This window comes from Variovorax sp. 54, from assembly GCF_002754375.1.
Taxonomy (GTDB): domain Bacteria; phylum Pseudomonadota; class Gammaproteobacteria; order Burkholderiales; family Burkholderiaceae_C; genus Variovorax.
Window position 1 is genome coordinate 1,586,616 of the sequence record NZ_PEFF01000001.1, and the last position, 108,998, is coordinate 1,695,613.

A 108,998-nucleotide genomic window follows, 5' to 3' on the forward strand; every position below is an offset into this window, starting at 1 on the left:
CTGACCACCCACGCGCAGACGGGCTGCGGCTTGGGTGGCGTACGCGGTGTTCAGATGCGAAGACAACGACAGGGGCGACGGCATGTCGAAACCATGGCAGAACCCGACGCGCACGAGCGGTCGGCCCGAGGCGGGTCGAATGCTGGTGAGAGTCAGTGCGGTGTTCACGATGGTTCCTGGTCAAAAATTGCCGCTGTCGGCTGTAAGGGGTTGGAAAAAAGGGACGGCTGGTGCCGTGAATTGGAGGCAACTGTAAAGAGTGTTTACGGCGACGTCAACAACCGGGACAATCTTTTCTTGTCTTGTTGTTGTTTTTGAACAGTGCCCCATACCACCGTCGCGCGCCGCCGCAATGCGCTTGTGCTGCATCGCCGCTTTCTCGAGGACGCCGTCGCGGCGGGCCTGCCCGCCAAGGGGCTCGACCAGGCCTTTGCACGCAAGATCGAAATCTCTCCGAGCATGTGGAGCCAGATCAAGAGTGCGCGGCCCATCGGCGACAAGCTCGCACGGCAGATCGAACGGCACTGCGACGTGGCCGCCGGTTGGCTCGACGAAGACAACACACCGCCTTCAGAAGCACCGCCCGATGCGGCAGAAGAACGCTTCGTGGCCGCTGCGCGTGAAGCGTGGCAACAGGCCAATGCGAAGGGCAAGCGGGAACTCAGCGGCTGGCTGAAGAAGCACGCGCAGGAGAAGAAGGCGCTCGAGCCTGCCACCGGCCCTGCGCCGGCGCCCTAGCCTTGCTCAGGCCTTCAGGCCTTGCCAGCGGGCTCGGCAGCAGCCAGCGCCGGTGCATCGCGCACGATGGCCGCACGCATGTCGTCCGGCACGGCGATGGCGCGGTGGGTGTCGAGCGAGGTCGTCACCAGCACCTGCCGCACCTGCATGCGCACCTCGCCCGAGGTGGGCTCGAAGCAACGCAACGCAAGCGTGATCGAGCGCGAGCCCAGCTGCGCGACCGAGAGGCCGAGCATCACGCGGTCGCCCATGCGGCTCACGGCGCGAAAGTCGGCGTCGAGCTTCACGGTCGGCAGGCCGACGCGGCGCTCGCCGATGAGTGCGTGGTAGCCCACGCCGAGCCCGTCGCTCACCCAGTCTTCGACCAGGCCGTTGAGCATCACGAAGTACTGCGGATAGAAGACGATGCCCGCCGGGTCGCAGTCAGAAAAGCGGATCAGGCGCGGGCGCTGGAACTCCACACCACCACCGCCCCCGCCGCTCATGCGCGCGCTTCCTCGCCCGCGCCGTCGCCGCGCATCACGTGCACGCGCAGCAGGCCGAGCTGGCTGTGCATCTGCTTGACGGTCTTCATGTCCAGGCCCGAGAACATCTCGAGAATCCACTGCTCGTGCTCGGTGGCCATCGCTTCGAAGGCGGTGCGGCCGGTGGGCGTGAGGCTCACGATCCAGGCGCGACGGTCGTCGGGACTGGGGGCGCGCGCCACCACGCCTTCGCGTTCGAGCTCGTCGGTCAGGCCGGTGACGTTGCCGCCGGTCACCATCAGGTAGCGCGACAGCACGCGCATCTTCAGGCCGTCTTTGTAGCGGTACAGCTGGGCCATGTAGTCGAAGCGCGCCAGCGAGATGCCGAAGCGCTCGCGCAGCCGGCGCCGTATCTCGGCCTCGATCTGCGTGGTGCTCGCGAGCATGCGCAGCCACAGCTTGAGCATGGCGTGGTCTTCATGGCCGGCGCGACCTTCGTGGCCGAGTTCTTCGGCGTCGCTCAGCACGGCATGCGAGGCATCGTTGCGGTTCATGTGACTTCTCCTCCGGAAACGGAGATCGATTGGCCGGTGACCGACGCGGCACCGTCGCCGCACAGCCAGCGCACGGCATCGGCCACTTCGGCGGGCTGCACGATGCGCTTTTGCGGGTTCACGCTGGAGAACTCGGCCAGCGCATCAGCTTCGCTGCGGCCGGTCTTGCCGACCACGTTGGCGACGCTGTTGCGCAGGATGTCGGTGTCGGTGTAGCCCGGGCACACGGCGTTCACGGTGATGCCCTTGCGCGCCACTTCGAGCGCCAGCGAACGCGTGAGGCCGATCACGCCGTGCTTGGCGGCGGTGTAGGCCGACACGTAGGCGTAGCCCTTCTGCCCTGCCGTGCTGGCGATGTTGACGATGCGGCCCCAGCCGGCGTCGAGCATGTCGGGCAGCGCGGCTTGCGCGCACAAAAAGCTGCCGGTGAGGTTGACCGACAGCATGCGCTGCCACAGCTCGACCGAGGTCTTCAGGAACGGCGCGCTCTCGGCGGCGCCCGCGTTGTTGACCAGCACGGTCACCGCCCCGCGCTCGGCCCGCGCCTGCGCAAAGGCCGACTGCACGGCCTGCGGGTCGGCCACGTCGGCCGCCACCACACCGTGGCCGCTGCCCGCGAGGGTCTCGGCCACGCGCTGCAGGGCCTGCGCATCGCGGCCCAACAGGGTCAGCTTGGCGCCCTGGGCGGCAAGGGTGCGGGCGATCTCTGCGCCGATGCCGCGAGCGGCGCCGGTGACGAGGGCATGACGGCCAGTGAGCGAATTTGTGTGCATACCTGAATGGTTTAGTTCTGAATCATTTTAGCCGTTTGCGCCCCGAGGTGGTGCTACCGCATGAAACGGCCACCGTTGAGGTCGAGCGTCGCCCCGGTCGTGAAGGCCGCGGCCGGCGAGGCCAGGTAGACGACGGCGGCGGCCACCTCGTCGGCCAGCCCGAAGCGGCCGAGCGGGATGCCGGCCTTCAGCGCCTGCTGCCGCTCGGGCGGCAGCGCCGCGAGCGCGGGGCTGTCGATGGCGGCGGGTGCCAGCGCGTTCACGGTCACGCCGTGCGGCGCCAGTTCCTGCGCAAAGGCACGCGTCAGCGCCAGCAGGCCGGCCTTGCTGGCCGCGTAGTGCACACCGGTGGCGCTGCTGACCTGCTGCCCCGCCAGCGAGGCCAGGTTGACGATGCGGCCCGCGCCACGTGCGCGCATGTGGCGTCCCGCGATGCGACAACCGAAGAAGCTGCCGCGCAGGTTGATGGCGAGCACGTCGTCCCACTCGGCGGGCGTGATGTCCCACAGCGACGTGGTCGGCGTGCGCGCCGCGTTGTTGACCAGGATGTCGACCGCGCCGAAGTGCGCCACCGCCTGCGCGAAGCGGTCGTTGAAGGCCTGCTCGTCGCGCACGTCGAGCGGCAGCGCGAGGCCGTTCACCTCGGCGGCAACGGCCTGGGCGTTGGCTTCGTCGATATCGGCCAGCGCCACGCGCGCACCGGCCTGCGCGAGCCCGCGCGCGATGGCCGCGCCCAGCCCCTGCCCCGCGCCGGTCACGAAGGCCACGCGGCCTGCCAGCGGAAGCATTGCGGTGTGCGTCATCAGGCCTTCGCGGGCCGACCGTCCCAGGTCTGCGGCCCCACGCCGCGCTCGCGCAGCTTGAACTTCTGCACCTTGCCGTTCTCGGTGCGCGGCAGGTCGGGCAGCAGGTCGATGTAGCGCGGCACCGCGAAGTACGGCAGGCGGCCTTCGCAGAAGCGCGCCAGCTCGGCCGGGTCGATGACCACGCCGTCGCGCGCGACCAGCGCGGCCATCACCTCGTCTTCGGCCAGCTCGGAGCGCACGGGGTACACCGCGCACGAGGCCACGCCGGGGTGGCTCAGCAGCACCTGCTCGACCTCGAAGGACGAGATGTTCTCGCCGCGCCGGCGGATCGCGTCCTTGATGCGGTCGACAAAGCGGAACGCGCCGTCGGCATCGCGCACCACGCGGTCGCCCGTGTGGAACCACAGGTTGCGCCAGGCCTCGACGGTCTTCTCGGGCATGTGGAAGTAGCCGCTGGCAAAGGCATAGGGCTCGTCCGCACGCAGCAGCAGTTCGCCGGCCTCGCCGGGCGGCAGCGGCACGTCGTCTTCGTCGGCCACGCAGGCCTGGAAGCCGGGGCGCAACCAGCCCATGACACCGCCGCGCGGCGAATCGGGCGCGGTGGCGATCGCGAAGTTGGTTTCGGTCGAGCCGTAGCCTTCGAGCAGCGACACGCCCGTGCGCGCCAGGAAGGCCTGCCCCGCCGCCACAGGCACGCCGGGCCCGAGGCCGGTGCGCACGCGGTGGTGGCGCTCGCCCTCGCCTTCGGGCTGCGCCAGCAGGATGGGCACCATGGCGCCGAGCAGGTAGACCACGGTCGCGCCGTTGGCGCGCATCGCCGGCCAGAAGCCCGAGGCGGAGAAGCGCGATTCGAACACCACCTCGGCCCCGGTGAGCGCGGCCTGCGCGAAGGTGTTGAGTGCGTTGATGTGAAACAGCGGCAGCGTCGTGCACAGCACGTCGTCGCGGCCGACGCCGAGCACCTCGGCGCTGTTCACGCCCCACCAGAAGTACTGCGCCTGCGGGCAGATGACGCCCTTGGCCGGGCCCGTGGTGCCCGAGGTGTAGAGGATGGCGAGCGGGTCGCCCGGCTGCACCGTGGCGGGCGGCAGCGCCTGCGCGCCCGCCGGGTAGGCCGACACGCGCACGCCGGCGGGCGGCGTCCACGGCGCTTCGCCCTTGTCGATGGCGCCGACCACCCACACCTCGCGCAGCGCCGTGCGGGCCAGGTCGGCCGTCGCCAGCCGCTCCAGAAAGCCCGCCTCGATCACCAGCAGCTTCGCCTCGCTGTTCGCGAGGAAGTATTCGATCTGCGGCCCCATCGACGCGGTGTTGACCGGGACGACCGACGCGCCGAGCCAGCCAGCCCCGAGGAAGGTGTCGAGAAACTCGATGCGGTTGCCGCACATCACGGCGATGCGGTCGCCGCGCGCCACGCCGTGCTGTGCGAGCGCACCGGCACGCGTGGCCGCGGCATCGGCCGCATCGGCATGCGTCCATTGCCGGCCCGCGATGCGCAGCAGCGGTCGGCTGCCGAACAGCGCCGCCTGCCGCTGCAGCATGGCGGGCAGCGTGCGCTGCGCCGGCGGCACCGCGCGCGGGTCACTCGTCATCGTGCGTGCCTCCGCCGAGGTAGGTGGCCTGTACGCGCGGGTCGCTGGCCAGTTCGGCCGACGCGCCCGAGAGCGCGATCTCGCCCGTCTCGAGCACATAGCCTTCGTCGGAGCTTTCGAGCGCGGCGCGCGCGTTCTGCTCCACCAGCAGGATCGACACGCCGTCGTCGCGCAGCTTGCGCACGATGGTGAGGATGTCGCGCACGATGAGCGGCGCCAGGCCCAGGCTGGGCTCGTCGAGCATCAGCAGGCGCGGCGCCGACATGAGCGCGCGGCCCACCGCCAGCATCTGCCGCTCGCCGCCCGAGAGCGTGTCGGCGCGTTGCGCGCGGCGCTCCGCCAAGCGCGGAAAGCGGTCGTACACCGACTGCAGCTGCCGCTTCATCGCGTCGCCGCGCAGCCGCCTGGCGTAGGCGCCGAGCTGCAGGTTGTCGAGCACGGTGAGTTCGCCGAACAGTTCGCGCCGCTCGGGCACGAGGCACAGGCCGCGCTCCACGCGCGACTCCACGTCCAGGCCCTGCAGGTCTTCGCCTTCGAAGCGCAGCGTGCCCTTGCACGGCAGCAGGCCCATGGCCGCGGCCAGCAGCGTGGTCTTGCCCGCGCCGTTGGGGCCGATCACCGAGATGATCTGGCCCGGCTGAACGTCGAGCGACACGCCGCGCACCGCCTCGACCTGCCCGTATGACACATGCAGGTCGCCAATCTCCAGCATCGCGGTCATACGACGCTCCCGAGGTAAGCCGCCTGCACACGCTCGTCGGCGCGCACCGCCGACGGCACGCCCTCCACGAGCTTGGAGCCGAAGTTCATCACCACCAAACGGTCCACCAGTTTCATCACGAAGTCCATGTCGTGTTCGACAATCAGGATGGTCACGCCCTCCTCGCGCAGCTTGCGCAGCAGGTCGCCCAAGGCCATCTTTTCCTTGCGGCGCAGGCCGGCCGCGGGCTCGTCGAGCACGAGCAGCACGGGGTCGGCGGCCAGCGCGCGCGCAATCTCCAGGATGCGCTGCGTGCCCAGCGGCAGGCTGCCCGCAAGCTCGTTCGCGCGGTCACCCAGGCCGATACGGTCGAGCTGGCGCTGCGCCTCCTGCAGGATCTGGTTTTCTTCCGTGCGGTCCAGCCGCAGGCCCGCCTTCAGGATGCCCGAGCGCGTGCGCGAATGCGCGCCCAGCGCCACGTTGTCGAGCAGGCTCATGTGCGGGCGCAGCTTCACGTGCTGGAAGGTGCGCGCCAGCCCGAGCCGCGCCACCGCGCGCTGCGGCATGCCGGCGATGTCGTGTTCGAGAAAGCGCACCTGGCCCGCGCTCATCGGCAGCGTGCAGGTCAGCAGGTTGAACATGGTCGACTTGCCCGCGCCGTTGGGCCCGATGAGGCCGACGATCTCGCCCGCCTTGACGTCGAAGCTCACGTCGTTCACCGCCACCAGCCCGCCGAAGCGCTTGACCACGCCATTGACCGACAGCACCGGCGTGCCGCGCAACGGCAACTGCCGGTGCGGCAGCGGCTCGACCGGCGCACCGGCGTACCGCGAGGCGCCCTGCGTCGTGCCGCGCCGACGCGTCCAGCGCCGCAGCAGGCCCATCACGCCGCCGCGCGCAAAGTGCAGCAGCAGGATGAAGAGCGCCGCGAAGGCCACGGCCTCCAGCTGCCCCGCGCGCTGCGTGAGCATCGGCAGCACGTCCTGCAGGCCGTTCTTCAGCACCAGCACCAGGGCCGCGCCCACGAGCGCACCCGAGAGCTGGCCGAGCCCGCCGGCCACCGCCATCAGCAGGTACTCGATGCTCATGCGCACGTCGAAGGGCGACGGGCTCACGAAGCGGTTCATGTGCGCATAGAGCCATCCCGCCAGCCCCGCGAACAGCGCCGCCGTGACGAACAGCGACAGCCGCACGCGGTACGCATCCGCCCCCACGCTTGCCAGCAGCGTGGCGCCGCCGCGCAGCCCGCGAATCGCGCGGCCGGGGCGCGACTGCAGCAGGTTGTGGCTGAACAGGCAGGCCAGCCCGACCACAACCCAGATCAGGTAGTACATCGCGCGCGGATCGGCCAGCGACCAGCCGCCGATCTGCAGCGCCGGAATGTTCGACAGGCCCGTGTGCCGCCCGAGCGCATCGACGTTGCCGAACAGCATGGCGATCGACAGCCCCCAGGCGATGGTGCTCAGCGGCAGAAAGTGCCCGCCCAGGCGCAAGGTGAGCATGCCGATGGCCAGCGCCGACAGGCCTGTGAGCAGCAGCGCGAACAGCAGCCCCAGCCATGGCGACAGGCCCTGCGCGGTGGTGAGCCACGCCGTGGCATAGGCCGCGATGCCCACGAAGGCCGCCTGCCCGAACGAGGTGGCACCGCCCACGCCGGTGAGCAGCACGAGGCCCAGCGCCACCAGCGCGCCGATGCCGATGTCGTTCAGCAGCGAGACCGTGAAGCTGCCCGCCACGGCCGGCACCAAGGCCAGCACGACGATCACGCCCGCGATCCACGCCATGCGTTTCGTGTTGCCGTTCATTGGTCCACCTCGTCTTCTTCCTCTTCCGAATGAGCCGCCATGAAGGAGCGCAGCATGAGCACCGGGATCAGCAGGCTGAACACGATCACGTCTTTGAGTGCGCCGCTCCAGAACGACGCAAAACTCTCGACCACGCCGACCGCCAGCGCGCCGATGGCCGTCATCGGGTAGCTCACGAGCCCGCCGATGATCGCGGCCACGAAGGCCTTCAGGCCGATGATGAAACCCGAGTCGTAGTACATGGTGGTCACCGGCGCAATCAGCACGCCGATGAGCCCCGCCAGCAGCGAGGCGCAGCCGTAGGCCAGCAGCGCGGTGCGCACCGGCCGGATGCCGACCAGCCGCGCACCCACGCGGTTCACGGCCGTGGCGCGCAGCGCCTTGCCCGCCACCGTGCGCTCGAACACCAGGAAGAACAGCCCGCTCAGCACGACGGCCGCGCCCACCATCAGCACCACCTGGCCGCTGACCGTGAAGCCGTCGCCCAGCGTGAACACCGCGCTCGTGAGCGGCGTGGTGCGCGAGCCTTCAGGCCCGAAGAACAGCAGGCCCAGGCCCGACAGCAGGAAGTGCAGCGCGAGCGACACGATCAGCAGCACCAGCACCGAGGCATCGGCGATCGGCTGGAACACCACGCGCGCCAGCAGCGGCGCGAGGGGCACCACCAGCAGCACCGCCACCGCGATGTGCACGGCCACCGGCACGCCGGGCCGCGCCGCCAGCCAGGCGAGCACGCACGGAATGGCGGGCAGCACGCCCCACATGAGCACCGCCTTCGGTATGCGCGCGGTCTCGCCGCGCCGCAGCAGGCTGCCGACTTCGGTGGCCAGCGCCAGCGCGGCCAGCACCGCGACCATGCCGATGGTCGGCGGCACGCGGCCGGTTTCGAAGGCCGCCAGCGACAGCGCGGCAAAGGCCGCGATGTCGCCGAACGGCACGAACACCACCCGCGTGACCGAGAAGATCAGCACCAGCCCGAGGCCGGCGAGCAGATAGACGGCACCGTTGGCCAGGCCGTCGGTGACGAGGATCAGCGCCACGTCCCAGTTCATAGAAAAACCTCTGTCGGAGTCATCGTTGTCGTTGTCGTGAAGGGAAACGGGAGATTCAAGGGGCGAGCTTCCATTGGCCGTTGTCGAGCTTGACGATCACGCGGGCGCGCTCGTCCACGCCGTACAGGCTGCCGGGCTTGAAGGTGTAGACGCCGTGCGTGCCGACCACTTCCTTGGTGCTGAAGATGGCGTCGCGCAGCGCCACGCGGAACTCGGGCGTGCCCGGCTCGGCCTTCTTCATGGCGCGCGAGGCGGCATCGACGAACACCAGCCAGCCGTCGAACGAGTAGGCCGAGAAGGCGTCGCTCGTGGGGGCGTTGTTGACCTTCTGGAACACGGCGCGGAAGTCGGTCGCGATCTTCTTGGTCGGGTAGTCGGCCGGCAGCTGCTCGGCCACGATCACCGGGCCCGTGGGCATCAGCGCGTTCTGGCCGGCTGCGCCGACCACGCGCACGAAGTCGGGGTTGATGAGGCCGTGCTGGCCGTACACGCCGCCCTTGAAGCCGCGCTCCTGCAGCGCCAGGAACGGCAGCGCGCCCGGCGTGCCGGCGCCGCCGGTCATCACCGCGTCGGGGCGCAGCGCCACGATCTTCAGCACCTGGCCCGTCACCGACGAATCGCCGCGCGCATAGCGCTCGTTGCTCACCACCTTGATGCCGGCGGCGGGCGCGGCCTTGTTGAGGGCCTCGTACACCAGGTCGCCCCAGGCGTCGGAGAAACCGATGTAGCCCACGGTCTTGACGTTGTTGCGCTTCATGCGCTCGACCACCGCATCGATCATGAGCTGCGTGGGCTGCGCCACCGTCATGACCCACGGGTTCTCGTTCGGGTCGAGCAGGATGGGCGTGAGGCCGATCATCGGCGTCCTGGCTTCCTTGCCCACCTGCGCCATCGCAATGGCCGACGGCACGCCCGAGGTGCCCATGAGCACGTCGACCTTTTCGTCCTCGATGAGCTTGCGCGCGTTGCGCCCGGCCGTGGTCGGGTCGGAGCCGTCGTCGAGCACCACGAGCTGGATCTTGCGACCGTTGACCTCGCCCTTGTAGGCCAGCGCGGCCTGCATGCCCTTGGCGTACGGCACGCCCAGCGAGGAGTTGGGCCCCGACAGCGACACGCTGAGACCGACCTTGAGGTCGGCCGCCAGTGCGCTCGCCACACCACAGGCGGTCAGCGCTGCGGCGAGGGCACCGCGCGTCAAGGTCTGCATCAGGTTCTTCATGTCGTAGCTCCAGTGAGGAAGGATGGAAGGAACAGAAACTCAGATGAACAACTGGATCGCGGGCAACGCGCGCGTGGCGTTGAGCAGGTCGATGCGCTTCTCGCGGATGGACCAGCCCGTGGGGGTGCGAATGAGGTGGTGGCGGGCGGTGCCACTCAGCAGAATCTGGTCGTCGCCGCGCGCCTCGACGTAGAGGAAGGGCGTGCGCAGGCGAACTTCGTCTGCGGCTTCTTCCTCGATGCGCGAAGGCTGCAGCACATGCTGGCTGTGGCTGGCCGGATGCTGCGAATGGGCGCGCGGGTTCTTCAGCCGCTCCACGCGCAGCTGCAGCAGCAGCCGGTCTTCGTAGGCCAGCGAGTTGTGCGAGAACGGATCGGCCTGCGCCGCGCCGAGCAGCGGCACCCAGTAGTGGCCGCCGTCGGCGAACAGGGCCAGCCAGTCGTCGAAGCGGCGCTCGTCGAGCAAGCCGGCCTCGTGGGCGATGAAGTCGCGCGGATCGTTCATGCCGCAGCCTCCACCGTCATCGCCTTCGCCCACGCGCGGAACTGGTTGCGCATGAGCAGCTCGTTGGTGCCGTTGGTGGTCACCGTGGCCTGCTGCGTCTCGGCCGGGTCGTGGTTGCGGTGCAGGCTGATCCATTCGTTGCCGCCCGCGCGCAGGCCCTGCTGGATGCTCTCGAACAGGTGCACGTCGTCGTGCGCGACCACCGACATGGGCGAGAACACGAGCCGGTTGTAACTCATGGCGCGCTCGAACAAGAGCGCGGGCGCACCGGCCGCGCGGAAGCTCCAGGCCTCGATGAGCGTGCGGTTGGCCGCCAGCGGGCGGATCACGCGGATGGCCTGCGGCGAGCCCTTGACCGACAGGCTCGGGTACAGCACCGAGTTCTGCGGCGAGCGCTGCAGGATGTCGGTGGCGCGTTCCACGCCGTGCGCGGCCTGCATCGCGGCCTCGTACTCGGGCAGCTGCGCGTAGTTGGAGTGGATGCTGAAGTTCACGCCCAGCACGCTGTGGCCGTTGGCAAACACGCGCCCGCCCATCTTGTCGAAGAACTCGTAGCCCGAGCCGAAGGGCAATATCTGCTCCATCGCCATCGGCTTGGGGTCAGTGGGCGCATGCCCTTCCCACAGGGCCTCAGCGGCCTTGGTGGCCGACTCGTGCGTCGACATCGGGTGCACCGTGTCGTTGATGTTCTCCAGGTACATCTTCCAGTTGCAATGAACGATGTTGCGCAGCACGCCGCCGCCCACGGTGAGCTTGCCCTCGGGCGAGCGGTCGACCATGTTGTCGAGCGCGCCGAGCACCTCGCCGAAGTAGTCTTCGAACGACGGGCCCGTGTCCGCGAGGCGCACGAACACGAAGTCTCGGTACACCTTCACGTGCTTCACCACCGGCAGCCCCTGCCCCGACTCGCAGGCCTTGAGCTGCGTGCCCTCGTAGCCGTTCTTCAGCGGCAGGCCCAGCGGCGCGCCGTCGAGCTTGTAGGTCCAGGCGTGGTACGGGCAGCGAAAGAAGCGGCCGGTGTTGCCGCTCTCGTCGGTCACGAGTTGCGTGCCCTTGTGGGCGCAGCGGTTGTACATGACGTGCACCGCGCCGTCGGGCTGGCGCACCATGAGCAGCGGCCGGCCCGCGATCTCCTGCGTGACGAAATCTCCCGCCTCCGGCACCTGGCTCGCGTGGCCCAGGAAGACCCAGGTGTTGGCGAACAGGCGCTCCTGCTCCAGCGCGAACAGCTCGTCGCTGAGGTACAGGTCGCGGTGCACCCGGTCGTCGCGGACCAGCGCCGCGACGAGATCGGGGCGGTTGCGATAGGTGGTCATGGCGGTGGGCTCCGACTACACCGGGATCAGGGAACCAACTTCCACTGGCCCTTGTTCATCTGCACGATCACCACGCCGCGCTGGTCCGAGCCGTAGCGGTCGTCGGGCTTGAAGGTGTAGATGCCGTGCGTGCCGACCAGCTCCTTCGTGCCCACGATGGCATCGCGCAGCGCCGTGCGGTACTGGGGCGTGCCGGGCTCGCCCTTGGTGCGCGAGGCCGCATCGGCCAGCAGCAGGTAGGCGTCGTAGGTGTACGACGAGAACGCATCGGTGGGCACTGCGCCGTTCACCTTCTGGTAGGCGTTGCGAAAGCCCATCGCGACCTTCTTGATGGGGTTGCTGTCGGGCAGCTGGTCGGCCACCAGCACCGGGCCGCTGGGCACCTGCAGGCCGTCGATGGATGCACCGCCCACGCGCACGAAGTCGGCATTGATGAGGCCGTGCGTGCCGTAGATCTTGCCCTTGTAGCCGCGCTCGGCCAGTGCCAGGTAGGGCAGCGCGCCCGGCGTGCCGGAGTTGCCCGCGAACACCGCATCGGGCCGCGCCGCGACGATCTTCAGGATCTGCCCCGCCACCGACGAATCGCTGCGCGCATAGCGCTCGTTCGCCACCACCTTGATGCCGGCGGTGGCTGCGCTCTTCATGAGCGAGTCGTAGGCCAGGTCGCCCAGTGCGTCCGAAAACCCGATGAAGGCGACCGTCTTCACGCCCGACTTCTGCATGCGCTCGACCACGCCCGCCACCATGAGCGGGAACGGCTGCGACACGGTGACGGTCCATGCGCCTTCCGCGCCCGGAATGGTCACGGGCGTGGGCGAGATGAGCGGCGTGTTGAGTTCGCGCGCCACCGAGGCGATGGCCATCGCGCCCGGCACGCCCGAGGTGCCGATGAGCACGTCGACCTTGTCTTCCGTCACCAGCTTGCGCGCGTTGCGCCCGGCCGTGGTCGGGTCGGATGCATCGTCGAGCACGATGAGCTGCACCTTGCGCCCGCCGATCTCGGGCCGCTCGGCGATGGCCGCGCGGATGCCCTTCTCGTACGGCACGCCCAGCGCCGCGACAGGCCCCGAGAGCGAGCTGATGAAGCCGATCTTGAGGTCTGCTGCCGCGGCACCGAAGGTGGTGAAGGCGGCCAGCAGCGCGAGGCCAAGGCGGGAGATTTTCTTCATGGGAACTTCCTCTGCGGGGGTTGGAATGGGGACGAGGGACGGTCAGTAGCGCAAGGTGCGGCGCGATTCGAGGTCGGCATCGACCTGCGCGGGCGTGAGCCGCTCCGGCTTGCATTCGAAGCGCTCGAACAGCGCGAGCTGGTCCGCATAATGGCGATCGCGCACGCCGGCGGGGCTCACGAAGCCGCTCTGCCCCGGCGCCGCGACCGAGCACATGTCGAGCGCACCCGGGCGCAGCACGACGCGGTAGTTGAGCGTGCCGCGGTTCATGTAGGGGCTGACCTCGGGCTCGTCGCCCGCGGCGGCCCACGGCACGCCGATGGCGTTGATGCGCGAGAAGCGGTGGCGCACCACGGGCGTGGTCCACGCGGCCATGTCGGGCCCGAGGCGGGTGCGCAGCTCGCCCACCGCATCGGTCAGCGCCGCGCGCACCATCGTGCGCGGGTCTTGCCCGTTGAAGAAGTCGTGGCGCTGCGGCACGCCCGACGCCGGGCCGCTCAGCGCGTTCCACAGCAGCTTGGCCACGGCCGCGGGCTGCGCGCTGCCCGGCGAACCGCGCGGCGTGAGCGTGGGGTAGCCGAGGTTGGCGTAGGTCGCGAACACGGCCGGCGGCAGGTCGTCGGCCAGCAGGCGCCGCGACATCGCACCCAGCCACGCGCGCAGCACGGTGGTGGCGCGGTTGTCGTAGACCTCGCCGCCCGGGGCGACGCGGTTCTTCAGGTCCCAGTTCGCGAGCAGGTCGGCCGCCCGGCGCACCGGGTCGCCGGCCGGCAGGCCCTTCGCCGCGTCGGCGATGAGGGGCACGAAGTAGCGCGCGTTCAGGTCAGCCAATGCCGCGCCCTGGCTCACGCGCCAGACCTCGTCGGCGCCCAGCTTGGCCGTGCCCTGCAGCTGCGCGTGGATTTCGGCGACGCGGTCGACGTGCGAGAAGTTCGCGCCGTCCGCGCGCAGGCCTTCGGCGATCTGGTTGTTCCAGCTCGCGAGGTAGCCCTGCACGGGGTTGTAGGCGCGCGGGTTGGCGCTGAACGGCAGGCTGCCCTGCCACTCCATGCTGCCGTCGCCGCGCGCGGGAAAGCGGATGTCCTGCGTGGCCGGGCGGCGCGGCATGCGGCCCAGGCCGACGGCGCCGATGTTGCCCGCCACGTCGGCATAGAACCAGGTGATGGACGCGGCGACGCGCTCGCCCTGCGCAAGAAAGCCCGACCAGTCGCGCGCCCGTGCGGCATGCGCCCAGCCGAGCATGGTCTCGACCTCGCGGCCCTGCCAGGTGCTGCGCGCGGTGTAGGCGCGGCCGTTGTCCACGTCCCAGCTCTGCACGAAGCCATGCACCGTGGCGTAGATGTCCACGCTCTGCGGCGCGGCGCCCTTCACGCGGATGACGTCGGTGCGCCGGGTCATCGGGCGGTAGGCGCCGTCGTACCGGTACTCGTAGCGGTTGGCCGGGTTCAGCGTTTCCTGGTAGATGTCGTTGGTGTCGAGCGAGCCCACCGTCGACCCCCAGGCGATGGTGCCGTTGGTGCCGAACAGCACCGGCAGCAGGCCGATGGGCGTGAGGCCCGTGAGGTCGTAGCCCGCGCCGTGCAGGCCGATGCCGTGCACGAACGACGGGTTGTTGAAGCCCTGCTGCGGGCCGTTGTACAGGACGGCCACGCCTTCCTTGGTGCGCGAGGGGCCGAGCACCCAGGCGTTGCTGGCGGTCGGCATGCCTTCGGTGGCGGCCAGGCCCATGCGGGCGACCTGCGTGGCGCGAAAGTCGGCCGCGGCCTGCGCGGAGACCGGCGCGAGCGCGGCGTCGCCGGGCTCGGCGCGTGCCAGCTTGTTGGGGCTGCCGCGCGGCACGATGGTCGGTGCGGTCGGGTCTTCGAGCCAGCGCAGCTGCTCGTAGAGCTGCAGGCCGGCGACGTCGCCGCGCGCGGCCTTGAGTTGGTTGAGCAGCGAGAGGTTCGCGACCTCGGCGGTGCCCGCGAAGAAGCGGTTGAGGATCAGGCCGATCCAGACCATGGCCACGTCGTCGGCGGTCCAGGGCGCCGGCTCGAAGCCGTTGTCGATGAACTCGCGCGGCATCAGCTTTGCGCGGTCGGCCAGCACGTCGCGGATGCGCGCATTGACGCCCGCGGCGTAGCCTTCGAACAGGGCGCGGTCGTCGGCGCTCAACGCATCGATCTGGCGGCGGATCGACACCGGATCGATGTTGGAGCGCGTCGCCTTGTCGGTCGCCACGAACTCGGCCCCCAGCACCTCGGCCACGCTGCCGTTGCCCGAGCGCCGCGCCATCTCCAGCTGGTAGAGCCGGTCTTCCGCGACGGCATAGCCGAAGCCGTGGAACAGACCGCGCGTGTCGCTGGCGTAGACGTGCGGCACGCCGTAGCGGTCGCGCTTGATGGTGACTTCGCCGCTGCTACCAGGTGCAGTCGCGGCGCAGCCGGCCAGCAGCGCGGCGGCGAACAGGACGGTGCCGGTCGCGCGCCGGCGACGTGAAGAGCGAAGAAGCGGGTGCATGGGGTGGGTGCCGTTCATCGGGTCAACGGGCGGGCGCTCAGGGAACCAGCTTCCACTGGCCCTTCTCGAGCTTCACGACGACGCGCGAACGCTCGTCCGAGCCGTAGCGGTCGGTCGGCTTGAAGTTGTAGACCGAGTGCGTGCCCACCAGCTCCTTGGTGCTCACGATGGCGTCGCGCAGCGCCAGGCGGAACTGCGGCGTGCCGGGCTCGGCCTTGGTGGCGAGTGCGCGCTGGGCCGCGTCGAGGTACACCAGCCAGGCATCGAAGGTGTAGGCCGAGAAGGCGTCGGTCGGCGGTGCGCCGTTGGCCTTCTGGTACGCCGCGCGGAAGTCCATCGACACCTTGCGGATCGGGTTGTCGGCGGGCAGCTGCTCGGCCACGATCACCGGACCCGTGGGAGCCAGCAGGCCTTCGACCGACGCACCACCCACGCGCACGAAGTCGGGGTTGATGAGCGCGTGCATGCCGTAGATCTGGCCCTTGTAGCCGCGCTCCGCGAGCGCCAGGTAGGGCAACGCGCCGGGCGTGCCCGAAGTGCCGGTGATCACCGCGTCGGGGCGCAGCGCCACGATCTTCAGCACCTGGCCCGTCACCGACGAATCGCCGCGCGCATAGCGCTCGTTCGACACGATCTTGATGCCGGCCGGCTCGGCGCTCTTTTGCAGCGCGCCGTACACCAGGTCGCCCCAGGCGTCGGAAAAACCGATGTAGCCGACCGTCTTCACGCCCGACTTCTTCATGCGCTCGACCACCGCGCTCACCATGAGCGGTGCGGGCTGGGGCAGCGTGACCATCCACGCGCCCTCGTCACCCGGCAGGTTGGCGTTGGCGATGGAGATCAGCGGCGTTTTTGTTTCGCGCGCCACGCCGGCAATGGCCAGCGCACCGGGCGAGCCGGCCGTGCCGATGATGACGTCGACCTTGTCCTCGTCGATCATCTTGCGTGCATTGCGCGCGGCCGTGGTCGGGTCGGACGCGTCGTCGAGCTGCACCAGCTGGATCTTGCGGCCGCCGAGTTCGGCCTTGTAGGCGAGCGCGGCCTTCATGCCCTTTTCGTACGGAATGCCGAGCGACGACACCGGCCCCGACAGCGACGTGATGAAACCGACCTTGAGATCGGCGGCCCAGGCGCCGGTGGCGCTCAGTGCGCCGAGGCCCGCGACAACGGCCGCGAGGGTGCGAATTCGGTTCATGACTTTCATGGCGGTGCTCCAGAGGTGATGTTTTTGAACGGAACGGAACGAAACGAACGCTGAAATGGAAACTAGAGGGCGAGGCTGCCGACGCTGGTGCCGCCGCAGACGTACAGCACCTGACCGGTGACGAAGCTGTTCTCGGGCGCGGCGAAGAAACGCACGGCGCGTGCCACGTCGGCCGATTCGCCCAGGCGCTTGACCGGCACCGAGGCCGCGAGCGCGCGCTCCTTCTCGCTGCCGGCTTCGACCACGTCGTAGAACATGTCGGTGCGGATCGGGCCCGGCGCCACCACGTTCACCGTGATGCCGTCGGCCGCGAGCTCCAGCGCCCAGGTGCGTGCCATGCCCAGCATGCCGGCCTTGGTGGCCGAGTAGCTGGTGCGCGTGGCCAGGCCCAGCGCAGCGCGGGACGACAGCAGCACCACGCGGCCGAAGCGCTGCGCACGCATCGCGGGCAATACGCCTTGCACGAGCTGGATGGCACAGCCCAGGTGCAGGTCGACCAGCGCATCGAGGTCGTCGAGCTTCACCTCGGGCAGCAACGCAGCGCGGATGACGCCGGCGTTGTGGACGATGGTGGTGGGTGCGAAGCGTTCGACGAGTTCGCGCACGGCCTCGCCAGTGGCGGCGCGGTCGGCCAGGTCGACCTCGAGGCTGTGCATCTTGGGGTGGTCGATCTCGGCCTTGCGGCGCGCGAGCGAAATCACTTCGTAGCCTTGCGCGAGCAGGTCTTCGCAGATCGCCTTGCCGATGCCGGCGCTGCCGCCCGTAACCGCTGCAATCTTGTTCATGCGCGCGCTCCCCGCGTTACTCCCTCTCCCGCTTGCGGGAGAGGGTTGGGGCGAGGGTGACCCCCGAGGCCTTCGCAAGCACCCTCATCCCCCGCCTTCTCCCGCGAGCGGGAGAAGGAGCCGATACCGCAGCGCGGGCTCACAGCGAAGCTCCCACCAGGGCCAGCACGCGCAGCGGGCTGCCGCTGCCCTTCTCGATCTTCAGCGGCGGGCAGATCAGCACCGCGCCCGCGGGCGGCAGCAGGTCGAGGTTGCTCAGGCACTGCAGGCCGTAGCGGCCCGCGCCGTGCATGTAGTAGTGACAGGGGTACGGCGGACGCAGGTGGTAGCCCTGCCCCGCATCCGTGCCGATGGCTTCGGAGCCGAAGCCCAGCACGTCGCGTTGCTCGACCAGGAAGCGCACGGCCTCGGTGCTCGGGCCCGGCGTGTGCTGGCCGGTCTCGTCGAAGTTCTGGTACGCCTCGGGGTCGCTGCGCTTGGACCAGTCGGTGCGCATGAGCACCCACGCGCCCTTGGGAATGCGGCCGTGCGCGGCTTCGTAGCGTTCGATGTCGGCCACGCTCAGCAGGTAGTCGTCGTTGCCCTGCACATCGGCCGAGCAGTCGATCACACAGGCCGGCGCCACGAAGTGCTGCACGGGAATGGTGTCGACCGAGTTGTTCGGCAGATCGCGGCCCGAGATCCAGTGGATCGGCGCGTCGAAGTGCGTGCCGGTGTGTTCGCCGCAGGAAAAGTTGTTCCAGTACCAGCCCGGGCCGCGCTCGTCGTACTTCGACACTTCCTCGATGCGGAAGGGCCAGCACTGGCCCATCTCGGGCGGCAGCGCGATCTGCGGAAACTCGGGCGTGAGCGTCTGCGTGAGGTCGATCACGCGGATGCGGCCACTGGCCATGGCGGTCACGAGGCCGCCGAGGATTTCGGCGGCGGACATCAGTTCGGTTGTCGTGGTCATTCGTGTGGCTCCTGTTCTCAGCCGCCTGCGGCCAGTTCGCGTTCGAGCACCTTGGGGTTGTCGCGCCAGCGCTCCAGCCACTCCTGCGCCACGTCGCCCGGGTACACGTCTTCCACGCCGTCGCGCAGCGCCTTCACGATGGCGTTGGCCAGTGCGGTGGGCGCCAGCTTGGGCGGCGGGGTGTGCTGGTTCCATTCGTCGTCGATGGGGCCGGGGAACACGTTGATCACGCGGATGCCGGCGGGCCGCATCTCGGCGCGCAGGCACTGCGCGAGCGAATGGGCCGCGGCCTTCGAGGCGCTGAAGGTGCCGTGCGGCGGGAAGTTGCTCAGCGCGTAGATCGACAGCAGGTTGACCCACGCGGTCGCGCCTGTCTCGCCGTCGGCCGAGCGGCCCTTGAGCGCAGGGCCGAACTCCTGCGCCAGGCGCAGCAGGCCGAAGTAGTTGATGTCCATCTCGGCCTTGGCCACATCGGTGCCGCGGCGTGCGCCGATGCCGAAGGTGCGGTGCACCTCGGCGTTGTTGATCACGATGTCGACCTTGCCGCCGATGGCGCCGGCCAGCTCGGTCACCTGGCGGCCGTTGGTGAGGTCGAGCGGCACCAGCGTGACCTGCGGCAGCGCCGAGATGTCGTCCAGCCCGTCGCCCATCTTCTTCCAGGGTTCGGCGTGGCCGACCCAGACGATGTCGGCGCCGGCCTTCACCAGCGCACGCACGATGGCCTGGCCCGTCTCGGTCTTGCCGTCGGTCACCAGCACCTTGCGGAACTTCGGGTCGCTGGTCATTTCGCGCAGCATCTTGTCGTCGGCCATGTGGGGACTCCCTTCATTCGGAAAAGCAATGAGAACGGCCTGGCCTGCGCGGTCGAGCCGGGCGCCCACGCGCACACGTGTGGGCGCATCGCCGACCTCGCCGTGCAGGTGGACCATGAGCGTCGGTCCGGCATCCAGGTGCACCAGGCCCAGCCGCCAAGGCAGCCGTTCGCGAAAGAACAGGTCGTTGCTGTGGTGCAGCGTGGTGCTGCCGAGCAGCGCGCCCTCGCCGCTCTGCTGGCGCCAGCGCAGCGCCGACGACAGGCACTTGTGGCAGACCTCGCGCGGCGGGTACTGCACCGTGCCGCAGTCTTCGCAGGTCTGCAGCTCGAAGCGGCCTTCGGCGGCAGCAGCCGTGAGGCCGAGCGCGACGCGGCCGCGCGCGCCGGGCGGCAGGTTCATCTGCCGGGTGCGCAGCACCGGGTTCTTGCGCGGGGGGCGCATCATCGGCATGGTCATAGCGCCTCCGCCGGGCCGCCCCAAGGCAGGCGCGCGGCCCCCTCGGGGGGCAGTGCAGCCGCGAAGCGGCAAACGTGGGGGTACATCATTCCGGTCTCCCCAAGATGACCGCGCCCGTACAGAGGCAGCGGTCGTAGGTCACCATGCCGAAGCCGGCAACGAGGCCCAGCTGGGCGTTGGGCACGGCGCGGGCGCCGGCCTGGTCCGTCAGTTGACGGATCGCCTCGACCATGCCGAGGAACCCACCCGCCGCACCGGCCTGCCCGGCCGAGAGCTGGCCGCCGCTGGTGTTGTTCGGAAAGCTGCCGTCGAAGGTCATGGTGTTGGCCTGCACGAAGGCCGAGCCTTCGCCCTTCTCGCAGAACCCCAGGTCTTCGAACTGCATCATCACGATGACGGGGTAGTCGTCGTAGGTCTGCACGAAGTCGAGCGCGGCGGGCTGCACGCCGGCCTGCGCATAGAGGTCGTCGCGGTCCATGCGCCAGCCGCCCTGCACCATCACCGGGTCTTCGGCGTAGGCGTTATGGCGCTCAATGGCGCCGCGGATCACCACGTGCGCCAGGCCCAGGTCGCGCGCGCGCTCCTCGCTCATCACGAGGAAGGCGTCGGCACCGGCGCAGGGCATCACGCAGTCGAACAGGTGGATCGGGTCGGAGATGGGCCGCGCGGCCATGTACTCGTCGAGCGTGAGGCCCTTCTTGAACATGGCGTTCGGGTTGCCGAGCGCGTTGGTGCGCTGGTCCACGCAGATGCGGCCGAAGTCTTCGCGCGTCGCGCCGTAGGTGCGCATGTAGTTGGCGGTGATGAACGCGAAGATCGAGTTCGGGCCGCCCGAGCCGTAGGGGTAGCTGGCATCGCGCGCGAAGTTGCTGAAGCTGCCCAGCGTCTGGCGGAAGGAGTCGACGTGGTTGGTGTCGGCGCCCACGCAGGCGACGATGTCGGCATCGCCCGCCTGCACGGCGCGTGCTGCGCGGCGCAGGCACATCACGCCCGAGGCGCCACCGGTGGGCATGTGGTCGAGCCAGCGCGGCGACAGGCCCAGGTGCTGCGTGACGCCCACGGCCGTGTCGGGCGAGAGCGAGAAGCTGCTGAGGCACAGGCCGTCGATCTGTTCCTTGGCCACGCCGCTGGCCTGCACCAGCGCATCGATGGCCTGGCCGACGAACCAGTGCGCGGTGCGCGTGGAATAGCGCACGTAGGGCACGGTGACGGGCACCGCGACCGCGACGCCTTCGTAGGAAAGCCGGTTTCGCTTCGTCATGCCTGCCCCACTTGTCGTTTCTTCATGGAGCGCGTGTCGATGCAATGGCCTTGGCCCGGCAGCGACTGCGCCATCTCGCGCAGTTGCCCGCGCTGGATCTTCTGCGAGGGCGTGAGCGGCAGCGCCTCGACGAAGGCGACGTAGCCCGGCGCCTTGTAGTACGCCAGCTGCGCGAGCGCGTGCTGGACGATGCTGGCCGCCACCGCCTCCCGTTGCGCCGCACCGGTGTCTTCGCGCAGCACGATGCAGGCGAGCACTTCGTCGCCGCGCACCGCATCGGGCGTGGCGGCCACGGCGGAAGTCTTCACGGCCGGATGCTGGTTGAGCACGCTCTCGACCTCGACGGCCGAGATGTTCTCGCCGCTGCGGCGGATCACGTTCTTCTTGCGATCGACAAAAAAGAAGTTGCCTTCGGCATCGCGGCGCACAAGGTCGCCGGTGTGAAACCAGCCGTCGGCCCAGGCCTCGCGCGTGGCTTCTTCGTCCTTCAGGTAGCCGGAAAAGAAGTAGCGGCGCGGGTCGGCGCCGGCCGAGCGCACGAGCAGTTCGCCGGGCATGTCGGTGCCCACGTCGCTGCCGTCCTCGCCCATGAGGCGGATCTCGACAAAGTCTTCCTGCCGCCCGAAGCAGCTGGTGCCCACCAGGCGCGGCTCGCGGTTGGCCATGATGCAGGCGGCTGCACCGGTCTCGGTCATGGCCCAGGCCTCGACCAGCGGGAAGCCGAAGCGCGCTTCGAAGGGCGCGTGGTTCTTGCGGTCGACACCGGCGCCGAAGCCCCAGCGGATCGCGTGGTCGCGGTCGGCCGCCGACGCGGGGGCCGACAGCAGCATCGCGGGCATCACGCCCAGGTAGTGGACGATGGTCGCGCCGCTTTCCTTCGCGCTGGCCAGCCAGCTCTTCGGATGGAAGCGATCGAGCTGCACGAGGCAACCGCCTGCAATGAGCACGACCATGGTCGAGAACGCCATCGCGTTCATGTGGTTGAGCGGCAGCGGCGTGATCACGCGTTCGGCATCGGGGCGGATGCTGCACACACCGTCGAGCGCCGCATACCACTCGCCCGCGCGCAGGAAGTACGCGTTGCTCAGGATGCAGCCCTTGGGTCGGCCGGTGGTGCCCGAGGTGTAGAGCAGGCCGCATTCGGTGTCGGTGCCAAGAGGCTCGCCGGCGCGCGGCGCGGCGGTCTTCGCGGGCGGCACGGCATCGTCCGGCCCCATGGTCTCGAAGGCCACGCCGGCCTGCGCGGCGGCGGCCTGCAGATCGGCAGCGCGCTCGGGCAGCGTGACGGCCAGGCCGATCTCGCTGTGGCCGATGAGGTAGACCAGCTCGGCCGAGCGCATCTCGGCGTTGATCGGCACCACGCTCGCGCCCAGTGCGTTCAGCGCGAGCCAGTGGAAGATGAAGGCGGGCCGGTTCTCCAGCAGCAGGCCGATGCGGTGGCCGTGGCCGTAGCCGGCCTGTGCATAGGCGGTGCGCAGCCGTTCGATTTCTGCGGCGGCTTCGCCCCAGCGAATGGCGCCAGCGGCGATGCCGTAGGCGGCGGCGGTCACCGATTCGGTGAAGAGGAATTCGGCCTGCGGCGTGCGCGCGGCAGTCGCGGCGAACACCTGGTGGACGGTGGCGTGGGTCATCGCGTCCCTGTCAGATGAAGAGCTGCACGGCCGGCAGGGCCGCGTCGCAGTTGAGCAGGTCGACGCGCTTGAGCGTCATGCGCAGCGCGCCGTCCTGCACCGTGAGGTGATGGAAGAAGGTGCCGACGTAGAACTGGAGCTCGTCGCCCTGCGATTCGGTGTAGTGGAACTCGGTGCGCACCACGAAGCGGTGGGCCTCGGTGTCGAAGGTCTCGACCACGGGCGCTTGCAGCAGGTGGTGGCAGCGGCTCTGCGGCTGCTGCGAAAACGCGCGCGGGCTCTTGAGGCGCTCGATGCGAAGCTCGCGCAGCAGCTTGTCTTCGTACAGGTGCGAGGTGTGGTTGAGGCCGTCTTCCTGCTCGGGCACGAGCGGAATCCAGTAGAACGCGTCGTCGGTGAAGAGCGCGTTCCATTCCTCGTAGCGACGCGTGTCGAGCAGGCGCGCTTCGTTGACGACGAAGTCGACGAGGTCCTGGCGGGTGATATCGACGGCGGCCATTACATCGTCTCCGTCATGCGTTCGACCCAGCTGCGGTACTGGTTGCGCATGGGCAGCTCGTTGGTGCCGCCCGTGGTGATCTCGCCGCCCTTCAACTCCGATGCGTCGTAGTCGCGGTGCAGGCTCACCCACTCGTTGCCGCTCGCGTGCAGGCCGGCCTGCATGCCGCGGTAGGCCTGCAGGTCGTCGTGGCCTACCACCGAGAACGGCGAGTTGATGAGGCGGTTGTACATGGTGGTGCGCTGCAGCAGCTCGGGCGGCGCGCCCTTGAGGCGGAAGGTCCAGCTCTCGATGAGCGTCTGGTTGGCCGAAATCGGCTTGACCACGCGAATGGCCTGGATCGCGCCCTTGATCGTGAGGTTCGGGTAGTACACGGTGTTGTGCCGTGCCATACCGAGGATCTGCGCCGTTTTCTCTTCGCCGTAGCGCGCCTTCATGGCGTCGTCGTATTCGGGGATCGCCTTGTACTTGCTGTGGATGCTGAAGTGCACGCCCGTGAAGCTGTGGCCGTGGTCGTAGGTGCGGATGCCCATGTCCTCGAAGAACTTGTAGTCGGACATGAAGGGCACGAACTGCTCCACGGCCATGGGCTTGGGTTCGTCTTCGGGCTTGTCGGCCCACATGCGCTTGGCGGTGCCGGCCGACGACTCATGCGCCACCATGGGGTGCATGGTGTCGTTGAGGTTCTCGACGAACATCTTCCAGTTGCACTGGTGCATGAAGCGCAGGCAGCCGCCGGCGATTTCGAGTTCGCCCTCGGGCGAGCGGTCGGCCATGTTGTCGATGGAGCTCAGCGAATCGCCGAAGTAGTCGTCGAAGTCGGGGCCCGCGTCGTTGATCTTCACGAAGATGAAGCCGCGGTGGCTGCGCACGTGCTTCACGGGGGTGAGGCCCTTGCCCGACTCGCACTCGTGCAGCTGGGTGTGCTCGTAGCCGGTCTTCAGCGGAATGGCCAGCGGCGCGCCGTCGGTCTTGAAGGTCCAGGCGTGGTACGGGCAGCGAAAGAACTTGCCGGTGTTGCCGCAGGGACCGTTCACGAGGCGCGAGCCCTTGTGGGCGCAGCGGTTCATCATGACGCGCACGCTGCCGTCGCTGTGGCGCACGACGATCAGCGGACGGCCCGCGATCTCGTTGGTGATCCAGTCGCCCGACTTGGGCAGCTGGCTCTCGTGGCCGACGTAGTTCCAGGTGTTGGCGAAGAAGTGCGCCTGCTCCACCTCGAAGAGGTCCTGGCTGATGTACAGGTCGCGGTGCACGCGGTCGTTCTGCACGAGCGCGCGAACGGCATCGGGGTTGTCTCGGTACGACGGCATGGTTCTCCTGGCTCCTTCCTGGCTTTTCTTTTCAGAGGTCGAGCACCAGGCGCGCACCCTTGGCGCGCGAGATGCAGATCTGCATGACGGTGCCTTCCGCCTTCTCGCGGGCGGTGAGCACGTAGTCGCGGTGGTCAATCTCGCCTTCGATCACGGGCACGGCGCACACGCCGCATTCGCCGCGCTTGCAATCGAACATCGGGTCGCAGCCGTGTTCGATGAGGCAGTCGAGGATGCTCTGGCCGACCGGCACGGTGAAGCGCTGGCCCGACTGGGCGAGCTCCACCTCGAAGGGCTGGTCGCCCTCCTCCACGACGGGTTCGGTGAAGAGCTCGAAGTGCACGCGGTCGTGTTCCCAGCCGCGGGCCTGGGTGCGCGCGAGCACGGCGTCGAGCATGACCTTGGGGCCGCAGACGTAGAGGCGGTCGCCGGCGGGCACGCCGTCGAGCAACGCGTCGATGTCCAGCGGCGCGCCGGCCTCGGCGTCGGCATGCACGCGCAGGTCGTCGCCGAGCAGCGCCTGCAGCTCGGGCAGGAAGGCCATCAGGTCGCGACTGCGGCCGGCGTAGTGCATGCGCACGGCGGCGCCTTCGGCACGGCGGCGCGCGGCCATCGAGGCGAGCGGCGTCACGCCAATGCCACCGGCCACCAGCACCGTGCCACCCGGACCGGTGTGCAGCGGAAAGTCGTTCTTCGGCGGCTCGATGGTGAGCACGCTGCCCTCGGCCAACTTTTCGTGCATGAAGCGCGAACCGCCGCGGCCTTCGGCCTCCTTGCGCACGGCGATCACGTAGTCGGTCGGGGCGTTGGTGGCGTTGCGCTCGGTCGCGAAGTTGATGAGCGAGTAGTGGCGCCAGTCGGTGGTGCCATCAGCCAGCGTCACCTGCACGCGGATGTGCGCGCCGGCGGCGAAGCCGGGCAGCGCGCGGCCGTCTTCGGCGCGCAGGCGCAGCAGGCGGATCAGCGGGTTGAGGGCGCGCGCTTCGACGACGCGAAGCTGGAGCGTGGGGGCGGTCATGGGGCGGGGTCCCTTCGTCTCTTCAGGCCAGGGCGTGCTGCGCCAGCGCGGCTTGCAGCTTGTGGCCGTGTTCGTCGGCGAGCGCGGCGTCGCGCAGTTCGCGCAAGGTGGCGGGCGCCAGTGCGGCACCCGCACGTTCGAACGCGCGCATCACGGTGTCGTAGTTGCGCAGGCCGCGCTCGTGCGTGTCGCTGTAGCCCTTGACCAGGCGCTGGCACTGGGCGAGTTCGACGGCGAGCGCGGGGTTGCGTTGCGCGGTGGCGGCGATGCGTTGCAGCCACTCTTCGATGCGGCGGTTTTCGTCGGCGTAGCGCATCGTCGACCGGCGCCAGCGCTTCATCGCGGCCACGGTGCGCAGCATCAGGTAGCCGCGCAGCGAGCTGGTGCGGATCACGCGGCCGTGCTGCGTGAAGCGCTCGACGATCTTCCTGGGCAGCGTGGAGTGCATGAGCCAGCGGCCGATGCCGCCGGGCAGCGTCTCGCAGATTTCCTGCAGGCGCGGGTGCATGTACTCATGGATGGCGAGCACCTGGCCCGGCTGCACGCCGGCCTCGCCGCGCACGCGCTCGAAGCGGGTCGCGCGGGTCTTCAGGGCGGCGACGCGGGCCGTGTCTTCGTAGGACATCCACAGCGCGAGGTGGCGCGCGGTTTCGCGCAGCAGGCGGTGGGCGTCGTCCGGCAATTTCGCAACAGCGGCCATGCGGTCGAGGTAGAGGCCGGCGTAGGCCAGGTCCTGGTAGTCGATGAGGCGGCGCACGCCTTCGAGCAGGAAGTCTTGCGCGGGCAGCGGAAAGTCGCGCTGCACGCGTTCGACCAGCGCGCGCACGGCCGGGTGGCGCGGCTGCGGTGCGGGCGTGGCGGCCGGTGCGACCTTGGCGGGTTCGCCGTCGTCGCCGTCCTGTGCGCGATCGAATGCCGCACCGAAGGCCTTGAGGCTGGGCTTCACGCCCACGCCGCCGCGCTCGATGGTGGCTTCGAACTGCGCGCGGCCGAAGGGCAGCACGCCCGAGCCCGCGAGCGTGCCGAACAGCACGGCACTGATCACGCTGCCCGAGGCCTCGGCGGCCTGCGCCATGTCGAAGCGGATGAAGCGCTTGGCGGCGCGCGCGGTGTGGGCGAGCAGCTGGTCGCTGTCGACACGGCCGTCGCCCATGGCGCTCTTCTCGGCGATGGAGAAGACGCGGTGCGTCGAAGCGATGAGCGTGGTGCGGTCGCGCGTGACCAGCCCGCGCTGCACCGCGCGGCCGGCTTCCATGAGCTCGGAAGCGAGCACCACGTCGACGTCGCCCGGCAGCGGCATCAGCGCGAGCACGGGGCGTCCGCCGTCGGCGTGGGCCTGTGCATCGGGGTACAGCTCGACGTAGTAGATGGTCGCGCCGGTGCGCTGGGCCACGCCCGGCACGGAGGTGGTCTGGGCGACGTAGCCGTTGGCTTCGCCCATGTCGACGATCCAGTCGGCGAGCACGCCGCCGCCCTCCCCGCCCATGGCGAGGATGGCAATCTTGATCGGTTGAACGGTGTTCGTCATGGCGTCAGAAGGCATAGGCGTCACGGCGGCGCGCGTCACCGCGCTGCAGCCAGCCGATCACGGTGGTGCGCACGCGCTGGCGGAAGCGGTCCCAGGCGGTCGGGTTGCTCACGACCTGCGCCTTGTAGAACGAGGGGCACAGCACGGCGGCGTGCGAGACGTCGCCGCAGTTGCCGCAGCCCACGCAGCTGTCGAGCACGGTGGCGACGGGGTCGATGCGCAGCGGATCGGGGTTGGGCTTGATCGACAGCGAGGGGCAGCCCGACAGGCGGATGCACGAGTGGTCGCCGGTGCAGGTGTCGGCGTCGACGCCGAACTTGTCGCGCACCATGCGCTTGCCGTCGGCGATGGCCTTGCGCACCAGCGGCTTCTCGCGGCGCTGCTTGTTGAGCATGCACTCCGACTGGGCGATGAGGACCTTGGGGCCCTTCTTGGTGGTGGTGAGTGCGTCTTTGAGCGCGTCGCGCATGCCGGCGACGTCGTAGGTGCGGCGGATCGTCTTCACCCATTCGACGCCCACGCCGCGCACGGCGCGCTCGATTTCGTGGCCGGTGCTGCGCGTCTTGTTGACGGCGGTCGACGAGAGGATGTCCTGCCCGCCCGTGGCCGAGGTGTAGTTGTTGTCGACAATGATGGTGAGGTTGTCGCTCTTGTTGAAGACCGCGTTGGCCACGCCGCTCGTCAGGCCGTTGTGCCAGAAGCCGCCGTCGCCCATCATCGAAATCGCGCGCTTGCCCGCGGGTGCGTTGAGTGCCGAGGCGCCCGCACCGCCGAGGCCGTAGCCCATCGTCGTGTTGCCGATGTTGAAAGGCGGCAGGATCGAGAACAGGTGGCAGCCGATGTCGGCGCTCACGTGGTGCGCACCGAGTTCGCGCTCGACCAGCTTCATGGCACTGAAGATCGGGCGCTCGGGGCAGCCGGTGCAAAAACCCGGCGGGCGCGAATGCACCACGTCGCCGAGCGCGCTCGACGGCTGCGCGGGCTCGGGCGCATCGTCGACGCCGATGGCCGCCACTTCCTTCAGCGGAATCACCTTGCGCACCGGTGCGGGCACCGGCAGCGGCGCGAGGCGTTCGTAGCGCTCGCAGAAGGTGCGCGTGCCCTTGAGCAGTTCGAGCGTCGTGTACTCGCCGGCCACGGGCAGCATGTCCTTGCCGTGCAGTGCAGTGGTGGAGCCGGCCTGGCGCAGGATGGTCGCGAGGTTCTGCTCGACGAAGTTGGGCTGGCCTTCTTCCACGATGAGCACGGCGCGCTTGCCTTCGCAGAAGCGGATGACTTCGCTCTCGATGACGGGGTAGGCCACGTTCATCACGTACAGCGGCACGCGGGTCTCGCCGTACACGTCGGCCAGGCCCAGGCGTTCGAGCGCACGCAGCAGCGTGTTGTAGCTGCCGCCCTGCACGATGATGCCGATGTCGTCGGCGTCTTCGGAGAAGAACTCGTTGAGCTGGCGCTCCTCGATGAAGCGCACGGCGGCGGGCCAGCGGTCTTTCACCTTTTCTTGTTCATGCACGAAGCTCGCGGGCGGCAGCACGATGCGGCTGACGTCGCGCTGCGGGTTCTCCAGCGCGTCCTTCAGCGTGAACTTGGCGCGCTTGTTGTCACCCGCGACGAAGTGGCCGTGCACGTGGCAGGCGCGGATGCGCAGCTGCAGCATCACCGGCGTGTTGCTGGCTTCGGAGAGATCGAAGCCCTGCTTCACCGCATCGACGATGCTCGGCAGGTTGGGCCGCGGATCGAGCAGCCAGATCTGCGACTTCATGGCGAACGCATGGCTGCGCTCCTGCATGATCGACGAGCCCTCGCCGTAGTCCTCGCCCACGATGATGAGCGCGCCGCCGGTGACGCCGCCCGAGGCCAGGTTGGCCAGCGCATCGGACGCCACGTTGGTGCCCACAGTCGCCTTGAAGGTGACGGCGCCGCGCAGCGGGTAGTTGACGGAAGCGGCCAGCGTGGCGGCGGCAGTGGCTTCGCTCGCGCTGTTCTCGAAGCGGATGCCGTGGTCGGCCAGGATGTCTTGTGCGTCGGCCAGCACATCCATCAGATGCGAGATGGGAGCGCCTTGGTAGCCCGCCACATACGACACGCCCGACTCCAGCAGGGCCTTGGTGACGGCCAGAATGCCTTCGCCGCGGAACACTTCTCCACCAGTAAGTCTCAGCTTCTTGACTTCTTCGACGAACGAACGCTCAGCCATGGATGTCCTTCTTCTTTCTCGTGGGAGGATGCGGCCCCGGGGTCACATCACGGTTCCTATAATGTTTAGAAATGAATGTATCCACAATCATGAATTACCCTAGCCATGCAATCCGCATGCCTGCGGCAAACAGGAGGCACCGTCATGTCTGAACCGCTCAAGGAAACGCATCGCTTCGTCGACGACTACCTGCCCGCGCTGCTTGCGCAGGCCAGCCAGCTGATCTCTTCAGAGTTCCACGAAGTGGCGCGGCAGCAGGGTTTTTCGGTGTCGGAGTGGCGCGTGATGGCGTCGCTGGCGGGCAGCGATGCGGTCAGCATCGGCCAGCTCGCGCAGGTGACGGTGACCAAGCAGCCGACGGTGACGCGGCTGCTCGACCGCATGGAAGCGCGCGGCCAGGTCGAGCGCCTGCCCCATGAAAGTGATCGCCGCATCACGCTGGTGCGCATCACGCCCGCGGGGCTGAAAGCAGTCGAGCACCTGATGGAGCTGGCGCGCGAACACGAGCGCCGCGTGCTCGAACCCTTCGGCCTGCGACGTGCCGAAGAGCTCAAGCAGACGCTGCGGCAGATGATCGACCTGCATGTGCATGTGCCGGTCGAGGTGCCGGACGAAGACTGAAGCGCGTGGCCTGAGGCCTGACTAGGGCACGAGCACCGCGCGGCCGCGGTGGCCACGTTGCGCGATCCAGTCGAGTGCCAGCGCGGCATCGGCAAGCGCGAAGGGCTGCACGTCGAGGTGCAGGCGGCCATCGGCCAGGCGAGAAAGCAACTCTGGCGCGGCTGCGCGGCCTGCGGCTTCGCGCCTGAACATGTTGAGCGGCAGCAGCGCCACGTCGCGCTGCAGAAAATGCGCGATGTCCAGCTGCAGCGTTGGGCCGGCGGTGTAGCCGATCAGCACGGCGCGACCGCCGGGGCGCACGGCAGGCAAGGCGCTCGCGAGCATGTCGCCGCCGACGGTGTCGATGAGCAGGTCGACGCTGGCGACTTCAGGCGGTCCGGCCTTCGGATCGACGGGCGTTGCATTGCAGCCTGCATCGCGTGCCAGCTGCATCACCAGCGAACCCACAGCGCCGCTTGCGCCCGTCACCAACACTTGCTCTCCAGGCTGCAATCGGGCGACGTCATGCAAGGCGACCCAGGCCGAGGTGGTGGGCGAGAAGAACGCCGCGCCGAGCGCCATCGGCACGGCATCGGGCAGCACACCGAGTGCGTCGTCGGGCGCATCGATCAGCTCGCACCAGGTGCCGTCGAACAATGTGCCCAAGCCGCTGCCGCGCAACCACACGCGTTGTCCCTCTGCATAGCGCTCGCTCTCGACAACAACGCCCGCGGCTTCCACGCCCGGCGTGTAGGGCAACGGCGGATGACGCAGGAAGCGGCCTTGCCACACGGTGCGGTCGATGTGGCCGACAGTGGCGGCCTGCATGCGCACGAGGGTGCGGCCGGGTCGCGCGACGGGGTCGGCCACGTCTGCGAGCGCCGGCGCGGCATCGAAGCCATGGATGCGAACGGCCCTCATGGCCGCGTCGCCAGAAAATCGAGCACCGCGCGCGCGAAGGCCTCCGGCATCTGGTCGGGCAAGGGCACCATGCCGCCGTCGATGTCGACGATGCGCGCCTGCGGCAAGTGATGCTGCAACTCCGCCGCATGCGGCGCCGCGAAAGGATCGAGCGTGGCGCGCACGATGAGCGTCGGCTGCGTGACGCGGCCGATGTGATCTTCCATGCGGTACGAGGCCACGGCGCGGTGCCCTTCTTCGACACGGTGGCCGACCTTCATCGCATCGCGCACGAAGGCCTCGAGCAGGTCAGGACGGCCGGGCGGGTAGAAGGCCTGCCGCTTCTGCCACAGCGCAGCGAGGTGGCTGCCGTCGTCGCTGGGCTCCACTTCGTCGATGGGCGGACGCTGCGCGCGGGCACGGCGAAACACCTCGTCGGTGTACGGCGTGGACGACAGCACGAGGCTGCGCACGCGCTCGGGAAACGCCGCGGCCAATTCGATCGCGACCACGCCGCCGGTGTGATGCCCCACCACGTCGGCCCGCGCGATGCCGAGCGCATCCAGCAGCTCGCAGGCGACGCGCGCCCATTGCGCAATGCTCGCGGGCACGCCGCCGTCGGCCGAATCGCCGAAGCCCGCCGTGTCCATGGCGATGGCGCGGTAGCCCGCGCCGGCGATCAGCGGCAGCACCTCGCGGTACTCGGCCCAGCTGCGTGGCGACTGGTGCAGCAGCAGCACGGCCGGCGCTTGCGAATCGCCGCACACGGCGTGGTGCACCTGCCCCACCGACAGGTCGGCGAAGGCACGGCGGATGGTCATGACAGCGTCTCGTCGGCCGGTGCGCGCCAGAGGCCGGCGTGCTTGAGTTCACCGAGCGTGCGCGAGAGCACGTCGCGCCGATACGCGGCGGTGTCGCGGCCTGCGTAGTCGTAGAAGCCGCTGCCGGTCTTGAGGCCCAGCCGCCCTTCCTCGACCATGCGCCCGACGATGGCCGGCGCGGTGTAGCGCCCCGCGTCGAGCGAAGCCGACATCTCGCGGCTCGCGTGGTGCAGGATGTCGCAGCCGCCGAAGTCGATGAACTCGACCACGCCGAGCGCCGCGAAGCGCAGGCCCAGGCCGTAGCGCGTGGCCTTGTCGATTTCTTCCGCTGTGGCAGCGCCTTCTTCGATCATGCGGGCCGCCTCGTTCATCACGAGCGCCTGCAAGCGCGGCACGATGTAGCCCGGCGACGCGCCGCAGACCACGGGCAGCTTGCCGATGGCCTCCATCAGTGCCTTCGTGCGTGCGAGCACGCCGGCGTCGGTGCCGGGGTGGCAGCTCAGTTCGACCACGGGAATCACGTAGGCCGGGTTGAGCCAGTGCATGTTCAGGAAGCGCTCGGGGCGACGCACCAGTGCGGCCAGCTGCGTCACGAGGATGCTGCTGGTGGTCGAGGTGAGGATCGCGTCGTCGCTGCAATGGCGGTTGAGTTGCTCGAAGGCCTCGCGCTTGGCCTCCATGGTTTCGGGCACGCCTTCGAACACCAGCTCAGCGGCGGCCAGCGCGCGCAGTGCTTCCGCTGCATTCACGAAATCCACGCGCGCGGCGATGCGCTCGACCTGCGAAGCGTCGATCACGCCGAGTTGCGCAAGGCCGGAAAGGCTCGCGGTGATTTCCGCTTGCGCCTCGTCGCTCAGCCGCTGCCAGGCCTCGGGCGTGCGCGGGCGCAGGTCGATCAGCGAGATGCGATGGCCCGCATAGGCGAACGCGATGGCGATGCCGCGGCCCATGCGGCCGGCGCCCACGGCGGCGAAGCGCGGCGGCGCGGGCTCATTCGCCATCGTGCAGCCTCTGCTTGAGCTGGGTCGCGCTCAGGCTGGCCAGGCCCAGGCTTTCGAAGGTGCGCGGGCCCTGGCGCAGGTCGCGCCCGAGGAAGCCGCCGACGATGGCCAGCAGGCCGTGCGCGATGGGCGCATCGACGCCCGCATGGCGCGCGGCCGAGGCCAGGAAGGCCAGGCCGAGTTCGGTGTCTTCGGTGATGTAGCGGTGCGTGTGCAGGTCGATGTTCTCGCGCCAGTCGCCCGACTTGACGAGCTGCTTGTGCGCGTCGCCGTACATCCACTGGTCGTTGTTGTAGTGGTCGGCCAGCGGATAGTGCGGCGCGCCCTGCCCGAAGGCCTCGCGCACGGCCATGCGCTCGCGGTCGAGCCGGTCGGTCACGTCGCGCACGGCGCGCTGCGTGCCTTCGTTGTGGATGTCCCAGCGCTCGAAATGCTGCAGCGGCGCCGCGTTCATCACCATCAGCGGCGGGTGGATGACGGGGCCGGCGTTCATGAGCGCGCCCGAGAGCGCATCGCCGCAACCGTGCGCGGCTGGGTAGGCGCGGCGGATCACCTCGATGGCCTGCGCCTCCTTGCGCGCCGGGTAGACGCCGGTCGGCAGGCGGATCGCGCGGATGGTGACGTTGACTTCGCGCTCGCCGTGCTTGCGCGCAAGGTACGGCAAGGTGCCGGTCTCGGCCCAGGCCACGTCGGCGCGGTTGCCGGCGGCCTTCACCGCCTGCGCCATCACGTAGCTGCCGAAGGTGCCCGGCGGCAGGAACACGACCTGGCCATCGACGAGGTGCGGCGCCATGGCCAGCGCGATGTCGTGCTGGGCGATGGCGGGCGTGGGAATGACGATGAGTTCGGCGCCCTTCAGCGCCGCGCCGATGTCGGAGGTGGCGAGCGCGATGGGCACCTCGCGCACACCGGCAGCGTCTTTCAGCGTGATCGCGCCGGCTTGCACGAGCGGTTCGAGCGCGGCGGCGTCGCGGCGCCACAGGCGCACTTCATGGCCGGTTTCAGACAGGTCCGCAGCAGCCGCATAGGCGCCGTGGCCACCCCCAAGGATCGCAATTTTCATGATCGAAAGTCGAGAACAGGTGTCGATGAACCGGCAGCCGCGAACGGACCGGGGAGAAGCAATGCGCTATTACATTACTTTTCATCGATTCAGGTGTCAACCAACTTCATGCAGATCGGGCTGCTCGGAAACCCGACAACGAAAAAGCCCGCGTTCGTGAGAAGCGCGGGCTTTTTGGGGGAAGCAGCCTTTTTCAAGGCCGCTTGCAGGGGCGATCAGCGGCTGGGCTTGAACGCGCGCTTTTGCGCGTCGCGGGGCACGAACACCTTGCCCGGGCCACCGTGACCGGCGCCATTGCCGCGCGGTGCGAAACCTTCGCGGGGGGCAAAGCCCTCGCGGGGTGCAAAGCCTTCACGGGGCGCGAAGCCACCGCCTTCGCCGCGACCGCCGCCATGGCCGTGGCCACCGCGCGGGGCGCTGTCGCCCCAGCCCGGCTTGCGACCGTAGCCGCCACCACCGCCGCCATTGCCGCCTTCGTCACGACCGCCGCCGAAGCCGGCGTTGTTGCCGCCGCCATGGAAGCCGCGCGGGGCTTGGTGACCGTGGCTCGGAGCCGGGCCGCGTGCGTTGCGGTCGTTGAAGCCGCTGGCGCCGGCATAGCCGCCGCCGTTGTTGCCGCGGTAGCCACCGCCACCGCCGCCGCCTGCACCGCCGTTGCCGAACTTGCGGTCACGCGACTGGTTGTCGCCGCGGCCACCGCGGTACTCGCCCATCGGGGGACGCGATTGCGGCATGCGCTGTTGCGGCTCGAGGCCGGCAACCACTTCCGCCTTGAACTGCTGGCGGCTGTACTGCTCGATGTCCATGATCTTGCGGCGATCGCGGAACTCGGCGAACGTGATGGCCAGGCCATCGCGGCCGGCACGGCCGGTGCGGCCGATGCGGTGGGTGTAGTCCTCTGCCTTCATCGGCAGGCCGAAGTTGAAGACGTGGGTGATGGTCGGCACGTCGATGCCGCGGGCGGCAACGTCGGTGGCCACCAGGATCTGCACCTGGCCCTGGCGCAGTGCCATCAGGCGGCGGTTGCGCAGGCCCTGGCTCAGGGCGCCGTGCAGCGCGACAGCGCTGAAGCCTTCTTGCTGCAGGTCGTTGGCGAGGCCGTCGCACTCGACTTGCGTGCTGGCGAACACGATCGCCTGGTTGATGCTGGTGTCGCGCAGCCAGTGGTCGAGCAGCTTGCGCTTGTGCTGGCTGTTATCAGCCCAGTACAGCGACTGCTTGATGTTGGCGTGCTTCTCTTGCGGGCTGTCGATGGTGATGCGCTGCGGCTCGCGCATGACGCGCTGGGCCAGCTGCTGGATGCGCGGCGCGAAGGTGGCGCTGAACATCATCGTTTGCTGGCGCTCGATGGTGAGCTGGTTGACTTCGGCCAGGTCATCGGCAAAGCCGAGGTCGAGCATGCGGTCGGCTTCGTCGACGACCAGGAACTTGACCTGGTCGAGCTTGAGCTGCTGCGAGCGCTGCAGGTCGAGCAGACGGCCCGGCGTGGCCACCACGAGGTCGGCGTTCTGCAGCTTGGCGATCTGCAGCTGGTAAGGCATGCCGCCCACCACGTTGGCGACGCGCAGGCCGCGGCAATGGCGAACCAGTTCGATGGCGTCGTGTGCAACTTGCTGCGCGAGTTCGCGCGTCGGGCACAGGATCAGGGCGCCAGGGGTGGCGGCCTTGAAATGACGGGTGTTGGTCGGGTCCTTGCGCTTGGGCTTCTTGAGCGGTGCTTCGCCGCGGGCAGCAGCTTCAGCGGCCAGGCGCTGGAACTCGGCCTTGGCTTCAGCTTCGGCTTCGGCCTGGCGCTTGAGCAGCGTGTGCAGCACGGGCAGCAGGAAGGCTGCGGTCTTGCCCGAACCGGTCTGGCTGGAAACCATCAGGTCGACAAAACGGGCCTTGCCGTCCTGGCCGGCTTCGCCGCCCATGGCAAGCGGGATCACCTTGTCTTGCACGGTCGTGGGCTGGGTAAAACCCAGGTCCGCCACGGCGGCGATCAGTTCGGGTGCGAGGCCCAGGCGGATGAAGCCGTTGGGCAGGCTGGGCTCTTCGGCCGCAGCGATCTCGGGAGCGGCTGCGTCGAGCGCATCGAGGATCGGAGCCTCGGACACGGTTTCCGCGACAGCGGTGAATTCGTTATGGGTAGCGGATTGCACAGGCGCGAGTTCGCCCTGCGCTTCAAAAGCGTCGGTCATGTAGATATCAATCTCAAACGCGAGCGCTGCCGTAGGCGGCGCCCCGTTGGTGGTTAAAAACATCAACCATCCAACGACATTCAACTTCCGGCTTTCGTCGGAGGCTGCGGCCCTTTTTGATCAGCGAATGCGATCGGGCGCGGTGTGCAAGATAGGGAGATGCAAGAGACGCTGATCTGTGTCCAAAGACGCGTTCAAATCAGCGAAGCCTGCGATTATGGCACGGCTTCGGGTTTTCACCTAATCGTTGTCAATCTACCAAGCGCAGGAAGGTTTCCCGGTAGTGCGCCAGCTCCTCGATGGACTCGTGCACGTCGGCCAGCGCGGTGTGCGCCTGCTGCTTCTTGAAGGCGGTGTAGGCCGCAGGCTTCCAGCGCTTGGCCAGCTCCTTGAGGGTGCTGACGTCGAGGTTGCGGTAGTGAAAGTACGCCTCGAGCTTGGGCATGAACTTGACGAGGAAGCGCCGGTCCTGCCCGATGGTGTTGCCGCACATGGGCGAGCCGCTGCGGGGGATGTACTTGGCGATGAATTCGAGCAGCTGCTGCTCGGCCGCGGCTTCGTCCAGCGTGGAGGCTTTCACCTTGTCGATCAGGCCGCTGCGGCCGTGGGTGCCCTTGTTCCAGGCGTCCATGGCGTCGAGCACGGCGTCGCTCTGGTGAATGACGAGCACGGGGCCGTCGATGCGGGGCGTGAGGTCGGGGCCGGTAACGACCACGGCGATCTCGAGCAGGCGCTCTTTCTCGGGGTCGAGGCCGCTCATTTCGCAGTCGAGCCAGACCAGGTTCTGGTCGCTTTTCTTCAGGGTGGGGGCGACTGCGGGGGGCGTCGGGTCAAGGGATTCGGGCATCGCAGGATTGTCGTCGAAGGCCTGCGACGCGGTTTAGCGAGGACTAAACTCGCCGCTTCATGATGTCCTACTCACTCATCTTCACCCTCGCTTTTGCGACGGCACTCGTTGCGGGCCTGCTCGTGAAGTTCTGGCTGGCCACCCGCCAGGTGCGCCACGTGGCGCGCCACCGCGGCGCCGTGCCGGCCGCCTTCGCGCAGACCATCACGCTGGCCGCGCACCAGAAGGCGGCCGACTACACCATCGCCAAGGCGCGCTTCGGGCTCATCGAGATGGCGTGGGGCGCCGCCCTGCTGCTGGGCTGGACGCTGCTCGGCGGGCTCGACATGCTGAACAAGCTGCTGCTGGTGTGGCTGGGCGGCGGCATGGTGCAGCAACTGGTGCTGCTGGCGGCCTTTGCACTCATCGGTGGCCTGCTGGAGTTGCCGTTCACGCTGTGGCAGACCTTCCGGCTCGAGGAGCGCTTCGGCTTCAACAAGATGACCTGGAAGCTCTGGCTCACCGACACCCTCAAGTCGACGCTGCTTGGCGCGCTGATCGGGCTGCCGATTGCGGCGCTGATCCTGTGGCTCATGGGCGCGGCCGGCACGCTCTGGTGGCTCTGGGCCTGGGGCGCCTGGATGGGCTTCAACCTGCTTCTGATGCTGATCTACCCGACCTTCATCGCGCCGCTGTTCAACAAGTTCAAGCCGCTGGACGACCCCACGCTCAAGGCGCGCGTCACGGCGCTCATGAAGCGTTGCGGCTTCGCAGCCAAGGGCCTGTTCGTGATGGACGGCAGCACGCGCAGCGCGCACGCGAATGCGTACTTCACGGGCTTCGGCGCCAGCAAGCGCGTGGTGTTCTACGACACGCTGCTGCGCCAGCTCAACGCCGGCGAAGTCGAGGCCGTGCTCGCACACGAACTCGGCCACTTCAAGCACCGCCACATCGTGAAGCGGCTGGTCGCGATGTTCGCACTGAGCCTGGCCGGTTTTGCGTTGCTGGGCTGGGTCTCGACCCAGGTCTGGTTCTACGCGGGCCTGGGCGTGCAGCCCAACCTGTCGCCGGCGGCGCCGAACAACGCGCTGGCGCTGCTGCTGTTCATGCTGGCCGTGCCGGTGTTCAGCTTCTTCGTCGCCCCGCTGCCGGCGCGCCTCTCGCGCAAGCACGAGTTCGAGGCCGACGCTTACGCCGTGGCACAGACCAGCGGCGCCGACCTGTCGGCCGCCCTGCTCAAGCTCTACCAGGACAACGCATCGACGCTCACGCCCGACCCGGTGTTCGTCAAGTTCTACTACTCCCACCCGCCCGCCTCCGAGCGCCTGGCGCGCATGACCGCGGCGTGATCGGCCCCTTCAAATTCTTTCTTCTTCGAAGCGCACCATGAGCAGCATGTTCAAACCCAAGGACTGGAAAAACCTCCCGCCCCGCAAGGCCCTGAGCGCCACCGAGATCGTCTCGGGCCTGGCCCAGCTCGACGGCTGGAAGCTCACCGGCGACGGCGCCGATGTGGCCATCGAGAAGACCTTCACCTTCGCCAACTACTTCGAGACCATCGCCTTCGTGAACGCACTGGCCATGGTGGCCCACACGCAAGACCACCACCCCGACCTGTCGGTGCACTACAACCGCTGCGTGGTGCGCTTCAACACGCACGACGTGAACGGTCTCTCGGTCACCGATTTCGATTGCGCTCGGCAGGCCGACGCGCTGGTTGCGAGCCCCGCCGCATGAGGATGCACGCCTGTGGCTAAGCCGGGCCGCGCCGCCTTCACCCCCGCAGCACACAACACGGGGAAGGCGCACCACGACGGCCTCGTCGTCGCCAGCCACGGGCGTCACTGCCTCGTCGAAACGCCCACGGGCGAGCGGCTGATCTGCCATCCGCGCGGCAAGAAGAGCCAGGCCGTGGTCGGCGACCGCGTGCGTTGGCAGGCCACCGAAGACGAAGGCACCATCGAAGAGGTGCTGCCGCGCCGCAACCTCTTCTACCGCCAGGACGAGATCCGCACCAAGTCGTTCGCGGCCAACCTCGACCATGTGCTGATCCTGATCGCGGCCGAGCCGGAGTTTTCCGAACACCAGTTGGCGCGTGCACTGATCGCGGCCGAGGCCCAACGCATCACGCCCATCATCGCGCTCAACAAGAGCGACCTCGTCGAACCCTTTGCGCGCGCCTGGAACAAGCTGGCGCCCTACCGCCGCATGCACCACGGCGTGCTGCCGCTGTCGCTCAAGGCCTCGGGCGAGACCGATTACGCGTCGTTGATGAAGCTGCTGGCGGGCAAGTCGACCCTGGTGCTCGGCCCGTCCGGCTCGGGCAAGAGCACGCTCACCAACCTGCTGGTGCCCGGTGCGAGCGTGCTGACGCAAGAGATTTCGCAGGCGCTCAACTCGGGCAAGCACACGACCACCAGCACCACCTGGTACTGGATCGACGAGGCCCGCACCACGGGCCTCATCGACTCGCCGGGCTTCCAGGAATTCGGCCTGAACCACATCGAGCCGATGCAGCTCGCCGGCCTCATGCCCGACATCGCCGAGCACACGGGCGACTGCAAGTTCTACAACTGCACCCACCTGCACGAGCCCGGCTGCGGCGTGATCTCGAACGTCGAAACGCCGACGCAACCCGGCCCGATCAGCGCGTCGCGCTACAGGATCTACGGCGAGCTGTTCGCCGAGCTGAGCCAGACGCGCTACTGACGCCGCACCGAGGGGCCGGCTGCGCTCAGGCCAGCCAGGTGCGGTACGACTTCCAGGTCGGGTCGAAGGCAAGGTCGAGCGTCACCGGCAACTCCAACGCGTCCTGAACCGATTGCGCATGCGCAATGGCCGCCTGCGGATCGGCCACATGGAAGTGAACAGTGCGAACGCCCTCCTCCAGCACGATGTGCGTGCAGCAGCCTTCGCCGTGCGTCTGCAGCAGTGCGGTCAGCCGGTCTTCGTAGACACGGGCCTCGTCCAGTTCTTCGCCCGATTCGACGGGGACAGCGGCCGACAGCCTATGCCCCAGGTCGGCACGCCCGAGCAGCGCAGTTGCGGCATCGTTTCGCATGACGACCGCCTCGACCTCGCTGCCGTCCTCGGCAGTGCGCGTGGCGGTCAGGCCGGACCAACCGTGCTCGCCTGCGGGAAACACGCCCGTGTGGCCCAGATCCTCGCGCCAGCATGCATCAAACAGCGCCACGAAGTCGTCGAGCGGCACGCCATCGAAATCCGCTTGCGCATCGGCCTCGACATGATCGACCGGCCCGACCTTCACGGCGAAGTCGTACTCGCCCAGGATGTGGTCGAGCATGATCAGGCTCATGTGGCGCGCGTGGTCCTGCATGTCCATCGGAATGGGCTTGGCAAAGCCGAGCTCCAGCGCCACCCGCCCCCTGTAGGGCTCGTGCTTCACGAGCACGTCCGAGCTGGCCAGTTCGAAGTCGTTCATGCGCATGCTGAACCCTTCGCGCATGCGCTGCCGGAAAGCCTCCACCGCGACCTGGGGCAACGGGGGCGCGCTGTGCACCAGCGCCATGAGGTCCTCGAAATCGGCTTCGGCGCCATGCGCCGTCAACACGAGCGTGAAAGTCGGCGGGTCGCCCAGCACTTCGGCCGCCAGGTTCGGAAAGAAGGGCTGCAGCAGCGCGTTCAGTTCGCCCACGAGCGCAGGGCCGGACAAGGACTGCAGGCTCTCGAGCTTGTCGCTCAAGGCTTGCCAGAACGATGCGCAGGCAATGGCGCGCGGATCGGCATGAAGGGTCGACATCGACAAGCTTTCTCTCAGGGTTTCAGGCCAGGATTTCTTGCAGGCACTGCACGAGCGTGCTGCACTGGTGCCGCGTGCCGATGCTGATGCGCAGGTACTGCGCGATGCGCGGCTGCTTGAAATGCCGCACCAGCACGGCACGCTCGCGCAGCAAGGCGGCCAGCTCGGCCGCATCGCGCTGCGGGTGCCGCGCGAACACGAAGTTGGCCTGCGACGGCAGCACCTCGAAGCCCAGGTCTTCGAGTTGGAGGCTCAGGCCTTCGCGCGTGTCGACGACCTGGTCGCGTGTTTTGCGGAACCACGCCTCGTCGTCGAGCGAGGCCACGGCACCGGCGGAGGCCAGCCGGTCGATCGGGTACGAGTTGAAGCTGTCCTTGACCCGCACGAGTGCATCGATCAGGTGCGCCTGCCCGCAGGCGAAACCGACCCGCAAGCCGGCCAGCGAGCGCGACTTGGACAGGGTCTGCACCACGAGCAGGTTCGGGTGGCAACCGATGAGCGAGAGCGCGCTCTCGCCGCCGAAATCGACATACGCCTCGTCGACCAACACCACGCGATCGGGGCACGCAGCAAGAAGCTGTTCGATGCGCGCCAGTGGCTGGCCGATGCCGGTCGGCGCGTTCGGGTTGGCGATGACGATGCCGCCGCAGCCCTGGCGGGCACGCGCCGCGAACGCATCGATGTCGATGCGCAGGCCGCCATCGACCGGCAACTGCTCGCAGGCGATGCCGTAGAGCTGGGCATAGACCTTGTAGAAGCTGTAGCTCACGTCGGGCATCAGCAGCGGTTCGGCCTGCTGGAAGAAGGCGAAGAACGCATGGGCGAGGACTTCGTCCGAGCCATTGCCAGCGAACACCTCGCCGACCTGCAGGCCGTGGCGGCGCGCGACGGCTTCGCGCAGCGCGAGCGACGTGGGGTCGGGGTAACGCTCGAGGCCGTCGGCGGCCGCGCGCTGGATCGCCGCAATGGCGCTCGGCGACGGCGGGTACGGGTTCTCGTTGGTGTTGAGCTTGACGAGGTGGGCGATGCGCGGCTGCTCGCCGGGCACGTAAGGCTCGAGCGCGCCGATGCGCGGGCTCCAGAAGGCCGGTGCGGGCGGGGTGGTCATGGGGTCAACCGAGCAGGCGCGCGAGCGTGAGCAAGGCCAACAGCACCATCCACATCACGACCGATCGCCAGACCAGGCCGACCACGCTGCGCAGGTGACCGGGCTCGGGCTCGCGGCCTGGCGTGCTGCCGCTGTCGAGGCGCCGCCCGACGCTCGGCGACTCACCGGCCTGCGCGCGCGACAGCGGATCGACCACCGGGATCGGGCTCAGCGAGCCGCCGCCCAGGCGCACATTCACGGCGCCGGACGTGGCCGCAAGGATCACGCCGTCGTTCTCGTTGGGGAAGCGCCGCGCGTCGTTGCGCCAGCAGTCGATGGCCTCTTCGAAGCTGCCGACCACGGCAAAGCCGAGCGCGGTGATGCGCGCAGGCAACCAGTCGACGGCATGCCAGGCGCGCTCTGCCGCGTCCTGCACCGCCACGCTCGAAGGCTGCACCGGGGCGCCGTTCTTGTGCGCCCAGTAGCGCGCGACAAACTCGCTCATGCGATAGAACACCGCGCCCGCCGGCCCCAGGCCGAGGGCGGCGAGCACCGAGAACCAGGCCAGCACGCCGAAGACATGGCGATGCGCCGCAATGACCGAATGCTCGATCACATGGCGCACGATTTCGCTGCGCGGCAACTCGGCGGCATCGACGCCCTGCCAGTGCGCCAGCAGCGAGCGCGCGAGCGGCTCGTCGCCCTCGTCGAGCGCGTCGCGGATGTCGGTGAAATGGTGGCTGAACTGGCGAAAGCCGAGCGTCATGTAGAGCACCGCGACGCTCCACAGCACGGCGAAGGGCAGGCCCAGCGTGAGTACCAGCAGCCAATGCACGCCCAGCGACAACAGCGTGGGCACGAACACTGCGAGCCCCCAGGCGATCCATCCGTGGTGCGGCTTGCCCGCATCGAAGTTGCGGCTGGTCCAGCGCGTCCACGCCAGAACGCCGCCGTACACGGGGTTGTGCGGGCCCAACGGCCGCACCTGCTCGATCAGCAACGCGCACAGGATGGCAAAGAAGCTCATCCTTCGATGATAGCGAGAGCACCTGAAGGTTTTGGCCTCAGGTTGCGCCCGATCAGGTTCAGGCGGCGAGGAAGCGGTAGAGGTTGCGCAGCATGCCCGCCGTGGCGCCCCAAACGAAGCGCTCGTGCGGACCATCGACGTACGGCATCGAGTACCACGTGCGACGGACACCATCGGTGGCACTGACGGCGTGGCGGCGGTGGTTGGCCGGGTCCATCAGCCAGGCGAGCGGCACCTCGAAAGCCTCCGCCACTTCGAAGGGATTGATGTCCAGCACGAAGTCAGGCTGCACCAGCGCGACCACCGGGGTCACGACGAAGGAGGTGACGGTCGTGTAGGTCGGCAAGGTGCCGAGCACTTCGATGAACTGCGCCGACAGGCCCACTTCTTCCCAGGCTTCGCGCAGCGCGGCGGCCTGGATGTTGGCGTCTTCGGGGTCGACGCGCCCGCCGGGAAATGCGACCTGGCCCGAGTGGGTCGACAGGTGCGTGGTGCGCTCGGTGAGCAGCACGGTCGCGCCTTGCGGGCGCTGCACGATCGGCACCAGCACGGCGGCCTGGGCCGGCACCCGGTCGCTCATGCGGGGCTCGCGGCGCAGCTCGGGCGTCCAAACGGGCGGCGAGGCAAAGCGTGTGCGCAGGGCCGTGGCCGTCAGCTGCGCCGGCGCCACGGCCGGCAGACCGTCGCTTCCATCCACGAAGGGCACCTGGCGCGGGTCGATCTGCAGCAACGCGGGCGGCACCACGGCATTGACGGGTTCGACGACGGCGGAGGGCGTGGGGGCGGAAGTGGAGGAGGTCAAGAGAGGATGCGGCCTGTGTCGGGATGAAAGGAGTAGAGCGTAAAAATGAAAAGCTGTCTTGAAGCGCAGCGCCAACGCAAAAAGCCGCCAGAACGGCGGCTTTTTGAGCAGAAGGGACGGCGGCTGATTAAGCGGCCGACGCAGCCTTCTGCGACTTGCCCGGCAGCTTTTCCTTGATGCGTGCCGAACGACCGCTGCGCTCGCGCAGGTAGTACAGCTTGGCACGGCGCACGTCGCCGCGGCGCTTGACTTCGATGCCGGCGATCAGCGGGCTGTAGGTCTGGAACGTACGCTCCACGCCTTCGCCGCTGGAGATCTTGCGCACGGTGAAGCCGCTGTTGAGGCCACGGTTGCGCTTGGCGATCACGACGCCTTCGTAAGCCTGCACGCGCTTGCGGGTGCCTTCGACGACGCTCACGCTGACGATGACCGTGTCACCGGGCATGAAATCGGGGATCTTCTTGCCGAGGCGGGAAATTTCTTCCTGCTCGAGGGTCTGGATGAGGTTCATGATTTCCTGATAGTCGATCGTTTCGGGCTGCACTAAAGGCGCCGTGGCTTTGGCGGAAGAACCACCAACAAACCGGGCGCGGCCGGACAGAGGATCGGGGAACCGCGAATTATAGCTTTTTTTTCAACGAGGCCTCATCGGCCTTGCTCAGCTTGCCTGCGGCCCGGGCGGCATCGATCAGTTCGGGGCGCCGCGCGGCCGTGATGGCCAGGCGCTGGTCGCGCCGCCAGCGCTCGATCTGCGCATGGTGGCCCGAGAGCAGCGGCGCCGGAACGCCCTGCCCGTTCCACTGCTCGGGCCGCGTGTAGTGCGGGCAGTCGAGCAGGCCGTCGAGCGCCGGGTTGAAACTGTCCTGCACGTGGCTGGCCTCGTCGCCGAGCACGCCGGGCTGCAGGCGGGCAACAGCATCGAGCAGCGCCATGGCCGCGATCTCGCCGCCCGACAGCACGAAGTCGCCCAGGCTGATCTGGTGCGTGACACGCGCGTCGATGAAGCGCTGGTCGATGCCCTCGTAGCGGCCGCAGACCAGCACCGCACCTTCGCTCGCCGACCAGCGCTCAACGGCCTCATGGCGCAGCGCTTCGCCGATGGGCGAGAACAGCACCACCGGCGCCGGTGCGCCACGGGCCGCCAGCGCGGCATCGAGGCAAGCCGTCAGGGGCTCCGCCATCATCACCATGCCGGGTCCGCCGCCGAACGGCCGGTCGTCGACGCGCTTGTAGTTGCCCTGCGCGAAATCGCGCGGGTTCCACAGCACGACCTCGACCTGCTTCGACTCGTAGGCGCGACGCGTCACGCCGCTGGCCATGAAGGGCGCGAACAGTTCGGGAAAAAGCGTGAGGACGTCGAAGCGCATGCGCGCGCGGCCCGGGTCAGAACTCGGGTTGCCAGTCGACCGTGATGAGGCGGCCGGGCAGGTCGACCTTGTCGACGAAGACCGAGACGAACGGCACCATGCGCTCGATGGCCTTGCCGTCTTCTTCAGCCGTCAGCACCAGCGTGGTCTGCGGGCCGGTGGCGAGCAGTTCGCGCACCGCACCGAGCACGACGCCTTCGCGGTTGACGACCGACAGGCCGATCAGGTCGACCCAGTAGTACTCGTCGTCGCCGGCGGTCGGGAAGCTCGAGCGCGGCACAAACACGCGCGCGCCGCGCAGCGCCTCGGCCGCATTGCGGTCGGGCACATCTTCGGACGAGGCGACGATGCAGTCGGAATGTTCTTTGGCTTCGCGAACCGCGAGCCGGAAAGCGGCAGGTGTGGAGGCTCCAGGAGCCTGCAGGAACCAGCGCTTGGAAGAAAAAAGCGCCTCAGGTTGGGCGCTGTGGGGCAGGACCTTGAACCAGCCCTTGATGCCCCAGGCATCGGCGATGCGTCCGACCTCGATCGCATCCGCCGGCAGTTCGGCGGCTTCGAGTGTGGGCAACATCGCCGTGCGGGCGGCTTAGGCTGCCGCCGCAGGAGCCGCAGCAGCGGCTTGCTTGATCAGGCGCAGCACCGTGGGCGAAGCCTGGGCACCGACGCTCTTCCAGTACGCGAGGCGGTCCTGGGCGATGCGGATGCTTTCTTCGTTTTCCTTGGCGGCCGGGTTGTAGAAACCCAGGCGCTCGATGAAGCGACCATCGCGGCGAACGCGCTTGTCCGACACGACGATGTTGAAGAACGGACGGCCTTTGGAGCCGCCGCGGGAGAGTCGAATGACGACCATGATTTATCCTTGGGTGGTCAGCGAGCCAGTTCAAATAGAAAGAGGCCCGCTCACGATGTTCTTCCAGCGTCGAGACACGCGACATGGCCACCCGGCCAGCGCACGCTGAAAAGCCCACGATTATAGCCCGACCCGGGTTTTTCTCCGAATTCCGGCCCTGCGCCGCCTGCTCCACCCGCATGACTCTCACCATCCGCCCCAGCCGCGACGAAGACATCGCAGCCATCACGGCCATCTATGCCCACCACGTGCTGCACGGTACCGGCACCTTCGAAACCGAGCCTCCCTCCGAGGCCGACATGACCGCCCGGCGCGCCGATGTGCTGGGCAAGAACCTGCCCTACCTCGTGGCCGAAGAAAACGGCGAAGTGTTGGGTTTTGCCTACTGCAACTGGTTCAAGCCGCGTCCGGCCTACCGGTTTTCGGCCGAAGACTCGATCTACATGTCCGACGCCGCACGCGGCAAGGGCCTGGGCTCGCAACTGCTGGCGGCGCTCTCGCAGGCGGCCGAAACAGTCGGCGTGCGCAAGCTGATCGCGGTGATCGGCGACTCGGCGAACGTCGGCTCGGTCGGCGTGCACCGCAGCCAGGGCTTCACGCACGTGGGCGTGCTGAAAGACTGCGGCTGGAAATTCGACGCCTGGCGCGACGTGGTCCTGATGGAAAAAGTGCTCGGCGAAGGCAGCCGCACACAACCCGAATGATGAAGAAAATGAAAAGCAAAACCGTGGCCGCCTGGCTCTCCTTCCTCGGCGGCCCGCTGGGCCTGCACCGCTTCTACCTGCGGGGCATGGGCGACTGGCTCGGCTGGCTGCTGCCCATCCCCACGGCGCTGGGCATCTACGGCATCGAGCGCTTGCGCATGTACGGCGTGGACGATGGCGTGAGCTGGGCGCTGATTCCGCTGCTCGGCTTCACGATCGCGGGCTGCGCGTTGATGGCGATCATCTACGGCCTGATGACGCCCGAGAAGTGGAATGCCCGCTTCAACGCCGGCGCAGCGCCCGACGCCGCACCCGGCCAGACCAACTGGCTCACGATCGGTGCCGTGGTCGCGTCTCTGTTCTTCGGCAGCTCGATCCTGATGGCGAGCATCGTGTACAGCTTCCAGCACTACTTCGAACACCAGATCGAAGAAGGCCGAAAAATCTCACAGTAGCCGGGTCCAGCGCGGCAGCCTCTGCGAACGAGGCGCCGACGCTTCAGATTTTCAGAAAATCTGCCAGCTGAACCAGTAGGCAATCGCCGCAACGAAGGCCGACGCGGGAATGGTCAGGACCCAGGCCCAGACGATGTTCCCCGCCACGCCCCAGCGCACCGCGCTCGCGCGCTGCGTGGCGCCGACGCCGACGATGGCGCCCGTGATGGTGTGCGTGGTCGACACCGGAATGCCCAGCGCGGTGGCCAGGAACAGGGTCAGTGCCCCGCCGGTCTCGGCGCAGAAGCCGCCCACGGGCTTGAGCTTGGTGATCTTCTGGCCCATGGTCTTCACGATGCGCCAGCCGCCGAACATGGTGCCCAGCGCGATCGCGGTGTAGCAGCTCACGATGACCCAGGTCGGCGGCGCCGCGTCGCTGGTCGAGGCATAGCCGGTGGCGATCAGCAGCATCCAGATGATGCCGATGGTCTTCTGCGCGTCGTTGCCCCCGTGGCCCAGGCTGTAGGCGCCGGCAGACACCAACTGCAATCGCCGGAACCATCGGTCCACCCGCGACGGCGTGGCGCGCCGGAAGCCCCAGGCCACCATGATCATCATCAACGAGCCCAGCAGGAAGCCCAGCAGCGGCGACACGAAGATGAAGGCCACGGTCTTCCAGATACCGGAAGCCACAAGGCCAGTGGTGCCGGTCTTGGCGATCACGGCACCCACGATGCCGCCGATCAGCGCGTGCGACGAGCTGCTCGGAATGCCGTAGTACCAGGTGACGAGGTTCCAGCTGATGGCGCCGATGAGCGCCCCGAACACCACATGCACGTCGACCACCCCGGGCTGGGCGATGCCCTTGCCCACCGTGGCCGCCACGCTCAGGTGAAAGACGAAGATCGCGATCAGGTTGAAGAAAGCCGCAAACACCACGGCCTGCCCCGGCTTGAGCACGCCGGTGGAGACCACCGTCGCGATCGAATTGGCGGCATCGTGGAAGCCGTTCATGAAGTCGAACAGGATCGCGAGCGCGACCAGCACCACCACCACCCAGAGGGCGACCTGCACCGTTGTCATCGGTTGCTACCCGTTTTCAGGAATTTTCGAGGACGATGCCCTCGATCACGTTGGCCACGTCCTCGCACTTGTCGGTGATCGTCTCGAGCAGCTCGTAGATCGCCTTGAGCTTGATGACCTCGCGCACGTCCGGCTCTTCGCGGAACAGCTTGCTCATGGCGCTGCGCATCACGCGGTCGGCGTCGGATTCGAGGCGGTCGATTTCCTCGCAGGTCTTGAGCGTGGCCTCGGCCACGGCCGGGTCGGCGATCTTGCCGAGGTACTTGACGGCGTCCTTGAGGCGGTCGCAGCACTTCACGCTCAGGGCCGTGAGGCGCACGATCTCGTCGGTCATGTGGCGCACGTCGTACAGCGCCATGGTCTCGGCCGAGTCCTGGATCAGGTCGGCCACGTCGTCCATCGTGTTGATGAGCTTGTGGATCTGCTCGCGGTCGATGGGCGTGATGAAGGTCTTGTGGATCAGGCGGTTGACGTCGTGCGTCACGCGGTCGGCGGCGCGCTCGGCGTTGTCGACATCGCGGTTGTACTGTTCACGCAGGTGCACGTCCGCGTAGTTGGCAACGAGTTGCTCGAAAGCACGCGCCGCCTCCACGATGCGCTCGGCATGCTGGTTGAACATTTCAAAAAAATTGCCCTCTCGGGGCAGCAGCTTGCCGAACATGGAAAAACTCCTGGGACGCGCCAATCACAATTTCATGACGCCTTCGTGAAAACCTGCCGAGTTTAACGGGCGCGACCGGAACGACCGGTCGGGCCGACCTTCCAGCCCCGGCTCCGCAAGCCCACTCAGGCTGGCAACCGCAGCACCGGCAGGTGCCAGCCGCCGTAGATGCCGCCCAGCCGCAGCGCCACGATCAGCCCCGCGCCCGCAAGGAACGCCCAGCGGCGCGGCGTGCCCACACCCTGCAGCAGCAGGTAGGCCGCAATGCCGGCGATGGCGGCCGAACCGTAGATGCCGCTGCTCAGCAGCAGCGGAATGCGGGCGGTGAACACGTCGCGCAGCAGGCCGCCGGCCGCGCCGGTCATGGTGCCGACGAGCATGACGATGGGAGCCGGCAGCCGCCGCTCCTCGGCCACCTGAGCGCCGGTGATGGCGAACAGGCCGAGCCCCAGTGCATCGGCCACGGCCAGCGCGTGCTCGGGCAGCGGCATCAGGTGCACCCATGCGATGGTGAACACCGCCGACGCCAGGATCACGTACACATAGCGGGTGTCGTGGATCCAGAACACTGGGTGGCGGCCGAGCAGCAGGTCGCGCAGCGTGCCCCCGCCGACCGCGGTGACCGAGGCGATCACCAGCACCCCCAGCCAGTCGAGCCCCGCATGGCCGGCCGCCAATGCCCCACTGACCGCGAAGACCGCCACACCGGCGAGATCGAGGACGTAGAGCAGCGGCACGACCGTCAGACGATGCGCTTGACCACCTGGCCCGTGACACGCGCCAGCGCGGCACGCGGCACCTTGTCGGGTGCGATTTCGGCGAGCGGCTTCAGCACGAAGGCGCGCTCGCGCATGCGGGGGTGCGGCAAGGTCAGCGCCGGCGTGTCGATCACCGAATTGCCGTGCATCAGCAGATCGAGGTCGAGCGTGCGCGGCGCATTGGGAAAGGGTCGCTCACGGCCGGCCAGCGTCTCGAGGCGTTGCAATGCCACCAGGAACTGCTCGGCATCGAGGCCGGTGCGCACGGCGACCACGGCGTTGATGAAATCAGGGCCTTCGGCATCCACCGGCTCGCTGCGATACAGCGACGACCGGGCCGTGACCTGGGTGCGCTGCAGCGCACCGATCGCGGCCATGGCGGCCTTCACGGCCGCCTCGGCATCGCCCAGGTTGGCGCCGATGGCAACGAAGGCCTGCACCGTCGGGTAGTCCTCGCGCGGACCGCGCGGACGACTCGTCGGTGCGCGGCGCGCGGACGGCCCGCTCTTGCTGCCGGCCGATGGCGGCTTGCCCCCGGCACGCGGCGCGGCCTTCGGCGCGGGCTTGCTCCCTTTGGCTGCCTTGGCTGCCACAGGGCTCTTCTTGCCGTCCTTCGGCCGGTCGGTCGCGCTCATTCGGCTGCGGCGCTCCCGCCGCCCTCGCCGCCGCCACCACCGCTACCGCCGCCCACCGGGCGCGGCTTGCGCCGGCGCTTGCGCTTGCGTGGGGCCGCCGCTTCGCCATCCGGCGGCACGGCGTCGGCCTCGATGTCGGGGCCGTCGCCGTCGTCCGACTCGGCTGCAGCCTGCTTCTGGCGCACCGGTTGTTCGCTGCGCGGCTTGGGCGCAGCGGCCGGGTCGCGCAGGCGCACGCGCTGGCGCACCTTCTGTTCTTCGCGGACCTGTTCGAGCAGGTCCTGGCGGCGCAGGTCGTCGGCGGTACTGAATTCTTGCCACCACTCGGCGATGGCCTCACCGACCTCGCCCACGTCGGCACGCAGGCGCATGAAGTCGAAGGCGGCGCGGAAGCGCGCCTGCTCGACCAGGCTGTAGGGCGTGGAGCCGGTGCGCTTGTCGAAGCGCGGCTGCATCATCCAGATCTCGCGCATGTCGGCGGCCAGCTTGCCGCGGCCCGACACGTCGCCGATGCGCGAATTGAACACGTCGTCGATCGCGTCCTGCAGCGCCGGGAACGGCGGCTGCGGGCGCTGTCCGTGGCGGCCTTCCTGGCGCTGGGCCCAGCCGTCGCGCACATCGGCCCAGAGCACGCAGGCCAGCAGGAAGCTGGGCGCCACGGGCTTGCCTTCGCCGACACGGCGGTCGGTGTCCTGCAGGGCGGCCTTCACAAAGGGCTGGTCGGCGCGCTCCACCACCACGTCGAGCAGCGGATAGATGCCGGTGGCGAGCCCCAGCTTGCGCAGCTGCTCGACCGTGGCGATGGCGTGCCCGGTCTGCAGCAGCTTGAGCATCTCGTCGAACATGCGGCTTTGCGGCACGTCGGCCAAGAGCTTGCTCGACTCGATCAGCGGCGCGGCGGTCTTGGCTTCCATCTTGAAACCGAGCGCGGCCAGCTTGGCCGAGAAGCGGATGGCGCGAATGATGCGCACCGGGTCTTCGCGGTAGCGCGTGACCGGGTCGCCGATCATGCGCAGCGTGAGTTTCTGGGCGTCCTTGATGCCGTTGTGATAGTCGACCACGACCTGGTTGGCCGGGTCGTAGTACATGGCGTTGACGGTGAAGTCGCGGCGCGCCGCGTCTTCTTCCTGCGGGCCCCAGACGTTGTCGCGCAGCACGCGGCCACTGGCGTCCACGGCGTGCTTCATGCTGGCCAGCTCACCCTTGCTGGTGCGCTCGTTGCCGGCCACCTGCTCGGCGGCGGCGTTGTCCATGTAGGCGCGGAAGGTCGAGACCTCGATCACCTCGTGCTCGCGGCCCCGGCCGTACACCACGTGCACGATGCGAAAGCGCCGGCCGATGATGAAGGCGCGGCGGAACAGCGACTTGACCTGCTCGGGCGTGGCATTGGTGGCCACGTCGAAGTCTTTCGGCCGCAGGCCCAGCAGCAGGTCGCGCACCGCGCCGCCCACCACGTAGGCCTCGTAGCCCGCCTGCTGCAGCGTGGTGACCACGTTCTTCGCGCGTTCGTCGACCAGGGCGGGATCGATCTTGTGAACCTCTGCCGGCACCTCCTGGCGCTTGCCGAAGCGGCTCTTGCCCTGTGCGCTGCCGGCGGACTTGCCGAGCAGCTTGTCGATGAATTTCTTGATCATTGGTTGTTTTTCGAGGAGAAGCAGGCGCTTCTTCTTATTTATTCGCTTATTCGTTTTCGAGCATGGAGCGGATCAGCGGAATGGTGATCGCGCGTTGGGTCTGCAGGGCGTAGCCGTCGAGCTGCGAGAGCAGCTCCATCAGGCTGCCGAGGTCGCGGCTGAAGCGGTGCAGCATGAAGTCGAGCACGTCGTCGGACAGCATCACGCCGCGCGCGTCGGCCGCCTGGCGCAGCACCGCGCGGCGTTCGCTTTCGCTCAGCACCTGCAGGTGAAAGACATGGCCCCAGCCGAGGCGGGTGCGCAGGTCTTCGCGCAGCGGCAGGTCGGCCGGCGGCAAGGCGCCGGCGGCGACCACGCCGCGCTGCAGGGTCTGGGCGTTGACAAACCAGTTGAAGGCCGCGTGCTGCTGCACCGCGGTGTAAAGGTGGACGTCGTCGAGCAGGACGACGCCCCAGCGCTCGTCGAACTCGGGCGGCTCCAGCAGGCCGGCGTGCAGCCAGCCCACGCTGGCGCCCTGCTCGGCCAGTGCAACACGCACGGATTCGAGCAGGTGGGTCTTGCCACTGCCGCTGTCGCCCCAGAGGTAGGTCGGCACCGGCGAGTGCAGCGCAGGGCTGCCGGCGGCGCCGCCCACCCACACTTGCAGGTGTCGCAGCGCCGCCTCGTTGGGGCCGGCAAAAAAGGCGTCGAAGCTGGGGCCCGTCGCAATGCCGATATCGAGCGCGAGCTGTTTCATCCCGGGAAGGTTCATGGAGGGGGCCCGGAGGGCCCTTAAAATCGTGAGGAATTCTATCGGCCCGGCCGCCTCGGTCGCCGGCGCCTCCCCTGCCCGCCCTTCCTCGCCGCTTCGCGAACCTTTTCGCTCCTTCTTCTCGACACCGCCCGCCCATGACCTCCTCCACGCCCACCCCGCTCAGCTACAAGGACGCCGGTGTCGATATCGACGCAGGCGACGCCCTGATCGACCGCATCAAGCCCCTGGCGAAGAAAACCATGCGCGAAGGCGTGCTGGCCGGCATCGGCGGCTTCGGCGCCCTGTTCGAAGTGCCCAAGCGCTACAACGAGCCGGTGCTGGTGAGCGGCACCGACGGCGTGGGCACCAAGCTCAAGCTGGCTTTCGAATGGAACATGCACGACACGGTCGGCATCGACCTCGTGGCCATGAGCGTCAACGACGTGCTGGTGCAAGGCGCCGAGCCCCTGTTCTTCCTGGATTACTTCGCCTGCGGCAAGCTCGACGTGGACACGGCCGCGGCCGTCATTGGCGGCATCGCCCGCGGCTGCGAACTCTCGGGTTGCGCCCTCATCGGCGGCGAAACCGCCGAAATGCCCGGCATGTACCCGGCCGGCGAGTACGACTTGGCGGGTTTTGCCGTCGGCGCGGTCGAAAAGTCGAAGATCCTCACGGGCCAGAACGTCAAGCCCGGCGACGTGGTGCTGGGCCTGGCCTCGGCCGGCGTGCATTCCAACGGTTTCAGCCTCGTGCGCAAGGTGATCGAGCGCGCCGGCGCTGATTTGCCTGCCACCCTCGACGGCAAGCCCTTCCGCGAGGCCGTGATGGAGCCCACCCACCTGTACGTGAAGCCCGTGCTCGAAGCGCTGGGCAAGCACCCGATCAAGGCGCTGGCCCACATCACCGGCGGCGGCCTGCTCGAGAACATCCCGCGCGTGCTGCCCGAAGGCACCGCCGCGCACCTCCAGAAGGGCAGCTGGCCGCAGACCGAGCTGTTCGCCTGGCTGCAGAAGGTGGCCGGCATCGACGACATCGAGATGAACCGCACCTTCAACAACGGCATCGGCATGGTCGTGGTGATCGATGCGGCCGAAGCCGCCGCCTGCGCCGCCACGCTGCGCGCCGCCGGTGAATCGGTGCACGAGATCGGCGTGATCGCCGAGCGTGGCGACGGCGCGGCCGTGGTCGTCGCCTGACCGCGCGCCCGTTCTTTTTTCTTTTTCTCACCGCACGCCCCGCACCCCGGATGGCCACGCCGCTGCCCGACGCCACCCTCGCCGCCCCGCCCCAAGTGCCCCAGGCACCCCAGGCCGCAACCTCCCGCCACGTGGTAGTGGCCAGCTACCTGCTGATGCTCGCAGGGCTGATGCTCGTGATGTGGCAGCACCTGCTGCCGGGGCTGCTGTGCGTGTGCATCGGCTTCCTCGTCGCGCGCTGGTTCGCCCGGCTGCTGGGCGGCTGGCTGTCGCGCCTGAAGCCCCTGCGTTCCGGCGCCGACGGGCTGGCCCGGGTGGTGGCGGTCACGCTGGTGCTGCTGGGCCCGATCGGCCTGGTCACGCTGGGGTTCTCGCAGGCGCGTGAATACGTGCTCGATGCGCCCGACCAGTACCGCGAACTGCTCGACTACACGGCCCGCACGGTGCTCGAACTGCGCTCCAAGCTGCCGGCCGACATCGCTGTCTACCTGCCCGAGGGCGCGGCCGAGGTGCAGCGCATCGTCGCCAACTACTTGCGCACGCAGGCCGGCTCGCTCGCCATGGCCGGGCGCGCCTGGCTGGGCGGGCTGCTGTTCGCCTACGTGGGCCTGATCATCGGCGCACTGGCCGCCGTGGCGCCGGCGCCGGCCCAGCGCCGGCCGCTGGCGCAGCAGATGTTCCAGCGCATCACCACCTTCGGCGAGGCCTTCGGCCAGATCGTCGCGGCGCAGTTCTGGATCGCCGCCTTCAACACGCTGCTGACCGCGATCTTCCTGCTGTTCCTGATGCCGCTGTGGGGGCTCGAACTGCCCTACACGCCCGCCCTCATCACCCTGACTTTCGTGGCCGGGCTGGTGCCGATCGTGGGCAACCTGGTCTGCAACTCGGTGATCACGCTGGTGGCGCTGTCGGTGTCGCCGGTCACGGCCGCGGCCTGCCTGGGCTTCCTGATCCTGATCCACAAGGCCGAGTACGTGATCAACGCCAAGGTGGTCGGCGCGCGCACGCAGATGCGCGTGTGGGAGCTGCTGTCGGTGATGTTCGTGGCCGAAGCGGTGTTCGGCCCGGCCGGGCTGGTGGCGGCGCCGCTGTACTACGCATACCTGAAGAAAGAACTGCAGGCGGGCGGCCTCGTCTAGCGGCGAGCTGATGTCCTGATCTGATCGGTTCCGGTCCGCTTCGGCGCGGACACCAGGCTGGTGGCGTCCAAGAATAGGCGGCATCATCCACTTTGCCTTGCCCGCCGCCGCCATGACCACCTGTCTGATTGTGATCGACGCCCAGGAATCGTTCCGCCACCGCCCGTACTGGAACGCAGCCCTGTTCGCGCCCTACCTCGAGGCCCAGAACGCCCTGATCGCCGGCGCCGTGGCGGCCGGACTGCCGGTGGTGCGCGTCTTCCATGTCGATGCGCCGCAGGCCGCATCGAACCCCTTCGCGGTCGAATCGGGCCATGTGCGCCCGATCGACGGTCTCGCGCCCTTCGAGGCGGCGGCCACCTTCACCAAGCACCGCCACAGCGCGCTGGTCAACAGCGGGCTCGATGTGTGGCTCACGCAGCACGGCATCCGCCGCCTGATCGTGAGCGGCATCCGCACCGAGCAGTGCTGCGAGACCACCACGCGCCACGCCTCGGACCTGGGCTGGGAGGTCGACTACGTGACCGACGCCACCCTCACCTTCGACATGGTGCAGCCCGACGGCCGGCCCCTGTCCGCCGCCGACATCAAGGCGCGCACGGCGACCGTGCTGGACGGGCGCTTCGCCACCGTCTGCAGCGTGGCGCAGGCGCTTGGGCGCGCCAAGGAAGGCACCACCGCATGACCCCGTTGCGCGTGCGCATCCTGGCCTACGACGGCGTCGAGGCGCTCGACTTCGCCGGCCCGTTCGAGGTCTTCACCACCGCTGCCCGCGTCCACCAGCGCCTGCAGCCGGGTGCGCCCGCGCCATTCGAGGTGGCCTCGGTCGCCCACGCCCGCACCGGAGAACCGGTGCAGGCGCGCGCCGGCCTGCGGCTGCTCGCCGACCACACACTGGCCGACACCGCCGCAGCCGCCGACGTGCTGATCGTCCCCGGCGGCGTGGTCGATGCGCCGATGGCGAGCCCCGACACCCTGCGATGGATCGCGCAGTGCGCGGCCGGCGCGCAGCTCGTCGCTTCGGTCTGTACCGGCGTCTTCCTGCTCGCGCAAAGCGGCGTCGTGACGCGCGAAGCGGTCACCACGCACTGGGAAGACCTCGCCGACCTGCGCGCGCAGTTTCCGCAGCTCGACGTGCGCGAAGGCGTGCGCTGGGTCGACACCGGCCGCATCGTCAGCTCGGCGGGCATCAGCGCGGGCATCGACATGAGCCTGCACCTGGTCGAACGCCTGGCCGGACGCGAACTGGCCGAGCGCACGGCGCGCCAGATGGACTACGCATGGACCCGCAACGAGACCCCATCCGCGTAGTCTTCGTCCTCCTGCCCGACAGCCTCGTGCTCGACTGGGCCGGGCCGGCCGAGGCGCTGCGCATCGCCAACCAGCGGCTGCGCGCGGCGGGCCAGCCCGAGCGTTTTGTCATCGAATTCGCGGGGCCGCGGCCGACCATGAGGGGCTCGGTCGGCGTCGCGCTGTCAGGCCTGGCGCCCCTGCCGACGCAGTGGAGCGGCCCGGGCTGGGTCGTGCTGGTCGGCCTGCCGGGCGACACCATCGCGACCGACACCCCCGAGGCGCAGGACCTGCTGCACTGGCTGCGCGGCCAGCGCTTCACGCACGGCGGCGTCGAGCTGATCACGGTCTGCGCGGGCGCGCTGCTCGCGGCGCACGCGGGCGCGCTCGCGGGCCGGCGCGTCACCACGCACCACCATCACCTGGACGAACTGCGCGCCGTGGAGCCGCGCTGCGAGGTGGTGAGCAACCGCGTGTTCGTGCTCGACCCGCCGGTCTACAGCAGCGCGGGCGTCACGACGGGCATCGACCTGATGCTGCACCGCATCGCCGACACCTGCGGCGAGGCGCTGGCGGCCCAGGTCGCGCAGACGATGGTGGTGGCGCTGCGGCGCGGCCCGCACGACCCGGAGCTGTCGCCCTTTCTCGCCTACCGCAACCACCTGCATGCGGCGCTGCACCGGGTGCAGGACGCGGTCAGCGAGCAGCCGCAGGCCGACTGGAGCGTGCCGCGCATGGCCGAGGTCGCCCACACGTCGGCGCGGCACCTCACGCGGCTCTTCGTCGAGCATGCGGGCGTGGCGCCGCTGGCCTACCTGCGCCGGCTGCGGTTGGCCGCCGCGCAACTGGCGCTGGCCTCGGGCGCCAGCGTGACGCGGGCGGCGGAGCTGTCGGGCTTCGGCTCGGACACGCAGCTGCGCCGCGCCTGGCACCAGTTCGGGTTGCCGGGGTCGCCTTCCGCGGGCACGTCGGCATCTCCCGGCCAGAGCCCGCGCCGGAGAACGAGCCCCGTGTTCACGCCTTACCTGAAACGATGGAACCTCACCCCCGACGGCGAGGCCTTCACTTCGTTGAGCGGCACGCTGCTGCCCGTGCGCCAGCACGGCGTGCCGGCCATGCTCAAGATTTCGCACGAGGCCGAGGAACAGGCGGGCAGCCTGCTGATGGCCTGGTGGAACGGCGACGGCGCCGCGCCCGTTCTGGCCCATGACGGCGAAGCCCTGCTGATGGTGCGCGCGCAAGGCACGGCCTCGCTCGCGCAGATGGTTCACGAGGGCCACGACGACGAGGCCACCCGCATCCTGTGCGCCGCCGCCGCGCGCCTGCATGCGCCACGCGACACGCCACCGCCCCCGACGCTGGTGCCGCTCACGCGCTGGTTCGAAGCGTTGTGGGCCGGTGCGGCGACGCACGGCGGCGTCTTCGCGCACAGCGCGCGCACCGCACGCGATCTGCTCGCCGCGCCGCGCGACGTGGTCGTGCTGCATGGCGACATCCACCACGGCAACGTGCTCGACTTCGGCCCGGCCGGCTGGCTCGCCATCGACCCCAAGGGCCTGCACGGCGAACGCGGCTTCGACCACGCGAACATCCTGTGCAACCCGGATGGCGAGAGCGCGCTGGTGCCGGGCCGCTTTGCGCGCCGCATCGAGGTCATCGCGGAGGCCACGGGCATCGAGCAGCGGCGATTGCTGCAATGGGTGCTGGCGTGGGCCGGGCTGTCGTCGGTGTGGATGCTGGAAGATGGCGAGGTGCCCGGGAGCACACTGGAGGTCGCGAGGCTGACGGCTGCGGCGCTCGGGATCGCCGGCTAGATTCGGACGCATGCCTCGCTCTCACTCCTACCTCGATGTCCTCGCGCGGGTTCTGGCGCTGCCGCTGTCAGAAGGCCATGCGTCTTCTGACGAACGCTTTCATGCGGCATCTGCCGGTGCGGACGCGCTGATCGTCGACGTCGAGCAACGCCGCTACCACCGCGTGCCCGATGCGCGGCCGCTGCGCTTCGAGGACACGGTGCACGATGGCGGCGCGCAGGCCTCGCTGCAGCTTGAACAGAGCGATGGCGTTCGCACGATCGAACTGCCTGCGCAAGACGACAGCTTCTGGACGCCGCTGCCCGATCCGCGCGTGACCGGCCTGCCGCGCATCGTGCAGCGGCATGACACGGCGTGGATATCTCCGGCGCCGCCGGAGGCCGAGCACAGCCCACAGAGCAGGGTTGTTCAATGGCTCAGCTCACTGGTCTCGACCGCTGTGTTGGCATTCTTCGCCGCCTTCGGTTTCAACGCGCTGCGCTGGTCGTTGGAGGGAGGCTGGAACCTGCTGTGGCTGCTGGTGGGGCTGCCGGTGTTTCCGATCTTCGGCGTGCTGACGCTCGTGGCCGTCTACACCCTCGTGCGACGCGCGGTGCCGCCGCCACGGCGCCGCGCGCTCGAAGCGATTCACATCAGTCGCGATGAAAGCTTTCGCCTCGGCGAACCGATGGCGTTCCGGGTCGATGCCGTGGTGCCGGCATCGGTGGACGGCCAACCCACGCAGGCACCACCGCAGATCATCGCGGACCTCATCGTCCAGACCCTGAACGATCCGGTGGATGGCGATTGGTCGTTGAAAGATCAGTTCTGGGGCGCGGGCCGCGCTGACGTCGTTCCATCCACGCTCACCGGCACGGGCGAACGCCGCGTGCACTATGTCGGCAGCGTGACGGCCACGCGCAGGACACCGCGCGAGGCGCAGGAACGCTGGTACCTGGCGTTGTCCACCAGCCGGGAAATGGGTGTCGAGCCCTTTCACATCGCCAACGTCGCCACGCCTCCGCTGATCGTCCCCTACCAGATGGTGCAGCCCCCGGGCCGCCACGCGCAGTTCGAGGCCCTGCTGCGCAACACAGCGTCAGACCTGATCCACAAGGCCTACAACGGCGAAGACAGTACGGCGCTTCGCGACGACTTCACGCCCGAGGAGTGCCGAGCGGTATTCACCATTGACGCCGACGCGCTGGTGAACCAGGCGATGGCCACCCGTTGGTACGAAGGCAGGATCAGAACCGGGCAAGCCAGCAGCGGTGACTCTTACTACCTGCTGAAGGAAGGCCTGATCTACCAGCTGATGTACACCGAAGGCCACGACGCCGTGACGGTGTACGAGTCACCCGATCTGCGCAGCGTGGTGGGGCGCTACCTGGTTGCAGAGCATCTGTTTGTCGACCATCTGCCGGGTGCGGAAACGATGAAGGTGCTGCGGCCCCGCTTTTACTAGTCCAGCAACAACGACGCCTCATCGCGCCAATAAGCCACCGCCGCCAGCCACCCTTCCCACACGCACCCATTGCAGCCGCGCCCACAGCAGGTGGTGGGCTCCGGCGGCGGCGCACGCATCGCGAGCCCTTCGGCATCGAGCATCGCCTGCACGCGCGCAATCAACGCTTGCGCACCGACAAGGTTCGTGGGTTCAGGCAGCCGGTCGATAGCGTTCATGACAAGCGGATGTCCTTCACGCGTCGAGGTTCATCAACTCGAGTCGCATCTTCGCGCCACCCGATTCGCTCGACCCGATGCTCAGCTGGCCGCGGTGCAGCCGCGCCACCTCGGCCACGAGATGCAGGCCCAGCCCCGCGCCGCGCCCGCGCGGCACGAGCCGGTGGAACGGCGCCACCACGCGCTCGCGGTCGGCTTCGGGAATGCCGGGACCCGAATCAAGCACCTCGATGCACGAGGGCTCGCACAGCCGCACCTGGATGTCGCAGCCCGGCCCGCCGTGCTCGATGGCGTTCTGGATCAGGTTGGTGAGCGCGCGTTCGAGCGAGGGCGCGTCGCCGCGCACGGTGAGCGGCTGCGGCGCATCGACCGAGAGCGTGCAGCGGCTGCGGATCGCCAGCGGCGCAATGTCGGCCGCCACGCGCTCGCAGAGCGACTTCAGCTCCACCTGCTGGTCCAGCGACAGGCCGTGGTCGAGGCGCTGCAGATCGAGCAGCTGCTCGGCCAGCGTGGCGAGCCGCGCCGAGGCCTGCATCAGCTTCATCTTCAGCGGATCGTTCGGCAAGCCTTCGAGATGGATCTGCAGCGTGGTGATCGGCGTGCGCAATTCATGCGCGGCATCGGCCAGAAAGCGCTCCTGCCGGTCGTAGCCTTCGTTGAGCCGGTCGAAGGCGCGGTTGACCGCATTCACCAACGGACGGATCTCGCTCGCCACATTCGCGAGCGGCAGGCGCGTGGTGCGCTCGTGCACGTCGATGCCCTCGGCGTGCTCCGCCGTGGCCACCACGCCCTTCAGGCCGCGCTTCACCACGAAGGGCGTCGCCAGGATCACGCCGAGGCAGGTCACGAGCGCCATCGGCGCCACCAGGAACAGGAAGGCGATGCCGGTGCCCTTGAGCGTGTTCTGCACGGTGAGCGGGCCGCCGGTCTGCGCCAGGACGGCCACCGGGCCCGCGCGCGATTCGACGCGCTCGAAGCGGGCCTTGGGTCGCGTGCCGTCGCTCTCGGGGTCGATGGCCATGCGGTCGGTGCCGTCGAGCGCATCGAGCAGCCGCAGGTAGGCGGGCGGCACCTCGCCGTGACGCAGTTGGGCGCCGCTCGGGTCGCGCACGATGAACCAGAACTGCGGATCGGCCTTCTGCAGCCGCTCCAGCGCGCTCGTGGGCTCGGCCACCAGGTGGCCAGCGGCGTCGCGTGTCAGGGCGCGCTGGATCGATGCCACGGTCTCCTGGCCGTTCTCGTCGACCACGCGGCCCAGCGCCCAGGCCAGGCCGAGGAAGCCGCCCATCACCAGCAGGCCGACCACCACCTGCAGGAAGATGAGGCTCCAGATCAGCCGCCAACGCAGCGAAAGCAGACTGAAGCTCATGCCAACGTCGGCGCGCACATGAGGTAGCCCACGCCGCGGATCGCATGGATCTCGACCTGCGCGCCGGCCTTGTCGAGCTTGGAGCGCAAGCGCGAGACGTGCGTGTCGAGCGCGTTCGACTGGATGTCGTCCTTGTGGCCGTACACGCGGTCTTGCAGCGCCTCGCGCAGCACGGTGCGGCCGCGGTGTTCGAGCAGCGTCTCGAGCACGAGCAGTTCGCGCCGCGGCAGCGTGAGGCAGGCCTCGCCCACATGGGCCTGGCGCGTGTGGTGGTCGAAGCGCAGCTGGCCGAGCGTCATGATGAAGTTGGCGCGCACCGCGGGGCGGCGTGCCAGTGCACGCACGCGCGCCAGCAGTTCGTCCATCGAGAAGGGCTTGGCCAGGTAGTCGTCGGCGCCGCCGTCCAGGCTCAGCACGCGCTCGGCCACATCGGTCATGGCGGTGAGCACGAGCACGGCGCAGGCGATGTGGTTCTGCGCGAGGAACGCGACGAGCGAGAGGCCGTCACCGTCGGGCAGGCCGCGGTCGAGCACGACCACGTCGTAGGGCGCACCGAGCGCGGCCTCCTCGGCCGCGCGCAGCGAGCTCGCCACATCGACCACCGCCTGGTTCTGGCGCAGCGCCGACGCCAGCGCCTGCGCCAGGTCGGCTTCGTCTTCGACAAGCAGGATTCTCATTTGGGGGGATCGACAAGGGACGGGACAGGCGGATGATTCTAGAGAGCCCCCATTTGAGGTAACGCAATGTTCACGCAATGCAGGTGCCTACGCTGTGGTGCTTTCCTCTCCTGAAAGCGCATCGGTGACGCCCTCCCGCCCGAACCCCGCCGCCCTCCCCGTCACGCCCTGGCACCTGGCGCTGGGGCAGCGGTTCGCCACGCTGTGGGTGGTGAAGATGATCGGCACCACGCTCGGCATCTCGGGCTTCTTCGTCCTGTACTTCTGGGTGATGCACCACCCACCCTCGGTGCCGACGGTGATGCCGCTCACGGCCATCGACCACTGGGTGGGGGTGAGCGACGACGCGATGCTGCTGTACAGCTCGCTGTGGTTCTACATCTCGCTCGCACCGGCCTTCACCCAGAACAAGGCCGAGCTGTGGGCCTGTGCGCGCGGGGCCGCGCTCATGGCGGCCCTCGGGCTGGCGGTGTTCTGGTGCTTTCCGACGGTGGTGCCGAGCTTCGCCATCGACTGGTCGCAGTACCCGGCGCTGCAGTTCCTCAAGAGCGCCGATGCGGGCGGCAATGCCTTCCCGTCGCTGCATGTGGCTTTTGCCGTGTTCGCGGCCGTGTGGCTCGGCCGCCAGCTGCGCAGCGTGCAGGCGCCCGCGTGGACGCAGTGGGTGAACCTGCTGTGGGCTGCGGGGATTGTCTATTCGACGCTGGCCACGCGCCAGCACGTGCTGCTCGACGTGCTCGGCGGTGTGCTGCTGGCGGGGTTGGTGTGCTGGCGCCGCGCGCCGCGCGCCCGGCTGGTGCTGGCCGAGGCGTGAGCGCCGTCGGTTACCAGAAAATCCAGAGGGCGAGGCCGCCGAAGATCGTCCACTTCACTAGGTAGTACGCGCGCTTGTCCCAGGCCTTCAGGCGCTTGCCGACCACGCGGATCTGGTAGATGTACTTGAAGGCGCGGTTCAGGCCGCCCGTCTTGTCGCCCGCGTCGTTGGGCGAGGCAGCAGCGGCCAGCAGGTTCTTCGCGAACCAGCGGTTCACGGCGCTGGCCCAGCGGTACTTCAGCGGGCGCTCGATGTCGCAGAACAGGATCACGCGGTCGTGGTCGGTGGTGTTCTCGGCGTAGTGGATGTAGGTTTCGTCGAACACCACGGCCTCGCCGTCGCGCCAGTGGTAGCGCTGGCCGTCCACGTCGATGTAGCAGCCCTCGACGCCCGGCGTCCACAGGCCCAGGTGATAACGCAGCGAACCCGCAAACGGGTCGCGGTGGCGCACGAGGCGGCTGCCCGGGGGCAGCTCGGCGAACATCGCGGCCTTGATGGTGCCGATGCCTTTGAGCAGTTCGGTGGTGCGCGGGCACAGCACGGCGGCCGAGGGGTGCGCCTCGTCGTACCACTTCAGGTAGAAGCGCTTCCAGCCGCTCTTGAAGAAGGAGTTGAAGCCCACGTCGTTGAACTGGCTCGAGGCCTTGATGCTGCCGCCGTTGCGCATGGCGAGCGCTTCTTCGCGGATGACTTCCCAGTTTTCCTCGAGGATGCGCATCTCGGGGAACTCGGCAGGCGACAGGTACGGCGTACCGGGCACCTTCGAGAAAAGGTACATGAAGACGTTCAGCGGCGCCAGGAAGGTCGAGTGATCAGAGAGCTGTCTGAAGAACCTGTGCCGGACCTGGCCACGGAAGTGAACGTAGAGTGCGCTGAGCACGAAGATGGCAAGAATGACCCACTTCATTGGTGAAAGTGTCCTGTAGACGAGCGCCGGGGGAGCTGGCTAGTGTAATTCCTCGCCCTGAAACGAGCCTGACCGGGGCCTTTCCCCGGGGGCTCAGGTGGTGCAGACAAGCAAAGGCTGCGGCACGTCGGCCTGCGCCAGCGGCAGCCGCACCCTGGCCCGCAAGCCCCCGCCCAGGGCCTCGTCGAGCACGACGCTGCCGCCGTGCCGGTCGACCACCGACTTGACGATGGCCAGGCCCAGCCCGCTGCCGCTTTGCGTCTGGTCGGGGTTGCGGAAGAAGCGGTCGAACACGCGCTCGCGCAGCGCGGGCGGAATGCCCGGCCCGGTGTCGGCCACGGTCAGCAGCGCCTGGGCGCCGTCGCGCGCCACATGCACCGTCACGGTGGCGCCGCAGGGGCTGTACTTGATCGCGTTGTCGATCAGGTTGTCGATCATCGAGACCAGGCTCTCGCGCTCGCCGAGCACGGGCACCGGCGCGGCGTCGTCGCACATCAGTTCGAGCTCCACGCCGCGCGCACGCGCCAGGCCCTCGATCATGGCCAGCCGGTCCTGCACCAGGCCGTCGAGCGACATCATCACCGGCAGCGCGTTGGTGGAAACGGCGTCGCTGCGCATGAGCTGCAGCAGCTGCCCCACCAGCCGGGCCGCCCGGTCGTTGCTGCGCAGCAGGTTGGCCATGAGTTCGCGCTGGCCCTCGTCGGTGCTCTGCTCTTTCAGCGCCTCGACGTTCACGCGCATGGCCGCCAGCGGCGTGCGCAGCTCGTGCGCGGCGTCGGCGATCAGGCTGCGCTCGCGCGTGGTGCTGTCCTGCACCCGCACCAGCAGGCTGTTGATGCTCTGCACCAGCGGCTTGAGCTCCTTGTGCGGCGGCATGTACGACAACGGCGTCAGGTCGTCGGGACCGCGCTCGGCGGTTTCGCGGCTCACCTGGCGCCACGGGCGCAGCGCCAGCCGCACCGACAGCCAGGCGGGAAAAATGAGGAACGGCAGGCTGATCACCAGCGGCAGCAGGTAGTAGCCGCGCGACAGCACGGTGACGGCCAGCCGCCACACGCTGGGCTCGGCCAGCACCACGCGGATGTCGCCGACGGGCGAGACCACCGTGCGCGCACGCCACTCGCGACCGCCCGCGACCAGCATCTCGTTGCGATCAGGCACGGAGTTCAGCAGCACAGGCACACCGGCGCGCGAGTTGTAGATCAGCTTGCCGTGCTGCCACACCTGCATGACCCCCAAGGCGTCCTTGGAATCGTCGCCGTCGCTGAACGCTTCGATCAGCGCGGCATCGAGGGCCTCGAGCGCTTGCCGCTGCTGCTCGGGACGGTCCGGCATGTTCTCCACGATGACAATTGCCGCCCGGAAGACCTCGGCGAACCTGAGCAACCCGGGATCTTTGTACGAGTCGTACAGCAGCAGCCCCACGGCCGAGGTCCACAGCAGCGCGACCACGGCCATCTGCGCCACCAGCAGGCGGCGCATCAGGGACGGCTGGTTCCAGTTCTTCCAGCCCCGCGCCAGCCGGCGCATCATTTCGATGGGCTCCGCACCAGCGATTGCGTGTCGATCACGTAGCCGATGCCGCGCACCGTGCGGATGTAGCCCTGCCCGATCTTCTTGCGCAGGTTGGAGATGTGCACCTCGAGCGAGTTGCTGCCGTTGGCCTGGCCGCCGGGCAGCACCTGCTCTTCCATCACGCGGCGCGTGACCACGCGGCCGGTGCGCTTGAGCAGCAGCGCGAGCAGGTCGAACTCGCAGCGCGACAGCTCGACCGGCTCGCCGTCGACGATCACGCCGCGCGTGGGCTCGTGCAGCGCCAGGCCGCGCATGCGGATGGTCTCGTCGTTGAAGCCGTAGCTGCGGCGCGCCAGGGCCCGCACGCGCGACAGCAACTCGGCCAGCGCAAAGGGCTTCACGAGGTAGTCGTCGGCGCCGTCGTCCAGGCTGCGCAGGCGGTCGTTGAGCGCGTCGCGCGCACTCAGCACCAGCACCGGCAAGATCTGGCGGGTGCGGCGCAGGCGGAACAACAGGTCGAGCCCGTCGCCGTCGGGCAGGCCCAGGTCGAGCAGCACCATGTCGAAGGCGCCGTTGTCCAGGGTGCGCAAGGCGTCGTCGAGCCTGCGGACCCACACCACATCCATGCCCTGGTTGGCGAGCGCAATGCGCACGCCGTTTCCAAGATCAAGATCGTCCTCAACAAGCAAAAGATTCATGGGGGGATTCCAAGCGAACAAGCCCGGTTCCGGGAAGTGGCCGAAGTATCTGCCACACGCCGTCGCCCCGCTTCAGGAAGCCTTCATGAAGGCTGCAGGGCTTCTTCAGGTGGCATGCCCACACTGCAAGGCTTCTACTTTCTTCTTCATGCCTGGAGCATCGACGTGTCTCGCCCCTCACCTTCCACGGCTCGCCCCCACTGGGCGAACCCGCTTCACTTCCAGCGCCGCGACCTGCTGCGCGCCGTGCTCTTCGGCAGCGCGGCCGGGCTGGCGGCCTGCGGCGGCGGAGGCGACAACGTCGGCACCGCGCCCGCCCCCATCGGCAACGACAAACCCGTGGCAGCCACCGACCGCCGCGTGAAGGTGTCGACCACACCCGAGGTCTCGCTGCAGGTGCGCGACTGGCAGCGCCCCGGCGGCCCCGACGCCTCGGGCCCCGTGATCGTGCTGCTGGCCGGGCTCGGCGGCAACGCACGCTGCTTCGACAGCCTGGCGCCCGCGCTCGTCACGGCCGGCGCCGCCTCGCGCGTGGTCGCGGTCAGCCGGCGCGGCTACGGCCTCTCGGACAAGCCGCTGCCGGTGGCCAACGCCACGCAGCACTACGAGGTCGACACGCTGGTCGACGACCTGGCCGCACTGTGCGACGCGCTCGGCCTCACGCGCGTGGTGCTCGGCGGCCATTCGATCGCGGGCAACGAGCTGACGCGTTTTGCGAGCCGCTTCCCCGACCATGTGCGCGGCCTCGTGTACCTCGATACCACCTTCGACTACACGAAGGACGCCGACACCGGCGGCGAAGACCCGCCGATGAACCGCCAGCTCGACGAGCCCGCGCCCACGCCCGACGACGGCCGCTCGATGAAGGCAGCCATCGCCTACCTGCGGCGCAAGTCGAAGAACTGGTGGCCGGCACTCGAAGCCAACCTGCACGACGCGCTCGACGAGCAGGCCGACGGCAGCGTGCGCCCGAACACGCCCGACGCCGTGGAAACCGCGATGGACACCGCAGCCCACCGCTTCTCGCCCGACTACCGGCCGGTGCGCGCCCCGGCGCTGGTGGTGACCGCGCTGCCGCTCGACCAGCGCGACCTGTTCCCCTGGCTCGAACGCCCGTTGGATGCGCAGACCGGCAAGGACGCCGCCGACTTCCTGCGCATCTTCCGCCGCGTGCGCCGCGCCGACGCCGACCGCCTCGTGGCCGCGCTGGACACGCCGCACCGGCTCACGCTGGACCACTGCAACCACACCGACTTCTTCATCGAACGCGAGACCGAGGTGGTGCGCGCGATCCAGTCGATGCGGTGGGCTTGATCTTTCCTTACTGCCGCAGCAGCTTGATCAGCGCCGCGAGCTCCTCGCCGCCAAGCCCCGCCGCATCGGCGCGCCGGAACAGGCCTGCGGCGAAGGTCGGGAACTCGGTGTTGATGCCGGCCTCTTGCGCGGTCTGCAGGATGCGCTGCGTGGCCTCGACCGAAATGCGCATCGGGCTCTGCGTGATCGTGAAGTCGCCCGACTGGATGACCGCGCCCTCATGCTGAAGAAAGCCCGCGAAGGTCGGCATGATGCCCGCCACGATGCGACCGAACTCGGCCACGTCGAAGCCTTCGTGCTCGGCGATGCGCGCGCCGTGCAGGAAGCCGAGCATGGTGCCGTAGATGCTGGAGAGCGTGGCGAGGTCCATGGCCGCGGCCGCGCTGGCCTTCTCGCCCAGGTAGACGATGCCGCCGGCCAGCACCTTCAGGAAGGGCTCGGCCTCGGCGAACACGGTCTGCGCACCCGACACGAGCAGCGGCGTGTCGGGCCGCCCCAGCTGGTCCGGCGCGGCCTGGATCGCGCCTTCGAGGTACGCGGCGCCGTGGCGGTGCGCCCAGGCTTCGGCCTCGCGCGCATCTTTCGGGCTGCCGGTGGTGAGCTGCACGAGCAGGCGGCCGTCCATGGCGGCGGCCACGCCGTCCATCGCAAAGATCGCGTCGGCGGCGCGGTAGTCGTACACGCACATCACGGCCATGCGGCTCGCGCGCAATGCCTCGGCCGCGCTGCGCGCCAGCACGGCGCCGCGGGCGACCAGCGCGTCGGCCTTGTCGGCCGAGCGGTTCCACAGCGTGACCTTGTAGCCCTGGTCGAGAAAGAGCCGCGCGATGACGACGCCCATCGCGCCCAGGCCCAGAACCGAAACTTCCTTGTTGGTGTTGCTCATGGCAATCCGATGCAGTGGTTGATGACGCCTGCATCGTAGGAATTACACTTCCATATGGTCAAGTACCTACAATAAAGTAAGGTACTTACCAAATCGGAAGTATTAAAACCAAAGGAGCAACGGATGGCAGCAAAGAAGCCCTACAACTGCGGCATCGGCCCCGCGTTCGAGGTCATCGGCGGCAAGTGGAAAGCCGTCATCCTGTGGGAGCTGCACCTGCAGCCCTACCGCTTCGGCGAGCTGAAGCGGCTGCTGCCCGAGGTCAGCGAGAAGATGCTGATCCAGCAGCTGCGCGAGATGGAAACCGACGGCCTCGTGCACCGCGAGGTCTTCCACGAAGTGCCGCCGCGCGTCGAGTATTCCGAGACGAAACTCGGCGCCACGCTCAATGCGGCCCTCGGGCCGCTGGCCGATTGGGGCGACCGCTATGCCAAGCGCGTGGCGGCGGCGCGCAAGCTGGCCGAAGCGGCGAAGTAGAGAAGAGGCCGCAGCCTCAGTCCGCCCAGCCGGTTTCGATTTCCGTTTTGACCTCGGTCATGAGCTTGTGGATCGGGCACTTGCCGGCCACGCGCAGCAGCTCCTCGCGCTGCGCCTCCGTCAGGTCGCCGGTCAGGCGCAGGCCCGACTTCAGGCGGTAGATGCCCTTGCGTTCCTCGCTGTCGTCGCGGTCGACCACGACCTCGATGTCTTCCACCGGAATGCCCTTGCGGCGCGCGTAGAGCAGCACCGTGAGCGCCTTGCAGGCCGCCAGCGACGCGTCGTACAGGTCGTGCGGTTCGGCGCCGCCGTCGCTGCCGCCGCCCGCGGGCGAGGCATCGACCGGGATCTCGTGGTTGCGGATCTTGAGGATGTGGCGCGTGCCGGTGGTGCCGTCGCGGCGGATCGAGAGGGTCATGCCGATGTCCTTGAAGGGGTGAAGAGAAAGCTCAGGCCAAGTCTTTCACATAGAGGATGGTCGTGAATCCGCTGTGCCATTCGAGATCCGGGTAGCGCCCGGCCTCGCGGTAGCCGAGCGCGCGGTACAGGCCCTGGCTCTGCGTGTTGAAGGTGTCGGTTTCGAGCCGCGCGAGCGCCACGCCGTCGGCGCGCATGCCGGCTTCGGCAAAGGCCATGAGCGCGCGGGCGATGCCCTTGCGCTGGTGCGCGGCGGGCACGTGCAGGGCCTGCACGAAGTCGTGTTCCCAGTGCACCATGCCGACCACTTCGCCCTCGAGTTCCGCCACGAAGAAGGCCGGGCCGCTCTCGTCGATGTAGCCCACGGGCTCGCCGCTGTCGGCATAGGCCTTCGCGGCCTCGGGCGTGAGCTGCGGCAGCCAGGTGCTGGCGAAGGTGTCCTCGAGGATGGCCTTCACCGCGTCGAAGTCGGCGAGGCACCAGGGCCGGATGTCGATGGCCGCCCCGCTCACCGGTCCACCGCCAGCATCAGCGTTTCCTTGATCTCTTCCATCACCACGTAGCTGTGCGACTCGGCCGCCACCGGCAGCTTCTTCAGGATGTCGCCCAGCAGGTGTCGGTACTCGCTCATGCCGCTCAGGCGCGCCTTCACGAGGTAGTCGAAGCTGCCCGACACCAGGTGGCACTCGAGCACCTCGGGCATGTGCAGCAGCTCCTGCTTCACCTTGTCGAACACGTCGCCCGACTTGGCCGAGAGCTTGATCTCCACGAACACCAGCAAGGTCTTGCCCAGCGCCTCGGGCGACACGTGCGCGTGGTAGCCGGTGATGACGCCGTCGCGCTCCATGCGCTTCACGCGCTCGGCGCAGGGCGAGGCCGACAGGCCGATGCGCTCGGCCAGTTCGGTCATGGCAATGCGGCCCTGGCGCTGCAGCAGGTCGAGGATCTTGCGGTCGATTCGGTCGAGTTCGGGCATTTCACTCCGCGCGGGGCCTTGGATGGTTTTCGGCAGCGATTTTCACCGCCAAACGCCTAAAAACAATGGAATCCACTTCATTGTGCACTTTAGATTCACATCATTCCACTCAGATACGCGAATACACCATGAAAGTCATCGTTCTCGGCGGCGGCGTGATCGGCACCACCACGGCGTACTACCTCGCGCGCTCCGGCGCCGAGGTCACCTTGCTCGATCGTCAGGCCGGCGCGGCCGAGGAAACGAGCTTCGGCAACGCCGGCCAAGTGTCGCCCGGCTACTCGACGCCGTGGGCCGCGCCCGGCATTCCGCTGAAGGCGATCAAGTGGATGTTCCAGAAGCACGCGCCGCTGTCGATCCGCCCCGACGGCACGCTGTTCCAGCTGCGCTGGATGGCCGCCATGCTGCGCAACTGCTCGCCGGAGCGCTACGCGGTCAACAAGGAACGCATGATGCGCGTGGCCGAATACAGCCGCGGCTGCCTGCAGCAGCTGCGCGCCGACACCGGCCTGCAGTACGAGCACCGCACCGGCGGCACGCTCCAACTGTTCCGCACGCAGGCGCAGCTCGACGCGGTGCAGCGCGACATCGCCGTGCTCGAGGAATGCGGCGTGCCTTACGAACTGCTCGACCGCGATGCCCTGGCGCGCGTCGAGCCCGGCCTGGCCGGTGCGCGCGACCGCCTCACGGGTGGCCTGCGCCTGCCCAACGACGAGACCGGCGACTGCCACCTCTTCACGCGCGGCCTCGCAGAGATCGCACGCGGCCTGGGCGTGGACTTCCGCTTCGGCCAGACCATCGACGGCCTCGAAACCGACGGCGGCCGCATCACCGGCGTGCGCACCCGCGCCGGCAAGATCCTCACGGCCGACCGCTACGTGATGGCCTTCGGCAGCTACTCGCGCGCCGCCATCGCCTCGCTGGGCCTGGACATCCCCGTGTACCCGGTCAAGGGCTACTCGCTCACCGTGCCGCTGCTCGACGAATCGCTCGCACCGCAATCGACCGTGCTCGACGAAACCTACAAGGTGGCCGTCACGCGCTTCGACAACCGCATCCGCGTGGGCGGCATGGCCGAGCTCGGCGGCTTCGACCTGCGCCTGAACCCGGCGCGCCGCGCCACGCTCGAGAAGGTCGTGAGCGACCTGTTCCCGGGCGGCGACCTGCCGAACGCCAGCTTCTGGACCGGTCTGCGCCCGATGACGCCCGACAGCACGCCCATCGTCGGCGCCACGCGTTACCCCAACCTGTTCCTGAACACGGGCCACGGCACGCTGGGCTGGACCATGGCCTGCGGTTCGGGCAAGCTGATTTCCGACCTGGTGACGGGTCAGCGGCCGGAGATTCGCACCGACGGGTTGGCGATGGACCGCTATGCGCAAGGGCCGTCGCGTTCGGCTCGACCGAATCCGACGACTGCGCCTGCCTGAGGCCTTGCGTTCGCTCTTGTTCGGGGCGTGTGCACAGGACACCGGGTACTCCCCTCCGCGAATGTCCCCCGCTTCGCTCCTCCTTGATTTCGCTGCGGGGAGTACGCCGTCGGCGTGATCGCCGCCCCGAACAACTACGCCGAAGACGAGCTCAAGCAGCCTTCGCAATCGGAACAATCGTCATCCCGCGATAGACCTCCGCCTCCCCATGCCTGGCCAGCAGCTGCATCAGGTGCTTGCGAATCAGCATCCCCGGCCGGTCGGACTCCATTGAATACTCCACGCCGCGCCGTCGCGTGTCGACCAGCGCATCCGGATCGGTCGATTCGAGGATGTCCTTGTCCTCGCGCGTGATCTCCGCGTCGAAGTCGATCAGCATCTGCGCCGCGCAGTCGGCCTCGGTGTCGTTGCGGAACAGCCATTGGCACAGCTGCATGCGCCCGTCGTCGATGGGCGTGAAGCAGTTGATGATGATGTGGCGGATGCCGCTCGGGTACTCGATGTCGAGCCGGCGCGCGAACGGCAGGAAGTAGGCGTTGCGCATGTGGCGCGTGGTGATCGCGTCGGTCACGCCGCTGATCGCATGGAACTTCACCGGGTTGGTCGCTTCGATCACCGTCTCGGCGTAGAAGCCCGACTCGTTTTCCACCAGCTCGTACTTGCTCGGCTTCGGGCTCGCGGCCACGCCGAAGGTGGCGCGGTGCACGAAACTGAAGTGCGAGTTGTCGAACGAATTTTCGAGCGCGCGCATCGGGCTGGTCTGCCACTCCTCGTAGAACTGGAAAATCGTGCGGTAGCCCGGGTCTTCGAACTCGGGAAGGGCCGGAATGTCGGCGATGGGCTCCTCCAGCGCCACCCAGGCATAGCCGTAGCGCGCGGTGCAGTGGTAGGCCGTGGTCTTGTACTCGGGCGAGATCTTGCGGTCGGGCTCGTACTGCGGGATGCGCACCACCTGGCCGCTGCGGTCGTAGGTCCAGCCGTGGTAGCCGCACTGGATCGCGCCTTGTCCGCAGGCCTTGCCTTCGCCGTCCACGCACCAGCCCTTCGAGAGCTTGGCGGTGCGGTGGCAGCAGCGGTCGCGCAGGGCAGCCGGCTGGCCGTCGGCGTCGAGGAACAGAACGATGTCTTCGCCCAGCAGCCGGAAAGGCTTGGGGCCATGGGCCAGTTCGGTGAGCGGCATGACGGCATGCCAGAACTTGCGGAAGACGGGTTGTTGGGTGACGAGCATGGGCGAACTCCTTCGTTGTTGCGTGGGGGGACGAACGTGAAAGAGCAATTTCCTGCTTCGTCGGCACGCCTGATGACAAGGCATGCGCGAGGCTGAACGCTTCTACTCTGCGCCAACCGACTTGCAATTAGCGCGCCCGGATTGTGACGCGCCCCGACCGCGCCTCCAAGCACCGTGCCGCGATGCCCGAGCGCCGCACCCTGGCATGCCTCATGCAAGACAGCCCACAAGAGTAGAAGCGTTCAGCAGCGCACGCACCATCCCCGTGCGCCCGCCCGGAAATTGCTCTTGAGGCGCCTCCCGCCCTGGTGGGAGGCATCCGTCAAGACCACCGACTCCGAGGCCCCACCATGCAACGCCGATCCTTTCTTGCCGCAGCTGCAACCACCCTCGCCGCCCCTGCCGTGTTCGCGCAGGGCGGCAAGCTCACCCCGCTCAAGTTCACGCTCGACTTCCGCATCAACGGCCAGACCGCGCCCTTCTTCCTGGCACAGGCCAAGGGCTACTACCGCGACGAAGGGCTGGACGTGACGATCGACACCGGCGCCGGCTCGGTCGCGTCGATCACGCGCATCGCGAGCGGCGTGTACCAGCTGGGCCTGGGCGACATCAGCTCGCTGGTCGAGTTCAATGCACAGAACCCGGGCACGCCGGTGGTGCAGGCCGTGTACCAGTACTACAACCGTGCACCGTTCGTGATCATCGGCCGCAAGGACCGCGGCGTGACCGGCGACTTCAAGAGCCTCACGGGCAAGAAGGTGGCCGCCGCCGCCGTCGAGTCCACGCGCCGCGCCTGGCCGATGGTCGCGCGCAAGCAGGGCATGCGCGGCGATGCCTTCCAGTGGCAGACCACCGACTTCAGCGCGCGCGACAACGTGATGGTGCGCGGCGACGTCGACGCCGCCACCTACTTCCACGACTCGGCCGTCTCGCTCTTCGCGCGCATGAAGGCCGACGAGCTCTCGGTGCTCAAGTATTCGGACGCGGGCGTCAACCTGTACGGCAACGCGATCCTCGCGAGCAACAACCTGATCGCGCAGAACCCGAAGGTGGTGGCGGCCTTCTTGCGCGCGACCAACCGCGCCATCGTCGAGACCTTTGCCAACCCCGCACCCAGCATCGCGGCCATGCGCCAGCGCGAACCGATCCTCGACGAGAAGGTCGAACTCGAACGCTGGAGCCTCACGGCGCAGTACGTGGGTGCGGCGGACACGCGCAGCCATGGGCTGGGCGACATCCGCAAGCTCACGCTCGAACAGCAGGTCGACGAGGTGGCCGACACCTTCGGCCTCAAGATGCGGCCTTCGGCCGACGCCCTCTTCAACAGCTCGATGCTGCCGGCGCGCAGCGAGCGCCTTCTTCCCGCACCCAAGGCATGAACCTTCCTGAAAACCCCACGCCCGCCCTCCCCGAAGAAACCACGCTCGACGAACGCGACGGCCGCTACCTGCGCAAGGCCATCGTGTGGTCGCACGCCGCGCGCCGGCGCGGCAACCGGCCCTTCGGCTCGGTCATCGTCTCGGCCGCCGGCGAAGTGCTGGCCGAGGCCGCCAACAGCAACGCCGAAACCGGCGACTGCACCGCACACGCCGAGGTGAACGCGCTGCGCGCACTGGCCGGCCGCGGCCTCTCTCGCGAAGAGCTGGCCGGCGCCACGCTCTACGCCTCGGGCGAGCCCTGCGTGATGTGTGCGGGCGCAATCTTCTGGTCGAACATCGGCCGCGTGGTCTTCGGCATCGACGCACAGCGGCTGCGCGTGTTCCGCGGCGAGCGGCAGGACCAGCGCGACGCGGAGCTGTCGTGCCGCGACGTGTTCCGTGCGTCGCCGCATGCTATCGAGTGCATCGGGCCGGCGCTCATCGATGAAGCGTCCGCTGCGCACGACGGCGCGTGGAAGACCTGACTAGACTCACCGCATGCCCTGGCACGCCCGTCTCCACCTCGCCTACCAAAAAGAAACCGACCGCAGCGTCGCCCGTTTTCGGCACGATGGCCCTCTGCGCATCCTGCAGAGCCTCTACCCAGAGGGCGATGCGGTGTGCCACAACGTGCTGGTGCATCCGCCGGGCGGCCTCGTCGGCGGCGACACGCTCGACATCGACATCGAGGCCGCCGATGGCAGCCACGGCCTGATCACCACGCCCGGTGCCTCGCGCTTCTACCGCTCCGAGGGCGAGACCGCGCTGCAACGCACGCGCATCCGCCTGGCATCAGGTGCGCGGCTCGAATGGCTGCCGCTCGAAGCCATCTGCTACAGCGGCTGCCAGGCCGAGAACCGGCTCACCCTCGAGGTTGCACCGGGCGCCGAGATGATCGGCTGGGACGTGTGCGCGCTCGGCCTGCCGAACGCCAACCAGCCCTTCGAACGCGGCACCTACCTGCAGCACATCGAAGCGCCCGGCGTGTGGCTGGAGCGCGGGCGCATCGACGCGAGCGACCACCGCCTGCTGCAAAGCCCGCTGGGGCTGGGCGGCCACCGCTGCCTCGCTTCTCTGTTCGTCGTGGCGGGTTCGCCGATGGCCAAGGCACGGCGCGAAACCCTGCTTGCGCAAGCGCGCACGCTGCTCGAAGCGCATGAACTGCACGAGAGCGCGGGCGCGACCAGCCCGCATGCGGAAGTGGTGGTGCTGCGCGTGCTCGCGCCGGTGGTCGAGCCTGCGATGCAGCTGCTGCGGCAGGTCTGGCAGGCGTGGCGCAGCGAGCTGTGGCAACTGCCGGCGGCCACGCCGCGCATCTGGGCGACCTGAGGAGCTGGCGCCGCCGCTACTTTCGTGTTTTCAGGCGGTAGATGCCGTTGAACGGATACGGGTACGCGCTGCTTTGCCCCACCGCCTGCACGTTGACCGTCAGCGTGTTGCCCGAAAAAACGAGTTCGCCCGTGATGCGCGGCCTGCGGTCCTTCTCGTGTTGCTCCCGCAACCCGAGATCGACAGGCGATGTGGGGGACGGCTTTTTCTCGGCCACCTTGTCGAACTCGCTCACCTCGAACACCGAGGCTTCGGATGCGTCGATGCGCCCCTCGATCGATGGCACCCGGATGCGGGATTCGAGTTCGTAGCTGCGGTTGAAGATCAGCGACGCAGGGTCATGAACCATCAAACCCCGGGTGGCATAGAGCGTGACTTCGTACCCGTCGGATGTCCGGGTGACGGTCGCGTCGGGCTTGTTTTCTGTGTCCGCGCACCCGGCGAGCGCGAACGCGAACAGGAGCGACGACGCTGTGGTGAGCATGAACAACGTGCGCACGGGTCGGCCTCGTTTCTTCAATCTGGAGTGGCCCTTCGTTGAAGACTCAGCGGTTTTCCCGATGCTCGACGCCATTCTCATCCGTCCATCGCCCCGACCACGTCAACGGATAGAGCTGCTGCCGCCAGAACCCCTTGGGCACGTAGTCGCCCACCACGCCATAGTTGTCAGGCCAGATCTTTTTCTTGTCGGCCTTCACGGCCGTGCCGAACAGGTAGTCCCAGAACGCGAAGTGCGCCGCATAGCAACGGTCCAACCCTTCCGCGTCACGGCTGTGGTGCCAGTGATGGAAGTTCGGCGTCACGATCAGGTAGCGCAGCGGCCCGAGCCGCACCGACGCATTGGTGTGATTGAACACCGCCTGCACGCCCGCGATCACGATGTAGACGTTGATCACGCTCTGCGAAAAACCGAGCAGGAAGGCCGGCGCCAGGATCACCACGGTCGACAGCACGGTCTCGACACCGTGCGTGCGGCTGCCTGAAATCCAGTCCATGCTTTCGGCGCTGTGGTGGATGGAATGCAGCCGCCAGCCGATGGCGGTCTCGTGATAGAAGCGGTGCAGCCAGTAGCGCGCGAAGTCGGTGATGAGCATCAGCAGCAGCAATGCATAGCCGAACGGCAGGTTGCGAAACCAGCCGCGCAACGTGTCTTGCCCCACCGGGTTCACACCCGCGAACATGCCCGTCGCGCCGTAGAGAATGGCGTAGACCAGGAACAGCGTGAGCCCCACCAGCAGGTGGCCTGTCACGAAGTACATGAAGTCGGTCTGCCACTCCCTGCGGAAGATCGGCATGTCGGGGCGCAGCGGCCTGAGCTTCTCGATGGTGGTGAACAGCAGCGTGGTCGCGAGCAGGTCGAAGATGAACCAGTCGACACCCAGGTACGGCATGTTCGAAGGCACGTTGCCCGCGGGCAGCCACCCGTGCCCGGTGGCGCTCACGCCCAGCTGCGAGCCGACCACCGCAACCGCCAGCCAGAACAAGGCCCATGCCGACAGCCGGCGCACGCGGTTGAAAACGATATTGGTCAGGGCCAGGGCGCCGCACAGCACCATCGCGACCAACAACACTGTGCGCATCGCGTCAAAGCTCAGCACCTCGCGCACTTTCGGTGTACTCAGGAAGGCCGGAAACTGGAACATCAGCACGGCCAGCAGGCTGAAGTTGGCCAGCACGAGGGCGATCATTCCGCTGACCATGCCCTTGCCGCGATGCAGCGGCCCGTGCGACATCGCAAGGTCCACGCCCTTGCGGATTTCATGGGCAACGTCGTTCTTGAGTCGGTCCGCGGGAGAAGGAGTGGGCATAGAGGGGTGCTCTCGTGGTGGTCACCGAGTATGTACGCGTGCTGCCCACCATACCCGCCATCAACCCCTATCAACTGCGATCAACCACAAGCGATCTTTCCGGACGGCGCGCTGCGCAACCTGTTGAGAAACGCCAGTTGCACCCTGGCCGTTTCGCTCCCCTTCTCGGCGGCGCGCAGCATCCACGTGCGCGCCTCGCAGCGGTCGGCCTTCACCGCCGAGCCATACAGCGTTTGCCCCGTGAGCAGCACCATGCCCAGCATCTCCTGCGCCTCGGGATGGCCTTCGGTGGCGGCCTGGCGCAGTTGCACGAGCATCGTGCGGTAGTCGCGTCCGGCCTGGGCTTCGAGGGCGAGCTGGTAGCGCTGCTCGGGTTGCAGATCGGCGTTCACGTCGAATGGCTTCGCCGCAGCGATGGCGGCGACAAGGCACAGCGCGCCAAACAGAAAGATGCGCCAGCGCAGCGACCAACTGGCGATCTGGTTGAGTTCGGATGACATCGGTTTTTTCTCCACGGGTTGCGTGGCACCGATGGTCCCGCGAAGGGGCGTGCAGGAGAAACTGGAATTCACGCAGGACGCCTCAGGCACCGCCTGAGCCCCGCGCAAAGTTCACTCAGAACACCGCCAGCACGGCCGCATTCACCGCATAGCCGCCGACCGTCAGGAACACGAACAGCAGCGCCCCGAGCTTCAGCGGTTGCGCACCCGCCTTGCGCAGGCTGGCGGCACTGGTGCGCAGGCCCATCGCCGCCATGGCGGTGGCGAGCAGCAGCGTGTCGAGTTGCACCAGTGCGGCCACCAGGGCGCGCGGCAGCACGTCGAGAGAATGCACGGCGCTCACCCCGATGAACAGCACCGCGAACCATGGCACGCGCACCTGGCGCCAGCAGGCGCGCAGGCTCGCCGCGCCCGGCGCCGATTTCGATGCCGCCACGCGGAACGACAGGCCCATGAGAAACGGCGCCAGCATCATCACGCGCAGCATCTTCTCGACCACGGCCGCGTTCGCCGCGCCCGGGCTGACTGCCTCGCCGACCGCGACCACCTGCGCCACCTCGTGGATGGTGGAGCCCGCGAAGAGACCGAAGGCATGTTCCGTGAGGCCGAGGTACGGATAGATCAGCGGGTACAGCACCATCGACAGCGTGCCGAACACGACCACGGTGGCGACGGCGATCGACACCTTGTGCTCTTCGCCGCGCACCACGGGCTGCGTGGCCATCACGGCGGCAGCGCCGCAGATGGCGCTGCCCGCGCCGATAAGCGCGGCCGTCTCGCGGTCGAGCCCCAGCCAACGCGTGCCGATGCGCACGGCGAGGCCGAAGGTGAGCGCGACCATCGCCCCCGCGATCAGCACGCCGGGCCAGCCGACGGCGCCGATGTCGCTCAGCGAGATGCGAAAACCGTAGAGCACGATGCCCGCGCGCAGCAGCACGCTGCGCGCAAAGTCCACGCCGGCGCCGGTGCGGTCCGACACCGCGGGGAACACCGTGTTGCCCGCCACCATGCCCAGCGCGATGGCCAGCGTCAGCGCGCTCAGGCCCAGGCCCACCATCGGCGGCCATTCGGCCAGCAGCGCGGCGGCAGCCGCCAGCACTGCAGCGAGAAGCACGCCGGGGCCGCAGCGGCGAACGAAGGAGAAACCGGGCAAGGAGGCGGCAAGGGATGACATGGCGCCAAGCTTAGGAATCGACACACCATGAGTCAAAGACATAAACTTCACCGATGCATGAAGTTAAGTTATGACCCTCAACCTGCACCTGGTGCGCCTGTTCGTCGCCGTGGCCGAGGCGGGCAGCTTCTCGCGTGCGGCCGAGGGCCTGTGGATCAGCCAGCCGGCGGTGTCCAAGGGCATCCGCGAGCTGGAGCACCAGCTCGACCTGACGCTCATCGAACGCGGCGCGGGCAAGGGCTTTCGGCTCACGGAGGCCGGCGCGTCGCTGCTCACGCATGCGCGCGGCATCTTCGCGATGGAGCGCGCGGCACTCGACGACGTGCGTGCGCGCGTCGGCGTGCAGCGCGGCAGCCTCACGCTGGGCGCCAGCACCACGGTGGCGAGCTACTGGCTGCCGCCGCAGATCGCGGCCTTCTGCGCCGCCTTTCCGGCGGTGGTGCCGCGCGTCACGGTCGGCAACACGCAGTGGGTGTGCGAGCAGTTGCTCGAATGCCGCATCGATCTCGCACTGGTCGAAGGCCGTGTGGACGCAGACAGCGAAGCACGCATCGACGTGCGCGAATGGACCACCGACCCGCTCGCCATCGTGGCGCCGCCCGACGCCGCCCTGCCCCGGCGCGGCATAACAGCCGCGCTGCTGGGCCGGCAGAACTGGATCCTGCGCGAGCCCGGATCGGGCACGCGCCAGGCCACCGAGGCGCTGTGCGCAGCGCACGGCATCGACGCGCCGCCGTGGATGGAAATGGCGAGCAACGAAGCCATTGCGCGCACCGTGGCCAGCGGCGTCGGCATCTCCATGCTGCCGCGCGTGGTGGTGGCCGACATGCTCGCGCTGGGCACGCTGCGCGAGCTGAAGCTGCCGGGCGCGGTGCTGTCGCGGCCGCTGTACCGGCTGAGCCTGAAGAACCGGCCGCTCTCGCCGGCGGCGCTGCGGATGGCGCAGATCCTCGACGCTTCCTGAAATAAAAAAGGGCGCATCGCATGCGCCCTTCTTCACTCTGTCAGTCGCTGCCCAGTCAGCAGCAGCGCCCCTTGCCCCCGCCGTAGCGCGCCTCGAGCCGTTCGCGGAAGAACTCCTCGTAGCTCATCGGCGCGCGGTCGGGGTGCGTGGCCGCCATGTGCGTCAGGTAGACGTCGTAGTCGGGCAGCCCGACCATGAGCCGCAGCGACTGCTTGATCGACCGGGCGATGTAGCGCCCGGCTTCGGGCATGGCGAGGCCCATGGCGTTCAGTGGGCGGCGGACGAGGCCACGCCCATCGGCTCGAACGGCGTCTCTTGCGTGGTCGGCCGGTTGACCGCGCGGGCCGCGAAGCAGGCCTTGATGCTGTAGACCAGCACGCTCAGCACCACGAAGATGAAGAGCGCGCACAACGCGGCATCGAGCCGGTCGTTGAAGACGATGCGCGACATGGCTTCGGGCGTCTTGGCCGGCGCAATCAGCACGCCGTTGGCCAGGCCGTCGGCGTACTTGGCAGCGTGCGACAGGAAGCCGATCTTCGGATCGCTCGAGAAGATCTTCTGCCAGCCCGCCGTCAGCGTGCAGGCCAGCAGCCACACGGCCGGCGCCGCCGCGACCCAGGCGTAGCGCTCGCGCTTCATGCGAAACAGCACGACCACGCCCAGCATCAGCGCCACCGCGGCCAGCATCTGGTTGGAGATGCCGAACAGCGGCCACAGCGTGTTGATGCCGCCCAGCGGATCGACCACGCCCTGGTACAGGAAGTAGCCCCAGGCCGACACGCACAGCGCGGTGGCGATCAGGTTGGCCGGCAGCGAGTCGGTGCGCTTGAGCGCGGGCACGAAGCTGCCCAGCAGGTCCTGCAGCATGAAGCGGCCGGCGCGCGTGCCGGCGTCCACCGCGGTGAGGATGAACAGCGCCTCGAACAGGATCGCGAAGTGGTACCAGAAGGCCATCATGGCCTGCCCGCCGATCACCTGGTGAAGGATGTGGGCCATGCCCACGGCCAGCGTCGGCGCGCCGCCGGTGCGCCCGAGGATGGTGGTCTCGCCCACGTCCTTGGCCGTCTGCAGCAGCATCTCGGGCGTGACCACGAAGCCCCAGCCCGAAATGGTGGCGGCGGCCTGTTGCACCGTGGTGCCGACGAGCGCGCCCGGGCTGTTCATCGCGAAGTAGATGCCCGGCTCGATGCACGAGGCCGCCACCAGCGCCATCACGGCGACGAACGACTCGGCCAGCATGCCGCCGTAGCCGATGAAGCGCGCGTGGCGCTCGTTGTCGAGCATCTTGGGTGTGGTGCCCGAAGAGATCAGCGCGTGAAAGCCCGACACAGCGCCGCAGGCGATGGTGATGAACAGGAACGGGAACATGCTGCCCGACCACACCGGGCCGTTGCCCTGTGCAAACTGCGTGAGGGCGGGCATCTGCAGCGTGGGCATCACGACCACGATGCCGATGGCCAGCGCGATGATCGTGCCGATCTTCAGGAAGGTCGACAGGTAGTCGCGCGGCGCCAGCAGCAGCCACACCGGCAGGCTGGCGGCCACGAAGCCGTAGCCCACGAGCATCCAGGTGAGCGCCTTGCCGTCGAAGGTGAAGGCCGGACCCCACACCGGATCCTGGCTGACCCACTGGCCGCCGAAGATGGCTGCCATGAGCAGCACGAAGCCGATCACCGACACCTCGCCGATGCGGCCCGGGCGGATGTAGCGCAGGTACACGCCCATGAACAGCGCCACGGGAATCGTCGCGGCCACCGTGAAGCTGCCCCACGGCGATTCGGCCAGCGCCTTCACCACGATGAGGGCCAGCACCGCCAGGATGATGATCATGATCATGAAGGTGCCGAACAGCGCGATCATGCCGGGCACCACGCCCATCTCCTGCTTGACCAGGTCGCCCAGTGAGCGGCCGTCGCGGCGCGTGGAGATGAACAGGATGATGAAGTCCTGCACCGCCCCCGCGAACACCACGCCCGCCAGCACCCACAGCAAACCGGGCAGGTAGCCCATCTGCGCGGCGAGCACCGGGCCCACCAGCGGACCGGCGCCCGCAATGGCCGCGAAGTGGTGGCCGAACAGCACGTTCTTGTCGGTCGGCACGTAGTCCAGGCCGTCGTTGTGGCGGTGCGCGGGCGTCTTGCGGTTGGCATCGAGCCCCAGCACCTTGTCGGCGATGAACAGGCTGTAGTAGCGGTAGGCGATCAGGTAGGTGCAGAGCGCGGCGGTCACGACCCACAGGGCGTTGATGCTTTCCCCCCGGCTCAGGGCGACGGTGCCCAGCGCAAAAGCGCCGAGCACGGCCACGGCCAGCCACACCAGATGGCGGCGAATGTTAGGCATGCGTATGTCTCCTCGATATGAACCGGGCGAGTGTTCCCCGCCCGCCGCGCAGCCGCATCCGTCGCACTGCGTGGGCCGGGCGGGTGGAATTGCCTAATGGATAACCCCTAAACACCTCTTGCAGGGCCCTCGTCGACGGCGCCATGAAGCGTTTGTATTTACGTTAAATGTGATAAATTCACATTCAATAACAATGTGAAACAACTCTGACGAGTCCACGATGACCCAGCATTCGCAGGCGCGCACAAGCGGCGGCTTCACATTGATCGAGGTCATGATCACGGTGGCCATCGTGGCCATCCTGGCGTCGATCGCCCTGCCCAATTACCGGCAGTACGTCATCCGTTCGAAGCGCTCGGCGGCCCAGGCGCAGATGATGGACATCGCCAACCGGCAGCAGCAGTTCCTCATTGCCAACCGCAGCTACGCCGACAAGACGGCGCTGACCGCCAGTGGCTACGGCCTGCCCGCCGAGGTCTCTGGCAACTACAGCTACGACGTCGCGCTTCAGGCCTCCGGCCCGCCCACCTTCACGATCACCTTCACCGCAATCGGCAACCAGCAAAGCGACGGCAACCTCGGACTCACCAGCGAAGGCGTGAAGACGCCGGCCAACAAATGGTGAGCGCCCCCTTGCAGCGCCAGCGCGGCACCACGCTGATCGAAGTGCTGGTGACCCTGCTCGTCCTGGCCTTCGGCCTGTTCGGCCTCGTGGGGCTGCAGGCCCGGTTGCAGGCCTCCGAGATGGAGTCGTACCAGCGCTCGCAGGCGCTGATCCTGCTCAACGACATGGCCAGCCGCATCGCCATCAACCGCCGGGTGGCGGCCAGCTACGCCACCAGCGCACCGCTGGGCGGAACCGATGCCTGCCCGACCGGCACCGGCACGCGCCAGCAGATCGACGCCAGGGAATGGTGCAACGCACTGCAGGGCGCCGCCGAGTTCTCGGGCAACGACAAGCTGGGCACCGTGATCGGCGGGCGCGGCTGCGTGGAAGACATGGGCCACAACGAGTACCTCGTCACCGTCGCCTGGCAGGGCCTCGGACCGATCTCGGCGCCGCCGGCCGGCGTGGCCTGCGGCAAGGACCTCTACGACGGGGGCACCGGTTCAAAGTGCATCAACGACCTGTGCCGCCGCACCGTGACCACGCTCGTGCGCATCGGATCGCTCTCATGAACCCGAGGCGCCCGTACTCCGCCGCACGCCGCGCCCAGCGCGGGCTGACGCTGATCGAGCTGATGGTGGCCATCACCATCATGCTCATCGTGATGGCCGCGTTGCTCACGCTGTTCCTCAACGTGAGCGGCTCCCAGCGCGAGATGGAACGCGTCAACCGCCAGATCGAAACCGGGCGCCTGAGCATCTTCGTGCTCGAGAACGAGATCTCCCACGCGGGCTTCTGGGAAAACTACATGCCCGAGTTCGACGACCTCACGGTCAGCGCCGCGCCCACGCACGTGCCCACGGGTGCCGTGCCCGACCCGTGCCTGGCCTACTCGGCCGCGAACTGGACCGAGGACTACAAGCGCCAGCTGCTCGACCTGCCCGTGCAGGTCTACGACAGCGTGCCCGTCACCTGCACCGACCTGCTCACGCACAAGAAGGCCAACACCGACGTCCTCGTGGTTCGCCACGCCGAAACCTGCCTGCCCGGCACGCCCCACTGCGATGCCGACGTGGCCGGTGCGATGTACTTCCAGTCGTCGCTGTGCGGCACGCAAAAGCCCTCGTCGTTCGACCTCTCGACGGGCGCTTTCGACCAGATGTTCCTCAAGGACTGCACCACCCCTTCGCCCAAACGCAAGCTGGTGACCGACATCTACTACGTGCGCGACTACGCCGAGACCGTGGGCGACGGCGTGCCCACGCTGGCGCGCTCGCGCTTCGACCTGGTGGGCGGCACGCTGGCGCAGCAGCCGCCCACGCCGCTCATCGAAGGCGTCGAGGGCTTTCGCGTCGAGCTCGGCCTGGACACGCTGAGCAAGACCGGCGCCGCCGTCAACTACGTCCAGGCCATCGCCTGGGCCGACCCGGCGAACAAGTCGACGCCGTCCAACCGCGGCGACGGCAGCCCCGACGGCGCCTTCGTGCACTGCAGCACCGCCTCGGCCTGCACCGCCGACCAGTTGGTCAACGTGGTGGCCGTGAAGCTGTACGTGCTCGCGCGCGCCGCCGCCATCTCGCCGGGCCACACCGACACGCGCACCTACCAGATGGGCGCCGCGACGCTGGGGCCGTTCAACGACCACTACAAGCGGCACGCGTTCGCGACCACCGTGCGCCTGACCAACGTCACCGGCCGGAGGGAAACGCCATGAAGCCACGCGCCCCGTCCGCCGCCGCAGTCGCCACCCAGCGCGGCGCCGCGCTGATCATCGGGATGATCATGCTGCTGCTGATCACGCTCGTGGTCACCGCCGCCTTCAACCTCAGCGGCGCCAACCTCAAGGCCGTGGGCAACCTGCAGACCCGCAACGAAGCCGTGGCCGCCGCCAACCGCGCGATCGAGGAAGTCGCGGCCAGCCTGCTGGTGCCCGGCAGCGACGGCACGCCGTCGCTCGCGCCGCCGCAGGGCACCGTGAGCATGGTCGACATCAACAACGACGGCGTGGACGACTACAAGGTCACCATCGCCCCGCCCGTGTGCGTGCGCGCCACCAAGGCGGTCGACAGCGGCGGCGGCGGCAGCGCGGGCCCGGGCGGCATCACCGGCGGCGCGTCCAGCAGCGGCTCGGGCCTGGGCGCCCTGCCCGACCAGTACAACGCCGTGTGGGACATCAGCACCACCGTGACCGACGTCACCGCCGGCGCCACCGGCGCCACGACCTCCGTGCGCCAGGGCGTGCGGGCGCTGCTCAACAAGGCGCAGTTCGATGCGCTGTGCGCGCCGCCGCCGGCCGCACCAGTCTCCCCTTGAACCACGACGATGAACGGGTCCCCGCCATGACAAGGAAACTACTCACCACGCTGTGGGCCGCCGTGCTGCTCGCGTTGCCGCTGCAGGCCGCGCAGGCGGAGGACATCGACCTCTTCGTGGGCTACAACCCCAGCGCCACGCAGGCCCCGAACGTGCTGTTCGTGCTGGACAACACGGCCAACTGGAACCAGCCCTTCACGGCCGAACTCAACGCGCTCGCCAGCGCCTTCGAAAGCCTGAAGGCCGACAAGTTCAAGGTCGGCCTGATGATGTTCACCGAGACCGGCCAGGGCAACTCGAACAGCGACGGCGGCTACGTGCGCGCTGCGGTGCGCACGCTCGACGACGGCACCAAGCTCAAGTACGGCGCCATGATCCGCAGCCTCGACAAGCTCGGCGACAAGTCCAACGGCGGCAAGGCCGGCAAGACCATGGCCGAGGTCTACCGCTACCTGGCCAGCGCCGCGCCCATCGCCGGCAACGGCAAGGTCAAGGCCGACTTCACCGGCAACGTGAGCGGCACCGCGGCGTCGAAGGCCATCTACGCGCTGACGCGCAACGCGCTCGCCAGCGCCAATGCCAGCACCTACGTCGGCCCGAGCACCGAGAACTGCATCGGCACCTTCGTCATCTACATCAGCAACGGCGCGGCGCAGGACAACAACAACGACAGCAAGCTCTCCAGCGACGCCTTGCGCGCCGCCGGCGGCGACACGACGCAGATCACGCTCACCCCCAGCGGCTCGCAGGACAGCATGGCCGACGAGTGGGCGCGCTTTCTGCAGACCAGCATGGGCGTGAAGGTCTACACCATCGAGGCCGCCAAGGCCGAGCAGGGCCAGGGCCCGGGCTGGAGCGCGCTGCTGCAGAGCATGGCCACGCAGAGCAAGGGCGAGTACTACGACCTCACGACCAAGCCCCAGCTCGGCGCCGCGCTCGGCGAGGCGCTGGACGACATCTTCAGCAAGATCCAGTCGATCAACAGCGTGTTCTCCTCGGTGAGCCTGCCCGTTAGCGTGAACACCCAGGGCACCTACCTGAACCAGGTGTTCGTCGGCATGTTCCGCCCCGACGAGAACGCGCTCCCGCGCTGGAACGGCAACCTCAAGCAATACAAGCTCGGGCTGGACAGCAGCAGCCAGCTGATCCTGCAGGACGCGGACGACAAGAACGCCGTCAACAACCAGACCGGCTTCATCGCGCCCTGCGCGCGCAGCTTCTGGACACCGGCCGCCAGCGACAGCGACGCCTACTGGAGCTTCCGGCCGTCCGGCGACTGCCTCAAGAAGGAAGCCGCGGACAGCCCCGACGGCAACGTGGTCGAAAAAGGCGCACAGGGCTACATGCTGCGCGGCGTCGTGCCCGCCGTGCGCAACATGAAGACCTGCGCGGCGGGCGGCTGCACCGCACTCACCACCTTCGATGACGGCAACACGGCCATCACCATGGCCGCACTGGGTGTCGCCGCCACCACCGACCGCACCAAGCTCATCAACTGGGCGCGCGGCCTGGACAACAAGGGCGACGAGAAGCCCGACGCCCAGGGCAACCCGGTGCCCTCGAGCGCCATGCGCCCCTCGGTGCACGGCGACGTGGTGCACTCGCGGCCGGTGGCCATCAACTACGGCACCGACGCCTCGCCCCAGGTGGTGGTGTTCTACGGCGGCAACGACGGCGTGCTGCGCGCCATCAACGGCAATCGCAACACGGCCATCGGCGGAGCCGCGGCCGGCTCCGAGCTGTGGTCGTTCATGCCACCCGAGTTCTACGGCAGCCTCAAGCGGCTGTACGACAACACCACGCGCGTCAACTTCCCCGGCCTGCCGGTCAGCCTGGGCGCGGTGGCGCCCAAGCCTTACGGCATGGACGGCGCGGTGGCCGCGTACCGCCAGGGCAGCAACGCCTGGCTCTACGCCAGCATGCGCCGCGGCGGCCGGCTGGTCTACGCCTTCGACGTTTCCTCGCCCGCCGCGCCCACGCTCAAGTGGCGCAAGGGCTGCCCCAACCAGGGCGACGACACCGGCTGCGACACCGGCTTCGACGGCATCGGCCAGACCTGGTCGGCGCCAAAGGTGCTGCGCGCCACCGGCTACGGCAGCGGCAACAGCCCGCTGCTGGTGTTCGGCGGCGGCTACGACAAGTGCGAAGACGTCGACACCAACAGCGCCGCCCAGGCCTGCGGCAGCGGCGTGAAGGGCAACCGCATCTACGTGCTCGACGCCGACACCGGCGCGCAGCTCAAGGTGTTCACTACCGCGCGCCCCGTGGTGGGCGAAGTGACGGTTCTCACCGACGCCCTGGGCATCGCCACCATCGCCTACGCCGCCGACCTGGGCGGCAACGTCTACCGCATCGCCATCGGCAGCGCAGCGCCCTCCGCCTGGACCCTGACCCAGATCGCCTCGCTCGGCTGCGACACCGTGACCACCTGCACGCCCAACCGCAAGTTCATGTTCGGCCCCGACGTGGTGACGGACAACGGCGCCTACGTCGTGCTGCTGGGTTCGGGCGACCGCGAGAAGCCGCTGCGCTACTACAACGTCGCGCTCGGCGTGGCCAACCGCTTCTACATGCTGGTCGACAAGCCCACCGACGCCACCTGGCTGACCAGCGAGGCCGACCGCTGCGGCACCGGCAACGGCCTGCTGTGTCACGCCTCGCTGCAGGCCATCACCGACAGCAGCACGCCGACCTCGTCCGACCTCGCCACCAAGAAGGGCTGGTACCTCGGGCTCGCCGCGGGTGAACAGGTCGTGACGGGTTCGGTGACCGCCTACGGCACCACCACCTTCAACACCCACACGCCCACCAACCCCAACACGCAGTCGTGCCGCGCCGACCTCGGCACCGCGCGGGTCTACAACGTGTCGTACGTCAACGCGGCCGCCCAGGGCACCAACGGACGCTTCCAGAACGTGGTGGGCGGCGGCCTCGCGCCCACGCCGGTCGTGGGCCGCGTGCAGCTCGACGGCGGCGGCATGCGCGACGTGGTGATCGGCGCCAACCCCGACTCCTTCCTCAGCCCCAAGGGCACCGCGCCCAAGGCCGCGTTCAAGCAGCCCAAGGGCCGGGTCTACTGGTTCATCCAGAAGTAAAGCCGGTGAGCCACCGCATGCGCTACGCCCGCCTTGTCCCCGCCCCTGCGCGCGGCTTCACGCTCATCGAGCTGATGGTCACGCTGGCCGTGCTGGTGGTGCTGATCGCCATCGCCGTGCCCTCGTTCGACAGCATCCGGCTGTCCACGCGGCTGAGCAGCTACGCCACCGCACTGGTCGCGGGCACCCAGCTGGCGCGCAGCGAGGCCATCAAGCGCAACGCCCCCATCACCCTGTGCGCCTCGGCCGACGGCACCAGCTGCAGCACCAACGGGCAATGGGAAGCCGGCTGGATCGTGCGCAGCGACACGCAGGTGCTGCGCGTCGAACCCGCGGCCGCCAGCGGCTACCGGCTGCGCGAGGCCGGCGGCGCGAGCGCCGTCGTGTTCCAGGCCACCGGCCTGGGCGCCGGCCAGAGTCGCATCACCATCTGCCGCGCCACCCCGAGCGCCGACCCGTCGCGCGCCGTGGCCATCAGCGCCACGGGGCGCACCACCGTCACCCGGTCGAGCGGCGGCACCTGCGCCGCGACCTGACCCCGGCGGCGGCCCGGCGCGCGAACAACGACAATAGCGCCCCGTGGCAAGGCCGGGCGCCGGCCCCGCCTTTCTTCTTTCTTGCTTCGACAACCCTCACCAGGAACAACGCTCCCGCATACATGGAACACCGGCTGGACTGGGCCCTTGCCGCCTGCGCTCGCATCCTCAGGCCCGTGGTCCGGCTGGCGCTGGCCATGGGCGTCAAGCACCCGCACCTGGAAGCCCTGCTGCGCGACCTGCTCATCGAGGAAGCCCAGCGCACCTGGCGCGGCCAGGGCGTGCCCAAACCCAACCTCAGCCAGATTTCGGTCACCACCGGGCTGAACCGCAAGGTCGTCACGGCCAAGGTCCGCGCCACCGTCGACCCGCTGCCCCACACGGAGCTGTCAGCCGCCGCCAAGACTTTTACGTTGTGGTTACAGATGACCACCGACGACGACACCCTGCGCCGCCTGCCCGTCGTCACCGAGGGTGACGGGCCGTCGTTCGAACGCGTGGCCCGCCTGGCCAGCCGGGGCAACGTGCACCACCGCACCATCCTCGACGAACTGGTGCGCCTGCAGATGGTGGCCGAAAGCGACGGCACCGCCGAACTCACCGCCGACGGCTTCGTGCCGGTCGAAGACCTGCAATCGATGCTCGCCTTCCTGGGCGACAACGGCCGAGACCACCTGCTGGCCGCCGTCTCCAACACCCTGGGCGACACGCCCCGCATGCTCGAGCGCGCCGTGTACGCGCGCGGGCTCACGATGGCCGACTGCACGGCCATCGAACGCCTCGTGCGCGAACGCTGGGCCGGCCTGCACCACGAGCTGGCCCGCGAGATGACCCAGGCCGTCGACCGCGCGGCCCCCGAGGCCAAGGCCAAGGCGCGCATCCGCGTCGGCATCTACACGTATTACGAAGACGAAGAAGGCGCGCCCGCTCCCGGCGCGCCGCACAACAACAAGCCCGCCCCATGAACACGACCTCCCCCTCCTTGCGACTGGCGCGCGGCCTGCTGATGGCCGGCGCCATCGCCCTGCTTCTCTCATGCGGAGGCGGAGGAGGTGGTGGCGGTAGCGGCACGACGGGCTTCGGCGCCCTCGGCACCACGGCCACCGGCACCGGCACTGGCACTGGCACTGGCACTGGCACTGGCACTGGCACTGGCACTGGCACGGGTACGGGTACCAATACCGGCGGTGGCGGTGGCGGCGGCGACAGCGGCTCGGGTGACGCAGGCTCCGGCAGCGGCACGGGCACGGGCACTGGCAGCACCGGAAGCACTGGTTCTGGCGGCGACAGCACCGCCAGCAACACCAACGGCGACGGCTCCGGCGTGGGCTCCGGCGGCACGGGCGTGACCGCCGACGCCGCCGGCATCGGCGCGGCCGACGGCCTGGGCAGCGTGATCCTCAACGGCCTGCGCTACAACACCGACAGCGCCACCTTCAGCCTTGAGGACACCACCGAGCTGCAGATCGGCATGAGCGCGCGCATCGCCGGCAAGGTCAACGCCGACTTCACCAGCGGCATCGCCGCCACAGTCGTCTCGGCCGCCGAACTGCGCGGCGCCGTGTCGGCCATCGACCTGAAGAACGGCAGCTTCACCGTCATGGGCGCCCGCGTGACCACCGACAACGCCACCGTCTGGGCCGACGCCGACGGCACCACCGACCTCGTCGACGGCGCCATCGTGCAGGTCTGGGGCCTGCCCGCCGCACCGGGCACCCTGCGCGCCACGCGCGTCCAGGTGGCGCCCGCCACCACCGCCCCGCTGGTGACCGGCACCGTGCAGAACCTCGACCGCGGCGCCCAGCAGTTCACGCTCGGCCTGCTGACCGTCGACTTCGGCGCTGCCGCCTTCGGCCCCGGCATCGACGCCGCGAGCCTGGCCAACGGCACCCTCGTCCGCGTGCGCGGCACCGCAGTGCCGGCCGCCGGCCGCTTCACCGCCACCCAGGTGCAGGGCTGGTACGCCATTCCCTCGGCCGACGGCATCGCGCTGCAACTGGCGGGCGTGGTCACCGACTTCGCCGCGCTGGGCGACTTCCGCGTGCTCGGCAACAAGATCGACGCGCGCAATGCCCAGATCACCGGCGGGCCGGTCGGCTCCATCGGCAACGGCGTGAAGGTCGAAGTCGACGGTTTGCTCTCGGCCCAGGTGCTCGTGGTCAAGAAACTGCGCATCCGCCACGTGCCCGGCACCGGCGGGCCGGTGTCGTTCACCGTCATCGGCGCCATCGGCGGCTACCAGTCGGCCGCCGACTTCACCGTGCGCGGCCAGCGCGTGAATGCCAGCGGCTCCGGTACCATCTTCGAAAACGGCACCGCCGCGGACCTGGGCAACGGCAAGCGTGTGACCGTCGTCGGCGACCGCGTGGTCGACGGCGTGCTCATTGCACAACGCGTGAGCTTCACGTTGCCCTGAGGTCCGGGCCCCGGCGGTCCGGCCGCGCAGTGCGTACACCGAGGGGTGCACGCACCGCGCACCCCACAGGCCACGCCACCCATGGCGCGACCGGATCGATCGGAGCCATGGACACCCACACCCCCTCTGCCCCCGTTCCCACGTCGCCCCGCTGCTGCATCGCCGGCGGCGGCCCGGCCGGCATGGTGCTGGGCCTGCTGCTTGCGCGCGCGGGCGTGCCCGTCGTCGTGCTCGAGAAACACCTCGACTTCCTGCGCGACTTTCGCGGCGACACCGTGCATCCGTCCACGCTCGAAGTGCTGCACGAACTCGGCCTGCTCGACGCTTTTTTGCAGCGCCCGCACAACCGCATCGAAGAGCTGCGCGGCACCTACGAGGGCCGCAGCGTGACCATTGCCGACTTCAGGCGGCTGCCCACGCACGCCCGCTTTCTGGTGCTCATGCCGCAGTGGGAGTTTCTGGACTTCATGTGCGACGAGGCGCGGCGCTACCCCGGCTTCGAGCTGTGGACCGACGCCGAGGCCACCGGCCTGCTGCAGGACAAGGGCCGCGTCAACGGTGTGAAGGTGCGCGTCGGCGCCCGCAGCCCCGACAGCGGCGGCCCGAAAGACATCGAGCTGCACGCCTCCCTCATCGTGGCCGCCGACGGCCGCCACTCCACCCTGCGCGATGCGGCCGCGCTGCCGCACATCAGCTACGGCGCGCCCATCGACGTGCTGTGGATGCGCATTCCCAAGCTGCCCGGCGACCCCGAGGCCACCGGCGGCCACATCGCGGCGGGCCGCTTGCTGGTGACGCTCAACCGCGACGACTACTGGCAGTGCGCCTTCGTCATCCGCAAGGGCGGCCGGGCCGAGCTGCAGTCGCGCGGCATTGCCGCCTTCCATGCCGAGATCGCGCGCATCGCGCCCTTCTTTGCCGCGCGCCTGCCCGAGGCCCTGCCCGACTGGGAGGCCGTGAAGCTGCTCGAAGTGACCGTCGACCGGGTCGAATCGTGGTCGTGCCCCGGCCTGCTGTGCATCGGCGACGCCGCGCACGCCATGTCGCCCGTGGGCGGCGTCGGCATCAACCTCGCCGTGCAGGACGCCGTGGCCGCCGCCAACCTGCTGGCCGCGTCGCTCGCCGGCAACGCCACCGACAAGGAGATCGACACCCTGCTGCCCCAGCTGCAGCGCCGCCGCGAATGGCCCGTGCGCGTCACGCAGGCCGCGCAGCGGCTCGTGCAAGACCGCGTGCTGATGCCGGTGCTCAGCCGCAAGGCGGCCGCAGCTGCGTCGACTGCGCCCCGCCCCATGCCCTTGCCGCTGCGCCTGCTGGGGCGCTGGCCGTGGCTGCGCACCCTGCCCGCGCGCGCCGTGGGCATCGGCGTGCGGCCCGAACACGTGCAGTCGCCGCGGAAGTAGCGAGCAGTCAGGGTCGTCGAATCAGCCGGGCCGGCGCGCCTGCGTCGGCTGGCGCGACCAGTACACGCCGTCGAGCCGGTCGAGCCGCACCTCGCCGCCCGTGGACGGCGCATGCACAAAACGCCCGTCGCCCACATAGATGCCCGCATGCGTGGGCGACGCCGAGCCGAACAGCACCAGGTCGCCCGAGCGCAGCTCGGACATCGGCACCGGCCGGCCGAAGCCCGCCATGCGCGACACCGTGCGCGGCGGCACCTGCCCCACGCTCTGGCGGTACACGTAGCCGATGAGCCCGCTGCAATCGAAGCCGCCCTCGGGCGAGTTGCCGCCATAGCGGTACGGCGTGCCGACCAGCCCCAGCGCGTGGATCGTGATGCTGTTCGACTGCTCCGACGTCAGCGGCGGGATGTTGCTGCTGGGCACCGAACCACCGGGCGTGCGCGTCGGCGGCGGGCTCGCGCAGCCGATGGCCAGGAGACAGGCGGTGATGGGGATCAGTCGGAACAGCAGCCGCTGCGACAGCGGCAGAGATGCGGGGGAACGTGGAGGCGTCGGCAATGGTGTGTCGAGCATGGGCGCAGGCCGGTCTTGTGGACGTGGCCCGACTCTAACGCGCGTGCGGCGGATCGCAAGCTCGCAAGCCGCTGAAGAGACGCAGAAGAGAAGAGGAAGAAGCGCTGCACGACGCGTTGTCGTCGCGCCGATGAGTGTGGCGCGATCGCCTCTTAAACCTTGTCTGTCGTTCACACTTATGCAGAATGGCCCGACCACCACTCAGCAGCTTGCGGCCATGAAACTCACTCTGCGCAGAACGAACATTTTCGTTGTACTCGCCGTCTCGGCAGCCGTCCTGACGGCCTGTGCTTCTCCCGAAGAAATCGCCGCGTCCGACCGACGAACCTGCGCAGGCTACGGCTTCGCCCAAGGCACCGATGCCTTCGCCAACTGCATGATGGAAGCCGACCAGAACCGCAAGCGCAACCAGGCGGAACAGCGCCAGCGTTGGGCCGAAGAAGAGCAACGGCGTGAGGCCAAAAACCAGAGCCAAACCCAGAGCGCGCGCCCGTCGCACGAGCATTGCGTGTCTGCGGGGAATTCGGTGACCACGAGCAGCAGCAGCACCTCAGGATCGACCACCTCGTCGACCAGCGGCTTCTCGAACACCGTCTGCTCGGGCCGATAGCTTCGCGCCGCACGAAGGACGAAGCGCCTTGCAGATGAAGACGCATCACCACCACCTCGGCCTTGTCGCCGCCTGCCTGTGCGCGCTCGCCACGTCGCCGGTGTTCGCCCAAGACGCCAAGCCGAGCTTCGATTGCGCGAAGGCACAGACCCGTGTCGAGAAGGCCATCTGCACCCAGCTCGACGCCTGGTTCGACCAGACCATGGCCGACCTGTACAAGTCCGTGCGGGCCGTGCCGGACACAGACATCGCCGAACTTCAGAGCGGCCAGCGCGCGTGGCTGGCGCGGCGCAACCAGTGCGCCGGCTCGGGCGACAAGCTCGCGAACTGCCTTCTCGACAGCTACCGCACCCGGCTTGTCGAACTCAGCGGCCGCTACGATTCGCAGAAGCTGACGGGCCGCTATGCAAGCACCACGTACAGCGGCGATCTCGACAGCGTGCTGTTCCCCGACGGCATCCTGGCGATGAACGTCTCCACCGTGAGACCCGGCAGCAACAACAGCTGCGCCTACAGCCTGCGCGCGCCGGTCATCCATGCGAACCAGGTCCACAAGGTGGAGCCACCCGACGCCAGCGCCCCCGACAACCGCTGCGAAGTCGACCTGGCCTTTGCGGGCCCGCAGGTCAACGTCAAGACCAAGGGCTGCGACAGCTACTGCGGCTACGGCGTGAGATTCGACGGGCTCTTCAACAAGAAGCGTTGAGCCGCCGCACGCGAACGGCCATGCGCCCGTCGCGTCGCCCCGGCCTCGTGCCGCGTCGGGTCAAGAGAAACCGAAGACCAGCAGCAGGTTGTTCGAGGGCATCGCGTGCCGCTCGCGCAGCGCGAGGCCGACGCGACGCGCCTCTGCCACCACATCATCGAGACGGCGAATGCCCCAGGCGGGATTGCGGGCCCGCAGGTCTTCGTCGAACGCCAGATTGCTCGGTGCCGTAGGACCGCGCTGCGCTTCGTCTTCGAAGTAAGGCCCGTAGGTGATCAGCACGCCGGTGCCGGCACGCAGATGCCGCGCGGCACCGGACATCAGCGCGGCGCAGGTGGACCAGGGTGCGATGTGCAGCATGTTGGCGCAGTAGATGGCGTCGAACTTTTCTTGCTGTTGTTCTTCTTTTTCTTGAGCTTGAGCGAACGCGGGGCCTTGCGAGAGCCACTGCGGCGCCATCACGTCGAGCAACAGCGGCGGGCGCAGATTGGGCAGCGCGGCTTGTTCGACGCGACTGGCGATCGCGGGGAGCGAGCGGGCGTCTGCGTCGGTGGGCTGCCAGGTCCATGAGGGCATGGCAGCGGCGAACCAGGCAGCGTGTTGGCCTGTGCCGGAGGCGATTTCCAAGGCGGTGCCTCGCTCACCGAGGATGCGGGTCAGGGCATCAAGGATGGGTTGTTTGTTGCGGTCAGCGGCTGGGCTGAAAAGGAGGTTGGGCATCAAAAGAACCTTCGGGCTGGTACGGTCTGCAGGGTATCAAAGCGACGCCATTCGGGACTCCCTCCCATGACTCGACATTGCCTCGGCAATGCAGCGGAGGCGACCGTTTGCCGCCGAGCATTGAGTCCGCGTTCTCGACCGCTTGAGGGTCATCCCAAAGTCATAGAAGTTCTACTTCGGCGACTGGCTTAGTAGCATTGCGGCCGAATAGCCCGCCGTCAGCAGCGATGCGTTGATCGCACCAATTGGTCGGCAGCAGCAGCGACAATCGAAGGGTTTCAAGAACGTAGGAGAAAGTGGCATGAGCGAACAGGAACCAAACAAGATCGTTTCTACTGAACCAGATGAAGAGAGCAGCACACTCAGCGTCATAGTTGGTGCGATCGGCGACTACCTAGGCGATATCCCTGCAGTCATCAAGAAGAACATTGGAAAGGCATTCGGGCAGTTGATGAAGATCCCAGGAGCATGGATCGATGGCACCGCCGCTGAAATCAAAGCTCACTCCGAAGCGCGCGTCGCATTGACCAAGGCGACAGCCAAGTCCATCGCAAAGAAGATCGATATTGATGATTCGATTGCCGTCATCGCAGCTGAGACACATGCATCCAAGATATTGCGTCAAACTGTGAACACAGCGAAGGTATTGCAGCACGCTGCCTCAGACATCAAACGAGATCCGCCCCCTGCTGATCAAGCGATATCCGACATAACCGACGACTGGCTGAATGCGTTCGAGCAAGAAGCCGTGAACATGAGCAGCGAGCAAATGCAGAAGCTGTTTGGAAAGATCTTGGCAGGTGAGATTCGCCGTCCTACGACCTACTCTATCCGCACAGTCAAGCTGATGGCTCAGCTCGATAACAGAGCTGCCGAACTTTTCCGCAACCTATGTTCCTCGGCGTTGACATTGCAGCTGGGTCCCGATGTACAAGACTCCCGGGTTGTTGCCGTAGCAGGTAGTGCAGCATCGAACGGATTGCAGAAGTACGGTCTAAGCTTTTCCGACTTAAACATCCTTTTCGAGTACGGTCTGATCATCAACGACTACAACTCGTACATGCCTTACCAATTCGCGATCGTTGAAGAGAACAAAATCAGGCTCCCCTTCCGATACATGAACAGTCACTTTGGCCTAAAGCCAATGAAGGAGATGTCGCAAGAGCAAAAACAAGCTTTCAGGCTGAATGGCGTAGCATTGAGTCGCGCCGGCATGGAACTCATCAACATCGTTGATATTGAAGAAAATCTGAATTACACCGCGGCATTGAGAGAACATATGACCGCCCAGGGCTTTGAAATTGTTCCGGTGATGATGCCGAACAAAACTCGGTAAGTCGAGAATAGAAGAAGGTCAACTGTACGGCGATATCCGTCTCGGCCTCGCTCTAGCTCTCCAAATCATCTACGCAGTGCTCTCGCACGCCATCGCTCGGGCCCCAACTGCAAACGCGAGGTCTTGGAGATGCAACAAAAGATGGTGGAGAGACGCCATTGAAAAACTTCGCCAGCAGCAGACGTTCGACTCTCAACGTCGTGCTGCTGCAATCAATCTAAAGCTACCGCCCCGACATCCAATATGTCGGGGCCAGCCTCCTCACCCTCCCCCGCTCTCCTGAAACAACGCCGCCGCATCCCGCGCCAAATCCGAAGCGATCCACAGCAGGTTATCCCGATGCCCTGCTCCCGCATCTTCGAACCATCCATCGCCGGCGCCGTAGCAGCACCACAGCAGTGAGTTCAGTTGTTCCAGCTTGCATTCCAGCAGGTCAGCTGCGCTGGGGGTGGTTGCGTGGAGAGAGGCCGGCGCGGTAGCGCGGGCCATAATTCGTTTAGCCATTTGTTGTGCTCCTTGTAGAAGATTTGCACGTCACTTGGTTAGACGGTCATGGTGTTCGCGCACCGTGGCCGTCGCCTTTTGTGCCTCACGTTCGCATCGATCGATCTGCATCGATGGCCCGCCGTGAGGCGAAGCGGTTCATTCACTCAATCAGTCGGTAGTTCGTGGTGCGCGCCCACATAGCGGGTCGTTTCATCACAGGGGCATTCACTGTAGAGAAGTCCTGCCCGGCGCACAGAGATATTTCGCCGAGGAATGCGCGGTTCGCGCAAGTAATCGCGCTGCGGCAGCGGCGATTCACAAAGCCCTGACAGTCAGGCCCTGAAAGCAGGGCGCGAGCCCCGCATCAGCCCACAGCGCCTCAGCCCTGCCCGCCGAACTCCCGCGCGTGCTCCACCGCGTACTTGATGAGCTCCGCCTGCCCTTCGATGCCCAGGCGCCGCTTGATGCTCTGGCGGTGCGCCTCCACGGTGCGCACGCTCAGGCCGAGGTCGCGCGCGATCTGCTTGCTCGATTCGCCGCGGCCGAGCGCGCTCAAGATCTCGCCCTCGCGCGGCGTGAGCAGCGGGCGCGGCGTCTGGTTGCGAAAGAGTTTCTTCGACACGGCCGGGCTCAGGAAGGTGCCGCCCGCCGACACGGCCTCGATGGCGGCCACGATCTCTGCGGCCGGCGCGTCTTTCAGCACGTAGCCGCGCGCGCCGACCTGCAGGGCCTTCTGCACGTACTCGGGGTTGTCGTACATGCTGAGCATGACGATGTGTGGTGCGGGCTGGTGCTGTGGTTGTTGCAGCAGCAGCGCCGCCAGCTCGATGCCGTTCATGTCCTTCATGCCCACATCCATCAGCACGAGGTGCGGCTGCGCGGGGCCGATGAGCGCCAGCGCCTCGGCTGCGCTGCCGGCCTCGCCCACGATCTCCAGGCCGGGCATGGAGCCCAGGCGCGCGCGCAGGCCGTCGCGCACCAGCGGGTGGTCGTCGACCAGGAACAGGCGCACGACCACAGGGGCAGCAGCAGCAACAGTGGCGGGGACTTCATTCATGGCCGCTATTCTGGCTTTGCGCGCCGCACGGGCACTTCGGCCACGATGGACGTGTGGCCGCGGCCCGAGCGCATGCGCAGTTGGCCTTCAATCGATTCCATGCGCTCGCGCATGTTGCGCAGGCCGATGCCGCGCTTCGGGTCGAGCTGCATGGCCTCGACGTTGAAGCCGACGCCGTCGTCGCTGATCTCCAGGCGCACGGCCTCTTCGTCGAAGCCCAGTGCAATGTGCACCTGCTGCGCACGGGCGTGTTTGCGCACATTGGTCAACGCTTCTTGCGTGACGCGAAAGAGCGCGGTCTTGGCTTCTTGCGACAGCTCGAAGGGTTCGCCCTCGACCATGATCGATGCGTCGACGCCCCCTTCTTCGCCGAACTCGGCGCCCAGGCGCTCCAGCGCGGCGGGCAGGCCCAGCGTGTCGAGCAGCGCGGGACGCAACCGGTGCGAGATGCGGCGCACCTCGATGAGCGAATCGTTGAGCCGCTGCAGCGCCTTGCCGAGCGCGGGCGGCGGCGACTGGTGCGCGCGGTCGAGCGACTCGACGGCCGATTCAATCAGCAGCTTGGCCGACACCAACGTCTGGCTGGTGCCGTCGTGCAGCTCGCGCGCGAGGTGGCCGCGCTCTTCTTCCTGCGACTGCACCACGCGGCGCGCGAGCAGGCGCAGCTTGGCTTCGGCCGTGCGGTGCTCGCTGAGGTTGAGCAGCAGCCCGGCCGCGCTGACGACGCCGAGGCACAGCGCGGCGATGCCGGCAATCCACAGCAGCGTGGCGGTGACGTTGGCGTTCATCTGGCGGTCGAGGGTGTCCATGGTCGACTGGATGTCGTCCAGGTACAGGCCGGTGCCGACCATCCAGTTCCATCGCGGCAGCGCGGTGACGTAGCCGAGCTTGGGCGCCATCTGCGCGCTCGAGGGCTTGCGCCATTCGTACTCGACGAAGGCGCCGCCCTTGTCGCGCGCGCCCTTGATCAGCTCCTGGATGGTGAAGCGGCCATGCGAATCGCGCAGGCCCCACAGGTTCTGGCCAACCAGCTCGGGCTGCCGCGAGTGCATGAGCGAGTTGCCGTCCATGTCGTAGACGAAGAAATAGCCGTCGTCACCGTAGTTGAGCGTGGCCAGGCGGCGCAGCGCTTCATTGCGCGTGGCCTCGTCGTCCAGGCCCGACTCGTACAGCGGCAGCAGGTTGCTCACGGCCAGGTCGACATAGCTGCGCAGCTCGCTGCGGCGCTGCGCCATGTAGCTGCGCTCGATGAGGGCACGCTCGCGCTGGGCGAGGTCGTGCTCCTGGTGGCGCACGGCCAGGGCCACCAGCACCAGCGCGATCAGCAAGGGCGCGACGGCCAGCGCGACGATCTTGGTGCGGAGGTTCATCGGGGAGGAAGACTACCACCGGGGCGGTGCAGGGCTTTCGCTCGCAGGAGCGTGGAGGAATCCCATTGGGGTAACGATCGATACGAATGTGTCTTGCCGGGGCGGCATACAACGCTGGACCTGCAATACATACAAAGGGAGGACTGCATGGGAAACACTGCACATCGCCTGGCTTCGGGGCCTGCGAACAAAAGGCACACGGCGCCTCGGCCGAGGACGGGCTTCGACGGCTGGGCCGAGGGCGTCGACAAGGCCGACGACCAATGGAACACCTATGACTGCGAGATCCGCTCGGCGGTCGACGAATACAACATGCACCTCTCGCGCACAACGGGCTATGTTCCGCTGGACTGGCGGGTGGTCAAAGCCATGCTGTGGGTGGAAACCGGCGCCAAATCGCTCGCCTGGAAGTCGAGGCCGATGCAGATCGGCCACATCGAGGACGCCGGATTGATGGCGCTGCTCGGAGACCGCGAGGGCGGTGACCTGGTCGTTCCGCCCTCTCTTCGAGTCAGCTTGTCGGCCAGCTCGGTCAGGGCGGAGCCAATCCCGAACATTCGCGCAGGCATCGGCTACCTCCTGATGCGCATGGCAACGTTCGCGTTCAAGAGCATCCCGAACGCGGACGACAAGGTCTACGAGGTCACGGTGAAGGACGGCGACAGTCTTGAAAGAATCGCCAGGGCGCAAGGGAGCACGCCAGAGGTCATGAAGAAGCTCAACCCGTCTGCGCACCTGCTCAAGGCGGGTCAGGTGCTGAAGTACCAGAAGGCGACGGTCAGGAAGGTCATCACGGGATGGATGCCCCTCACCTCATCGCGCATTGCCGCCCGCTACAACGTCGGCGATTCCGACTACGCCCGGAAGATGGACCATGCACTGCCTGCGGTGCGAAAGGCAAAGGAGGCGGTATGCAGATGAGCCGAGCGTTCGCGCTGATCGCGCTTGTCCTGGCGGGTCCAAGCATCGCCCTTGCAGACGCGCCGTTCACAGGGAAGTTCAGCGGAACGGGCCGCGCGTGTTCAGGCGGCCTGTATGTGCGCACCAAGACCATCGAATGGAACTCGAGCTTCAGCATCTGCAAGCCCGCGCGCTATGAGGTTCTTGACAACGAGTTGGACAAGGAAGAAGGCGAGCGGATCGCCTTTCGCCTCCGGTCTCCCAGCCGCCACTGCCTGTACAAGGTGGTCGAGGTGCAACGGCTGAGTACCTACTCCTGGGATGTGCGGGGCTATCAGTCGATGGAGTCGTACCGCAACCGCGCCCTGCCCGACTGGGCCAACTCGCCGCTTGAAGAGCGGCTGATCATGTCGTGTCCCATGACACGCCTGGATTGAGTGCCCGCCTTCAGTGCAGGCTCGTCGGCCGCCCCGCAGCCACCCACGCATCGAGCCCGCCCGTGAGCGGCAACGCCCGCCGAGCCCCGCGCGCCAGCAGCACACGCGCGGCCTGCGCGGCGGAAACTTCGTTCGGGCAGTTGCAGTACAGCACCACGTCGCGGTCGGGGTCGATCGTCAGGTCGAGGCTGCGCTGCTGCAGGGCCTTGAGGGTGTACGACAGCGCGCCCGGAATGCGGCGCGGGTCGACCTGCACGCCGGCTTCGCCGCGCACGTCGATCACCAGCGGCGGCACGTCGCCGCTCATCAGGTCGAACAGTTCGTCGACGCTGATGCGCGGCATGCCGGTGAGCCGTGCGAAAGCACGGCGGCGCCAGTAGCGCACTGCGAGCATCACGAGCAGCACCACGCCCAGCGCGGCGGTGGCGATGCCGCCGGCCTGCGCCAGCACGGCAAGCACCTGCTGGATCTGGTCGCGAAAGAGCCAGCCGAGGCCGAGGAACAGGCCCGTCCAGACCAGCGCGGCCAGGATGTCGAAGCCGACAAAGCGCCGCACCGACATGCCCAGCGCGCCGGCCATGGGCGGGGCCACCACGGAGACGCCCGGCACGAACTTGGCGGCCACGAGCGACATGCCGCCCCAGTCGGAAATGAGCGATTCGCCGCGGCGCACGCACGAGTCCTGCGACAGCGAGATGCGGCACAGCAGCCGCATGAAGCGGTAGCCGAAGCGGCGCCCGGCATAGAACCACGCGCCGTCGCCCAGCAGATTGGCGACCACGGCGGCCAGCACCACGCCGACCACCGACACATCGCCCGCCGCCAGCAGCGCACCGGTGACGACCAGCACGGCCGCAGCCGGCACGGGCAGGCCCAGGCGTGCGGCAAAGCTGGCGCCAAACACCACCAGGATCGCGTTCTGCACCAGCAGCGACATCAGCTGCGCCATGCGGGCCGCCGTTCGGTCGATGCCGGGTGCCGCAGGGCGGCGCGCCGGAGGGTGGTGTGGGAAGTCGTCATGCCGGCCGCGATTCTCCTGCATGGCCCAAGCACGTACTGCGCGCAGGCCATCCGGGGGGCGCCGGCACGCGCCCGTTCGCTCAGCGAGGCGCGTCGCCCTTGCGGTACTCCGCCGTGAGCGCGTCGAGCTTCTGCTTGAGCGCGGGGTCGAGCACGTAGCTGGCGGCGGCGACGGTGGCGTCGAGCTGTTCGGGGCGGCTGGCGCCCAGCAGCGGCGCGGTGATCAGCGGATTGGCCATGACCCACGCCACGGCCAGCGTGGCCAGCGGCACGCCGGCTTCGTCGGCCAGCGCGTGCAGCTGAGTGACGGTGTCGAAGCTGCGATCGTTCCAGTAGCGGTCCTGGTACATGTTGCCGGCGGTGCCGAGGGTGAAGCGGGTGTTTTCCTCGGGCTTGGCGCCGGGCTTGTACTTGCCGGTGAGCAGGCCGCCGGCCAGCGGGTTGTAGGGAATCACGCCCAGGCCCTCTTCGCTCGCCAGCGGCAGCAGCTCGCGCTCGATCTCGCGGAACAGCAGGCTGTAGCGCGGCTGCACCGACACGAAGCGCGTGAACCGGTGCAGCTCGGACTTGCCGAGCGCGCGGGCCAGGCGGTAGGCCAGGAAGTTCGACACGCCGATGTAGCGCGCGCGGCCCGACTTGACGATGACGTCGAGCGCTTCGAGGCTCTCTTCGAGCGGCGTCTCGCGGTCGTCCATGTGCAGCTGGTACAGGTCGACGTGGTCGGTCTTCAGCCGCTTGAGCGAGAGGTCGATGGCGTCGAGCAGATGCTTGCGCGAGGCGCCCTGGTCCCAGGGGTTGGGGCCGACCTTGTTGACGGCTTTGGTGGCGACCACGAAGCGGCGGCGGCCGGCGGTGCCCTGCTTTTCGAGCCAGTTGCCGATGATCTCTTCGGTGCGGCCGGTGGTCTCGACGGTGCCGCCCAGCGGGTACACGTCGGCGGTGTCGAGAAAATTGATGCCGGCGTCGGCGGCCTTGTCGAGGATCTGGTGCGACACGGCCTCGTCGGTCTGCAGGCCGAAGGTCATGGTGCCCAGGGCCAGGCGGGAGACGGTGAGGCCGGTGCGGCCCAGGCGGGTGGTGGGGATGCTCATGCGCGCGCGCTCCAAGGGTAGGAGAAGAGGTAGGAGGAAGGGGCGGCGGCCATCATAGGCACGGCCGCGCATTCCTGCAGGCGCTGGAGATTCAGGTGGATTCGAGGCGCACGCCGGGCGCGCCGCGTTCGACGGAGAAGCGGGCCATGGCCGCCACGGCAGAGTCGGCGTTCTTCTCGTCGTCCACAGCGCGGAACTCGACGGCGCAGCCGCGCGCGTCGAGCGTCATGAGGCCATAGCCACGCTTGTCGGCGCGGCCGTAGCGCAGGTGCTCGTTCTTCGCCCGCATGTGGGCCACGCTGGCGGCGCTGGGCCCTTCGGAGGTGATGGCGCCGCCGACGAACTCGGTCGCGACGATGGGGCCCTGCGGCTCGCGGCGCAGGTCGGCGGCCCAGAAGGCGTGCACGTCGCCACCGAGCACCAGCGCATCGCCGCCGCGCGACTGGTTGGCGGCCAGTGCGTCGAGCAGTCGCGTGCGCGAGGCGGCATAGCCGTCCCAGCCGTCCATCCAGTAGCCGTGCCCGGGGCCGTGCTGGCGATCGGCTTCGGCGAGCAGCGTGGGTTGGGCGATGACGGTCCAGCGCGCCGGCGGCGCCGCAAGCTCGTTCGCGAGCCAGGCCTCCTGCTGCATGCCGAGCAGGCTGCGCTCGGGTGCCAGGCGGTCGGCGCAGTCGGCCAGCGGCTTGGTGCTGCGGCCCGTGAGGCAGGCATGGTGCGAGCGGTACTGGCGGCCGTCGAGCAGCATCACGTCGAGCATGCGGCCGAAGCGATGGCGGCCGTAGATGGTGGCGCCGGCGCCGCGCGGACGCATGCGGGCGGGCACGGGCATGTGCTCGTACCAGGCCTGGTAGGCGGCGGCGCGGATGGCGAGGAACTGCGCCGGGTCGGGCGTGCGCGGCGAAACGTCGTCGGTGTAGTCGTTGGCGACCTCGTGGTCGTCCCAGGTCACGAGCCACGGAAAGGCGGCATGCGCGGCCTGCAGGTGCGGGTCGGTCTTGTAGAGCGCGTAGCGGTTGCGAAAGCCGGCCAGGTCGGTGGGAATGCCGGCCTCGTGGCGGCGCACGTTGTGCGAGCCGCGCGTGCTTTCGTAGATGTAGTCGCCCAGGTGCACGACGAAGTCGAGTGGCTGCGCGGCCATGTCGCGGTAGGCGGCGTAGTAGCCCTCCTCGTACTGCTGGCACGAGGCGAAGGCGAAACGCAGCGGCTGCACGGCGGCGTCATCGTCGGCCGGCGCGGTGCGCGTGCGGCCGACGGGGCTGCGCGTGCCGGCGGCGGTGAAGCGGTACCAATAGGGGCGGCCCGGGCGCAGGCCCCGCACCTCGACATGCACCGAGTGCGCAAGGTCGGCCGTGGCGTGGGCCGTGCCCTTCGCCGCCACGCGCCTGAAGCCTTCGTCGTCGGCGACTTCCCAGCGCACCTCGACCGGCGCATCGCCCATGCCGTCGCCCTGCAGCGGCTCGGGCGCCAGCCGCGTCCAGAGCACGACGCCGTCGGCACTCGGCGTGCCCGAGGCCACGCCCAGCGTGAACAGCGCCCGGGACGCGGGCTGCGCATTCAGCCTCAGGAAGGGATGGCCCAGCGACGCGGCCGCCAGACCGCCAAGCAGCAGGCGCCGGCGGGGGAGTTTCATTGCCGCGTTCTTCATTCGCACGCGGTGGGGTTCACATCGACATCGGTCATCCCGGCAATGTCGTCGGGTTCGCGCTCCCCTGTCAATCGGCCCGGCTGCGACCGGCACTCGGCACTACCGCGCCGCCACCGTGACCCGGGCCGTCATGTACGGATGCACGGAGCAGACGTAGTCGTACACGCCCGGCTTGTCGAAGGCGCGGGAGAAATTCTTGCCGGGCAGCAGCAGGTCGACGCCCGCCGAACCGTCCTTGAAGACCAGGCCGTGCGGCGCGCCGTCGTCGTTCTGCCATGTCACGCGCTCGCCGGCCTTGACCGTGATCTGGGCCGGCTCGAAGGCGAAGTTGCGGATGGCCACGTGCGTCGAGGCCCCCGCGTGTGCGCCTTCCGAAGCGGCCACGTGCTGCACGGCGATCTTGCGCGGCGCATTGCCGACCACCACGGTGTGCATGGCCCCGCCGCCCAGGTCGACCACGCTCACGTCGTTGGAGCCCTCGTTGCTGACCCACAGCTTCTTGCCGTCGGCCGACAGGTCGAGCCAATGCGGCTGCTTGCCCACGCCGATGCTGCGCACCGCCGCGCGCGTGGCCGGGTCGAACAGCAAGACCTCGCCCGGGCCCTGCACCACGACCGCGCCGTTCGCCATGCCCGCGAAGTGCTGCGCGATGTGCGGCGACACGCCCGTGGGAATCGGTGCGCCCCACTGGTTCGTGGCCGCGTCGAGCACCTGCACCGCGGGCACGCCGGCCAGCGTGAGGTACAGCGCCTTGCCGTCGTGGCCGAACTCCAGGTCGCGCGGCGGCTTGTCGAGCGGGATCTGCGTGACCACGGCGCGCGTCGCCATGTCGATGACCACCAGGGCGAAGTGCCCCGGCTCCTGCGAGGCGACGTACGCCTGCCGGCCATCGGGCCGGATGGCGATGGTGTGCGGCTTGGGCACCGGCACGGTGGCGCTCACGCCATGCGCCGAGGTGTCGACGAAGGCCACGCGGTCGTCGCCGTTGACGGCCACCAGCAGCCACTTTCCGTCGGCGGTCATGGCCAGGCCCTGCGGGCCCTTGCCGACGTCGATGGCGCGCGTCACGCGGTCGCTCGCAGCGTCGATCTCGCTCACGGCCGCGGCGCCGGAGCCGCTCACGAACACGGTGCGGCCGTTCGGTGTGACGACGATGCCGTCGGGCCCCGCCGCCACCGGCAACGTGGCCACGACGCGCTCGGACGCCGTGTCGATCACGCTGACCGTGCTGTCCTTGAAATTGCCGACATAGGCCTTGGGGCCCGCGGCGAGTGCGGGACCGGCCGAGGCCGCCAGGGCCGAAAGAACGACGAGGATGCGTGCGAAGCCGGGTATGGCGATCATGGTGAAAACCTCCTGCGGAAGAAGCGAAACAAGCAGAATCCCTGAAGGGCATGACGCATGGCATGCCCTGCTTATTCCAGCGGGGCGGCAAGAAAAGCTGCAAAGCGCTGGAATAAAGCGTCGGGCTGCCACGTCATGCAGGAAGAAGGAGCCCTTGAGCCTGTCGACCGACCGCACACGCCAGTTCGAAGCCGCCGCGTTGCCGCATCTGGATGCGGCATGGAACCTGGCGCGCTGGCTCTTGCGCGACGACCAGCTGGCCGACGACGCGGTGCAGGAGGCGTACCTGCGCGCGTTCCGCTTCTTCGACGGGCTGCGCGGCGAGAGCGCGCGGCCGTGGCTGCTGGGCATCGTGCGCAACGCCTGCTACGACTGGATGCGGCAGAACCGGCAGCTGGCCGACCAGGTGGAATTCGACGAACTGCGCGACAGCGAGGCCGCCGCGGCGCCCTCTTCTTCGCCCGACGCGGGCGATCCGGCGCGGCAATGGGAACAGCGCGTGCAGGGCGAGCGCATCAACGCCGCCATCGACGCGCTGCCGCCGGTGTACCGCGAGGTGATCGTGCTGCGCGAGCTGGAGGAAATGCGCTACGAGGACATCGCGCGCATCGCGGGCGTGCCGCTGGGCACCGTCATGTCGCGGCTGTCGCGCGCGCGGGCGATGCTGCGCGAGAGCCTGCGCGACGAACGTCCCGGCGACGCAGGAGGAAGGACACACCATGTCAATGTCTGACGAGGAACTGGGAACGCTGATCCAGCGCCATGCCACGCGGCACTTGCCGCCCGAGGGGCTGGCCGGTCGCATCGCGCGCGCTGTGCGTGCCGAAGCGGTCGTTGCGCCGGCACCGCCCCCGGTACGGCGGCGCCGCGGCATGTGGCAGGGATTGGCAGGGTTCGCCACCGGCGCGGCCACGGCCTGGGGCCTGGCGCTGGTGCTGCTCGCCACGCCGGTGCCGCCTGCGGATGCGCTCGCCGAAGGTGTCACCGCGAACCACGTGCGCTCGCTGATGGCCTCGCATCTGGCCGACGTGGCCTCGTCCGACCAGCACGCGGTGAAGCCGTGGTTCGCCGGCAAGCTCGACTTCTCACCACCGGTGGTCGACCTGGCGGCGGAGGGTTTTCCGCTGACGGGCGGGCGGCTCGACTACCTCGACCGCCGCACCGTGGCGGCGCTGGTCTACCGCTCGGGCCCGCACGTCATCAACCTGTTCGTGTGGCCGGCGCCGGATGCCCAGGCCCAGCCGACCGTGCGCTCCGCGCGCCAGGGCTACCAGCTGGTGCATTGGGCCCAGGGTGGCATGCAGGCCTGGGCGGTGTCGGACCTGAATGCGGCCGAGCTGCAGAACTTTGCGGCGCTGCTGCGCGAACGCACCGCGCCAGCGCCTTCACCGAAGTAGCGAGCTCAGTTCAGTACGCGACAGCCACCGGCCGCCGCGCATCCGCACGCGCGCTCGCCACCGCCCAGGCGAAGATGCCCACGCCCGCCAGTGCCAGCAGCGCGCCGACCCAGCCGGTCGACGTCCAGCCCAGGCCGGCCGCAATGGCGACGCCGCCGAGCCAGGCGCCGAGGGCGTTGGCCATGTTGAAGGCCGAGTGGTTGAGCGCGGCGGCGAGGGTTTGGGCGTCGCCGGCCACGTCCATCAGGCGGATCTGCAGGGCCGGGCCGATGGCAACAGTGGTGCCGATCAGGAACACGGTGAAGGCCGCCGTCACCACGTGGTGCGCCGCGAAGGTGAAGGTGGCGAGCACCAGCGCCGCGTAAACCAGCACGCCGCCGATGGTGCGCATGAGCGACTTGTCGGCCAGCCGCGAGCCCACGAGGTTGCCGGTGACCATGCCCAGGCCGAACAGCGCGAGCACGAAAGGCACGCCGCCCAGCGGCAGCCCAGCCACTTCGATCAACGTGGGCTTGATGTAGCTGAACACCGCGAACATGCCGCCGAAGCCGATGGCGCCGATGCCGAGCGTGAACCACACCTGCTTGCGCTTGAGCGCGCCGAGTTCGCGCCAGGGGCTGGCGCCGGCGGCGGGTGCGATGTCGGGCACGTCGCGGCGCAGCAGCACCACGGCGACCAGCGCGATGACGCCGACGAACACGAAGGCCGCGCGCCAGCCGAACAGCTGGCCCAGCCACGCCGCGATGGGCACGCCGACCAGCGTGGCACCGGTGAGCCCCAGCATCACGAGGCCCACGGCGCGCGCGCGGCGCCCCGGTGGCGCGAGCGTGGCGGCCACGAGCGCGGCCACGCCGAAGTAGGTGCCGTGCGGCAGGCCGGTGGCAAAGCGCAGCAGGTTGAGCGACAGGTAGCCAGGCGCCATCGCGCTGGCGAAGTTGCCGGCCGCGAACACGGCCATCAGCGCGATCAGCAGCGCGCGACGGCCCCAGCCGGCAGCCAGCACCGCGAGCACGGGCGCACCGATGACCACGCCCAGCGCGTAGGCGCTGATGACGTGGCCGGCCTGCGGGATGGTGACGGCGATGTCTTTCGCGACCTCGGGCAGCAGACCCATGATGACGAACTCGCCGGTGCCGATGGCAAAGCCCCCGACGCCGAGCGCAAGCACCGCGCGCAGGAACTGCTGGGACGAGACGGACGGCGAAATGGCGGTGGTTTCCGCGCCTTCGTGGGCGGACGGTGAGGCGTTCAAGGCCGGGCTCCTGGGGGGTGCCCGGCGGACGCGGGCGAGGCCCGATTCTAGGGTAAACCCCTAAATTGTGAAGATGCGCTCGTGCGGCGCGTCGGTACCGTCTTGCAATTCAGATCGCGACGAGCTGCCGCACGCCCTGCGCTTCCATGTCCTTGCCCAGGCCGCGCGCGATGACTTCGCCGCGCTCCATCACGAGGTAGTCGTCGGCCAACTCTTGCGCAAAGTCGTAGTACTGCTCGCACAGCACGATGGCCATGTCGCCGCGGTCGGCGAGCATGCGGATGACGCGGCCGATGTCCTTGATGATGCTCGGCTGGATGCCTTCGGTGGGCTCGTCGAGGATGAGCAGCTTGGGCTTGGGCGCCAGTGCGCGGGCAATCGCCAGTTGCTGCTGCTGCCCGCCCGACAGATCGCCGCCGCGCCGATGGATCATCTGCTTGAGCACCGGGAACAACTCGAACAGCTCCGCAGGAATCGGCGTGCCGCCGCTCTTGTAGGCCAGTCCCATGCGCAGGTTCTCCTCGACCGTGAGCCGCGCGAAGATCTCGCGGCCCTGCGGCACGAAGCCGATGCCGGCGCGGGCGCGCTCGTACGGCGTGGCCTTCTGGATCGGCTTGCCTTCGAGTTCGATGCTGCCGCTCTTGATGGGCACGAGGCCCATGAGCGACTTGAGCAGCGTGGTCTTGCCGACGCCGTTGCGGCCGAGCAGCACGGTGACCTTGCCCAGGTGCGCCTCGAAGCTGACGTCCCGCAGGATGTGGGACCCGCCGTAGTACTGATGGATGTTCTTGACTGTCAGCATTGGCTTGCGCCTTCCATGGCATTGGCAAGAGGTACCCGGCAGGCGGCACGGCGCGGTCGGCCCCACTGTGCCGGCCCTCCGGGCTGCCCTGCGGTGCTCGCGTTTCGCGGGGTCTCGCAGAACTCGCTTCGCTCAGACAGCTGCGAGCCCTGATCCGCGAAACGCTGTGCGCCTCGGCGGCACAGAGGGGCCGCCCACACCGCACCGTCTGCCGGGCACCTGTCGTGGGTTGGGCAGCGGCTGGCTCGGCGTCGATTGATCTCAGCGGCCAAGGTAGACCTCGATGACGCGCTCGTCGGCCTGCACCTCGTCGAGCGTGCCTTGGGCCAGCACCGAGCCGTCGCACAGCACGGTCACGATTTCGGAGATGGTGCGGATGAAGCTCATGTCGTGCTCCACCACCATCAGCGAATGCTTGCCCTTGAGCGTGAGGAACAGCTCGGCGGTGCGCGCGGTTTCCTCGTCGGTCATGCCGGCCACGGGCTCGTCGAGCAGCAGCAGCTTCGGGTCTTGCATGAGCAGCATGCCGATCTCGAGCCACTGCTTCTGGCCGTGGCTCAGGTTGCCGGCCAGGCGCGACACGCTGTCGGCGAGGTGGATGGTCTCCAGCACTTCGGCGAGGCGGTCGCTCTGCGCCGAGTCGAGCCTGAACAGCATGGACGCGCGCACGCCCTTGTCGGTCTTCAGCGCGAGCTCCAGGTTCTCGAACACGGTCAGGTGCTCGAACACGGTCGGCTTCTGGAACTTGCGGCCGATGCCCAGCT

Annotated in this window: 110 protein-coding genes and 2 pseudogenes (2 of these 112 cut by a window edge); 39 read left to right on the forward strand and 73 right to left on the reverse strand. The window is 68.4% G+C overall.

Translation table 11 applies throughout. The annotated features are described in order from the left end of the window. On the forward strand, positions 1 to 318 hold the 3' portion of the coding sequence (locus CLU95_RS30600; RefSeq protein WP_143605972.1) for a hypothetical protein. 12 nt of this gene lie to the left of the window's left edge; the window shows 318 of its 330 coding nt (coding positions 13-330); its start codon lies off the left edge, out of view; it ends in the stop codon at positions 316 to 318. Positions 319 to 321: 3 nt separating this feature from the next. Continuing rightward, positions 322 to 738, forward strand: a complete 417-nt coding sequence (locus CLU95_RS07060; RefSeq protein ID WP_099791709.1) for a hypothetical protein — start codon at positions 322 to 324, stop codon at positions 736 to 738. A 14-nt stretch (positions 739 to 752) separates the two neighbouring features. Here CLU95_RS07060 and CLU95_RS07065 read toward each other — a convergent pair whose 3' ends face one another. From CLU95_RS07065 to CLU95_RS07180, 24 genes are all read right to left on the reverse strand, one after another. Next, entirely contained in the window at positions 753 to 1,223 is a 471-nt protein-coding gene (locus CLU95_RS07065) for an acyl-CoA thioesterase (RefSeq protein ID WP_099791711.1), read from the reverse strand. Continuing rightward, on the reverse strand, positions 1,220 to 1,756 hold the full coding sequence (locus tag CLU95_RS07070; protein WP_099791713.1) for a MarR family winged helix-turn-helix transcriptional regulator: 537 nt from the start codon (positions 1,754 to 1,756) through the stop codon (positions 1,220 to 1,222). Before CLU95_RS07070 ends, CLU95_RS07065 begins: the two co-directional genes overlap by 4 nt. Next, positions 1,753 to 2,529 (reverse strand): SDR family NAD(P)-dependent oxidoreductase, encoded by a 777-nt coding sequence (locus CLU95_RS07075; protein ID WP_099791715.1) that lies wholly within the window; start codon positions 2,527 to 2,529, stop codon positions 1,753 to 1,755. Before CLU95_RS07075 ends, CLU95_RS07070 begins: the two co-directional genes overlap by 4 nt. Before the next feature lie 53 nt (positions 2,530 to 2,582). After that, positions 2,583 to 3,317 carry an SDR family NAD(P)-dependent oxidoreductase gene (locus CLU95_RS07080; protein WP_099797148.1) on the reverse strand — a complete coding sequence of 245 codons (735 nt, stop codon included), beginning with the start codon at positions 3,315 to 3,317 and terminating at the stop codon, positions 2,583 to 2,585. Positions 3,318 to 3,331: 14 nt separating this feature from the next. Beyond that, entirely contained in the window at positions 3,332 to 4,927 is a 1,596-nt protein-coding gene (locus CLU95_RS07085; protein WP_099791717.1) for an ATP-dependent acyl-CoA ligase, read from the reverse strand. Further along, complete coding sequence (locus CLU95_RS07090) at positions 4,917 to 5,648, reverse strand: ABC transporter ATP-binding protein (protein ID WP_099791719.1); 732 nt, start codon at positions 5,646 to 5,648, stop codon at positions 4,917 to 4,919. The genes CLU95_RS07085 and CLU95_RS07090 overlap by 11 nt, the downstream gene beginning before the upstream one ends. After that, complete coding sequence (locus CLU95_RS07095) at positions 5,645 to 7,432, reverse strand: branched-chain amino acid ABC transporter ATP-binding protein/permease (protein WP_099791721.1); 1,788 nt, start codon at positions 7,430 to 7,432, stop codon at positions 5,645 to 5,647. The genes CLU95_RS07090 and CLU95_RS07095 overlap by 4 nt, the downstream gene beginning before the upstream one ends. After that, complete coding sequence (locus tag CLU95_RS07100; protein ID WP_099791723.1) at positions 7,429 to 8,484, reverse strand: branched-chain amino acid ABC transporter permease; 1,056 nt, start codon at positions 8,482 to 8,484, stop codon at positions 7,429 to 7,431. The genes CLU95_RS07095 and CLU95_RS07100 overlap by 4 nt, the downstream gene beginning before the upstream one ends. A 55-nt stretch (positions 8,485 to 8,539) precedes the next feature. Further along, positions 8,540 to 9,703, reverse strand: a complete 1,164-nt coding sequence (locus tag CLU95_RS07105) for an ABC transporter substrate-binding protein (RefSeq protein ID WP_099791725.1) — start codon at positions 9,701 to 9,703, stop codon at positions 8,540 to 8,542. A 39-nt stretch (positions 9,704 to 9,742) separates the two neighbouring features. Beyond that, positions 9,743 to 10,207: an aromatic-ring-hydroxylating dioxygenase subunit beta gene (locus CLU95_RS07110; protein ID WP_099791727.1), complete on the reverse strand. Its 465-nt coding sequence runs from the start codon at positions 10,205 to 10,207 to the stop codon at positions 9,743 to 9,745. Further along, the gene (locus tag CLU95_RS07115; protein WP_099791729.1) at positions 10,204 to 11,523 is read right to left on the reverse strand and encodes an aromatic ring-hydroxylating dioxygenase subunit alpha; all 1,320 of its coding nucleotides are present in this window, start codon (positions 11,521 to 11,523) and stop codon (positions 10,204 to 10,206) included. The genes CLU95_RS07110 and CLU95_RS07115 overlap by 4 nt, the downstream gene beginning before the upstream one ends. Before the next feature lie 26 nt (positions 11,524 to 11,549). After that, the gene (locus tag CLU95_RS07120; protein WP_099791731.1) at positions 11,550 to 12,692 is read right to left on the reverse strand and encodes an ABC transporter substrate-binding protein; all 1,143 of its coding nucleotides are present in this window, start codon (positions 12,690 to 12,692) and stop codon (positions 11,550 to 11,552) included. Between the two features lie 42 nt (positions 12,693 to 12,734). Next, the gene (locus tag CLU95_RS07125) at positions 12,735 to 15,191 is read right to left on the reverse strand and encodes a penicillin acylase family protein (protein WP_099797149.1); all 2,457 of its coding nucleotides are present in this window, start codon (positions 15,189 to 15,191) and stop codon (positions 12,735 to 12,737) included. A 37-nt stretch (positions 15,192 to 15,228) separates the two neighbouring features. After that, positions 15,229 to 16,395, reverse strand: a complete 1,167-nt coding sequence (locus CLU95_RS07130; protein ID WP_099791733.1) for an ABC transporter substrate-binding protein — start codon at positions 16,393 to 16,395, stop codon at positions 15,229 to 15,231. 62 nt (positions 16,396 to 16,457) lie between these two features. Continuing rightward, positions 16,458 to 17,180 (reverse strand): SDR family oxidoreductase, encoded by a 723-nt coding sequence (locus CLU95_RS07135; protein WP_099791735.1) that lies wholly within the window; start codon positions 17,178 to 17,180, stop codon positions 16,458 to 16,460. A 139-nt stretch (positions 17,181 to 17,319) separates the two neighbouring features. Beyond that, on the reverse strand, positions 17,320 to 18,132 hold the full coding sequence (locus tag CLU95_RS07140; protein ID WP_099791737.1) for a cyclase family protein: 813 nt from the start codon (positions 18,130 to 18,132) through the stop codon (positions 17,320 to 17,322). 17 nt (positions 18,133 to 18,149) lie between these two features. Then, positions 18,150 to 19,403: an SDR family NAD(P)-dependent oxidoreductase gene (locus tag CLU95_RS07145; protein WP_099791739.1), complete on the reverse strand. Its 1,254-nt coding sequence runs from the start codon at positions 19,401 to 19,403 to the stop codon at positions 18,150 to 18,152. Positions 19,404 to 19,488: 85 nt separating this feature from the next. Further along, a complete protein-coding gene (locus tag CLU95_RS07150) occupies positions 19,489 to 20,664 on the reverse strand; it encodes a thiolase family protein (RefSeq protein ID WP_099791741.1) in 1,176 nt (391 codons plus the stop codon). Continuing rightward, positions 20,661 to 22,295: an AMP-binding protein gene (locus tag CLU95_RS07155; protein ID WP_099791743.1), complete on the reverse strand. Its 1,635-nt coding sequence runs from the start codon at positions 22,293 to 22,295 to the stop codon at positions 20,661 to 20,663. The genes CLU95_RS07150 and CLU95_RS07155 overlap by 4 nt, the downstream gene beginning before the upstream one ends. A 10-nt stretch (positions 22,296 to 22,305) precedes the next feature. Beyond that, the gene (locus tag CLU95_RS07160; RefSeq protein WP_099791745.1) at positions 22,306 to 22,794 is read right to left on the reverse strand and encodes an aromatic-ring-hydroxylating dioxygenase subunit beta; all 489 of its coding nucleotides are present in this window, start codon (positions 22,792 to 22,794) and stop codon (positions 22,306 to 22,308) included. Beyond that, entirely contained in the window at positions 22,794 to 24,107 is a 1,314-nt protein-coding gene (locus CLU95_RS07165; RefSeq protein ID WP_099791747.1) for an aromatic ring-hydroxylating dioxygenase subunit alpha, read from the reverse strand. The genes CLU95_RS07160 and CLU95_RS07165 overlap by 1 nt, the downstream gene beginning before the upstream one ends. 31 nt (positions 24,108 to 24,138) lie before the next feature. Then, on the reverse strand, positions 24,139 to 25,125 hold the full coding sequence (locus CLU95_RS07170; RefSeq protein ID WP_099791749.1) for a PDR/VanB family oxidoreductase: 987 nt from the start codon (positions 25,123 to 25,125) through the stop codon (positions 24,139 to 24,141). A gap of 22 nt (positions 25,126 to 25,147) precedes the next feature. Further along, positions 25,148 to 26,653 (reverse strand): indolepyruvate oxidoreductase subunit beta family protein, encoded by a 1,506-nt coding sequence (locus tag CLU95_RS07175; RefSeq protein WP_099791751.1) that lies wholly within the window; start codon positions 26,651 to 26,653, stop codon positions 25,148 to 25,150. A 4-nt stretch (positions 26,654 to 26,657) separates the two neighbouring features. Beyond that, complete coding sequence (locus tag CLU95_RS07180; protein WP_099791752.1) at positions 26,658 to 28,850, reverse strand: thiamine pyrophosphate-dependent enzyme; 2,193 nt, start codon at positions 28,848 to 28,850, stop codon at positions 26,658 to 26,660. Positions 28,851 to 28,994: 144 nt separating this feature from the next. Between CLU95_RS07180 and CLU95_RS07185 the strand changes: the two genes are divergently transcribed. Further along, positions 28,995 to 29,471 carry a MarR family winged helix-turn-helix transcriptional regulator gene (locus tag CLU95_RS07185; protein ID WP_099791754.1) on the forward strand — a complete coding sequence of 159 codons (477 nt, stop codon included), beginning with the start codon at positions 28,995 to 28,997 and terminating at the stop codon, positions 29,469 to 29,471. Positions 29,472 to 29,492: 21 nt separating this feature from the next. Here the strand turns inward: CLU95_RS07185 and CLU95_RS07190 are convergent, their stop codons facing one another. The 6 genes from CLU95_RS07190 to orn all read right to left on the reverse strand — a co-directional run bounded on the left by CLU95_RS07190 (position 29,493) and on the right by orn (position 36,262). Beyond that, positions 29,493 to 30,371: a quinone oxidoreductase family protein gene (locus CLU95_RS07190; RefSeq protein WP_099791756.1), complete on the reverse strand. Its 879-nt coding sequence runs from the start codon at positions 30,369 to 30,371 to the stop codon at positions 29,493 to 29,495. Continuing rightward, the gene (locus CLU95_RS07195) at positions 30,368 to 31,171 is read right to left on the reverse strand and encodes an alpha/beta fold hydrolase (protein WP_099791758.1); all 804 of its coding nucleotides are present in this window, start codon (positions 31,169 to 31,171) and stop codon (positions 30,368 to 30,370) included. Before CLU95_RS07195 ends, CLU95_RS07190 begins: the two co-directional genes overlap by 4 nt. Then, positions 31,168 to 32,172, reverse strand: a complete 1,005-nt coding sequence (locus tag CLU95_RS07200) for a 3-hydroxybutyryl-CoA dehydrogenase (RefSeq protein ID WP_099791760.1) — start codon at positions 32,170 to 32,172, stop codon at positions 31,168 to 31,170. The genes CLU95_RS07195 and CLU95_RS07200 overlap by 4 nt, the downstream gene beginning before the upstream one ends. Beyond that, the gene (locus tag CLU95_RS07205) at positions 32,162 to 33,235 is read right to left on the reverse strand and encodes an NAD/NADP-dependent octopine/nopaline dehydrogenase family protein (RefSeq protein ID WP_099791762.1); all 1,074 of its coding nucleotides are present in this window, start codon (positions 33,233 to 33,235) and stop codon (positions 32,162 to 32,164) included. Before CLU95_RS07205 ends, CLU95_RS07200 begins: the two co-directional genes overlap by 11 nt. Positions 33,236 to 33,450: 215 nt before the next feature. Next, positions 33,451 to 35,415, reverse strand: a complete 1,965-nt coding sequence (locus CLU95_RS07210) for a DEAD/DEAH box helicase (RefSeq protein ID WP_180288562.1) — start codon at positions 35,413 to 35,415, stop codon at positions 33,451 to 33,453. A gap of 250 nt (positions 35,416 to 35,665) precedes the next feature. Continuing rightward, complete coding sequence (gene orn, locus CLU95_RS07215; RefSeq protein ID WP_099791766.1) at positions 35,666 to 36,262, reverse strand: oligoribonuclease; 597 nt, start codon at positions 36,260 to 36,262, stop codon at positions 35,666 to 35,668. Positions 36,263 to 36,324: 62 nt separating this feature from the next. Between orn and CLU95_RS07220 the strand changes: the two genes are divergently transcribed. From CLU95_RS07220 to rsgA, 3 genes are read left to right on the forward strand one after another with little or no spacing between them, the layout of a single operon-like run. Then, positions 36,325 to 37,590, forward strand: a complete 1,266-nt coding sequence (locus CLU95_RS07220) for a M48 family metallopeptidase (protein ID WP_099797150.1) — start codon at positions 36,325 to 36,327, stop codon at positions 37,588 to 37,590. A gap of 37 nt (positions 37,591 to 37,627) precedes the next feature. Next, entirely contained in the window at positions 37,628 to 37,978 is a 351-nt protein-coding gene (locus tag CLU95_RS07225) for a 4a-hydroxytetrahydrobiopterin dehydratase (RefSeq protein ID WP_099791768.1), read from the forward strand. Positions 37,979 to 37,990: 12 nt separating this feature from the next. Further along, positions 37,991 to 38,950 carry a ribosome small subunit-dependent GTPase A gene (gene rsgA / locus CLU95_RS07230; RefSeq protein WP_099791770.1) on the forward strand — a complete coding sequence of 320 codons (960 nt, stop codon included), beginning with the start codon at positions 37,991 to 37,993 and terminating at the stop codon, positions 38,948 to 38,950. 25 nt (positions 38,951 to 38,975) lie between these two features. Here rsgA and CLU95_RS07235 read toward each other — a convergent pair whose 3' ends face one another. From CLU95_RS07235 to rpsP, 8 genes are all read right to left on the reverse strand, one after another. Then, positions 38,976 to 40,001: a hypothetical protein gene (locus CLU95_RS07235; protein WP_099791772.1), complete on the reverse strand. Its 1,026-nt coding sequence runs from the start codon at positions 39,999 to 40,001 to the stop codon at positions 38,976 to 38,978. A 22-nt stretch (positions 40,002 to 40,023) separates the two neighbouring features. Further along, complete coding sequence (hisC, locus tag CLU95_RS07240) at positions 40,024 to 41,109, reverse strand: histidinol-phosphate transaminase (RefSeq protein ID WP_099791774.1); 1,086 nt, start codon at positions 41,107 to 41,109, stop codon at positions 40,024 to 40,026. A 4-nt stretch (positions 41,110 to 41,113) separates the two neighbouring features. Beyond that, positions 41,114 to 42,115, reverse strand: coding sequence for a CobD/CbiB family protein (locus CLU95_RS07245; protein ID WP_099791776.1), 1,002 nt, complete (start codon positions 42,113 to 42,115; stop codon positions 41,114 to 41,116). A gap of 58 nt (positions 42,116 to 42,173) precedes the next feature. Beyond that, positions 42,174 to 42,917: a CoA pyrophosphatase gene (locus tag CLU95_RS07250; RefSeq protein ID WP_180288563.1), complete on the reverse strand. Its 744-nt coding sequence runs from the start codon at positions 42,915 to 42,917 to the stop codon at positions 42,174 to 42,176. Between the two features lie 127 nt (positions 42,918 to 43,044). Beyond that, a complete protein-coding gene (gene rplS / locus CLU95_RS07255; RefSeq protein ID WP_099797151.1) occupies positions 43,045 to 43,428 on the reverse strand; it encodes a 50S ribosomal protein L19 in 384 nt (127 codons plus the stop codon). A gap of 109 nt (positions 43,429 to 43,537) precedes the next feature. Next, a complete protein-coding gene (gene trmD / locus CLU95_RS07260; RefSeq protein ID WP_099791781.1) occupies positions 43,538 to 44,284 on the reverse strand; it encodes a tRNA (guanosine(37)-N1)-methyltransferase TrmD in 747 nt (248 codons plus the stop codon). Positions 44,285 to 44,300: 16 nt separating this feature from the next. Further along, positions 44,301 to 44,855 (reverse strand): ribosome maturation factor RimM, encoded by a 555-nt coding sequence (gene rimM, locus CLU95_RS07265; protein ID WP_099791783.1) that lies wholly within the window; start codon positions 44,853 to 44,855, stop codon positions 44,301 to 44,303. 15 nt (positions 44,856 to 44,870) lie between these two features. Continuing rightward, on the reverse strand, positions 44,871 to 45,134 hold the full coding sequence (rpsP, locus tag CLU95_RS07270) for a 30S ribosomal protein S16 (RefSeq protein WP_099791785.1): 264 nt from the start codon (positions 45,132 to 45,134) through the stop codon (positions 44,871 to 44,873). A 179-nt stretch (positions 45,135 to 45,313) separates the two neighbouring features. Between rpsP and CLU95_RS07275 the strand changes: the two genes are divergently transcribed. Both CLU95_RS07275 and CLU95_RS07280 read left to right on the forward strand, forming a co-directional pair. Further along, on the forward strand, positions 45,314 to 45,838 hold the full coding sequence (locus CLU95_RS07275; RefSeq protein ID WP_099791787.1) for a GNAT family N-acetyltransferase: 525 nt from the start codon (positions 45,314 to 45,316) through the stop codon (positions 45,836 to 45,838). A gap of 8 nt (positions 45,839 to 45,846) precedes the next feature. Further along, positions 45,847 to 46,293 carry a TM2 domain-containing protein gene (locus CLU95_RS07280; RefSeq protein WP_070062592.1) on the forward strand — a complete coding sequence of 149 codons (447 nt, stop codon included), beginning with the start codon at positions 45,847 to 45,849 and terminating at the stop codon, positions 46,291 to 46,293. 51 nt (positions 46,294 to 46,344) lie between these two features. Here CLU95_RS07280 and CLU95_RS07285 read toward each other — a convergent pair whose 3' ends face one another. The 6 genes from CLU95_RS07285 to hda all read right to left on the reverse strand — a co-directional run bounded on the left by CLU95_RS07285 (position 46,345) and on the right by hda (position 51,779). Beyond that, a complete protein-coding gene (locus tag CLU95_RS07285) occupies positions 46,345 to 47,355 on the reverse strand; it encodes an inorganic phosphate transporter (RefSeq protein WP_099791789.1) in 1,011 nt (336 codons plus the stop codon). A gap of 16 nt (positions 47,356 to 47,371) precedes the next feature. Next, the gene (locus CLU95_RS07290) at positions 47,372 to 48,016 is read right to left on the reverse strand and encodes a DUF47 domain-containing protein (protein WP_099791791.1); all 645 of its coding nucleotides are present in this window, start codon (positions 48,014 to 48,016) and stop codon (positions 47,372 to 47,374) included. Positions 48,017 to 48,141: 125 nt separating this feature from the next. Next, complete coding sequence (locus tag CLU95_RS07295) at positions 48,142 to 48,753, reverse strand: trimeric intracellular cation channel family protein (protein ID WP_257214551.1); 612 nt, start codon at positions 48,751 to 48,753, stop codon at positions 48,142 to 48,144. Between the two features lie 5 nt (positions 48,754 to 48,758). Further along, complete coding sequence (gene folK, locus CLU95_RS07300; protein ID WP_099791793.1) at positions 48,759 to 49,409, reverse strand: 2-amino-4-hydroxy-6-hydroxymethyldihydropteridine diphosphokinase; 651 nt, start codon at positions 49,407 to 49,409, stop codon at positions 48,759 to 48,761. Beyond that, positions 49,406 to 51,043: a polynucleotide adenylyltransferase PcnB gene (gene pcnB / locus CLU95_RS07305; protein WP_099791795.1), complete on the reverse strand. Its 1,638-nt coding sequence runs from the start codon at positions 51,041 to 51,043 to the stop codon at positions 49,406 to 49,408. The genes folK and pcnB overlap by 4 nt, the downstream gene beginning before the upstream one ends. 46 nt (positions 51,044 to 51,089) lie before the next feature. Beyond that, positions 51,090 to 51,779 carry a DnaA regulatory inactivator Hda gene (gene hda / locus CLU95_RS07310; protein WP_306513261.1) on the reverse strand — a complete coding sequence of 230 codons (690 nt, stop codon included), beginning with the start codon at positions 51,777 to 51,779 and terminating at the stop codon, positions 51,090 to 51,092. Positions 51,780 to 51,931: 152 nt separating this feature from the next. Between hda and purM the strand changes: the two genes are divergently transcribed. The 7 genes and pseudogenes from purM (at position 51,932) to CLU95_RS07345 (ending at position 58,659) form a co-directional block, all read left to right on the forward strand. Further along, positions 51,932 to 52,972: a phosphoribosylformylglycinamidine cyclo-ligase gene (purM, locus tag CLU95_RS07315; RefSeq protein ID WP_099791799.1), complete on the forward strand. Its 1,041-nt coding sequence runs from the start codon at positions 51,932 to 51,934 to the stop codon at positions 52,970 to 52,972. Between the two features lie 50 nt (positions 52,973 to 53,022). Next, complete coding sequence (locus CLU95_RS07320) at positions 53,023 to 54,111, forward strand: AI-2E family transporter (RefSeq protein ID WP_143605973.1); 1,089 nt, start codon at positions 53,023 to 53,025, stop codon at positions 54,109 to 54,111. Between the two features lie 112 nt (positions 54,112 to 54,223). Continuing rightward, positions 54,224 to 54,796, forward strand: coding sequence for an isochorismatase family protein (locus tag CLU95_RS07325; protein ID WP_099791801.1), 573 nt, complete (start codon positions 54,224 to 54,226; stop codon positions 54,794 to 54,796). Then, positions 54,793 to 55,422, forward strand: coding sequence for a DJ-1/PfpI family protein (locus CLU95_RS07330; RefSeq protein WP_099791803.1), 630 nt, complete (start codon positions 54,793 to 54,795; stop codon positions 55,420 to 55,422). Before CLU95_RS07325 ends, CLU95_RS07330 begins: the two co-directional genes overlap by 4 nt. Continuing rightward, positions 55,392 to 56,372 (forward strand): annotated as a pseudogene (locus CLU95_RS07335) (GlxA family transcriptional regulator); the annotation flags it as partial. The gene CLU95_RS07330 and the pseudogene CLU95_RS07335, both read left to right, overlap by 31 nt. Before the next feature lie 72 nt (positions 56,373 to 56,444). Next, positions 56,445 to 57,215, forward strand: a pseudogene (locus tag CLU95_RS07340) (aminoglycoside phosphotransferase family protein); the annotation flags it as partial. A gap of 10 nt (positions 57,216 to 57,225) precedes the next feature. Beyond that, a complete protein-coding gene (locus tag CLU95_RS07345; RefSeq protein WP_099791805.1) occupies positions 57,226 to 58,659 on the forward strand; it encodes a hypothetical protein in 1,434 nt (477 codons plus the stop codon). On the opposite strand, the gene CLU95_RS07350 is transcribed toward CLU95_RS07345, so the two are convergent. Genes CLU95_RS07350 through CLU95_RS07360 form a run of 3 tightly spaced genes read right to left on the reverse strand, consistent with a single transcriptional unit; the run spans position 58,656 to position 60,923 of the window. Then, positions 58,656 to 58,877 (reverse strand): oxidoreductase-like domain-containing protein, encoded by a 222-nt coding sequence (locus CLU95_RS07350; protein ID WP_099791807.1) that lies wholly within the window; start codon positions 58,875 to 58,877, stop codon positions 58,656 to 58,658. The genes CLU95_RS07345 and CLU95_RS07350 overlap by 4 nt on opposite strands. A 16-nt stretch (positions 58,878 to 58,893) precedes the next feature. Continuing rightward, positions 58,894 to 60,246 (reverse strand): sensor histidine kinase, encoded by a 1,353-nt coding sequence (locus tag CLU95_RS07355; RefSeq protein WP_099797155.1) that lies wholly within the window; start codon positions 60,244 to 60,246, stop codon positions 58,894 to 58,896. Next, positions 60,243 to 60,923, reverse strand: coding sequence for a response regulator (locus CLU95_RS07360; protein WP_099791809.1), 681 nt, complete (start codon positions 60,921 to 60,923; stop codon positions 60,243 to 60,245). Before CLU95_RS07360 ends, CLU95_RS07355 begins: the two co-directional genes overlap by 4 nt. A 124-nt stretch (positions 60,924 to 61,047) precedes the next feature. On the opposite strand from CLU95_RS07360, the gene CLU95_RS07365 reads away from it, so the two are divergent. Beyond that, a complete protein-coding gene (locus tag CLU95_RS07365) occupies positions 61,048 to 61,737 on the forward strand; it encodes a phosphatase PAP2 family protein (RefSeq protein ID WP_257214552.1) in 690 nt (229 codons plus the stop codon). Between the two features lie 10 nt (positions 61,738 to 61,747). Here the strand turns inward: CLU95_RS07365 and lpxO are convergent, their stop codons facing one another. The 3 genes from lpxO to CLU95_RS07380 all read right to left on the reverse strand — a co-directional run bounded on the left by lpxO (position 61,748) and on the right by CLU95_RS07380 (position 64,857). Next, positions 61,748 to 62,644, reverse strand: a complete 897-nt coding sequence (gene lpxO, locus CLU95_RS07370) for a lipid A hydroxylase LpxO (RefSeq protein WP_099791811.1) — start codon at positions 62,642 to 62,644, stop codon at positions 61,748 to 61,750. Between the two features lie 93 nt (positions 62,645 to 62,737). After that, positions 62,738 to 64,177, reverse strand: a complete 1,440-nt coding sequence (locus tag CLU95_RS07375) for a sensor histidine kinase (protein WP_099791813.1) — start codon at positions 64,175 to 64,177, stop codon at positions 62,738 to 62,740. Then, positions 64,174 to 64,857 carry a response regulator gene (locus tag CLU95_RS07380; RefSeq protein WP_099791815.1) on the reverse strand — a complete coding sequence of 228 codons (684 nt, stop codon included), beginning with the start codon at positions 64,855 to 64,857 and terminating at the stop codon, positions 64,174 to 64,176. Before CLU95_RS07380 ends, CLU95_RS07375 begins: the two co-directional genes overlap by 4 nt. Positions 64,858 to 64,971: 114 nt before the next feature. Between CLU95_RS07380 and CLU95_RS07385 the strand changes: the two genes are divergently transcribed. Beyond that, positions 64,972 to 66,171, forward strand: coding sequence for an alpha/beta hydrolase (locus CLU95_RS07385; RefSeq protein ID WP_099791817.1), 1,200 nt, complete (start codon positions 64,972 to 64,974; stop codon positions 66,169 to 66,171). Between the two features lie 7 nt (positions 66,172 to 66,178). On the opposite strand, the gene CLU95_RS07390 is transcribed toward CLU95_RS07385, so the two are convergent. After that, positions 66,179 to 67,057, reverse strand: coding sequence for an NAD(P)-dependent oxidoreductase (locus tag CLU95_RS07390; protein WP_099791819.1), 879 nt, complete (start codon positions 67,055 to 67,057; stop codon positions 66,179 to 66,181). 123 nt (positions 67,058 to 67,180) lie between these two features. Here CLU95_RS07390 and CLU95_RS07395 point away from each other — a divergent pair, with 123 nt between their 5' ends. Continuing rightward, entirely contained in the window at positions 67,181 to 67,534 is a 354-nt protein-coding gene (locus CLU95_RS07395; RefSeq protein WP_099791821.1) for a winged helix-turn-helix transcriptional regulator, read from the forward strand. Between the two features lie 16 nt (positions 67,535 to 67,550). Here CLU95_RS07395 and CLU95_RS07400 read toward each other — a convergent pair whose 3' ends face one another. The 3 genes from CLU95_RS07400 to CLU95_RS07410 are packed head-to-tail and all read right to left on the reverse strand — an operon-like array spanning position 67,551 to position 68,927. Then, the gene (locus tag CLU95_RS07400; protein ID WP_099791823.1) at positions 67,551 to 67,952 is read right to left on the reverse strand and encodes an OsmC family protein; all 402 of its coding nucleotides are present in this window, start codon (positions 67,950 to 67,952) and stop codon (positions 67,551 to 67,553) included. A 31-nt stretch (positions 67,953 to 67,983) separates the two neighbouring features. Beyond that, positions 67,984 to 68,463, reverse strand: a complete 480-nt coding sequence (locus CLU95_RS07405; RefSeq protein ID WP_099791825.1) for a GNAT family N-acetyltransferase — start codon at positions 68,461 to 68,463, stop codon at positions 67,984 to 67,986. Next, positions 68,460 to 68,927 carry a winged helix-turn-helix transcriptional regulator gene (locus CLU95_RS07410; RefSeq protein ID WP_056578796.1) on the reverse strand — a complete coding sequence of 156 codons (468 nt, stop codon included), beginning with the start codon at positions 68,925 to 68,927 and terminating at the stop codon, positions 68,460 to 68,462. The genes CLU95_RS07405 and CLU95_RS07410 overlap by 4 nt, the downstream gene beginning before the upstream one ends. A gap of 128 nt (positions 68,928 to 69,055) precedes the next feature. On the opposite strand from CLU95_RS07410, the gene CLU95_RS07415 reads away from it, so the two are divergent. Then, a complete protein-coding gene (locus CLU95_RS07415; RefSeq protein WP_099791827.1) occupies positions 69,056 to 70,357 on the forward strand; it encodes a D-amino acid dehydrogenase in 1,302 nt (433 codons plus the stop codon). A 151-nt stretch (positions 70,358 to 70,508) separates the two neighbouring features. Here the strand turns inward: CLU95_RS07415 and CLU95_RS07420 are convergent, their stop codons facing one another. Then, positions 70,509 to 71,585, reverse strand: a complete 1,077-nt coding sequence (locus tag CLU95_RS07420) for an aromatic ring-hydroxylating dioxygenase subunit alpha (RefSeq protein WP_099791829.1) — start codon at positions 71,583 to 71,585, stop codon at positions 70,509 to 70,511. A gap of 350 nt (positions 71,586 to 71,935) precedes the next feature. Between CLU95_RS07420 and CLU95_RS07425 the strand changes: the two genes are divergently transcribed. From CLU95_RS07425 to CLU95_RS07435, 3 genes are read left to right on the forward strand one after another with little or no spacing between them, the layout of a single operon-like run. Continuing rightward, complete coding sequence (locus tag CLU95_RS07425) at positions 71,936 to 72,964, forward strand: ABC transporter substrate-binding protein (RefSeq protein WP_099791831.1); 1,029 nt, start codon at positions 71,936 to 71,938, stop codon at positions 72,962 to 72,964. Next, positions 72,961 to 73,488 (forward strand): nucleoside deaminase, encoded by a 528-nt coding sequence (locus CLU95_RS07430; protein ID WP_099791833.1) that lies wholly within the window; start codon positions 72,961 to 72,963, stop codon positions 73,486 to 73,488. The genes CLU95_RS07425 and CLU95_RS07430 overlap by 4 nt, the downstream gene beginning before the upstream one ends. 13 nt (positions 73,489 to 73,501) lie before the next feature. Next, complete coding sequence (locus CLU95_RS07435; protein WP_099791835.1) at positions 73,502 to 74,332, forward strand: urease accessory protein UreD; 831 nt, start codon at positions 73,502 to 73,504, stop codon at positions 74,330 to 74,332. A gap of 16 nt (positions 74,333 to 74,348) precedes the next feature. Here the strand turns inward: CLU95_RS07435 and CLU95_RS07440 are convergent, their stop codons facing one another. The 4 genes from CLU95_RS07440 to CLU95_RS07455 all read right to left on the reverse strand — a co-directional run bounded on the left by CLU95_RS07440 (position 74,349) and on the right by CLU95_RS07455 (position 77,814). Then, entirely contained in the window at positions 74,349 to 74,831 is a 483-nt protein-coding gene (locus CLU95_RS07440; RefSeq protein ID WP_143605974.1) for a hypothetical protein, read from the reverse strand. A 46-nt stretch (positions 74,832 to 74,877) separates the two neighbouring features. Beyond that, on the reverse strand, positions 74,878 to 76,140 hold the full coding sequence (locus CLU95_RS07445) for a sterol desaturase family protein (RefSeq protein ID WP_373668438.1): 1,263 nt from the start codon (positions 76,138 to 76,140) through the stop codon (positions 74,878 to 74,880). An 80-nt stretch (positions 76,141 to 76,220) separates the two neighbouring features. Next, on the reverse strand, positions 76,221 to 76,640 hold the full coding sequence (locus tag CLU95_RS07450; protein WP_099791841.1) for a sel1 repeat family protein: 420 nt from the start codon (positions 76,638 to 76,640) through the stop codon (positions 76,221 to 76,223). A gap of 115 nt (positions 76,641 to 76,755) precedes the next feature. Next, the gene (locus CLU95_RS07455; RefSeq protein ID WP_099791843.1) at positions 76,756 to 77,814 is read right to left on the reverse strand and encodes a YeiH family protein; all 1,059 of its coding nucleotides are present in this window, start codon (positions 77,812 to 77,814) and stop codon (positions 76,756 to 76,758) included. Positions 77,815 to 77,884: 70 nt separating this feature from the next. On the opposite strand from CLU95_RS07455, the gene CLU95_RS07460 reads away from it, so the two are divergent. Continuing rightward, on the forward strand, positions 77,885 to 78,778 hold the full coding sequence (locus CLU95_RS07460; RefSeq protein WP_099791845.1) for a LysR substrate-binding domain-containing protein: 894 nt from the start codon (positions 77,885 to 77,887) through the stop codon (positions 78,776 to 78,778). Positions 78,779 to 78,833: 55 nt separating this feature from the next. On the opposite strand, the gene CLU95_RS07465 is transcribed toward CLU95_RS07460, so the two are convergent. Continuing rightward, entirely contained in the window at positions 78,834 to 79,040 is a 207-nt protein-coding gene (locus CLU95_RS07465; RefSeq protein WP_099791847.1) for a YbdD/YjiX family protein, read from the reverse strand. A gap of 5 nt (positions 79,041 to 79,045) precedes the next feature. Further along, positions 79,046 to 81,118 carry a carbon starvation CstA family protein gene (locus tag CLU95_RS07470; RefSeq protein WP_099791849.1) on the reverse strand — a complete coding sequence of 691 codons (2,073 nt, stop codon included), beginning with the start codon at positions 81,116 to 81,118 and terminating at the stop codon, positions 79,046 to 79,048. 220 nt (positions 81,119 to 81,338) lie between these two features. Here CLU95_RS07470 and CLU95_RS07475 point away from each other — a divergent pair, with 220 nt between their 5' ends. The 9 genes from CLU95_RS07475 (at position 81,339) to CLU95_RS07515 (ending at position 91,488) form a co-directional block, all read left to right on the forward strand. After that, the gene (locus tag CLU95_RS07475) at positions 81,339 to 81,743 is read left to right on the forward strand and encodes a type IV pilin protein (RefSeq protein WP_099791851.1); all 405 of its coding nucleotides are present in this window, start codon (positions 81,339 to 81,341) and stop codon (positions 81,741 to 81,743) included. Beyond that, on the forward strand, positions 81,740 to 82,297 hold the full coding sequence (locus tag CLU95_RS07480; RefSeq protein WP_257214553.1) for a prepilin-type N-terminal cleavage/methylation domain-containing protein: 558 nt from the start codon (positions 81,740 to 81,742) through the stop codon (positions 82,295 to 82,297). Before CLU95_RS07475 ends, CLU95_RS07480 begins: the two co-directional genes overlap by 4 nt. Continuing rightward, the gene (locus tag CLU95_RS07485) at positions 82,294 to 83,439 is read left to right on the forward strand and encodes a PilW family protein (RefSeq protein ID WP_099791855.1); all 1,146 of its coding nucleotides are present in this window, start codon (positions 82,294 to 82,296) and stop codon (positions 83,437 to 83,439) included. The genes CLU95_RS07480 and CLU95_RS07485 overlap by 4 nt, the downstream gene beginning before the upstream one ends. Further along, positions 83,436 to 84,038, forward strand: coding sequence for a pilus assembly PilX family protein (locus CLU95_RS07490; RefSeq protein ID WP_099791857.1), 603 nt, complete (start codon positions 83,436 to 83,438; stop codon positions 84,036 to 84,038). The genes CLU95_RS07485 and CLU95_RS07490 overlap by 4 nt, the downstream gene beginning before the upstream one ends. Before the next feature lie 26 nt (positions 84,039 to 84,064). Then, positions 84,065 to 87,133, forward strand: coding sequence for a pilus assembly protein (locus CLU95_RS07495; protein WP_099791859.1), 3,069 nt, complete (start codon positions 84,065 to 84,067; stop codon positions 87,131 to 87,133). A 5-nt stretch (positions 87,134 to 87,138) separates the two neighbouring features. Then, positions 87,139 to 87,669 carry a GspH/FimT family pseudopilin gene (locus CLU95_RS07500; RefSeq protein WP_257214554.1) on the forward strand — a complete coding sequence of 177 codons (531 nt, stop codon included), beginning with the start codon at positions 87,139 to 87,141 and terminating at the stop codon, positions 87,667 to 87,669. Positions 87,670 to 87,791: 122 nt separating this feature from the next. Next, on the forward strand, positions 87,792 to 88,634 hold the full coding sequence (locus CLU95_RS07505; protein ID WP_099791861.1) for a DUF6502 family protein: 843 nt from the start codon (positions 87,792 to 87,794) through the stop codon (positions 88,632 to 88,634). Then, positions 88,631 to 90,085 carry a DUF5666 domain-containing protein gene (locus CLU95_RS07510; RefSeq protein ID WP_099791863.1) on the forward strand — a complete coding sequence of 485 codons (1,455 nt, stop codon included), beginning with the start codon at positions 88,631 to 88,633 and terminating at the stop codon, positions 90,083 to 90,085. Before CLU95_RS07505 ends, CLU95_RS07510 begins: the two co-directional genes overlap by 4 nt. Positions 90,086 to 90,192: 107 nt before the next feature. After that, positions 90,193 to 91,488, forward strand: a complete 1,296-nt coding sequence (locus CLU95_RS07515; protein ID WP_099791865.1) for an FAD-dependent oxidoreductase — start codon at positions 90,193 to 90,195, stop codon at positions 91,486 to 91,488. Between the two features lie 21 nt (positions 91,489 to 91,509). On the opposite strand, the gene CLU95_RS07520 is transcribed toward CLU95_RS07515, so the two are convergent. Beyond that, positions 91,510 to 92,061 carry a C40 family peptidase gene (locus CLU95_RS07520; protein WP_099791867.1) on the reverse strand — a complete coding sequence of 184 codons (552 nt, stop codon included), beginning with the start codon at positions 92,059 to 92,061 and terminating at the stop codon, positions 91,510 to 91,512. A gap of 217 nt (positions 92,062 to 92,278) precedes the next feature. Between CLU95_RS07520 and CLU95_RS07525 the strand changes: the two genes are divergently transcribed. Together CLU95_RS07525 and CLU95_RS07530 are read left to right on the forward strand one after the other, a co-directional pair. Next, entirely contained in the window at positions 92,279 to 92,671 is a 393-nt protein-coding gene (locus tag CLU95_RS07525) for a hypothetical protein (RefSeq protein ID WP_099791869.1), read from the forward strand. 34 nt (positions 92,672 to 92,705) lie between these two features. Then, positions 92,706 to 93,377 (forward strand): lysozyme inhibitor LprI family protein, encoded by a 672-nt coding sequence (locus CLU95_RS07530; RefSeq protein ID WP_099791871.1) that lies wholly within the window; start codon positions 92,706 to 92,708, stop codon positions 93,375 to 93,377. Between the two features lie 60 nt (positions 93,378 to 93,437). On the opposite strand, the gene CLU95_RS07535 is transcribed toward CLU95_RS07530, so the two are convergent. Further along, positions 93,438 to 94,097, reverse strand: coding sequence for a DUF938 domain-containing protein (locus tag CLU95_RS07535; protein WP_099791873.1), 660 nt, complete (start codon positions 94,095 to 94,097; stop codon positions 93,438 to 93,440). Between the two features lie 301 nt (positions 94,098 to 94,398). On the opposite strand from CLU95_RS07535, the gene CLU95_RS07540 reads away from it, so the two are divergent. Further along, the gene (locus CLU95_RS07540; RefSeq protein WP_099791875.1) at positions 94,399 to 95,433 is read left to right on the forward strand and encodes a DUF2806 domain-containing protein; all 1,035 of its coding nucleotides are present in this window, start codon (positions 94,399 to 94,401) and stop codon (positions 95,431 to 95,433) included. A gap of 261 nt (positions 95,434 to 95,694) precedes the next feature. Here the strand turns inward: CLU95_RS07540 and CLU95_RS07545 are convergent, their stop codons facing one another. The 3 genes from CLU95_RS07545 to CLU95_RS07555 form a co-directional block, all read right to left on the reverse strand. Continuing rightward, entirely contained in the window at positions 95,695 to 95,937 is a 243-nt protein-coding gene (locus CLU95_RS07545) for a hypothetical protein (protein WP_257214555.1), read from the reverse strand. A 361-nt stretch (positions 95,938 to 96,298) separates the two neighbouring features. Then, positions 96,299 to 96,976, reverse strand: a complete 678-nt coding sequence (locus CLU95_RS07550; protein ID WP_099791879.1) for a response regulator transcription factor — start codon at positions 96,974 to 96,976, stop codon at positions 96,299 to 96,301. Positions 96,977 to 96,981: 5 nt separating this feature from the next. After that, positions 96,982 to 98,346: a cache domain-containing protein gene (locus CLU95_RS07555; protein ID WP_099791881.1), complete on the reverse strand. Its 1,365-nt coding sequence runs from the start codon at positions 98,344 to 98,346 to the stop codon at positions 96,982 to 96,984. A gap of 147 nt (positions 98,347 to 98,493) precedes the next feature. Here CLU95_RS07555 and CLU95_RS07560 point away from each other — a divergent pair, with 147 nt between their 5' ends. Further along, positions 98,494 to 99,267 carry a LysM peptidoglycan-binding domain-containing protein gene (locus tag CLU95_RS07560; RefSeq protein WP_099797158.1) on the forward strand — a complete coding sequence of 258 codons (774 nt, stop codon included), beginning with the start codon at positions 98,494 to 98,496 and terminating at the stop codon, positions 99,265 to 99,267. Then, the gene (locus tag CLU95_RS07565) at positions 99,264 to 99,683 is read left to right on the forward strand and encodes a hypothetical protein (RefSeq protein ID WP_099797159.1); all 420 of its coding nucleotides are present in this window, start codon (positions 99,264 to 99,266) and stop codon (positions 99,681 to 99,683) included. Before CLU95_RS07560 ends, CLU95_RS07565 begins: the two co-directional genes overlap by 4 nt. 10 nt (positions 99,684 to 99,693) lie before the next feature. Here CLU95_RS07565 and CLU95_RS07570 read toward each other — a convergent pair whose 3' ends face one another. The 4 genes from CLU95_RS07570 to CLU95_RS07585 form a co-directional block, all read right to left on the reverse strand. Further along, a complete protein-coding gene (locus CLU95_RS07570) occupies positions 99,694 to 100,632 on the reverse strand; it encodes a VTT domain-containing protein (RefSeq protein WP_099791883.1) in 939 nt (312 codons plus the stop codon). A gap of 151 nt (positions 100,633 to 100,783) precedes the next feature. Further along, positions 100,784 to 101,794, reverse strand: a complete 1,011-nt coding sequence (locus CLU95_RS07575) for an aldo/keto reductase (protein ID WP_099791885.1) — start codon at positions 101,792 to 101,794, stop codon at positions 100,784 to 100,786. A gap of 91 nt (positions 101,795 to 101,885) precedes the next feature. After that, entirely contained in the window at positions 101,886 to 103,424 is a 1,539-nt protein-coding gene (locus CLU95_RS07580; RefSeq protein WP_099791887.1) for an alkaline phosphatase D family protein, read from the reverse strand. A gap of 114 nt (positions 103,425 to 103,538) precedes the next feature. After that, positions 103,539 to 104,783, reverse strand: coding sequence for a YVTN family beta-propeller repeat protein (locus tag CLU95_RS07585; RefSeq protein WP_099791889.1), 1,245 nt, complete (start codon positions 104,781 to 104,783; stop codon positions 103,539 to 103,541). 154 nt (positions 104,784 to 104,937) lie between these two features. Here CLU95_RS07585 and CLU95_RS07590 point away from each other — a divergent pair, with 154 nt between their 5' ends. After that, positions 104,938 to 105,516, forward strand: coding sequence for a sigma-70 family RNA polymerase sigma factor (locus tag CLU95_RS07590; protein ID WP_099791891.1), 579 nt, complete (start codon positions 104,938 to 104,940; stop codon positions 105,514 to 105,516). Then, entirely contained in the window at positions 105,503 to 106,180 is a 678-nt protein-coding gene (locus CLU95_RS07595) for an anti-sigma factor family protein (RefSeq protein ID WP_099791893.1), read from the forward strand. The genes CLU95_RS07590 and CLU95_RS07595 overlap by 14 nt, the downstream gene beginning before the upstream one ends. Before the next feature lie 10 nt (positions 106,181 to 106,190). On the opposite strand, the gene CLU95_RS07600 is transcribed toward CLU95_RS07595, so the two are convergent. The 3 genes from CLU95_RS07600 to urtD form a co-directional block, all read right to left on the reverse strand. Next, on the reverse strand, positions 106,191 to 107,432 hold the full coding sequence (locus tag CLU95_RS07600) for an MFS transporter (protein WP_099791895.1): 1,242 nt from the start codon (positions 107,430 to 107,432) through the stop codon (positions 106,191 to 106,193). A gap of 109 nt (positions 107,433 to 107,541) precedes the next feature. Next, positions 107,542 to 108,234 (reverse strand): urea ABC transporter ATP-binding subunit UrtE, encoded by a 693-nt coding sequence (gene urtE / locus CLU95_RS07605; protein WP_099791897.1) that lies wholly within the window; start codon positions 108,232 to 108,234, stop codon positions 107,542 to 107,544. Between the two features lie 261 nt (positions 108,235 to 108,495). Then, positions 108,496 to 108,998: the 3' portion of an urea ABC transporter ATP-binding protein UrtD gene (gene urtD / locus CLU95_RS07615; protein ID WP_099791901.1), read on the reverse strand. 376 nt of this gene lie beyond the right edge of the window; 503 of the gene's 879 nt are visible here — the last part of the coding sequence; its start codon lies beyond the right edge, outside the window — the gene reads right to left on this strand; its stop codon occupies positions 108,496 to 108,498.

What these genes read in the sequence shown, in the direction of transcription:
- CLU95_RS07065 (WP_099791711.1), bottom strand. Translation starts at nt 1,223, where the DNA reads ATGAGCGGCGGGGGCGGTGGTGGTGTGGAGTTCCAGCGCCCGCGCCTG.
- CLU95_RS07070 (WP_099791713.1), bottom strand. Translation starts at nt 1,756, where the DNA reads ATGAACCGCAACGATGCCTCGCATGCCGTGCTGAGCGACGCCGAAGAA.
- CLU95_RS07075 (WP_099791715.1), bottom strand. Translation starts at nt 2,529, where the DNA reads ATGCACACAAATTCGCTCACTGGCCGTCATGCCCTCGTCACCGGCGCC.
- CLU95_RS07080 (WP_099797148.1), bottom strand. Translation starts at nt 3,317, where the DNA reads ATGCTTCCGCTGGCAGGCCGCGTGGCCTTCGTGACCGGCGCGGGGCAG.
- CLU95_RS07085 (WP_099791717.1), bottom strand. Translation starts at nt 4,927, where the DNA reads ATGACGAGTGACCCGCGCGCGGTGCCGCCGGCGCAGCGCACGCTGCCC.
- CLU95_RS07090 (WP_099791719.1), bottom strand. Translation starts at nt 5,648, where the DNA reads ATGACCGCGATGCTGGAGATTGGCGACCTGCATGTGTCATACGGGCAG.
- CLU95_RS07095 (WP_099791721.1), bottom strand. Translation starts at nt 7,432, where the DNA reads ATGAACGGCAACACGAAACGCATGGCGTGGATCGCGGGCGTGATCGTC.
- CLU95_RS07100 (WP_099791723.1), bottom strand. Translation starts at nt 8,484, where the DNA reads ATGAACTGGGACGTGGCGCTGATCCTCGTCACCGACGGCCTGGCCAAC.
- CLU95_RS07105 (WP_099791725.1), bottom strand. Translation starts at nt 9,703, where the DNA reads ATGAAGAACCTGATGCAGACCTTGACGCGCGGTGCCCTCGCCGCAGCG.
- CLU95_RS07110 (WP_099791727.1), bottom strand. Translation starts at nt 10,207, where the DNA reads ATGAACGATCCGCGCGACTTCATCGCCCACGAGGCCGGCTTGCTCGAC.
- CLU95_RS07115 (WP_099791729.1), bottom strand. Translation starts at nt 11,523, where the DNA reads ATGACCACCTATCGCAACCGCCCCGATCTCGTCGCGGCGCTGGTCCGC.
- CLU95_RS07120 (WP_099791731.1), bottom strand. Translation starts at nt 12,692, where the DNA reads ATGAAGAAAATCTCCCGCCTTGGCCTCGCGCTGCTGGCCGCCTTCACC.
- CLU95_RS07125 (WP_099797149.1), bottom strand. Translation starts at nt 15,191, where the DNA reads ATGCACCCGCTTCTTCGCTCTTCACGTCGCCGGCGCGCGACCGGCACC.
- CLU95_RS07130 (WP_099791733.1), bottom strand. Translation starts at nt 16,395, where the DNA reads ATGAAAGTCATGAACCGAATTCGCACCCTCGCGGCCGTTGTCGCGGGC.
- CLU95_RS07135 (WP_099791735.1), bottom strand. Translation starts at nt 17,180, where the DNA reads ATGAACAAGATTGCAGCGGTTACGGGCGGCAGCGCCGGCATCGGCAAG.
- CLU95_RS07140 (WP_099791737.1), bottom strand. Translation starts at nt 18,132, where the DNA reads ATGACCACGACAACCGAACTGATGTCCGCCGCCGAAATCCTCGGCGGC.
- CLU95_RS07145 (WP_099791739.1), bottom strand. Translation starts at nt 19,403, where the DNA reads ATGACCATGCCGATGATGCGCCCCCCGCGCAAGAACCCGGTGCTGCGC.
- CLU95_RS07150 (WP_099791741.1), bottom strand. Translation starts at nt 20,664, where the DNA reads ATGACGAAGCGAAACCGGCTTTCCTACGAAGGCGTCGCGGTCGCGGTG.
- CLU95_RS07155 (WP_099791743.1), bottom strand. Translation starts at nt 22,295, where the DNA reads ATGACCCACGCCACCGTCCACCAGGTGTTCGCCGCGACTGCCGCGCGC.
- CLU95_RS07160 (WP_099791745.1), bottom strand. Translation starts at nt 22,794, where the DNA reads ATGGCCGCCGTCGATATCACCCGCCAGGACCTCGTCGACTTCGTCGTC.
- CLU95_RS07165 (WP_099791747.1), bottom strand. Translation starts at nt 24,107, where the DNA reads ATGCCGTCGTACCGAGACAACCCCGATGCCGTTCGCGCGCTCGTGCAG.
- CLU95_RS07170 (WP_099791749.1), bottom strand. Translation starts at nt 25,125, where the DNA reads ATGACCGCCCCCACGCTCCAGCTTCGCGTCGTCGAAGCGCGCGCCCTC.
- CLU95_RS07175 (WP_099791751.1), bottom strand. Translation starts at nt 26,653, where the DNA reads ATGACGAACACCGTTCAACCGATCAAGATTGCCATCCTCGCCATGGGC.
- CLU95_RS07180 (WP_099791752.1), bottom strand. Translation starts at nt 28,850, where the DNA reads ATGGCTGAGCGTTCGTTCGTCGAAGAAGTCAAGAAGCTGAGACTTACT.
- CLU95_RS07185 (WP_099791754.1), top strand. Translation starts at nt 28,995, where the DNA reads ATGTCTGAACCGCTCAAGGAAACGCATCGCTTCGTCGACGACTACCTG.
- CLU95_RS07190 (WP_099791756.1), bottom strand. Translation starts at nt 30,371, where the DNA reads ATGAGGGCCGTTCGCATCCATGGCTTCGATGCCGCGCCGGCGCTCGCA.
- CLU95_RS07195 (WP_099791758.1), bottom strand. Translation starts at nt 31,171, where the DNA reads ATGACCATCCGCCGTGCCTTCGCCGACCTGTCGGTGGGGCAGGTGCAC.
- CLU95_RS07200 (WP_099791760.1), bottom strand. Translation starts at nt 32,172, where the DNA reads ATGGCGAATGAGCCCGCGCCGCCGCGCTTCGCCGCCGTGGGCGCCGGC.
- CLU95_RS07205 (WP_099791762.1), bottom strand. Translation starts at nt 33,235, where the DNA reads ATGAAAATTGCGATCCTTGGGGGTGGCCACGGCGCCTATGCGGCTGCT.
- CLU95_RS07210 (WP_180288562.1), bottom strand. Translation starts at nt 35,415, where the DNA reads ATGACCGACGCTTTTGAAGCGCAGGGCGAACTCGCGCCTGTGCAATCC.
- orn (WP_099791766.1), bottom strand. Translation starts at nt 36,262, where the DNA reads ATGCCCGAATCCCTTGACCCGACGCCCCCCGCAGTCGCCCCCACCCTG.
- CLU95_RS07220 (WP_099797150.1), top strand. Translation starts at nt 36,325, where the DNA reads ATGTCCTACTCACTCATCTTCACCCTCGCTTTTGCGACGGCACTCGTT.
- CLU95_RS07225 (WP_099791768.1), top strand. Translation starts at nt 37,628, where the DNA reads ATGAGCAGCATGTTCAAACCCAAGGACTGGAAAAACCTCCCGCCCCGC.
- CLU95_RS07235 (WP_099791772.1), bottom strand. Translation starts at nt 40,001, where the DNA reads ATGTCGACCCTTCATGCCGATCCGCGCGCCATTGCCTGCGCATCGTTC.
- hisC (WP_099791774.1), bottom strand. Translation starts at nt 41,109, where the DNA reads ATGACCACCCCGCCCGCACCGGCCTTCTGGAGCCCGCGCATCGGCGCG.
- CLU95_RS07245 (WP_099791776.1), bottom strand. Translation starts at nt 42,115, where the DNA reads ATGAGCTTCTTTGCCATCCTGTGCGCGTTGCTGATCGAGCAGGTGCGG.
- rplS (WP_099797151.1), bottom strand. Translation starts at nt 43,428, where the DNA reads ATGAACCTCATCCAGACCCTCGAGCAGGAAGAAATTTCCCGCCTCGGC.
- trmD (WP_099791781.1), bottom strand. Translation starts at nt 44,284, where the DNA reads ATGCGCTTCGACGTCCTCACGCTTTTTCCCGAACTGTTCGCGCCCTTC.
- rimM (WP_099791783.1), bottom strand. Translation starts at nt 44,855, where the DNA reads ATGTTGCCCACACTCGAAGCCGCCGAACTGCCGGCGGATGCGATCGAG.
- rpsP (WP_099791785.1), bottom strand. Translation starts at nt 45,134, where the DNA reads ATGGTCGTCATTCGACTCTCCCGCGGCGGCTCCAAAGGCCGTCCGTTC.
- CLU95_RS07275 (WP_099791787.1), top strand. Translation starts at nt 45,314, where the DNA reads ATGACTCTCACCATCCGCCCCAGCCGCGACGAAGACATCGCAGCCATC.
- CLU95_RS07280 (WP_070062592.1), top strand. Translation starts at nt 45,847, where the DNA reads ATGAAAAGCAAAACCGTGGCCGCCTGGCTCTCCTTCCTCGGCGGCCCG.
- CLU95_RS07285 (WP_099791789.1), bottom strand. Translation starts at nt 47,355, where the DNA reads ATGACAACGGTGCAGGTCGCCCTCTGGGTGGTGGTGGTGCTGGTCGCG.
- CLU95_RS07290 (WP_099791791.1), bottom strand. Translation starts at nt 48,016, where the DNA reads ATGTTCGGCAAGCTGCTGCCCCGAGAGGGCAATTTTTTTGAAATGTTC.
- folK (WP_099791793.1), bottom strand. Translation starts at nt 49,409, where the DNA reads ATGAGCGCGACCGACCGGCCGAAGGACGGCAAGAAGAGCCCTGTGGCA.
- pcnB (WP_099791795.1), bottom strand. Translation starts at nt 51,043, where the DNA reads ATGATCAAGAAATTCATCGACAAGCTGCTCGGCAAGTCCGCCGGCAGC.
- hda (WP_306513261.1), bottom strand. Translation starts at nt 51,779, where the DNA reads ATGAAACAGCTCGCGCTCGATATCGGCATTGCGACGGGCCCCAGCTTC.
- purM (WP_099791799.1), top strand. Translation starts at nt 51,932, where the DNA reads ATGACCTCCTCCACGCCCACCCCGCTCAGCTACAAGGACGCCGGTGTC.
- CLU95_RS07320 (WP_143605973.1), top strand. Translation starts at nt 53,023, where the DNA reads ATGGCCACGCCGCTGCCCGACGCCACCCTCGCCGCCCCGCCCCAAGTG.
- CLU95_RS07325 (WP_099791801.1), top strand. Translation starts at nt 54,224, where the DNA reads ATGACCACCTGTCTGATTGTGATCGACGCCCAGGAATCGTTCCGCCAC.
- CLU95_RS07330 (WP_099791803.1), top strand. Translation starts at nt 54,793, where the DNA reads ATGACCCCGTTGCGCGTGCGCATCCTGGCCTACGACGGCGTCGAGGCG.
- CLU95_RS07345 (WP_099791805.1), top strand. Translation starts at nt 57,226, where the DNA reads ATGCCTCGCTCTCACTCCTACCTCGATGTCCTCGCGCGGGTTCTGGCG.
- CLU95_RS07350 (WP_099791807.1), bottom strand. Translation starts at nt 58,877, where the DNA reads ATGAACGCTATCGACCGGCTGCCTGAACCCACGAACCTTGTCGGTGCG.
- CLU95_RS07355 (WP_099797155.1), bottom strand. Translation starts at nt 60,246, where the DNA reads ATGAGCTTCAGTCTGCTTTCGCTGCGTTGGCGGCTGATCTGGAGCCTC.
- CLU95_RS07360 (WP_099791809.1), bottom strand. Translation starts at nt 60,923, where the DNA reads ATGAGAATCCTGCTTGTCGAAGACGAAGCCGACCTGGCGCAGGCGCTG.
- lpxO (WP_099791811.1), bottom strand. Translation starts at nt 62,644, where the DNA reads ATGAAGTGGGTCATTCTTGCCATCTTCGTGCTCAGCGCACTCTACGTT.
- CLU95_RS07375 (WP_099791813.1), bottom strand. Translation starts at nt 64,177, where the DNA reads ATGATGCGCCGGCTGGCGCGGGGCTGGAAGAACTGGAACCAGCCGTCC.
- CLU95_RS07380 (WP_099791815.1), bottom strand. Translation starts at nt 64,857, where the DNA reads ATGAATCTTTTGCTTGTTGAGGACGATCTTGATCTTGGAAACGGCGTG.
- CLU95_RS07385 (WP_099791817.1), top strand. Translation starts at nt 64,972, where the DNA reads ATGCCCACACTGCAAGGCTTCTACTTTCTTCTTCATGCCTGGAGCATC.
- CLU95_RS07390 (WP_099791819.1), bottom strand. Translation starts at nt 67,057, where the DNA reads ATGAGCAACACCAACAAGGAAGTTTCGGTTCTGGGCCTGGGCGCGATG.
- CLU95_RS07395 (WP_099791821.1), top strand. Translation starts at nt 67,181, where the DNA reads ATGGCAGCAAAGAAGCCCTACAACTGCGGCATCGGCCCCGCGTTCGAG.
- CLU95_RS07400 (WP_099791823.1), bottom strand. Translation starts at nt 67,952, where the DNA reads ATGACCCTCTCGATCCGCCGCGACGGCACCACCGGCACGCGCCACATC.
- CLU95_RS07410 (WP_056578796.1), bottom strand. Translation starts at nt 68,927, where the DNA reads ATGCCCGAACTCGACCGAATCGACCGCAAGATCCTCGACCTGCTGCAG.
- CLU95_RS07415 (WP_099791827.1), top strand. Translation starts at nt 69,056, where the DNA reads ATGAAAGTCATCGTTCTCGGCGGCGGCGTGATCGGCACCACCACGGCG.
- CLU95_RS07420 (WP_099791829.1), bottom strand. Translation starts at nt 71,585, where the DNA reads ATGCTCGTCACCCAACAACCCGTCTTCCGCAAGTTCTGGCATGCCGTC.
- CLU95_RS07425 (WP_099791831.1), top strand. Translation starts at nt 71,936, where the DNA reads ATGCAACGCCGATCCTTTCTTGCCGCAGCTGCAACCACCCTCGCCGCC.
- CLU95_RS07430 (WP_099791833.1), top strand. Translation starts at nt 72,961, where the DNA reads ATGAACCTTCCTGAAAACCCCACGCCCGCCCTCCCCGAAGAAACCACG.
- CLU95_RS07435 (WP_099791835.1), top strand. Translation starts at nt 73,502, where the DNA reads ATGCCCTGGCACGCCCGTCTCCACCTCGCCTACCAAAAAGAAACCGAC.
- CLU95_RS07445 (WP_373668438.1), bottom strand. Translation starts at nt 76,140, where the DNA reads ATGCCCACTCCTTCTCCCGCGGACCGACTCAAGAACGACGTTGCCCAT.
- CLU95_RS07450 (WP_099791841.1), bottom strand. Translation starts at nt 76,640, where the DNA reads ATGTCATCCGAACTCAACCAGATCGCCAGTTGGTCGCTGCGCTGGCGC.
- CLU95_RS07455 (WP_099791843.1), bottom strand. Translation starts at nt 77,814, where the DNA reads ATGTCATCCCTTGCCGCCTCCTTGCCCGGTTTCTCCTTCGTTCGCCGC.
- CLU95_RS07460 (WP_099791845.1), top strand. Translation starts at nt 77,885, where the DNA reads ATGACCCTCAACCTGCACCTGGTGCGCCTGTTCGTCGCCGTGGCCGAG.
- CLU95_RS07465 (WP_099791847.1), bottom strand. Translation starts at nt 79,040, where the DNA reads ATGGGCCTCGCCATGCCCGAAGCCGGGCGCTACATCGCCCGGTCGATC.
- CLU95_RS07470 (WP_099791849.1), bottom strand. Translation starts at nt 81,118, where the DNA reads ATGCCTAACATTCGCCGCCATCTGGTGTGGCTGGCCGTGGCCGTGCTC.
- CLU95_RS07475 (WP_099791851.1), top strand. Translation starts at nt 81,339, where the DNA reads ATGACCCAGCATTCGCAGGCGCGCACAAGCGGCGGCTTCACATTGATC.
- CLU95_RS07485 (WP_099791855.1), top strand. Translation starts at nt 82,294, where the DNA reads ATGAACCCGAGGCGCCCGTACTCCGCCGCACGCCGCGCCCAGCGCGGG.
- CLU95_RS07490 (WP_099791857.1), top strand. Translation starts at nt 83,436, where the DNA reads ATGAAGCCACGCGCCCCGTCCGCCGCCGCAGTCGCCACCCAGCGCGGC.
- CLU95_RS07495 (WP_099791859.1), top strand. Translation starts at nt 84,065, where the DNA reads ATGACAAGGAAACTACTCACCACGCTGTGGGCCGCCGTGCTGCTCGCG.
- CLU95_RS07505 (WP_099791861.1), top strand. Translation starts at nt 87,792, where the DNA reads ATGGAACACCGGCTGGACTGGGCCCTTGCCGCCTGCGCTCGCATCCTC.
- CLU95_RS07510 (WP_099791863.1), top strand. Translation starts at nt 88,631, where the DNA reads ATGAACACGACCTCCCCCTCCTTGCGACTGGCGCGCGGCCTGCTGATG.
- CLU95_RS07515 (WP_099791865.1), top strand. Translation starts at nt 90,193, where the DNA reads ATGGACACCCACACCCCCTCTGCCCCCGTTCCCACGTCGCCCCGCTGC.
- CLU95_RS07520 (WP_099791867.1), bottom strand. Translation starts at nt 92,061, where the DNA reads ATGCTCGACACACCATTGCCGACGCCTCCACGTTCCCCCGCATCTCTG.
- CLU95_RS07525 (WP_099791869.1), top strand. Translation starts at nt 92,279, where the DNA reads ATGAAACTCACTCTGCGCAGAACGAACATTTTCGTTGTACTCGCCGTC.
- CLU95_RS07530 (WP_099791871.1), top strand. Translation starts at nt 92,706, where the DNA reads ATGAAGACGCATCACCACCACCTCGGCCTTGTCGCCGCCTGCCTGTGC.
- CLU95_RS07535 (WP_099791873.1), bottom strand. Translation starts at nt 94,097, where the DNA reads ATGCCCAACCTCCTTTTCAGCCCAGCCGCTGACCGCAACAAACAACCC.
- CLU95_RS07540 (WP_099791875.1), top strand. Translation starts at nt 94,399, where the DNA reads ATGAGCGAACAGGAACCAAACAAGATCGTTTCTACTGAACCAGATGAA.
- CLU95_RS07545 (WP_257214555.1), bottom strand. Translation starts at nt 95,937, where the DNA reads ATGGCTAAACGAATTATGGCCCGCGCTACCGCGCCGGCCTCTCTCCAC.
- CLU95_RS07550 (WP_099791879.1), bottom strand. Translation starts at nt 96,976, where the DNA reads ATGAATGAAGTCCCCGCCACTGTTGCTGCTGCTGCCCCTGTGGTCGTG.
- CLU95_RS07555 (WP_099791881.1), bottom strand. Translation starts at nt 98,346, where the DNA reads ATGAACCTCCGCACCAAGATCGTCGCGCTGGCCGTCGCGCCCTTGCTG.
- CLU95_RS07560 (WP_099797158.1), top strand. Translation starts at nt 98,494, where the DNA reads ATGGGAAACACTGCACATCGCCTGGCTTCGGGGCCTGCGAACAAAAGG.
- CLU95_RS07565 (WP_099797159.1), top strand. Translation starts at nt 99,264, where the DNA reads ATGAGCCGAGCGTTCGCGCTGATCGCGCTTGTCCTGGCGGGTCCAAGC.
- CLU95_RS07570 (WP_099791883.1), bottom strand. Translation starts at nt 100,632, where the DNA reads ATGGCGCAGCTGATGTCGCTGCTGGTGCAGAACGCGATCCTGGTGGTG.
- CLU95_RS07575 (WP_099791885.1), bottom strand. Translation starts at nt 101,794, where the DNA reads ATGAGCATCCCCACCACCCGCCTGGGCCGCACCGGCCTCACCGTCTCC.
- CLU95_RS07580 (WP_099791887.1), bottom strand. Translation starts at nt 103,424, where the DNA reads ATGAAACTCCCCCGCCGGCGCCTGCTGCTTGGCGGTCTGGCGGCCGCG.
- CLU95_RS07585 (WP_099791889.1), bottom strand. Translation starts at nt 104,783, where the DNA reads ATGATCGCCATACCCGGCTTCGCACGCATCCTCGTCGTTCTTTCGGCC.
- CLU95_RS07595 (WP_099791893.1), top strand. Translation starts at nt 105,503, where the DNA reads ATGTCAATGTCTGACGAGGAACTGGGAACGCTGATCCAGCGCCATGCC.
- urtE (WP_099791897.1), bottom strand. Translation starts at nt 108,234, where the DNA reads ATGCTGACAGTCAAGAACATCCATCAGTACTACGGCGGGTCCCACATC.